Source organism: Actinomadura latina NBRC 106108, from assembly GCF_001552195.1.
Taxonomy (GTDB): Bacteria; Actinomycetota; Actinomycetes; order Streptosporangiales; family Streptosporangiaceae; genus Spirillospora; species Spirillospora latina.
The window spans coordinates 1-115343 of sequence record NZ_BCQS01000011.1 but is presented as its reverse complement, the minus strand read 5'-3'; the positions used below and the strand labels follow the sequence as shown (position 1 = coordinate 115343).

The 115343-nt window shown below is 72.9% G+C and carries 91 protein-coding genes and 1 pseudogene (1 of these 92 running past the window's edge); 22 read left to right on the top strand and 70 right to left on the bottom strand.

Translation table 11 applies throughout. The annotated features are described in order from the left end of the window. From AL2_RS16530 to AL2_RS16510, 5 genes are all read right to left on the bottom strand, one after another. On the bottom strand, positions 1–246 hold the 5' portion of the coding sequence (locus AL2_RS16530) for an MFS transporter (RefSeq protein ID WP_067634752.1). 1341 nt of this gene lie to the left of the window's left edge; the window shows 246 of its 1587 coding nt (coding positions 1–246); the start codon lies at positions 244–246; its stop codon lies off the left edge, out of view. A 101-nt stretch (positions 247–347) separates the two neighbouring features. Further along, the gene (locus tag AL2_RS36370; RefSeq protein WP_168444573.1) at positions 348–1661 is read right to left on the bottom strand and encodes an arsenate reductase/protein-tyrosine-phosphatase family protein; all 1314 of its coding nucleotides are present in this window, start codon (positions 1659–1661) and stop codon (positions 348–350) included. 236 nt (positions 1662–1897) lie between these two features. Further along, on the bottom strand, positions 1898–3520 hold the full coding sequence (locus tag AL2_RS16520; protein ID WP_067634751.1) for a glutaredoxin domain-containing protein: 1623 nt from the start codon (positions 3518–3520) through the stop codon (positions 1898–1900). Positions 3521–3643: 123 nt separating this feature from the next. Next, positions 3644–5065 (bottom strand): NAD(P)/FAD-dependent oxidoreductase, encoded by a 1422-nt coding sequence (locus tag AL2_RS16515; RefSeq protein WP_210747831.1) that lies wholly within the window; start codon positions 5063–5065, stop codon positions 3644–3646. Positions 5066–5111: 46 nt separating this feature from the next. Then, positions 5112–6353 (bottom strand): FAD-dependent monooxygenase, encoded by a 1242-nt coding sequence (locus tag AL2_RS16510; protein ID WP_067634750.1) that lies wholly within the window; start codon positions 6351–6353, stop codon positions 5112–5114. 92 nt (positions 6354–6445) lie between these two features. Between AL2_RS16510 and AL2_RS16505 the strand changes: the two genes are divergently transcribed. Then, positions 6446–6820 carry a VOC family protein gene (locus AL2_RS16505; RefSeq protein ID WP_067634749.1) on the top strand — a complete coding sequence of 125 codons (375 nt, stop codon included), beginning with the start codon at positions 6446–6448 and terminating at the stop codon, positions 6818–6820. Between the two features lie 34 nt (positions 6821–6854). Here the strand turns inward: AL2_RS16505 and AL2_RS16500 are convergent, their stop codons facing one another. The 12 genes from AL2_RS16500 to AL2_RS16445 all read right to left on the bottom strand — a co-directional run bounded on the left by AL2_RS16500 (position 6855) and on the right by AL2_RS16445 (position 18800). Next, positions 6855–8264 (bottom strand): vanadium-dependent haloperoxidase, encoded by a 1410-nt coding sequence (locus AL2_RS16500; protein WP_067634748.1) that lies wholly within the window; start codon positions 8262–8264, stop codon positions 6855–6857. Positions 8265–8326: 62 nt separating this feature from the next. After that, a complete protein-coding gene (locus AL2_RS16495; RefSeq protein ID WP_067634747.1) occupies positions 8327–9958 on the bottom strand; it encodes a flavin-containing monooxygenase in 1632 nt (543 codons plus the stop codon). A gap of 105 nt (positions 9959–10063) precedes the next feature. After that, positions 10064–10699: a phenazine biosynthesis FMN-dependent oxidase PhzG gene (gene phzG / locus AL2_RS16490; protein ID WP_067634746.1), complete on the bottom strand. Its 636-nt coding sequence runs from the start codon at positions 10697–10699 to the stop codon at positions 10064–10066. 37 nt (positions 10700–10736) lie between these two features. Continuing rightward, the gene (locus AL2_RS16485) at positions 10737–11588 is read right to left on the bottom strand and encodes a PhzF family phenazine biosynthesis protein (RefSeq protein ID WP_067634745.1); all 852 of its coding nucleotides are present in this window, start codon (positions 11586–11588) and stop codon (positions 10737–10739) included. Continuing rightward, the gene (locus tag AL2_RS16480; protein WP_067634744.1) at positions 11585–13501 is read right to left on the bottom strand and encodes an anthranilate synthase family protein; all 1917 of its coding nucleotides are present in this window, start codon (positions 13499–13501) and stop codon (positions 11585–11587) included. The genes AL2_RS16485 and AL2_RS16480 overlap by 4 nt, the downstream gene beginning before the upstream one ends. After that, the gene (locus tag AL2_RS16475) at positions 13498–14121 is read right to left on the bottom strand and encodes an isochorismatase family protein (protein WP_067634743.1); all 624 of its coding nucleotides are present in this window, start codon (positions 14119–14121) and stop codon (positions 13498–13500) included. The genes AL2_RS16480 and AL2_RS16475 overlap by 4 nt, the downstream gene beginning before the upstream one ends. Before the next feature lie 23 nt (positions 14122–14144). After that, positions 14145–15350 (bottom strand): 3-deoxy-7-phosphoheptulonate synthase, encoded by a 1206-nt coding sequence (locus AL2_RS16470; RefSeq protein ID WP_083946580.1) that lies wholly within the window; start codon positions 15348–15350, stop codon positions 14145–14147. Between the two features lie 29 nt (positions 15351–15379). Beyond that, positions 15380–15868 carry a PhzA/PhzB family protein gene (locus AL2_RS16465; protein ID WP_067634742.1) on the bottom strand — a complete coding sequence of 163 codons (489 nt, stop codon included), beginning with the start codon at positions 15866–15868 and terminating at the stop codon, positions 15380–15382. Between the two features lie 263 nt (positions 15869–16131). Continuing rightward, entirely contained in the window at positions 16132–16323 is a 192-nt protein-coding gene (locus tag AL2_RS16460) for a hypothetical protein (RefSeq protein WP_067634741.1), read from the bottom strand. Further along, the gene (locus AL2_RS16455; RefSeq protein WP_067634740.1) at positions 16320–16901 is read right to left on the bottom strand and encodes a hypothetical protein; all 582 of its coding nucleotides are present in this window, start codon (positions 16899–16901) and stop codon (positions 16320–16322) included. Before AL2_RS16455 ends, AL2_RS16460 begins: the two co-directional genes overlap by 4 nt. 237 nt (positions 16902–17138) lie before the next feature. Further along, complete coding sequence (locus tag AL2_RS16450) at positions 17139–17468, bottom strand: hydroxyisourate hydrolase (RefSeq protein WP_168444575.1); 330 nt, start codon at positions 17466–17468, stop codon at positions 17139–17141. A 417-nt stretch (positions 17469–17885) separates the two neighbouring features. Then, positions 17886–18800, bottom strand: a complete 915-nt coding sequence (locus AL2_RS16445) for a sigma-70 family RNA polymerase sigma factor (protein ID WP_067634738.1) — start codon at positions 18798–18800, stop codon at positions 17886–17888. A gap of 207 nt (positions 18801–19007) precedes the next feature. Between AL2_RS16445 and AL2_RS16440 the strand changes: the two genes are divergently transcribed. Together AL2_RS16440 and AL2_RS16435 are read left to right on the top strand one after the other, a co-directional pair. Further along, entirely contained in the window at positions 19008–20744 is a 1737-nt protein-coding gene (locus tag AL2_RS16440) for a DHA2 family efflux MFS transporter permease subunit (protein ID WP_067634737.1), read from the top strand. A 500-nt stretch (positions 20745–21244) separates the two neighbouring features. After that, entirely contained in the window at positions 21245–24250 is a 3006-nt protein-coding gene (locus tag AL2_RS16435) for an AfsR/SARP family transcriptional regulator (RefSeq protein ID WP_168444576.1), read from the top strand. Positions 24251–24342: 92 nt separating this feature from the next. On the opposite strand, the gene AL2_RS16430 is transcribed toward AL2_RS16435, so the two are convergent. Continuing rightward, positions 24343–25230, bottom strand: a complete 888-nt coding sequence (locus AL2_RS16430; RefSeq protein ID WP_067634735.1) for an alpha/beta fold hydrolase — start codon at positions 25228–25230, stop codon at positions 24343–24345. Between the two features lie 82 nt (positions 25231–25312). Between AL2_RS16430 and AL2_RS16425 the strand changes: the two genes are divergently transcribed. After that, positions 25313–25792 (top strand): MarR family winged helix-turn-helix transcriptional regulator, encoded by a 480-nt coding sequence (locus AL2_RS16425; protein ID WP_067634734.1) that lies wholly within the window; start codon positions 25313–25315, stop codon positions 25790–25792. 190 nt (positions 25793–25982) lie between these two features. Here AL2_RS16425 and AL2_RS40110 read toward each other — a convergent pair whose 3' ends face one another. Together AL2_RS40110 and AL2_RS40105 are read right to left on the bottom strand one after the other, a co-directional pair. Continuing rightward, the gene (locus tag AL2_RS40110) at positions 25983–26249 is read right to left on the bottom strand and encodes a VWA domain-containing protein (RefSeq protein WP_157438211.1); all 267 of its coding nucleotides are present in this window, start codon (positions 26247–26249) and stop codon (positions 25983–25985) included. Positions 26250–26498: 249 nt separating this feature from the next. After that, positions 26499–26762: pseudogene (locus tag AL2_RS40105) on the bottom strand (TerD family protein); the annotation flags it as partial. A gap of 355 nt (positions 26763–27117) precedes the next feature. Between AL2_RS40105 and AL2_RS16415 the strand changes: the two are divergent. The 3 genes from AL2_RS16415 to AL2_RS16405 are packed head-to-tail and all read left to right on the top strand — an operon-like array spanning position 27118 to position 29213. Beyond that, complete coding sequence (locus tag AL2_RS16415) at positions 27118–27309, top strand: hypothetical protein (protein WP_067634732.1); 192 nt, start codon at positions 27118–27120, stop codon at positions 27307–27309. Next, entirely contained in the window at positions 27302–27940 is a 639-nt protein-coding gene (gene folE / locus AL2_RS16410) for a GTP cyclohydrolase I FolE (RefSeq protein WP_439951367.1), read from the top strand. Before AL2_RS16415 ends, folE begins: the two co-directional genes overlap by 8 nt. 43 nt (positions 27941–27983) lie before the next feature. Beyond that, positions 27984–29213 (top strand): NAD(P)/FAD-dependent oxidoreductase, encoded by a 1230-nt coding sequence (locus AL2_RS16405; protein ID WP_245666684.1) that lies wholly within the window; start codon positions 27984–27986, stop codon positions 29211–29213. Between the two features lie 30 nt (positions 29214–29243). On the opposite strand, the gene AL2_RS16400 is transcribed toward AL2_RS16405, so the two are convergent. From AL2_RS16400 to AL2_RS16390, 3 genes are read right to left on the bottom strand one after another with little or no spacing between them, the layout of a single operon-like run. Beyond that, positions 29244–30299: an ABC transporter ATP-binding protein gene (locus AL2_RS16400; protein WP_067634731.1), complete on the bottom strand. Its 1056-nt coding sequence runs from the start codon at positions 30297–30299 to the stop codon at positions 29244–29246. After that, positions 30296–31804: an ABC transporter permease gene (locus AL2_RS16395; protein ID WP_067634730.1), complete on the bottom strand. Its 1509-nt coding sequence runs from the start codon at positions 31802–31804 to the stop codon at positions 30296–30298. Before AL2_RS16395 ends, AL2_RS16400 begins: the two co-directional genes overlap by 4 nt. Positions 31805–31808: 4 nt before the next feature. Beyond that, positions 31809–32846: an iron ABC transporter substrate-binding protein gene (locus AL2_RS16390; RefSeq protein WP_245666683.1), complete on the bottom strand. Its 1038-nt coding sequence runs from the start codon at positions 32844–32846 to the stop codon at positions 31809–31811. A 46-nt stretch (positions 32847–32892) separates the two neighbouring features. On the opposite strand from AL2_RS16390, the gene AL2_RS16385 reads away from it, so the two are divergent. From AL2_RS16385 to AL2_RS16375, 3 genes are all read left to right on the top strand, one after another. Further along, a complete protein-coding gene (locus AL2_RS16385) occupies positions 32893–35445 on the top strand; it encodes an AMP-binding protein (protein WP_067634728.1) in 2553 nt (850 codons plus the stop codon). A gap of 115 nt (positions 35446–35560) precedes the next feature. Then, the gene (locus AL2_RS16380; protein ID WP_067634727.1) at positions 35561–37372 is read left to right on the top strand and encodes a glycoside hydrolase family 15 protein; all 1812 of its coding nucleotides are present in this window, start codon (positions 35561–35563) and stop codon (positions 37370–37372) included. Continuing rightward, complete coding sequence (locus tag AL2_RS16375; RefSeq protein WP_067634945.1) at positions 37369–37848, top strand: hypothetical protein; 480 nt, start codon at positions 37369–37371, stop codon at positions 37846–37848. The genes AL2_RS16380 and AL2_RS16375 overlap by 4 nt, the downstream gene beginning before the upstream one ends. Before the next feature lie 55 nt (positions 37849–37903). Here the strand turns inward: AL2_RS16375 and AL2_RS16370 are convergent, their stop codons facing one another. Next, a complete protein-coding gene (locus AL2_RS16370; RefSeq protein ID WP_067634726.1) occupies positions 37904–38668 on the bottom strand; it encodes a class I SAM-dependent methyltransferase in 765 nt (254 codons plus the stop codon). Between the two features lie 118 nt (positions 38669–38786). Here AL2_RS16370 and AL2_RS16365 point away from each other — a divergent pair, with 118 nt between their 5' ends. Further along, entirely contained in the window at positions 38787–39722 is a 936-nt protein-coding gene (locus tag AL2_RS16365) for an AraC family transcriptional regulator (protein WP_067634725.1), read from the top strand. Between the two features lie 59 nt (positions 39723–39781). Here AL2_RS16365 and AL2_RS16360 read toward each other — a convergent pair whose 3' ends face one another. Continuing rightward, entirely contained in the window at positions 39782–40033 is a 252-nt protein-coding gene (locus AL2_RS16360; protein WP_067634724.1) for a DUF1876 domain-containing protein, read from the bottom strand. A 183-nt stretch (positions 40034–40216) separates the two neighbouring features. On the opposite strand from AL2_RS16360, the gene AL2_RS16355 reads away from it, so the two are divergent. Next, positions 40217–41422, top strand: a complete 1206-nt coding sequence (locus AL2_RS16355) for a glycoside hydrolase family 6 protein (RefSeq protein ID WP_067634723.1) — start codon at positions 40217–40219, stop codon at positions 41420–41422. A 196-nt stretch (positions 41423–41618) separates the two neighbouring features. Here the strand turns inward: AL2_RS16355 and AL2_RS16350 are convergent, their stop codons facing one another. Then, positions 41619–42542, bottom strand: coding sequence for an FAD binding domain-containing protein (locus AL2_RS16350; RefSeq protein ID WP_067634722.1), 924 nt, complete (start codon positions 42540–42542; stop codon positions 41619–41621). Beyond that, a complete protein-coding gene (locus AL2_RS16345) occupies positions 42539–45079 on the bottom strand; it encodes a molybdopterin-dependent oxidoreductase (protein ID WP_067634721.1) in 2541 nt (846 codons plus the stop codon). The genes AL2_RS16350 and AL2_RS16345 overlap by 4 nt, the downstream gene beginning before the upstream one ends. A 145-nt stretch (positions 45080–45224) precedes the next feature. On the opposite strand from AL2_RS16345, the gene AL2_RS16340 reads away from it, so the two are divergent. Next, positions 45225–46007, top strand: a complete 783-nt coding sequence (locus AL2_RS16340; RefSeq protein ID WP_210747832.1) for an SAM-dependent methyltransferase — start codon at positions 45225–45227, stop codon at positions 46005–46007. 243 nt (positions 46008–46250) lie between these two features. On the opposite strand, the gene AL2_RS16335 is transcribed toward AL2_RS16340, so the two are convergent. The 7 genes from AL2_RS16335 to AL2_RS16305 form a co-directional block, all read right to left on the bottom strand. Then, positions 46251–46829 (bottom strand): hypothetical protein, encoded by a 579-nt coding sequence (locus AL2_RS16335; protein ID WP_067634720.1) that lies wholly within the window; start codon positions 46827–46829, stop codon positions 46251–46253. After that, positions 46826–47614 carry a hypothetical protein gene (locus tag AL2_RS40260; protein ID WP_245666682.1) on the bottom strand — a complete coding sequence of 263 codons (789 nt, stop codon included), beginning with the start codon at positions 47612–47614 and terminating at the stop codon, positions 46826–46828. The genes AL2_RS16335 and AL2_RS40260 overlap by 4 nt, the downstream gene beginning before the upstream one ends. Positions 47615–47788: 174 nt before the next feature. Beyond that, positions 47789–50278 carry an NACHT domain-containing protein gene (locus tag AL2_RS16325; RefSeq protein WP_157438193.1) on the bottom strand — a complete coding sequence of 830 codons (2490 nt, stop codon included), beginning with the start codon at positions 50276–50278 and terminating at the stop codon, positions 47789–47791. Further along, entirely contained in the window at positions 50275–50937 is a 663-nt protein-coding gene (locus AL2_RS16320) for a hypothetical protein (RefSeq protein ID WP_067634717.1), read from the bottom strand. The genes AL2_RS16325 and AL2_RS16320 overlap by 4 nt, the downstream gene beginning before the upstream one ends. A 28-nt stretch (positions 50938–50965) precedes the next feature. Further along, on the bottom strand, positions 50966–54589 hold the full coding sequence (locus tag AL2_RS16315) for an NACHT and WD repeat domain-containing protein (protein WP_157438192.1): 3624 nt from the start codon (positions 54587–54589) through the stop codon (positions 50966–50968). Between the two features lie 73 nt (positions 54590–54662). Next, positions 54663–55460: an AfsR/SARP family transcriptional regulator gene (locus AL2_RS16310; protein WP_168444718.1), complete on the bottom strand. Its 798-nt coding sequence runs from the start codon at positions 55458–55460 to the stop codon at positions 54663–54665. Positions 55461–55622: 162 nt separating this feature from the next. Beyond that, on the bottom strand, positions 55623–57491 hold the full coding sequence (locus AL2_RS16305; protein WP_067634714.1) for a helix-turn-helix domain-containing protein: 1869 nt from the start codon (positions 57489–57491) through the stop codon (positions 55623–55625). 124 nt (positions 57492–57615) lie between these two features. On the opposite strand from AL2_RS16305, the gene AL2_RS16300 reads away from it, so the two are divergent. After that, positions 57616–58290 (top strand): TetR/AcrR family transcriptional regulator, encoded by a 675-nt coding sequence (locus AL2_RS16300; RefSeq protein WP_083946575.1) that lies wholly within the window; start codon positions 57616–57618, stop codon positions 58288–58290. A gap of 115 nt (positions 58291–58405) precedes the next feature. Beyond that, a complete protein-coding gene (locus AL2_RS16295) occupies positions 58406–60028 on the top strand; it encodes a long-chain fatty acid--CoA ligase (RefSeq protein ID WP_067634713.1) in 1623 nt (540 codons plus the stop codon). A 100-nt stretch (positions 60029–60128) separates the two neighbouring features. On the opposite strand, the gene AL2_RS16290 is transcribed toward AL2_RS16295, so the two are convergent. The 5 genes from AL2_RS16290 to AL2_RS16270 are packed head-to-tail and all read right to left on the bottom strand — an operon-like array spanning position 60129 to position 64872. Further along, positions 60129–61229, bottom strand: coding sequence for a branched-chain amino acid ABC transporter permease (locus AL2_RS16290; RefSeq protein WP_210748358.1), 1101 nt, complete (start codon positions 61227–61229; stop codon positions 60129–60131). Beyond that, positions 61226–62089, bottom strand: a complete 864-nt coding sequence (locus tag AL2_RS16285; RefSeq protein ID WP_067634712.1) for a branched-chain amino acid ABC transporter permease — start codon at positions 62087–62089, stop codon at positions 61226–61228. The genes AL2_RS16290 and AL2_RS16285 overlap by 4 nt, the downstream gene beginning before the upstream one ends. Before the next feature lie 10 nt (positions 62090–62099). Beyond that, positions 62100–63341 (bottom strand): ABC transporter substrate-binding protein, encoded by a 1242-nt coding sequence (locus AL2_RS16280; RefSeq protein WP_067634711.1) that lies wholly within the window; start codon positions 63339–63341, stop codon positions 62100–62102. A 51-nt stretch (positions 63342–63392) separates the two neighbouring features. Beyond that, entirely contained in the window at positions 63393–64094 is a 702-nt protein-coding gene (locus AL2_RS16275) for an ABC transporter ATP-binding protein (RefSeq protein ID WP_067634710.1), read from the bottom strand. Further along, positions 64081–64872 carry an ABC transporter ATP-binding protein gene (locus AL2_RS16270; protein WP_067634709.1) on the bottom strand — a complete coding sequence of 264 codons (792 nt, stop codon included), beginning with the start codon at positions 64870–64872 and terminating at the stop codon, positions 64081–64083. Before AL2_RS16270 ends, AL2_RS16275 begins: the two co-directional genes overlap by 14 nt. Positions 64873–65143: 271 nt before the next feature. Here AL2_RS16270 and AL2_RS16265 point away from each other — a divergent pair, with 271 nt between their 5' ends. Beyond that, entirely contained in the window at positions 65144–66532 is a 1389-nt protein-coding gene (locus AL2_RS16265) for a tannase/feruloyl esterase family alpha/beta hydrolase (protein ID WP_067634708.1), read from the top strand. Positions 66533–66668: 136 nt separating this feature from the next. Here AL2_RS16265 and AL2_RS16260 read toward each other — a convergent pair whose 3' ends face one another. Together AL2_RS16260 and AL2_RS16255 are read right to left on the bottom strand one after the other, a co-directional pair. Further along, entirely contained in the window at positions 66669–67853 is a 1185-nt protein-coding gene (locus AL2_RS16260; protein WP_067634707.1) for a cytochrome P450 family protein, read from the bottom strand. Then, the gene (locus tag AL2_RS16255; protein WP_067634706.1) at positions 67853–68662 is read right to left on the bottom strand and encodes an SAM-dependent methyltransferase; all 810 of its coding nucleotides are present in this window, start codon (positions 68660–68662) and stop codon (positions 67853–67855) included. The genes AL2_RS16260 and AL2_RS16255 overlap by 1 nt, the downstream gene beginning before the upstream one ends. A gap of 89 nt (positions 68663–68751) precedes the next feature. Here AL2_RS16255 and AL2_RS16250 point away from each other — a divergent pair, with 89 nt between their 5' ends. Further along, on the top strand, positions 68752–69192 hold the full coding sequence (locus tag AL2_RS16250; RefSeq protein ID WP_067634705.1) for an SRPBCC family protein: 441 nt from the start codon (positions 68752–68754) through the stop codon (positions 69190–69192). 19 nt (positions 69193–69211) lie between these two features. Here AL2_RS16250 and AL2_RS16245 read toward each other — a convergent pair whose 3' ends face one another. The 8 genes from AL2_RS16245 to AL2_RS16210 form a co-directional block, all read right to left on the bottom strand. Next, positions 69212–70699 (bottom strand): hydrogenase large subunit, encoded by a 1488-nt coding sequence (locus AL2_RS16245; protein WP_067634704.1) that lies wholly within the window; start codon positions 70697–70699, stop codon positions 69212–69214. Next, on the bottom strand, positions 70699–72156 hold the full coding sequence (locus AL2_RS16240) for a proton-conducting transporter transmembrane domain-containing protein (RefSeq protein WP_067634703.1): 1458 nt from the start codon (positions 72154–72156) through the stop codon (positions 70699–70701). The genes AL2_RS16245 and AL2_RS16240 overlap by 1 nt, the downstream gene beginning before the upstream one ends. Continuing rightward, positions 72156–72815, bottom strand: a complete 660-nt coding sequence (locus AL2_RS16235; RefSeq protein ID WP_067634702.1) for a hypothetical protein — start codon at positions 72813–72815, stop codon at positions 72156–72158. The genes AL2_RS16240 and AL2_RS16235 overlap by 1 nt, the downstream gene beginning before the upstream one ends. Beyond that, a complete protein-coding gene (locus tag AL2_RS16230) occupies positions 72812–73756 on the bottom strand; it encodes a respiratory chain complex I subunit 1 family protein (RefSeq protein ID WP_067634701.1) in 945 nt (314 codons plus the stop codon). The genes AL2_RS16235 and AL2_RS16230 overlap by 4 nt, the downstream gene beginning before the upstream one ends. Beyond that, positions 73753–75768 carry a proton-conducting transporter transmembrane domain-containing protein gene (locus AL2_RS16225; RefSeq protein WP_067634700.1) on the bottom strand — a complete coding sequence of 672 codons (2016 nt, stop codon included), beginning with the start codon at positions 75766–75768 and terminating at the stop codon, positions 73753–73755. Before AL2_RS16225 ends, AL2_RS16230 begins: the two co-directional genes overlap by 4 nt. After that, complete coding sequence (locus tag AL2_RS16220; protein ID WP_157438190.1) at positions 75765–76250, bottom strand: NADH-quinone oxidoreductase subunit B family protein; 486 nt, start codon at positions 76248–76250, stop codon at positions 75765–75767. Before AL2_RS16220 ends, AL2_RS16225 begins: the two co-directional genes overlap by 4 nt. A gap of 91 nt (positions 76251–76341) precedes the next feature. After that, a complete protein-coding gene (locus AL2_RS16215) occupies positions 76342–76698 on the bottom strand; it encodes an ArsR/SmtB family transcription factor (protein WP_067634699.1) in 357 nt (118 codons plus the stop codon). 139 nt (positions 76699–76837) lie between these two features. Beyond that, positions 76838–77563 (bottom strand): hypothetical protein, encoded by a 726-nt coding sequence (locus AL2_RS16210; RefSeq protein WP_067634698.1) that lies wholly within the window; start codon positions 77561–77563, stop codon positions 76838–76840. 228 nt (positions 77564–77791) lie between these two features. Between AL2_RS16210 and AL2_RS16205 the strand changes: the two genes are divergently transcribed. The 3 genes from AL2_RS16205 to AL2_RS16195 all read left to right on the top strand — a co-directional run bounded on the left by AL2_RS16205 (position 77792) and on the right by AL2_RS16195 (position 81312). Next, positions 77792–78403 carry a TetR/AcrR family transcriptional regulator gene (locus AL2_RS16205; RefSeq protein WP_067634697.1) on the top strand — a complete coding sequence of 204 codons (612 nt, stop codon included), beginning with the start codon at positions 77792–77794 and terminating at the stop codon, positions 78401–78403. After that, positions 78400–80631, top strand: coding sequence for an MMPL family transporter (locus AL2_RS16200; protein WP_210748359.1), 2232 nt, complete (start codon positions 78400–78402; stop codon positions 80629–80631). The genes AL2_RS16205 and AL2_RS16200 overlap by 4 nt, the downstream gene beginning before the upstream one ends. 75 nt (positions 80632–80706) lie before the next feature. Next, positions 80707–81312 (top strand): TetR/AcrR family transcriptional regulator, encoded by a 606-nt coding sequence (locus AL2_RS16195; protein ID WP_067634695.1) that lies wholly within the window; start codon positions 80707–80709, stop codon positions 81310–81312. Positions 81313–81322: 10 nt separating this feature from the next. Here AL2_RS16195 and AL2_RS16190 read toward each other — a convergent pair whose 3' ends face one another. The 18 genes from AL2_RS16190 to AL2_RS16105 form a co-directional block, all read right to left on the bottom strand. Then, positions 81323–82459 (bottom strand): nitroreductase family protein, encoded by a 1137-nt coding sequence (locus tag AL2_RS16190; protein ID WP_067634694.1) that lies wholly within the window; start codon positions 82457–82459, stop codon positions 81323–81325. Between the two features lie 26 nt (positions 82460–82485). Further along, positions 82486–83232: a 4'-phosphopantetheinyl transferase family protein gene (locus AL2_RS16185; protein ID WP_067634693.1), complete on the bottom strand. Its 747-nt coding sequence runs from the start codon at positions 83230–83232 to the stop codon at positions 82486–82488. Then, entirely contained in the window at positions 83229–84119 is an 891-nt protein-coding gene (locus tag AL2_RS16180) for a DUF6206 family protein (RefSeq protein WP_067634692.1), read from the bottom strand. Before AL2_RS16180 ends, AL2_RS16185 begins: the two co-directional genes overlap by 4 nt. Positions 84120–84275: 156 nt before the next feature. After that, a complete protein-coding gene (locus AL2_RS16175; protein ID WP_067634691.1) occupies positions 84276–85505 on the bottom strand; it encodes a beta-ketoacyl-[acyl-carrier-protein] synthase family protein in 1230 nt (409 codons plus the stop codon). Then, positions 85498–86505, bottom strand: a complete 1008-nt coding sequence (locus tag AL2_RS16170; RefSeq protein WP_067634690.1) for a beta-ketoacyl-ACP synthase III — start codon at positions 86503–86505, stop codon at positions 85498–85500. The genes AL2_RS16175 and AL2_RS16170 overlap by 8 nt, the downstream gene beginning before the upstream one ends. Positions 86506–86649: 144 nt before the next feature. After that, the gene (locus AL2_RS16165) at positions 86650–87504 is read right to left on the bottom strand and encodes an AfsR/SARP family transcriptional regulator (RefSeq protein ID WP_210748360.1); all 855 of its coding nucleotides are present in this window, start codon (positions 87502–87504) and stop codon (positions 86650–86652) included. 258 nt (positions 87505–87762) lie between these two features. Continuing rightward, positions 87763–88074, bottom strand: coding sequence for a RedY/HapK family protein (locus AL2_RS16160; protein WP_067634688.1), 312 nt, complete (start codon positions 88072–88074; stop codon positions 87763–87765). 13 nt (positions 88075–88087) lie between these two features. Further along, positions 88088–89254 (bottom strand): L-prolyl-[peptidyl-carrier protein] dehydrogenase, encoded by a 1167-nt coding sequence (gene redW / locus AL2_RS16155; protein ID WP_157438189.1) that lies wholly within the window; start codon positions 89252–89254, stop codon positions 88088–88090. Positions 89255–89265: 11 nt separating this feature from the next. After that, complete coding sequence (locus AL2_RS16150) at positions 89266–91956, bottom strand: beta-ketoacyl [acyl carrier protein] synthase domain-containing protein (protein WP_210748361.1); 2691 nt, start codon at positions 91954–91956, stop codon at positions 89266–89268. Positions 91957–91964: 8 nt separating this feature from the next. Then, positions 91965–93083 carry a Rieske 2Fe-2S domain-containing protein gene (locus AL2_RS16145; RefSeq protein WP_067634685.1) on the bottom strand — a complete coding sequence of 373 codons (1119 nt, stop codon included), beginning with the start codon at positions 93081–93083 and terminating at the stop codon, positions 91965–91967. Next, on the bottom strand, positions 93080–95758 hold the full coding sequence (gene redH / locus AL2_RS16140; RefSeq protein ID WP_083946573.1) for an undecylprodigiosin ligase RedH: 2679 nt from the start codon (positions 95756–95758) through the stop codon (positions 93080–93082). Before redH ends, AL2_RS16145 begins: the two co-directional genes overlap by 4 nt. Further along, on the bottom strand, positions 95758–96807 hold the full coding sequence (locus AL2_RS16135) for an SAM-dependent methyltransferase (protein ID WP_067634684.1): 1050 nt from the start codon (positions 96805–96807) through the stop codon (positions 95758–95760). The genes redH and AL2_RS16135 overlap by 1 nt, the downstream gene beginning before the upstream one ends. After that, positions 96804–97625 carry a thioesterase II family protein gene (locus tag AL2_RS16130; protein ID WP_067634683.1) on the bottom strand — a complete coding sequence of 274 codons (822 nt, stop codon included), beginning with the start codon at positions 97623–97625 and terminating at the stop codon, positions 96804–96806. Before AL2_RS16130 ends, AL2_RS16135 begins: the two co-directional genes overlap by 4 nt. Continuing rightward, positions 97618–105180 (bottom strand): type I polyketide synthase, encoded by a 7563-nt coding sequence (locus AL2_RS16125; protein WP_067634682.1) that lies wholly within the window; start codon positions 105178–105180, stop codon positions 97618–97620. Before AL2_RS16125 ends, AL2_RS16130 begins: the two co-directional genes overlap by 8 nt. A gap of 11 nt (positions 105181–105191) precedes the next feature. Continuing rightward, positions 105192–106796, bottom strand: coding sequence for an amino acid adenylation domain-containing protein (locus AL2_RS16120; protein WP_210748363.1), 1605 nt, complete (start codon positions 106794–106796; stop codon positions 105192–105194). Next, on the bottom strand, positions 106793–108679 hold the full coding sequence (locus AL2_RS16115) for an aminotransferase class I/II-fold pyridoxal phosphate-dependent enzyme (protein WP_067634681.1): 1887 nt from the start codon (positions 108677–108679) through the stop codon (positions 106793–106795). Before AL2_RS16115 ends, AL2_RS16120 begins: the two co-directional genes overlap by 4 nt. Continuing rightward, a complete protein-coding gene (locus AL2_RS16110; protein ID WP_210748364.1) occupies positions 108676–108936 on the bottom strand; it encodes an acyl carrier protein in 261 nt (86 codons plus the stop codon). Before AL2_RS16110 ends, AL2_RS16115 begins: the two co-directional genes overlap by 4 nt. After that, the gene (locus tag AL2_RS16105) at positions 108933–109184 is read right to left on the bottom strand and encodes an acyl carrier protein (RefSeq protein ID WP_067634680.1); all 252 of its coding nucleotides are present in this window, start codon (positions 109182–109184) and stop codon (positions 108933–108935) included. The genes AL2_RS16110 and AL2_RS16105 overlap by 4 nt, the downstream gene beginning before the upstream one ends. A gap of 556 nt (positions 109185–109740) precedes the next feature. On the opposite strand from AL2_RS16105, the gene AL2_RS16100 reads away from it, so the two are divergent. Further along, a complete protein-coding gene (locus tag AL2_RS16100; protein ID WP_210748365.1) occupies positions 109741–110457 on the top strand; it encodes a helix-turn-helix transcriptional regulator in 717 nt (238 codons plus the stop codon). Positions 110458–110722: 265 nt separating this feature from the next. Then, entirely contained in the window at positions 110723–112288 is a 1566-nt protein-coding gene (locus AL2_RS16095) for a cellulose binding domain-containing protein (RefSeq protein ID WP_067634677.1), read from the top strand. 124 nt (positions 112289–112412) lie between these two features. Here the strand turns inward: AL2_RS16095 and AL2_RS16090 are convergent, their stop codons facing one another. The 3 genes from AL2_RS16090 to AL2_RS16085 all read right to left on the bottom strand — a co-directional run. Further along, complete coding sequence (locus AL2_RS16090; protein WP_083946572.1) at positions 112413–113972, bottom strand: HNH endonuclease signature motif containing protein; 1560 nt, start codon at positions 113970–113972, stop codon at positions 112413–112415. A 359-nt stretch (positions 113973–114331) separates the two neighbouring features. Continuing rightward, on the bottom strand, positions 114332–114514 hold the full coding sequence (locus AL2_RS36365; RefSeq protein WP_083946622.1) for a DUF397 domain-containing protein: 183 nt from the start codon (positions 114512–114514) through the stop codon (positions 114332–114334). Further along, a partial coding sequence (locus AL2_RS16085) for a helix-turn-helix domain-containing protein (RefSeq protein WP_218003666.1) occupies positions 114501–115343 on the bottom strand: 843 nt, incomplete at its 5' end. The genes AL2_RS16085 and AL2_RS36365, both read right to left, overlap by 14 nt.

The window sequence follows — 115343 nt, the reverse complement described above, 5'->3', positions numbered from 1 at the left end:
CAGAGCGACGTGCGCGGCGCTGATTTTGGCGTCGTCGAGAGGTGTGATGGCGACGTTGCCCATTTCGGCCTCGGCCGGCCGCGATCGCGGGAACAGGCTGTAGGCGGTAAGGCCCAGGCCGGCGAACACGATCACCATCCCGGCCCACATCTCCGTGGTCATCGCCATTCCGGCGATGCGGTATCGCATGTCCCCGGCCATGAAGTACATCGGCATCTGCATGATCGCGCCTGTGGTCGTGAGCACGGCTCCGACCCAGAACGCGACCGGGTGCTGGTAGGAGGCCGCGCCGCGACGGCCGTGAGACCGTCCCGACCTCGATTCGCGTCGAACGTGAACCGTCTTCTTCACTGGGCCCACTGCTCCCGTACTCCCTGGCGGATCAGCGTCTGGAAACGGATCGCGCAGGACCGGTAGGCGTGGAGCGGCTGCCCGGACGGATCGGGGACGTCGGACTCCGCGTCGAGGCACACGGTGCGCGCGGCGGCCGCGGGGGCGAGCTCGACGACCCGGTCGCGCTGCGCGCGGGTCATGCAGTAGATCATCTTGGTGTCGGCGCACATCTCCGGGGTCAGTTGCCTGGACCGGTGGGCGAGGGGCGGGTCGATGCCCAGTTCGCTCAGGACGGCCGCGGCCTCCGGGGCGAGCGGCGCCCCGGGCTTGCGCACCGAGATCCCGGCGCTGCCGATCGGCCAGTGCGGCGTGCCGTTGCCGTTCGAGGCGGCGAGTTCCGCGCGGGCGATCGCCGCGGCCATCGGCGACCGGCTGGTGTTGCCGCCGCAGACGAACATGATCCGGCCGGACGGGGCCACTGGCCGGGCGGCCCTTCGCGCCAGGACGGCCCTGACCGCGTCCCAGCTCAGGATGGAGGCGGCGGCGGTCACCATGACCGCGGTCAGGTACTGGGAGGCGCTCGGCAGCGGCCCGTCGAAGGCGCCGTGCAGGATGAAGGACGCGGCGATGCCGGCCAGCATGCTGGCGCAGACGTGGACCGGCGTCCCGAAGGTGAACTCCCGCCGGTTGATGAAGATGAGGCTGGTCATGACGAACAGTCCCTCGTAGCAGACGCCGATCAGCAGCGCGGGGAACGCCACCGCGGGGGTGGTGTGGAACGCCGTGAACCCGGTCCGCAGCCCGTGCATCAGCGGGCCCTGGTCGATGAGCGCCGGTATGCCGACCAGCGCGAGCAGGACGAACGGGGTCGTCATGTGCTCTTCGATGAAATAGCGGCGGTCGCGCAGCACCTCGCCGGTCTTGGCGTGCCTGCTCATGATGCGGAACCGCTGCGAGTAGCCGAGGATGTAGCAGCCGATGCTCAGCACGGCGCCGGCCGTGAGCGTGTAGTTGCCGATGTCGGCCAGCGCGATGACCGCCGACAGCAGGCACAGCGCCAGCGCCGCGGCCGAGTACCAGTGGATCCTCCGCCGCCGCATCAGGTCCATGGCCGGGGAGAGCACCATGGTGCCGATGCGCATGAGCACGAGCATGAACACGATCGACGCGCCCGGGAACGAGAAATTGATCGTCGTCGCGCCGACGATCAGCGCCATCCAGAAGGCGGATTCGGCGGTGTCCCGGGACGGGAAGGGCATCGAGCGGCCCGCGATCTCACGCCGGCCCGAATACCGCAGCCACCCTCCCAGGTACACGAAGACCGGCATGGCCAACATCTGACCCAGCACGGCCGCCGGGAGCAGGGAGAGCCCGCGGACAGGTTCGTCGACTCCCGGGAAAAGGGCTCCCGAAATTCCCTTGGCGAGGGCACTGTACGGCGTGTACCAGAGGAAGTAACCGATGCCTAGGCCGAGCATTCCGAGCCCAAGCATTCCCCTTCTGACCATGGGGTCTCCTCGACCTTTCGCTGTGTCGGGGGGTTGCGCCACGAAGGTCCTGCCGGTCAGTCCCCGGCCGGGAACCGGACGTCGATCAGACCGGCGTCGAGGCCGTTCCCGGCGAGGAACGCCCGCACGTCCGGCTCGATGTCCGGCCGCACCACGGCGGCGAAGCGCTGCACGAGGGACGCGACGGCGCAGCACACGATGAGTTCGGTGACGGCGCGCTCGTCGTGGCGCTCCACGAGCGGCTCGACGAACCGCCGCGGAGTGACCAGCGGGCTCTGGGCCGACAGCCAGGCCAGGCGCAGCGCGCTCTGCTCCTTCTCGTCGAACAGCCGCGCCGACTCCGGGCGGCCGATCGCCGCCTGATAGGCGTGCCGGACCCGCAGCGCGGCCCGGCCGGAGTCCTCGGCGACGTGCGCGGCGATGAACCCCTCGACCGCCGCGAGGTAGGTGTGGCCGCGGGCGACGGCCGCCACCCTGGCCATCAGGTGCTTGAGCTCGCCGCTGATCACGGCGTCGCCGTCGCCGTTCATCAGGGTGACGTACATGTACGCGTGGAGCGCCCGGGTCGCCTCCGGCCAGGCCGCGATCCAGGACGGCGTCAGTCCCAGGTGCTCGGTGGTGAAGGCCTCGACATCACCGACGATCGCCTCGAACCGGTCGAGCATCTCCTGGGCGGACGGCCCGCCGTCGGGCACGCCGTGCGCGAGGTTGTCGGGGTTCCCGTCCTCGACGGAGTGCCGTCCGCTGTCGATGCCCTTCGACTGCGCCACCACGGCCCAGTCGCCCTCGATCGCGAGGCCGCTGAGGTCGTTGAAGACGTTGAAGAACCCCATCGACGCGCCGATCTGGATGACGGCCTCCAGCGCCTCGTCGGGATCCACCGGCTTGGTCCGCCCCTGGCCGGCCGTGCTCCGCACCGCCTCGACGGCCTTGTCCGTGACGGCGTTCCGGGTGGCCTGCGCGGCGAGGTCGACGACCGCGACCTCGAACGGGCCGAACGGGTTGCCGGGTCCGGCGTCGCCCCGGCGGGCCGCCTTCAGCGCCGCGACGTCGACGTCCAGGCCTTTGAACATCGTGATGCTGTGCGTCATGCAGTACGTGCAGCCCTGCGCCGCGGACGAGCCGTACCCGATGATCGAGACCACCGGCGTGCCGACGGTCTTGGCCGCCTTCTGCAGCGAGGCGATGTTCTGGCAGTACACGAACAGCTTGTAGGCGGTCGGCCAGCGGTAGAGGTAGGCCAGCGTGTTCGGCCAGAAGCCGAAGATCCGGTGGTAGAACTCCAGGATCGGCCAGGACTCCGGATCGGTGTCGTGCGTCCCGTCGGTGCGGGACAGGTGGTCGGCGAGAGGAACGTCCTCCGCGCCCGCGGCCAGTTCCTCGTCGGTCATCGCGTCGATCGGCAGCACGCCGTGCGCGGACTCGACGACGTCGCGGAGCCGGCCCGCCTCGGCCAGCCCCTTCAGGTCGTCCACTCCGTCGATCCACTGCCCGCCGACGAAGACCTGCGGCAGCGTGGGCCGCCCGGAGAAGTACACGGCCGAGTCGGCGAGCCGGGACGCGCTCGCCGTGTCCAGTTCCTCGAACGGGATTCCGGCCGTCTCGAGCACGCGTTTGGAGTTCTTGCAGATGACGCAGTCCGGCTTGGTGAAGATCTGGACCGTCGGTGTCTCGGTCATCGGTGCTCCGCTCAGAAGTCGGGATTGGGGACGACGAACGCGGCGCGCCTCCCGGGGGACGGACCCCGGGAGGCGCGCCGGTCGCCGGGACCGCGGGCGGTGCCCGGTGCGCCCTAGGGCCTCCTAGCCGGCTTCCCGCTCCCGGGAGCCCGCGTACAGCAGCGTCAGCTTCGGCTCGATCGACAGGTAGAGGCCGGCCAGCGAGCGGCCGGGCGCGTCCGGCGGCTGGAGCATGTTGACGTTGTGGTTGGCCAGCGGGTTGCCGCCCTCGGCGCCTTCCCCGACGAGTTCCTTGGCGACGGCGTCGTAGGCGCGCTCCTGGTCCATGGCGTCGGCCAGGTCCTCGACGCCGGCCGTGATGTGCAGGAACGCCTCGTGCAGTTGGAGGTTGCTCTTCTCCCGCCTGCTCAGCCGCTGCGCGTTGAAGAAGTGCTCGTCACGGCCGCGGTAGGCCTCGTAGAACACCGAGACCAGGACGAGGAGGCGCTCGTACGCCGTCCGGTACGCCTGCTCGTAGAAGCTCATCGCGTCCGCCTCGCCGACCCCGTCGCGCAGGATCGAGGACAGCGTCGCGGCCGACAGCAGCGCGCTGTACATCGCCAGGTGGACGCCGGTGGACAGCAGCGGGTCCAGGAAGCACGCCGCGTCGCCGGCGAGCAGGTATCCCGGGCCGCCGAACCGGTCGGTGACGTAGGAGTAGTCGGTCTCCGCCTTCACCTCGGTGCTGAGCTCGGCGCCCTCCACCAGGTTGGAGATCAGCGGGCTCTCCGCGATGTGGCCGCGGTAGATCTCGGCCAGGTCCGGCTGCTTCGCCTGCTGGGCGCGCAGGTGCTCCTTGGTGATGACCGCGCCGACGCTGACGGTCCCGTCGTGCAGCGGGATCTGCCACAGCCAGCCGTGCGGGATGGAGCACACGCCGATGCCGCCGGACGGCCCGTGCCCGAACGGCCGGGTGTTCCTCCAGTAGCCCCACAGCGCGACGTTCTTGAACACCTCGTGGTGGCGGCGGCTGTTGTGGTGCTTGGTGGCCAGGAGCCCGGCCCGTCCCGACGCGTCGAGGACGTAGTCGAAGGCGACGGTCCCCTCGGCCGCCTCACCGTTCTCCTTGCCGGTGCGCTCCCAGCTCGCGCTGACCGCGCGCTCGCCCTCGAAGGCGATCTTGCGGACGGCGACGCCCTCGTGCACCTCGACGCCCTCGCTGCGGGCGTGGTCGAGCAGCAGCCGGTCGAAGTCCTCCCGGCGGACCTGCCAGCTGTACTCGGTGCCGAAGAGCTCGCTGAACCGGAGCTCCCAGTTCTCCTCGCCCCAGGCGTAGTACGCGCCGCCCTTGCGCTGGAAGCCGAACGCCTCGATCTTCTCCCGCGCGCCGATCAGATCGAGGATCGGCAGGCACGAGGGCAGCAGGGACTCGCCGATGTGGTAGCGCGGGAAGTGGTCGCGCTCCAGCAGCATCACCTGGAATCCCTGACGGGCGAGCAGTGTCGCGGCGGTCGTCCCCGCCGGCCCGCCGCCAATGACAAGAACCTGGACGGATGTGCGCACCATGTCGATGCCCTCCTCTTGCTGTTTCCCGGCGTGTGATCGTGATGGGCTAGGACTCGGTCCCGGTGCCGCTTTCGACGACATCGCGGTAGCCGGTGGTCACCGCCTCCAAAGCGGCGGCCTTGGCTGCGTCGTCCACGCCGGCGCGGGCCGCCAGGTCGCGCTCGGCGGTGTCCATGTCCCGGTTGGCCTGGATGATCGCGGTCGTGGCGGGACGGCGGACGGCTTCGTAGCGGTGCAGCGCGGCGGCCGCATCGTCGTCGCGGGCGAGTTCGGCGGCGAGGACGGCGGCGTCGAGGACGGCCTGCGACGCGCCGTTGGCGCCGATCGGGTACATCAGGTGGGCGGCGTCGCCGAGCAGGGTGACCCGGCCGGTCCCCCAGCGGTCCAGCGGGTCGCGGTCGACCATGGGGTACTGCAGGATCCGGCCGCTGCGGGTGAGGACGTCCGGGACGCTCAGCCAGCCGAAGTCCCAGGCCGAGAAGTGCGGCAGGACGTCCTCCAGCCGGCCCGGACGGTCCCAGCCGGCGTCGCCGGACGCGCTCGTCGCGCCGGCGGGGACCAGGCACACCCAGTTGAGGAGCGCCTTGCCCCGCCGGGCGTGCGCCGCCGAGCAGGGGTAGGCGACCAGCCGGGCGCCGTGCTCGTCGTTGGCCAGGATCATGGTGCGGCCGTCGAGGAACTCGTCCAGCTCGGTCAGGCCGCGCCACATGTGGATGCCGGCCGCGCACAGGGCGGTCCGGCCGGGGTGGAGCTGGGCGAGGACCGCGGAGTTCAGTCCGTCGGCACCGATCAGCGCCGCGCCGTCGACCGCCGCCACGGGCCTCCCGGCCCGGTCGCCGAGCTGGACGCTCACGCCGCCGGGAGTCTCCGTGAAGCCGGTCACCCGGGATCCGGAGCGGACCGCGTCCGGGCCGAGCCGGTCCCGGACCGCGTCCAGCAGCATCATCTGCAGTTCCCCGCGGTGGAGCGAGTACTGCGGGCACGGATGACCGGCCGCGACGCCCCGCGGTTCGGTCCACAGGGTGGTACCGGCCCGGTCGAGGTAGCGGTGCTCGCGGGTGGCGATGCCGCTGTCCGCCAGAGCGTCCCCGAGGCCGAGGGCGGTCAGTTCCGCGATGGCGGCGGGCTGGATGTTGATCCCCACCCCGAGCGGGCGGATCTCGCGGGCGGACTCCAGCACCGTCGCCGTGAGGCCGTGCGCGTGCAGGGCCAGCGCCGCGGTCAGCCCGCCTATCCCGCCACCGGCTATGACAATGTGATTTCCGGCGCGCTTTCCGTATGCATCCATGTCAAATCTGCCGTCCTGCGAATAAGATGTCATCGAACAGTTCCAGCGACCATCGGAAAGGGCACACGATGATCACCAATCCGCGTTTGGCAGTGCTTTACGTCGCCGATCAGAACAGGACGCTGGAATTCCTGACGGAAACGCTCGGCTTCGAACTGACGGCGGACGTTCCGTACGGCGACGGCCGGCGCTGGGTCGAGGTCAGCCCGCCGGGGGCGCGGACCCACGTGGCGATCGCCGGCGTCGAGCCGGCCACCCTGCAGGTCCTGCGCGAACGGGCCGGACGGATGACCCACGGCTGGTTCGACTGCGACGACCTCGACGCCACCTGCGCGGACCTGCGTGCGCGGAACGTCGAGATCGTCGTGGAGCCGGAGGCCGCGCCATGGCGGGAGAACAGCCGGTGGGCGCAGATCCGCGGGCACGACGGCAACCTCTACGGATTGACCGAGCGCACCCGCCCGTAGCGGACTACGCCCCGCGGCACTTTCCAGCCCGCCGCTAGGGCTGGAGGTGCTCCTGCATGAATTCGTAGGCGCGCGTCCCGATTTCCGTGGCGAACGGCTTCACGTTCTCGATCGCGGAACGGAAGTGCACGCCGCCCCAGTGCCTGCTCATTCCGCAGTCGGTGGAGAGTTCCGTCCAGGTGTCCCAGCTCAGGACCATGTCCTCGGACGGCGTCAGGCCCGGCTCGACCACCGACGACCCCGCCTTCACATGGATCTCGGAATTGATCTCGTCGCCGCCGAGCAGCAGCCGCGCCGCCTGGGTGTAGGCGCCGCAGAGCGAGGTCGAGACCGACGGGTACTCCGGGTGGTCCGGAGTGGTCAGGTAGCTCTGCCACTCGTTGCCGGTCATGTCGTGGACGGTGCCCTTGCCCGGACCGCCCCACGCGGATACGGGCTTGTCGCCGTACAGGTAGCGGATCGCGCTGAACGGCCGCACCGAGTCGTAGGCGGCCTTGTAGTGCCAGTCCACGATGGCCGCGTCGAAGATGGCGACCTCGACGGTCGCCAGGTACTGGACGAACTCGCCGATCTCCATCGGCTTGGTCCGCAGCGCGGTCGTGCCGGCGATGACGCCGAGCGTGAAGAACTTGTCGTTGAACAGTTCGGCCAGCACCTTCTGCCGGTCGGTCAGCCCCGCCGACACGGCCAGCACCTCGTCGGCCTGGCGCCGGTACGCGTCGATGTTGCGCACGTCGCTGTTGACCGGCGGGTCGAGCCGGAACTTGGCCGGATCGGTGAAGGTGAACGGCGTGGCGAGGCGCATCTGCGGGGTCACCGCCTGCTGGACGGTGAAGACGCCGTTGCCGTAGGGGTTCAGGTTGGGCTGCCAGTGGGACGGGTCGGACAGCTCGTACGCCGTGTTGACGGGCCTGTATCCGGTGTAGTCCCGGAAGGGCTGCGGGTGGTACTTGCGCCCCTCGTACCCCAGCCGGTTCATGCCGTCGTTCTCGCGGGCCTCGATCATTCCCCGGGCGGCGAGGTTGCCGATGCCGACCGGCGACTCCTTGTCCTCGGAGTTGTCGTCCGGGTTCAGCCCGACCGACTCCATCATCGCGCGCCAGTCGTCCCTGCCGTGCGGAAGGCGGTCCAGGAGGATCCGGTAGGCGGCGTAGAGCACCGCGACGTTCTTGTTCCGGTTGTTGCACTCGATCTCCGGCCGGTGGCCGAGGTCCGAGTAGATGCCCACCGCCGGGCGGTAGTACGGCGCGACGGCGTCGAACCAGGTGACTTCGAGGGCCATGGTGAAGTCCGCGACCAGCGAGGCGTCGCTCCCCGATTCGGAGACGCGCATACGGGACTCGGCCTGGAGCGCCGGGAAGATCACTTCGACCGCGGCGTTCCCGTTCTCGAAGTCGAACGGCCCGACGTCGGGCCGGAAGTACCGGGGAGTGTAGTCAGCCATGTCCGATCTCCATTTCTGTGCGCGGAAAGGGGACCGCCCGGCCGGTCGGCCGGGCCGTCGGGTCATGCCGGCTGCTGGTCCTCCGCCCGCGACGGGTCGCCGAGGACGAACCCGTCGTAGCCGGCGTCGGCCGCTTCCTCCAGCTTCTTGCGGTACGTCGCGAGCCCGGCGACGTAGAACTGCAGCCGCTTCTTCTTGCCCGGGATGTTGCCGCCGTTGATGAACGAGTCGACCTTCGAGAACAGGCTGTGCTGGGCGATCTGGTCGCACGTCGCGGTCCACGTCTTCTCGGCGCTCTCGGTCGCCTCGATGTACCGCTTGCCGTCGTCCAGCGCCGTCTTGATCAGGCCGGTGATCCAGTCGACCTGGGTCTCGATCCCGGGCGGCAGGTTGCTGAAGACGGTGCACGGACCGAAGATCATGAACATGTTCGGGAACCGGTGGCAGGAGATGCCGAGGTAGCTGCCGCTGCCGTCCTTCCAGTGCTCCTGGATGGTCACGCCGCCGCGGCCGCGGATGTCCATCTGCCGGTAGGTGCCGTCGAACGCGTCGAACCCGGTCGCGAAGACCAGGACGTCCAGTTCGTGCTCGACGCCGTCCTCGGTGAGGACGCCGTCGGGGGTGATCTCCCTGATCGGGTTCTCCTTGAGGCTGACCAGGGAGACGTTGTCCCGGTTGAACGTCTCGTAGTAGTCCTCGTTGCTGACCGGGCGGCGGGCGTAGTACCCGCTCGGCATCAGCTTCCGCGCGGTCTCCGGGTCCCGGACGATCTCCTTGATCTTCGACCGGATGAAGTCGGCCGCGGCCGCGTTGGCGTCCGGGTCGAGCGCGATGTCGGAGAACGTCTCGAGCATGAAGCGGAACGCGTTGCCCTTCGCCCAGGCCGCCTCGAAGACGCGCCGGCGCTCCTCCGCGGAGATGCTCATCGCGGGTACGTGGCTCTCCATGAACCCGGCGCCGACGTAGGAGGTCCAGACCTCATCCCAGATCTTCTGGTGGTTGGCCCGGTAGTCGGCCTTCTCGTCCTCGGTGAACGGGGCGTTGCCGTTCGGGACGACGTACTGCGCCGTCCGCTGGAAGACCGTCAGGTGGGCGGCCGTCTTGGAGGCCGCGCAGATGAACTGGGTTCCGGTCGAGCCGGTGCCGATGACGCCGACGCGCTTGCCGTCGATCGTGAGGTCGGCGGGCCAGGTGGCGGTGTGGACGAGGCGCCCGCGGAAGGTGTCGCGTCCCTTGATGTCGGGGTAGTACTCGGCCGACAGGGGTCCGAGCGCGGTGACGACGAAGTGCGCGGTGTGGGTCTCGCCCCCGCCGGTCGTGACCGTCCAGATGCCCTCGGCCTCGTCGAACACCATCGAGTCGATGCTGGTGTCGAGCTGGATGTGCTCGCGCAGGCCGAACTTGTCGACGATCGACTCCAGGTAGGCCTGCATGTCGGCCTGATCGATGTAGCGGTTGTTCCCGATCGGTTCGGCGATCGTCTCCTTGTCGAACGAGAACCGGTAGACCAGGCCCTCGCTGTCCGACTTGGCGCCCGGGTAGCGGTTCCACCACCAGGTGCCGCCGATGCCGCCCGCCCGGTCGAACGCCCGGACGGTGAGGCCGAGCTCGTTGCGGAGCTTGTGGAGCGCGTAGATTCCGCCCATCCCGGCGCCGATGACGATCGCGTCGAGTTCAGGGGTCTTGTCCGCCATGGGGGGTACTCCTCTGTGTCCCAGACTGATGCGGGGCAACGCACCCAGGGCGGTACCGCGATCGCGGTACCGCCGGGGTTGACGTGAAACGGGCCGGGGTGCCCGCTAGGGCTGCAACCTGCTGGTCTTCCAGCCCGCTGCGGCCCGGTCGTAGCGCAGCCGCCGATGCAGCCGGCCGGACGACGCGGACCAGAATTCGACGACGGCCGGCTCCAGGCGGTAGGCGGCGAACCGGTCCGGCCTGGGCAGCGGGCCGCCGCCCTCCGCCAGCCGGCCGGCCTCGGCGTGGAGGCCGGCGACGTCCTCAAGGGGCTCGCTCTGCCGGGACGCCGTCGTCATGGCGTGCAGCGGGGCGGGGCGGGCGGCCCAGAGCCGGTCCGCCTCGGCCGCGTCCAGCATGGCCACGGGACCCGACACGATCAGCTGCCGGGCCAGCTCCCGCCAGTACAGCAAGCCCGAGGCCCAGCCGGTCTGTGCGATCTCCCGGCCCTTCTGGCTGGTGCTGTGGCTGGTGAAGACCAGGCCGCGGCCGGTGGCCTCGACGATCGTCACCATCCGGTTGGAGGCGCGGCCGCCGGCGTCGGACGTGGCGAGCGCGAGCGCCAGCGGCTCGCGCACCCCGGCCTCGGTGGCCGCCGAGATCCACAGCCGGGCGAGGGCCATGGGCTCGTCCGGCGGTTCGGCATATTCGGGGAAGGACTCGTCCAGGACGCCGGTCAGGCTCTCGTACGTCCGGCTCACCGCTGCCTCCCTTGTCCGTCAGGCGTCGAGTCGCTGGTCAGGCGTAGATCACGCCTCGGGCGACCGGGACGCCCGATCCGGCGACCCGCACGGTCGTGATGCGGCCGAGGGCGCAGTCGGCCCGCGCGCGCATGAGGGACCGCCGGCCCATCTCGACTCCCTGGTGGATGGCGATCCACTGCCCGAAGGTGATGCGCCCGTGGCGGGCGAGGTGGATGGCGAGCGGTCCCGCGGCGGAGCCCGTGGCCGCGTCCTCGGTCACCCCGTAGGCCGGGGAGAACATGCGGAGGCGCCATTCCGCGCCGTCACGGGCGAAGCAGTTGGTCGCCATGTCGGGGAACGCGGCCAGGGCGCGGTGGTCGGGATCGACCTTCGACAGCGCCTCCACGCTGTCGAGCCCCACGAAGACGTGCCGGGGCCCGTTGCAGTAGATCTCCACCGGGAGCTCCGGGTCCGGGACGCCCAGGGCCGACAGCAGTTCCTCGGTGCGGTCGAACTCCGACCAGGTGGGCACCGGCTGGGTCATCTGGGCGGCGACGATCCGTCCGTCGAGACGTTCCAGCCGGAAGGGGATGGTGCCCATCTTCGTCTCCAGCCAGAGCCGGTGCTCGTCGACCGATTCACCGAGTGCGACGGCCGTGCCGAGCAGCGGGTGCCCGGCGAACGGCAGCTCGTTGACCGGTGTGAAGATGCGGACGCGCGCGTCGCCGCCGTTCTCCGGCGGCAGGACGAACGTGACCTCCGACAGCTTCATCTCGCCGGCGATGCGCTGCATGCGCTCAGCGGTGAGGTCCTCGGCGTCGAAGAAGACGGCGACGGGGTTGCCCTGCAGCGGGGTGTCGGTGAAGACGTCGATCACCGTGTAGTGGTGCGTCTGATCCGGTGTCATCCGCTCAGCGCCCTTCTGATCGTCGACCCGAGGATGCGCGGGCCGTTCTGCGACAGCACCGACTCGGCATGGAACTGGAGGGAGGCGAAGCGCCGGCCGCGCAGCGCGTGCACGTCGCCCGTCTCCGGATCGCGGCAGACCTCCACCGGGCCGGCGCCGCCGGGCTCGATGCGGTCGCACGCCGACCAGGCCGTGAACGTGTTGTAGAACCCGACCCTCTCCCGGCGTCCGAACAGGTCGATCGGCAGCTGGACACCCTGGTTCGGCGCGTCCCTGCGGCGCAGGCCGAGGCCGAGCCGCATGCACAGGACCTGGTGGCTCAGGCAGACGGCGAGGAACGGGCGGCGGCCGGCCAGCAGGGCGCCCGCCGCCGCCGACAGCCGGTCGATCTTGCGCAGGCGCGGGTCGCCCGGATCGCCGGGGCCCGGTCCGAGGACGACGAAGTCGTAGTCCTCGAACGGGGGGATCTCGTCGTGGCGGCGCACCGTCACCTTCATGTCCAGGCTGCGCAGCTGGTGCTCCAGCATCGAGGTGAAGGTGTCCTCGGCGTCCACGATCAGCGTCTCGCAGCCGGCCAGGTCGGGGAAGGCCGGCGCCCGTCCGGCGCCGTCCCCCAGCCAGAAGCCGGCGATGGAGGTGTTGCGCCGTGCCAGCGCGTCCCGCACACGCGGATGCGACTCCAGCCCGGACGGCGAATCGGCCTGCAGCGCGGTGAGCATTCCGGCCAGCTTCGCGCGGGTCTCGGCGACCTCCGACGCCGGATCGGAGTGGCGGACGAGCGTGTTGCCGACGCCGATCCGCATCCGGCCGCCGCGGTCGATGTCGGCGGTGCGGATGAGGATGGCCGAGTCGAGGGTCCGGCGGCCGGCCGCGTCGTGGCCGATGCAGGCGGCGACCCCGCTGTAGTAGCCGCGGCCCATCGGCTCGTGCCGGCTGATGACCCGGCACGCGTTCTCCAGCGGGCTCCCGGTGACGGTCGGGGCGAACATGGTCTGCCGGAGGATGTCGCGGACGTCGCGCCCGCTCCTGCCCTCGATGAAGTACTCGGTGTGCGCGAGCCGCGCCATCTCCTTGAGCCGCGGGCCCACCACCCGGACGCCCGGCTCGCAGATCCGGGTCATCATCTTGAGCTCCTCGTCCAGGACCATGTAGAGCTCCTCGGACTCCTTCCGGTCGGCGAGGAAGTCGAGGACGCCGGGCACCGTGGGGCCGGACTCGGGGTAGCGGTAGGTGCCGCTGATGGGGTTCATGGTGGCGACGCCGTCGTTCAGCGTGACGTGCCGCTCAGGCGTGGCGCCCACGAACGTCCGGTCGCCGGTGTGGACGAGGAACGTCCAGTACGTGCCCGACTCGATCAGGAGCAGCCGCCGGAACAGCGCCAGTGCGCTGCGCGGCGTGTAGCCGGCGATGTCGGTGAGGAAGAACCGCTTGATGACGAAATTCGACCCCTCGCCCTCGCCGATCGCCTCCTTGATCACCCGGCGGACGGTGTCGGCGTAGGCGTCGTCCGGCACGTCGAAGCGTCCGTCCGGCACGGCGATCGGCAGGTCGGGGATCCGGGCGAGCACCTCGGCGACCGGCGCCGTCGCGTGCCGGGTCACCGTGATCGTGATCAGCGGGGCGCCGTCGTCCGCGCACGCGAAGCCGCGCTCGCGGATCTGCCGGTACGGGATGATCGCCAGCACGTCGGGGCCGGCCGCCGCTCCCGCCGGGACGTCGCCGGGGCCGGGGAGCGCGATGTCCGCCAGCGCGGTGACGTGCGCGACGTCGCCGGCGAGGACGTCCACCAGCCCCGGCCCGTTCGTCTCGGGGCGGTGCAGCAGCGCGAAGGCGGGAGCCCGCAGGTCCAGCACGGCGCCGAGCAGATCGTCGCCCGCCGCGCCCGGCCGGGCCGCACCGCCCGCGCCGGTCACAAGAACACCTCCTTCGCGCTCACCACCGCCGCGCAGGACTCGGCCGCGTAGTCCAGCGCCATGCGGTGGTGGGCGGCGCTGAAGTCGGCGACGGCGTCGCCGACCACGAACGTCTGGAGGTCGTTGCTGTACGCCTCGACCGCGGTGATCAGCACCCCGAGGTGCGCGTACACGCCGCAGACGATCAGCTGGTCGCGCCCGCTCCGGCGCATGCGGTCCAGCAGGTCGCAGCCGAAGAAGGCGCTGTAGCGGCGCTTGAAGAACATCCAGTCGGCGGCCTCGGGGTACAGCTCGTCGGTGACGAGCCGGTCGTCCGGGGTGCTGCTCATGCCGGGCCCCCAGAAGTCCTTGAGCAGGCCGCGCTCCTCCTCGCTCATGTCGCCGGGCTGCGCCGAGTAGGCGACCTGGACGCCGAGCGCCGAAGCGCGTTCGCGCAGCTGCGCGATGGTCGCGACGAGCTCGTCCCGGGTGGGGCCCGGCAGGGGCCGGATGAAGAAGCGCTGCATATCGTGAATGAGCAGGACCGCCCGCGCGGGGTCCGGCGTCCACTTGGCGACGTTGGGCGGCAGGTCGCCCAGGCCGGGGATCTGGTACGTCTCGATGCGGGGTATGCCGGGCATGAGGGCTCCTCCCTCTCGATCGGTCAACGTCGGCTCCCCCAGGCCGAGATCACCGCGACCGCCTGCCAGAGCGTGAGCCGCGGGTCGCAGAAGGTCCGGTACCGGTCTCCCACCTGGCCGAAGCCGCTCTCGTCGACGACGCACTCGGTGACGTCGTCGGGGGTGGTCTCCAGGTGCAGCCCGCCCGCGACCCCGCCGCCGGCCTGGACCGCGGGCACGAAGTCCGCGACCTCCCGCATGAGCGTCTCGACCAGGCGCGTCTTCCAGCCGTCCGGTGTGACGACCGTGTTGGCGTGCATCGGGTCGCACAGCCAGATGACCGGGTGCCCGGCGGCCTTCACCGCCTCGACGAGCGGCACCAGCCGGCAGGCCGCGAGGTCGGCGCCCATCCGGGGGATGAGGGTCAGCCGGCCTCGCTCGCGTTCGGGGTCGAGCCGTTCGCACAGGGCGAGCAGCTCGTCCCGCGTCGTCTCCGGCCCCATCTTGCAGGCCAGCGGATTGGCGACCTCGGCGAGCAGGGCGACGTGGGGGCCGTCCGCCTGCCGGGTCCGCTCGCCCACCCAGGGCCAGTGCGTCGAGCCGAGGACGAGCGCTCCCGTCTCGTCCTGCCGGACCAGCGGGACCTCGTAGTCGAGGAGCAGCGCCTCGTGGCTCGTCCAGATGGGCGGGCCGCTCTGCGGGAGGCTCCGCGCGCCGCGCCAGCCGAGGTACTCCATGATCTCGCTCGCTGCCATGTATCCGGTGAGGATGCGCAGCGGGTCGGGCTCCCGGCTCTCCGGCGTCGGCGCCGGATCGTTGACGAGATGGCCCCGGAACGCCGGGAGGACGAGGTCGCCGACCTTCTCGGTGGGTCTGCTGCGCGGTTTGGCGAACTGCCCGCCGAGCCGCCCGGCCCGCACCACCGGCTTGTCGGTGATGGCGGTCAGCGCGCCGGCCAGCGTGTGCAGCGCGGCGGACTTCCTGCTGAGGTGCTCCGGCGTGCACTCGTCCGGGTCCTCGGCGCAGTCCCCGGCCTGGACGACCAGGGACCGCCCCTCCGCGACCTCGGCGAGCAGCGAACGCAGGGTCATGACGTCCCTCGCCCGGACGAGCATGGGACGGGACGCCAGCAGCTCGCGCATGCGCCGGACCTGTGCTGGATCGCTCCAGTCGGGCTGCTGGAGGGCGGCCCCGGATTCCAGGCTCAGGTGCAGCTTGCGCAACTCGTGTGCGGACTTCGCCTTGTTCATCGGTCTCCACCCGTCGAGGGCGCGCGGTGCTAGGTCGGGATTCCCTCTCGCTTGACCTCGGGAATCGGGATGCCCAGTGCGCGCAACTGCTCGAACGGGTTCATGAACTCGCGCTGCTGCCTGATCTTTCCGTTCTCCAGCCGGAACGAGTGCAGGAAGTGGTTCGTGTAGTGGCCTTCGGGGTAGCCGGGGAACCGGATGGCGCCCTCGCCGTCGCATTCGACCCAGAAGAAGTTCGGGTCCTGCGTCTCGAAGACCTCGATGTTGATCCAGGCCCAGTCGGGGAAGCATTTCAGCGACCAGACCGCGTGCTCGGCGAGGCGGTCCCGGCCGTGAATGGCGATGGGCTGCCCGGTGTCATTGGTCCACAGACCGCCGACGCCGTCCTCGGTGAAGAGCAGGTGCCGGCGGAGTCGGTCCTGTCCCCTCGTGTTCATGTACTTCTCGACCGTCATGCGGTTCAGCTTCCGAAGGTCGGCTTCCTCGCCGCCGCCGGGGAATTGGGCGTTGTCAGGCATGATGGGCCTCCGACGATTGTCGTCGCGCAGGGTTTGCGGCAGACCGCACATGCGGGGGTGACATGTGCGAGGGGAAATGAATTGGCCGGAACCAGGGACCGTCCGCGTGATCGACCGGGCTGTGGCTGCCGAAGGCCTTAAGGCGCCTCGGTCTCCGCGAATGATTCGGGCATACCTCTGCCGCTTCCTGCAGCGTGACAGTTCTGCCGGACGGCGTCAAGGGCCCACTTGGCAGCGGTCGCAATTTTCATCATTGGCGCAGCTCACCGCCTCGACGTGTTCTTGGCCATCAGCTCGTAGAGCTCGTCCAGGTCGTATTCCGCCCGTCTCGGGCTGCCGTAGCGAGTGAGCTTGCCGCGGCTCGCCCATTTCCTGATGGTCGCCACGGCGACGCCGGCGGCGAGCGCGGCGAGTTCGGTCGGCACCGTGATGCGTCCGCTGGGCGCCTGCCTCATGGCGTGCTCCTCCCGGCGGCCGCGCCACCGGCGGGCACGTCCAGCCGGCGGCGGAGGTCGAGCCACTGCCGCGGCTGCCAGCTGTGCCCGGCGTCGCAGCGCACCTGGGGCACCGCGCCCTGGCCGCCGGCGCCGACGGTGGCCCGGACCGTCCCGCCGCATCCGTCCGTCGCGCAGCGGCCGAGGTCGACGGTCCGGCCGCGCGCCGGATCCAGCGCCCGCTTCGCGTCCGCGACGAGGGCGGCCATCTCCTCGGCGAAGTCGGCGACGGCCTCGTGGCGCGCCAGCCAGTCCAGATGGGCTTGGAGGAAGGAGGTGAGCGTCTGCACGTCGAGGCGGCCGAGCCTCATCGCGCCGCGCTCGTCGATGATCATCTCGCACCAGGAGGAGAGCACCCGGACCGTGTCGCTGCGCACGGTGGCGGTGACGTCGTCCAGGCAGATCCCTCTCGGCCGCCGGCCGCGCACCATCCCGATCGGGTGCTGCCGGCGCACCTCCAGGTCCTGCTCGCAGGCCAGGTAGAGCGCGGGCAGGCCGGCCAGGTGGCCGGCCAGCAGACTCCGGCAGGGGGCGCACAACCGCGAGCCCCGGGCCGCCGCCCCTCCGGACAGGGACGTAGCGCACGTTCGAATGACACAGATCTGCCGCATTGCCAGACCCCCGTCTCGCTCGTTCTCACGTCGGCCGGCCGTCTTGACCGGCCACCGTATGGACGATCGGACAGGGAGGAATCGCGGCGCTATCGTGCGCCTATCGGCGTTCTTCGCCGGGGGCCGGCCGAGTCGCCCGCCGGGAGGGCCGGCGGCCGTTTCGGCTCACCGGAGGCTCCAGGTGGCGTGCGTGAACGGCGTAATGAACGTGCCGACCCGGTAGTCCGGCTCCGTGCCGTCGATCCGGACCACGATCGAGACCTTCTTGTAGCCGGCCACGATCCCCTGGCTGGTGTAGTACGCGTCGACGTCCAGCTCCACGTCATAGCATCCGCCGCCGCCGGGGATCTTCGGGGTTTCGGACGAGTACGTGAAGTTCCCGTCCGGGTCGGTGAACCCGTGCAGGCGACGGCCCGGCTCCCCCGCGGGCCGGCCGAGGACGGACACCTCGACGCCCTCCGCGGGACGGCCGGACACTCCGTCAATTACGCTCACCGTGATTTTCACCGTTGGTCGACTCCAGGCGAATGGGGGCCTGAATGGCGCTGTGTCGGCCGGCGGGCAGCCTCTGCCCATGACGTCTCTATTCGACGTACCGGGCCTTCACGGCTCTCTGCGAGAGTATCATGCGAGCGCCTTTGCGCCAGTATCATATCCTTATCGTATGGCTTTTACTAGCCTACTGACGGGTGTTACTGAAGGAGAAAACTTTCATTAGAACGCTCCATCGGCAGTGGTGCCGGCCAGGGCGATTCCAAGGTATTCGCTGCCTGCTGCCCCAATCAAGCACGGCCGCATGGCGTGCACCGAAACCGAGATGACGTGCTATCCATGATCATGAAGTTTCCGCGGCGCACGATCACGAACAAGTAGGTCATGTCCGCTGAGATCAGGCCGAGCGTGGCGAATCGGTCAGATCGCCGGGTCGTCGTGAAAATCGGGGCAGTGCACCTGCACCTTGCCGAGCCTCTCCGGGGCACCGATGATGTCGATCTCGGTAACGAGGCCGTCGTCGCCGACGGTGAGGTCGATGACCGCCAGCAGCCGCCCGCGAGGCGCGACGACGACGCCGACGCCGCCGTTCACCAAGGCCACGTGGGCGGACCGCGCGAGGGTCGAGTAGAACACCGCGTCCTCGGCGACGCTGCGGGCGCCGTGGATCACGGCCTCCGCGCCCGCGCGCAGCACGGCGTGGTCCGCCCGGCGGATGACGTCGGGCGCCAGCACCGTCAGCAGGGCGCGCAGGTCGCCGGCCCGCGACGCGGCCAGGAAGGCCGCGACGACCTTCCGCTGCCGGGCGAGATCGGCCGCGGGCATCTTGACCGTGCCGCGCACCCGGCGCCGGGCGCGGCTGGCCAGCTTCATCGCCGCGTCCGGCGACCGCTCGACGATCTCCCCGATCTCGGTGAAGGGGACGCCGAACAGGTCGTGCAGGACGAAGGCGACGCGCTCGGCGGGGCCCAGCTCGTCGAGGACGACGATCATGGCGAGCCCGACGGACTCGATCAGCATCGCCTCGTCCTCGGGATTGGCCGGGTCGTCGTGGCCGGTCCGCCGGTCGAGCTCGGCGAGGACGCCCATGTCGGTGAACTCCTCGCCCCGGCGCTGGCGCGACCGCAGCATGTCGAGGCAGACCCGTCCGGCGATCGTGGTCAGCCAGCCCCGGACGCTGACGATGTCGCTCCCGTAGGCGCGGCTGGCGCGCAGCCACACCTCCTGGACGGCGTCGTCGGCCTCGTGCACCGAGCCGAGCATGCGGAAGGCCACGGCCCTCAGGTGGGCGCGGCAGGCGTCGAACTGCTCGGCCAGTTCCGCCTGACTGTCCATCGGTCACCTTCCGTCATCGCCACCAGGGTGGGGGCTGAGCGGGGTTCACGTACCCCTGTACCGCGGTTTCCATACGGGTGCCGGGAGTGGCCGACGCGCGTAGCGTAGATGATTCCGAACTTCGCGGTCAGGTTCTGCCGCGCCGGATCGTCTTGCCTATGAGGGGCAGCGCATCCGCCTCTCGGATCGACTGGAGGTGGAGACGTCATGGCGCACGATGAACGGGGCCAGCCGGGCCCCGCGGCTACCGAGGACGGGGAGGCGCGGGAACTGGATCCGCGGCGCTGGCTCGCCCTCGTCATCCTCGTGGGCGCGGGATTCATGGACATGCTCGACGTGACGATCGTGAACGTGGCGGTCCCGAGCATGCTGCGCGACCTGAACGCCGAATATTCGCAGATCGAATGGGTCGTCGCGGGCTACGTGATCGGGTTCGCGGCGCTGCTGGTCACCGGCGGGCGGCTCGGCGACATCTTCGGGCGCAAGAAGCTCTTCCTGATCGGCGTCTCGGGCTTCACCCTCGCGTCGCTGCTCTGCGGGACGGCCGTCAACCCGGAGATGCTCATCGGGGCGCGGCTGTTCCAGGGCGCCATGGCCGGCCTGATGGTCCCGCAGGTGCTCGCGATCGTCCATGTCACCTTCCCCGCCAATGAGCGGGGCAAGGTCCTCGGCATCTGGGGCTCGACGCTGGGGTTCGCGTCCGTGGCGGGCGTGATCATCGGCGGCCTGCTGGTCCAGGGGGACGTGTTCGGGCTGGAATGGCGGACGATCTTCCTGATCAACCTGCCGATCGGGCTCACCGCGCTGGTCGCCGCGTGGTTCGTCCTGCGGGAGTCCCGTTCGCTGACGGCGCCGAAGCTGGACCTCGTCGGCATGGTGATGGCCGTGGGCGGCATCCTGCTGCTGATCTATCCGCTGATCAAGGGCCGCGACCACGGCTGGCCCGCGTGGATCTTCGCGATGATGGCCTCCTCCGCGGTGGTCCTGGTCCTGTTCGTCGCCTACGAGCGGCGGCGGACCAGGACGGCCGGGTCGCCGCTCGTGGTGCTCAGCCTGTTCCGCCGCCAGGCGTTCACCTCGGGCATGCTGGTCTACCTGATCTTCTGGATCTCGCTCGGCGGCTTCTTCCTCGTGTGGACGCTCTACCTGCAGCTCGGGCTCGGCTGGACGCCGCTGCACGCCGGGCTGACGGCTGCGATCTTCGCGGTCGGCGGCGGCGCCGGGTCTGGTCTCTCGGTGGAGGTCCTCACCCCCCGGTTCGGCCGCAAGGTGCTGATGGCGGGCGCGCTGCTCAACGCCGCCGGGTTCACCTGGTACGCGCTGGCGGCCGGCCACTACGGTCCCGGCATCGGCACCTTGGAGATGGCGGGCCCGCTGCTCGTCGCGGGCTTCGGGTTCGGGCTGGTCATCGCGCCGATCGTCGACGTCATCCTCGCGGGTGTGCACCAGCACAACGCCGGGTCCGCCTCGGGGCTGCTCAACACCACCCAGCAGGTCGGCTGGGCGCTCGGTGTCGCCCTCGTGGGCGTGCTCTTCTTCGCCCAGCTGGACCATGACTCCGGACGGGGCGTCGACGAGGCCGCACCCGCACTGAGGCAGCAGCTCAGCGCGGCCGGGGTTCCGGCGCAGAACCAGGACCAGATCCTCGCCGGCTTCCGGACCTGCGTACAGGACCGTTCGGCGGCGGCCGACCCGACCGTCGTGCCCGCGAGCTGCCAGCCCAGGGCAGGTCAGCCCGCCGCGTTGCAGCAGGCGCTGACCGAGGCCGGAGTCAAGGCGAACGCGCACAATTTCTCCCGGACGTTCGCGGTCACGCTCTGGTACGCGATCGGCATCCTGATCGTCGTGTTCCTCGGGATGTTCGGCCTGCCGCGCAAGGCCCGCGAAGGGGAATCGGACGACGCTCTCCCCGCCTACGAACCCGCGGATGCAACGGGGCGCTGACTCGGCCGTCCCACCCCTCGCCGCCGCTCCGGACGAACCCCCCGTCGTACGGAGCGGCGGCATTACTCGTCCATATTTCAACCACATAGCGCCGACCGTCGGCCTGATGGTGAAAATTGGACGAAGTTTCCCACTGAAGACGGTGCGCAAAATTCAACTGCGATACTCCGGTTGATCTTCAACCCACCGCATGCCGACCTCACAACCACATCTTGGACATCGCCGACCACAGGCGGGGGCGGCGGCCACGTTCCGTGTCCTTGGAATTGCCGAACGGTGACATTCGCCGCAATTGACTATTGTTGCGCTTTTGGTTTATCCTGCGAGTGGGATTGGCTGAGACCGACCGCTCCCATGGATTCGGAGATAACGTCCCGCGCGTCGGTCCCGACCGGTCCGCCCGATCGTCGTACTCGTTGCCGACTACAGCGAGCGCCCTGGGTGGGGTTATGAAGTTCACGTTGCTTGGTCCACTGGAAGTCCTGATCGAAGATCACCCGGTGACCATCGCAGCTTCTCGCCAGCAGATCGCGCTGGCGCTTTTACTTCTGGAGGCGGGACACGTCGTTTCCGTCGACCGGATAATAGACGCGCTGTGGGGCGACAAGCCGCCGCGCACCGCGAAGAGCCAGGTGCAGATCACGATCTCGGCGCTGCGCCGCCTCCTCGGCGAGTCGGCCATCGTGACCCGGCCCCCCGGATACCTGATCAGGGCGTCCGCGGAGACCATCGACCTCGCCCGCTTCGAGGAGCTGACGGCCGCCGCGGCGCGGGCGGCCGGCGAGCAGCGCTTCGCCGAGGCGGTCCGCGACTACCGGGAAGCCCTCGCGCTGTGGCGCGGGCCCGCCCTGGAGGGCCTGAACAGCGAGGCCATCCAGAGCGCGGCGACACGGCTCAACGAGTGGCGGATCTCGACCCACCAGGACTGCCTGGAGCTCGAACTCCGGCTCGGCCGGCATCACGAGATCATCGGCGAGCTCACGGAGCTCGTCGCGGAGCATCCGCTGAACGAGCACCTGCGCGGCCGGCTCATCCTGGCGCTGTACCGGGCGGGCCGGCAGGCCGACGCGCTCGAGACGTTCCGCGTCGGACGCGTCGTCCTGCAGGAGGAGCTGGGCATCGATCCCTGCGCCGAGCTCTGCCGCCTGGAACAGGCGATACTCAGCCGCGACGCACGGATCGACCTCCCCTCCGCGGGGCCGTCCGCCCTTCCGGCCGGCGACCCCGCCGCCACGGCCGCGGCCACACCCGTCCCGCGCCAGCTGCCGCGGACCATCGCCGACTTCGGCGGGCGCGAGGAGATCCTCGAAAGGGTGTCGCAGATCGTCGCCGGCCAGGACGCGAGCAGCGGCTCGCCCGACGTGCCGGTGGTCGTGCTCACCGGCCGCGGCGGGGTGGGCAAGACGGCGCTCGCCGTGCGCGCCGCGCACCTGCTCAGCTCGGACTTCCCCGACGGCCAGCTGTTCCTGCAGCTGGGCCCGAGGACGCCGGACAGCAGCGCCTCCCTCGTCGAGCGGCTGCTGCGCTCGCTCCGGCTGCGTCCGGACGCCATGCCGCCCGACCTCGAAGGCCGGGCCGCGATGTTCCGGAGCGCACTCGCCGGCCTGCGCGTGCTCATCGTCATCGACGGCGCGGTCCGCAACGACGACATCACCCCGTTCCTGCCCGGCACCCGCGGCTGCGCCGCGATCGTCACGTGCGGCCGGCACATCAGCCAGCTGGAGGGCGTCCATCAGATCCATGTGGGGCCGCTGGACGAGTCGTCCGCGAGCGACCTGCTGATGACGCTGGTCGGGGAGCGCCGGATGAACGCCGAGCCCGAGGCCGCGCGCGAGCTGGTCCGGCTCTGCGAGGGCATCCCGATGGCGCTGCGCGTCGCGTCGGCGAAGCTCCGCGCCCGCCCGCACTGGCCGATCTCGCACATGGTCGGCCAGCTCCGGGACGAGACGCGGCGGCTGGACGAGCTGTCCTTCGACGGCGCCAGCGTCCGCGCCTCCATCGCGGTCGCCTACGACCTGCTGGACGAGCCGGTGCAGCGGCTGCTCCGGCGCCTGAGCCTGGTCGACACGGCCGACTTCGCGTCATGGGTGGGCGCCCCGCTGCTCGACACCGACCTCGCGTACGCGGAGTATCTGTTCCAGCAGCTCGTGGCGGCGCACCTGGTCGAGCCGACGGTCACGGGCGACGGCGTCATCCGGTTCCGCCTGCACGACCTGGTGCGGATCTACGCGGCGGAGCAGTGCGCGGCCGACGAGTCGACGGCCGACCGGCTCGATGCCCTGCGGCGGCTGCTGCGCTGCTGGCTGTTCCTCGCGACCACGGCCCACCGCCGCATTTACGGCGGTGACTTCGCGATCGTGCACGGGACCGCCGAGCACTGGCCGCTGCCCGAATGCGATCTGATTCTCCAGAACCCTCTCGAATGGTTCAGGACAGAGCAGAACTCGTTGGCCGCCGTTGCCTTCCAGGCCGCCCGGATCGGAATGGACGAGCTGTGCTGGGACCTGTCCTGCACTGCCGCCATGGCATCGGAGTCCAGTCTCCGCTGCGACGACTGGCGCGACTTGTACGCCAGTGCGCTGAGCGTCGTCCGCGGTGCCGGCAACAAACGCGGCGAGGCCGCGCTGCTGTATTCCCTGGGCACGCTGGAGACCGGCGTGAAGGTGGCCGCGGCGGACCGGCACCTGACCCGATCCCTGAAGATGTTCGACGAATTGGACGATCGGAAATGCCGGGCGATGGCGCTGAGCGGCCTCGCCCACACCGACGCCCTGAGGGGCTACTACGACAAGGCGATGTCGCGCTACCTGCAGGCGATATCCGGTTTCCGCGAGATCGAGGATCTGGCCGGCGAGGCGCACACGCTCACGCTCATGGCGCAGATCAGTGCCGACCGGCGCGAGTACGCCACCGCGGAGAGCATGCTCAACGACGCGTTCCTCATGGCCCGCAAACTCGGTGCGCCCTGGCTCTGCACGCGGGTCGACCACGCGCTGGCCGAACTCCAGTTACGCAGGGGACACGCGGAACCGGCGGCCGACACGCTCGCCTCGGTGCTCCGCTCCACCAGGGAGACCGGTGACGTCGTCGGCCAGGCTTGGGCGCTGGTCTCGCTGGGATGCGCACAGCGCACGCTCAATGACTTCGGCCGCGCCGAATCCGCGCTCGGCGCGGCACTCGACCTGGTCGGCCGGACGGGCAACCGGCTGATCCGGGGACGGGTGCTGCTCGAATTCGCCGAACTGCACGTCGCCAAGGGCGAGCGTCAGTCGGCGCTGACCCGGGTCGAGGGGGCCGTCGCGGTGTTCCGCAAGCACGGTGCCGGCGGCGTGTGGCATGCCAGGGCGCTCGAACTGCTCGGCCGCGTCCACGCGGGGGCCGGACGGCCGGGAGCCGCGACGCGCGCCTGGGGTGCGGCGGCGGACCTGGCGCGCGGCACCGACCCCGTCCTGGCCGGTCAGGTCGCCAGATCACTAGCGCGCGTCCGGGCGACGGCCACCGAATAGGAACCTTCCAAAGCCAACACCCAGGGCGATCCCAGGCAGTCAGAGATTCATCGGCCGGGTCGTCCCTGCGGTGAACCTTGATGGACATCGCACTAGGCGGCGTCGATGTCGTCGACGAAGCCGAGGACGGCCTTGGCCAGTTCCTCGGGGGCCTCCATCGCGGCGTAGTGGCCGACGCCGTTGAGCTGGACGGATCTGATCCCCGCTGAGGCGGCCTGGGCCATGGTCCTGGCGGTGAACGGGCCGCCGCCGGCCCCGACCGCGAGCACTGGCATGGTGAGCCCAGGAGATTCGGCGAGGGCCTTGAGTTCGGGCCCTTCCTGAAGCAACGACCGATAGAGGCCGGTCGCGCCGCGCCAGCCGTCCGGGCGTGCGTAGGTGCGGGCGAAGTCGTCGATATCGGCGTCGGTGACCGCGCCCGCGACGGCGGTCATGGAGGGGAACGCGTACTGCCCCAGGAACTCGCGTTCCCGGCCGGCCAGGAGCATCTCGGGAATGCCGGGCGCGGCGAGGACACCGATGTGCCAGGCGCCGCCGTGGGCGACGTCGGCCAGCATCTCCCAGCCGAAGCCGGGCAGGCCCGTCTCGATGGCGGTGAGGCTGAGCACGTCCTCCGGGTGGGTGACGGCCAGCCGGAAGACCGTCGCCCCGCTGATGTCCTGCCCGGTCAGGTGGACCGGGCCGAGGCCGAGGTGCGCGATCAGCTGGTGCAGGTCCTCGGCCGAGGCCCTGCTGTCGTGGCCGCCGGGCGCGGTGTCGGAGTCGCCGAAGCCGCGCAGGTCCACGGCGAAGACCCGATGGCCGGCGGCGAGCAGGGGGATGACCTTGCGGAAGGCCCTCCAGGTCTCGGGGAACCCGTGGACCAGCAGGACCGGGGACCCCGTGGACCCGGCGGCGGCGTAGTGCAGGGTCGTTCCGTTGACGTCGGCGCGGTGATGGGTGATCTCGGGGACGGTGAGGCCCCCCGGTGCGGTGGCCATGGTCTCTCCTTATTTCGACAGCCTAGCTGTCTAAATAATAGACAGCCAGGCTGTCTTCTGTCGAGGGTCTTATCCTTCTCCCATGTCTCGCTCTGGCGCTGATCTCGCGCTGCTGCTGCTCGGGGGCTTCCGCACGCTCGTGGACGCCGCGACCGCCGAACTGGCCGATCGTGGCTACGAGGACGTGCGTCCCGTGCACGACTTCGCCATACGGGCCATCGCCGCCGGAGCCGACAGCGCGTCCGAGCTGGCCCGCCGCCTGTCGATCACCAAGCAGTCGGCCGCGAAGACCATCGCGGTCCTGCAGGAGCGCGGGTACGTCGCCCGCGACACCGACCCGCGCGACGCCCGCCGCAAGCGCCTTCAGGTGACCGAGCGCGGCTTCGACGTGCTGCGCCAAGGCGAGGCGATCTTTGAGGAGCTCCGCGATCAGTGGGCGCGGCGAATCGGCGCCGCAGAACTGGAGGGCATCGAGGATCACCTCAGAGCGCTGGTGGGCGCGCAGCCGGTGCGCTTCGACACGCCTGCGTGGATCGCCCGAGACTTCGGCGAGCCGGCCTGAGCCACCCGGCTGACAGGCGGGACTCGACAGCAGCATTGCAGCCACCTGATCGCCCGCCTTCCGGGCCGGTCAGGTCTGGTCCAGTGCGCATACCGCGCGGCCCGACATGGCGGCGGCCATACGAGCACCTGAGCGAGCCGCTGAACGCGCTGACAAACTGCGCGATAGCCGCGTCGGCTTCGCCGCAGCACTATCCGGCCATGGCGATGATTCCGGGCTGCGGGGGTCTGCCTTCTTCAGTTCGAGCCCAGTGGTATTCCGTGAGCTTTCGCGCCTCCCGCAGTAGCCGGGCGATCTGCCCGTTCTTCGCGACGCCTCCATCGGAGAAGAACAGCACGAAGACCGGTTCGCCCGGACAAGCCGCATAGTGCGCAAGGACGTCTTCGATGACTTGGGGTTCGTTGTTGCGGCCGCCGAGGCTGACCCGGCTCCCATCGGCGGCGACGGCCTCGTGCATGCGCACGTTGTCCCGCGTCCACCTGCAATGCGATCGCCGCCATCCGCTCCACGATCTCAGCGACCACTCCGTCCTTGTACAACGCGCGCATCGAACCGGTGGCGTCCAGGACGACGGCCACCCGCGCTCGCACGCCGCCGCACGCCGGTACACCTCGACGATGACCACCACCGTCTCCCCCGCCGCCATGGCCGGGGCTTCGAATCCGGGTGCGCCGTGCACGTCTGCGCGCACCGTGACGCCCTCGAACGTCCCAGGTCCGTCCACGCTGGCAACGAGCGCGATGGTCGAAACATCCGCGGGGACCGCATCCAGGTCGATGACGACCTCGCCGCCCTCCAGCGCCACCCCGTCCTGAGCGGGATGGTTGAAGAAGACCAGATCATCGTCCGACCGCACGCGCCGGTCATCGCCCAGCAGCACCGCCGACACGTCGATGGCGCCTCCCGCAGCGGTCACGGCGACCCTGACACGGCCGCCGCCCAGCGTGGCGTTCTCCCCCTTGCGCAGCATCGGCCGCCTCCATCCCGGACGTCGGACTGCGAACACTACGGCCTCCCCCACATCCGACACGGCCACTCCAGCCCTGAGCCAGTCACCCCGGGTCCGGAGAGGGATCACCATGCGCGCTCCCGAATCGTGCAGCCCGGCTCGTTAACGCTTGTATAGCAAGGCGATGAAGTGGAAACCATGCTCTGACCAGGCATGCTTGACCTTTAGCCCGAATAAGACCAATACTTGTTGGTGAAATGAGGGGTGATCGTCATGGCCGGGACGTCGCAGCGCCAGGCTGGGCAGCCGATCAACACCGGGCCGTACGTGGCCGCCTTCCTTCGCGCGGCCTTCACACTGACAATCTGGAGTTCTCATGGATGTCGCCGCACTCGTCGTGTGGCCGGTCATCGTTCTTGGCGGCCTCTACATGATCGGCATCTGGATCCGGCACGGCGGCACCTGGGACGGCGAGAGCCGCTCGGCAGGGATCCCGGTCTCCGGGGGCCGCGCCGGCGGCCCGGCGGTGAGCGGGGCGGTCGCGCCGGCCGCGGGAATCGGTGACTGACGTGGTCCTGCGGCCCGAAACGATCCTGTCCGCCGAGACGTTCGGCGCGCGGACCGCGGGCGACGGGCGGCCCGAGGAGATGGACCTGGCGGCCGCCGAACTCGCCGCCGGGCAGTTCCTGCGGGCTCTCGGCGTCGGCACCGATTCCGAGAGTCTCCGCGGCACCCCCGGGCGGATGGCCCGCGCCTACGCCGAGCTCTTCACCCCCACCCCCTTCGAGCTGACGACCTTTCCCAACGACAACGGTTATGACGAACTCGTCCTCGCCCGGAGCATCCCCGTGCGGTCGGTGTGCGAGCACCATCTGCTGCCGTTCGTCGGCACCGCGCACATCGGCTACCTTCCCGGGCGGCGGATCCTGGGCCTGTCGAAACTGGCCCGGGTGCTGGAGCACTTCGCCCGCCGTCCCCAGGTCCAAGAGCGCCTGACCAAGCAGGTCGCCGACTGGCTGGAGGCCCACCTGGAGCCTGCGGGAGTCGGGGTCGTGATCGAGGCCGAGCACACCTGCATGACCCTGCGCGGAGTGCAGGCGACCGGGGCGAGGACCGTCACGTCCACGCTGCTCGGGACCCTGCGGGGCGACCCGGCGTCCCGGCAGGAGTTCCTCGCGCTCACCGGTGTGGGCCGGTAGCACGGCCCGTCGCGATCAACAGAACGAGATGACTGGGAGGCAAATGATGAGCACACCGCGGCGAATCGTGATCGTGGGGGCCGGGCTGGCCGGGGCGTCGGCCGCCGCCGCACTCCGCGAACGGGGCTTCGAGGGCGAGGTGACGCTGTTCGGGCGGGAGTCGCACGCACCCTACGAGCTGCCGCCGCTGTCCAAGGGCATCCTGCTGGGCAAGACCGACGAACCGGACTGGGTACGGGAGGCCGGCTACTACGCCGATCACGGGATCGAGCTGCGCCGCGACACCACGATCACCGCGTTGCGTCCGGCCGAGCACGTCGTCGTCGACGCCCGGGGCGACGAACACGGGTACGACCGGCTGCTGCTGGCCACCGGGTCCCGGCCGCGGACCCTGCCGGGCTTCGACGCCCCCGGCGTGCACCGGCTGCGCACCCTCGACGACGCGCTGGCGCTGCGGGAGAGGCTGACCGAAGACGCCCGGGTGGTGGTCGTCGGTGCGGGCTGGATCGGCTGCGAGGTCGCCGCCGCCGCCCGCACTCGCGGAGCGCGGGTCACCATGGCCGACCCGCTGCCGCAGCCGTTGCAGCGGGTGCTCGGCGGCCGGATCGGGGCCGTGTTCCACGACCTGCACGCCGACCACGGCGTGACGCTGCGCCCCGGCGTCACGGCGACCGGGCTCTCCGACCACGGCGGCGCCCAGGTGGTACGGCTAGACGACGGCAGCGAGCTGCCCGCCGACACGGTCGTGGTCGGCGTCGGCGCGACGCCCCGCATCGAACTGGCCGAACAGGCCGGTCTGGAGCTGGCGGCGGGCGGGGTCGTCGTCGACGCGGCGCTGCGCACCTCGGCCCCGGACATCTTCGCCGCCGGCGACATCGCCGCCCACGAGCACCCCCGCTATGGGGGCCTGGTGCGCATCGAGCACTGGGACAACGCCAAGCGGCAGGGCGCGCACGCCGCCGGCGGCCTCCTCGGGGACGACGCCGCCTACACCGCCAGCCCGTTCTTCTTCTCCGACCAGTACGACCTGGGCTGCGAATACCGGGGCCTGGCCAACCCCGCCACCGACGAACTGGTGGTGCGCGGCGACCCGTCCTCCCGCGAGTTCCTCGCATTCTGGCTCCGCGAAGGGCGGATCACCGCGGCCCTCAACGTCAACTCCTGGGACCACGGCGACGCGCTCCAGGCGCTGGTCGACAACCGCGCGAGGACGTCCGCCGCGGAACTCGCCGAGGCGGACCTGGCCTCGCTCGCCACCGCCGGCCGGGCATGAGCGCGACGATCGGGCCGGCGGCGTGCTCCGTCAGCCGGCCGTGGGCTCGTGCGGGCCCCCGTGGAAGACGGCCCGTCCGGTGACGTGGACGCCGGCCCGGTCGCCGGGGCGGAGACTCACGTGCCCGTCCACGCGGATGTCGACGGACTGGTCGAGGCCGTCCACGGTGACGGTGACCATGGCGTCGTGGCCGTAGTAGCGGACGTCGGTGACCGTCCCGGCCGGGGCCGCGTCACCGGGTTCGGTGAGCCGCAGCTGTTCGGGACGCAGGATCACGGTGCCCTGGAGGAGGGTTCCGGCGGACGCGAGGAGTTCCACCGTGCCGAGCGCGGTCGCGGCCGTGCCGTTCTCGGCGGCGCCGGGGAGCAGGACGGCGTCGCCGACGAAGCCGGCGACCCAAGGGTCGGCGGGGCGGCCGTAGACGTCCTGCGGCGAACCGCACTGGGCGACCCGCCCGTCATGGACGACGGCGACGAGGTCGGCGACGGACAGGGCCTCCTGCTGGTCGTGGGTGACGAGGAGGGCGGTGGCCCCGAGGGCGCGGAGGGCCGCGCGGACGTCGGCGCGCAGCCCGGCGCGCAGCGCGCTGTCCAGGGCGTTGAACGGTTCGTCGAGGAGGACCAGCCCCGGCTCGGGCGCGAGGGCGCGGGCCAGCGCGACCCGCTGCTGCTGCCCGCCGGACAGTTCGTGCGGCATCCGCCCGCCGTATCCGGCCAGGCCCACCAGTTCGAGCATCTCCTCGGTGCGGCGGCGGCGCGCGGTCCGGTCCCGGACGCCGAAGGCGACGTTGCGGGCGACGCTCAGGTGGGGGAACAGCGCGCCCTCCTGCGGCACGATGCCGATGCGGCGGCGTTCCGGGGGGACGTGCTCTCCGGGGCCGGTCAGGCGGCGTCCGCCCACGGCGACGGTCCCCGCGTCGGCGCGCAGGAAGCCCGCGATGACGCGGAGCAGCGTGGTCTTCCCGCAGCCGGAGGGGCCGAGGACGGCCGCCAGCGAGCCGCCGGGGACGGTGAGGTCGAGCCCGTCCAGGACGGTCGCGTCCGGGCCGTACGCCTTGGTCAGGCCCTCGATCGTCAGGTCGGTCATGTGCGCTGCCTCCCGAGGAGGTAGGAGGGGACGGCCGCGAGCAGGATCAGCGCGGCGGCGTACGGCGCGGCGTCGGCGTAGGACGCGACACCGGTCTCCGTCCAGAGCCGTGTGGCGAGCGTGTCCATGCCGGTGGGACGAAGGAGCAGGGTGGCCGGCAGTTCCTTCATGCAGACCACGAAGGTCAGCGCCGTGCCGGCCGCGATGCCGGGGGCGGCCAGCGGCACCGTCACGGCCCGCAGGACGCGCAGCGGCCCGCGGCCGAGGGAGCGGGCGACGTCCTCCAGGAGCGGCGGCGACTGCAGGACGGCGGCGCGGGTGGCGCCGACCGCGAGCGGCAGGAACAGGACCGCGTAGGCGCAGACCAGCAGCGGCAGTTCCTGGTAGAGCGGGGCGGCGTAGCGGATCGCGAAGAACACCATCGCCAGGGCGACGGTGATGCCGGGGAGGGCGTGCCCGGCGTAGGCGGCCTGCTCCAGCAGGTCCGGAAGCCGTCCGCGGTAGCGGGCCGCGACGACGCCGACGGGGAGCGCGAGCGCGGCGGTGAGCCCGGCTCCGGCCGCGGCCACGGCGAGAGTGACGCCCGCCGTGCCGGCGAGCCCGGCGGGGTCCCAGGTGGAGCGGTTCCCCGTCACCAGCCAGTAGGCGAGCGTGGCCAGCGGGAAGGCGACGGCGGCGGCGACGACCGTCCCGCACCACGCCAGGGCGGGGACCCTCGTCCGGCCGAGAGGGACCGGGACGGAGGGGCGGGCCGTTCCGCTTCCCGTCCTGGCGTGCCCGCGCCGTCCGCGCGTGCGGGTCTCCAGCGCGACGAGGGCCACGGTCATGGCCACCAGGACGACGCTCAGGGCGGCGGCCGGGGTGCGGTCGAAGCTCGCCTGGTAGGAGGTGTAGATGCCGCGGGTGAAGGTGTCGTACCGCATGAGCGACACGGCGCCGAAGTCCGACAGGACGTACAGCGCGACCAGCAGCGCGCCGCCGGCCGCCGCCGGCCGCAGCTGCGGGAGGGTGACGCGGAGGAACGTCCGCGCCGGGCCCGCGCCGAGGGACCTGGACGCCTCCTCCTGCGCCGGGTCGATCCCGCGCAGCGCCGCGGTGACGGGCAGGTACACGTACGGGTAGCTGACGAGGGTCAGCGTCACCGCCGACCCGGCGAACCCGGCAATGTCCGGGACCGCGGACAGCCAGGCGAAGGCGGCCACGTAGCTCGGCACGGCCAGCGGCAGGGTGACGAGCACCGCCCAGGCGGGGGCGCCGGGCAGCGTGGTGCGGGCGGTCAGCCAGGCGAGTGAGACGCCCAGCAGCAGGCAGGCCGCCACCACCACGGCCGCCAGCGCGAGGCTGCGGCCCATGAGCAGGGCGGTGGCCTCGGTGGTGACGACGCTCCAGGCGAAGCCGGCGCCGCGCTCCAGCGCGCGCACGGCGAGGTAGCCGAGCGGCAGCAGGGCGAGGGCGCCGGCCAGGCACGCCGGAGCGAGCAGGACCCAGGGGGCGCGGGTGGTCATCCGGTCAGACCATTCCGGCTTCCCGCAGCATCGTCAGGGTCTGCTGGAGCGACTCGAGGTCGCCGAGGTCGATCTCGGGGGCCTTCAGCGAGTCCAGCGGCGGCAGCCCCGGAACCGTGCTCGCGACGCCGGAGGCCAGCGGGTACTCCTTCGTCTCGTCGCTGAAGTAGGTCTGCGCCTCCTTGGAGAGCAGGAAGTCGACCGCCTTCAGCGCCGCCGGGCGGTGCTCGCCGCCCTTGAGCACGCCGACACCCGCGACGTTGATCAGCGCGCCGGGGTCGCCGCCGGGAAGGTAGTGCAGTTTGGCGGTGACGCTCCCCGCCCCCTTCTCGGCGGCCTTCTCGTACCAGTAGTAGTGGTTGATCAGCCCGAGGGCGACCTGCCCGGAGTTCACCGCGTCCAGCACGGCGATGTTGTTGTCGTACGCCTTGACCCCGTTCGCCTTCAGCCCCTTGAGCCACGCGCGGGTGGCCTCGTCGCCGTCCAGGACCCGCATCCCGGTGACGAACGCCTGGAAGGACGCGTTGGTCGGCGCGTAGCCGACCTTCCCCTTCCACTCCGGCTTGACGAGGTCGCGCACGCTGTCGGGCGCCTCGGCGACCTGGCCGGGGTGGTAGGCCAGCACCCGGACGCGGCCGGAGAGGCCGACCCAGTCGCCGCCGCTCCCCCGGTACCGCTCGGCGACCTTGCCGAGGGTCGGCTGGGGCAGCCTGTCCAGACGCCCCTGCTTGGCGAGGGCGCCGAGCGCCCCCGCGTCCTGGGAGAAGAACAGGTCGGCCTTGGTCTTGCCGCCCTCCTCCATGATCTGCGCGGACAGTTCGGCGCTGGCGCCGTACCGGACCTCGACGTCGGTGCCGATGGCCTTCTCCAGCTTGTCCAGCAGCGGTTTGACGAGTCCCTCGTTGCGGCCGGAGTAGATGACGAGGCCGGCCTCCGACCCGATGCCGCAGGCCGCGGCGAGCGGAATCAGGAGGATCACCGTGGCGCATACGGACGTGATACGGCGCAGGGGGTTTCGCATGATGTCCCTCGGGTCTGGCATTCTGACCATTTTGGCGGCAAGGTAAGCCTTGCCTAAGATACACCGGGTGAGCATCACCCCCCAGCTGGGGCCAGCGACCGTCCTGTTCGCCCGGGAGCTGGCCTGCCACACCGACCGGACGGCGATCATCACCGCCGGCGGCACGCTCACCTACCGGGAGCTGGCCGAGCGGGTGGCGGCCACCGCCCGGCGCCTCGGCCCCGGACGGCGGCTCCTGCTGCTCGCCGGCGCCAACACGGTCGAGTCGCTCGTCGTCTACCTGGCGGCGCTGGCGGCCGGCCACCCCGTCCTGCTGGTCCCCCATGACCGTCCCGGCAGCCTGGAGTCGCTGGTCGACGCCTACGACCCGGACGTCGTGGCGCTCCCGGACGGCACGCTCGACGAGCGGCGCGCGGGCTCCGCGCACACGCTGCATCCCGACCTCGCGCTGCTGCTCAGCACGTCCGGGTCGACAGGCGCGCCGAAACTCGTCCGGCTGTCGCACGAGAACCTCCAGTCGAACGCGGCGTCCATCGCCGAGTACCTGGAGATCCGGGACGACGACCGCGCCGCGACGACGCTGCCGATGTACTACTGCTACGGCCTGTCGGTCATCAACAGCCATCTGCTGCGCGGGGCGGCGCTGATCCTCACCGACCTCTCGGTGACCGACGACCGGTTCTGGACGCTGTTCCGCGACGCGCGGGGGACGGCCCTGGCGGGCGTCCCCTACACCTTCGAGCTGCTGGACCGGGTCGGCTTCCCCGGCATGCGGCTTCCGCATCTGCGGTACGTCACCCAGGCGGGCGGCCGGCTGGCGCCCGACCGCGTGGCGCGCTACGCGGCGCTCGGCCGGCGGCGCGGCTGGGACCTCGTCGTCATGTACGGCCAGACCGAGGCGACCGCCCGCATGGCCTACCTGCCGCCGGACCTCGCGGCCTCCCGCCCGCAGGCGATCGGCGTCCCGATCCCGGGCGGGTCCTTCCGGCTGGAGCCGCTGCCGGACCGGCCCGGCCCGGACACCGGGGAACTGGTGTACTCCGGGCCGAACGTCATGCTCGGATACGCCGAGGGACCCGCCGACCTGGCCCTCGGCCGCACCGTCGCGGAACTGCGCACGGGCGATGTCGCGCGGCGCCTCCCGGACGGGCTCTACGAGGTGGTCGGGCGGCGCGGCCGGTTCCTGAAGCTCTACGGCCTGCGGATCGACCCGCAGCGCGTCGAGGCGCTGCTCGCCCGGCACGGCCTGGCCGCGTGCTGCACCGGCGACGACGAGGGCCTGGTCGTCGCCGTCACGGACGGCACGGGCGCGGTGGCGCAGGGCACCGACGCGGGGTACGTCACGCGGCTGGTGGCGGCGGAGTGCGGCCTGCCCGCCCGGGTGATCGCCGTGCACGTCCTGACCGACCTGCCCCGGCTCCCCACGGGCAAGCCCGACCACGGCGCCGTGCTCCGGCTGGCCCGACCCGAGCCGGAGGCCACCGCGGACCTGTGCCGCCTGTACGCGCAGATCCTGGGCCGTCCAGGCGTCACCGGCGACAGCAGTTTCGTGAGCCTGGGCGGCGACTCGCTGTCCTACGTCGAGATGTCGCTGAAACTGGAGGACGTCCTCGGGACGCTGCCCGCGGACTGGCCGACGCGGCGCATCCGCGACCTCCGGCGCCCCGCCGGACGCACCGGGCGGCGCACCCTGGAGACGGGCATCGCCCTGCGCGCCTGCGCGATCGTCCTCATCGCCGGCTCGCACATCGGGCTCTTCACGGTCCGGGGCGGCGCACACGTGCTGCTGGCGGTCGCGGGCTTCAACTTCGCCCGGTTCCACCTCACCTCGTCCGCCCGGCGGGAACGCCGCCGGCGCGTGCTGGACGCCCTGGCCCGGATCGCCGTGCCGAGCATCGCCTGGATCGCCCTCGCCGCTCCCCTCACCGCCGGCTACCACCTGGTCGACGCCCTGCTGCTGAGAAGCGCCTTCGGCTTCGACAGCAACTACTGGTTCATCGAGGTGATCCTCTACGTCCTGCTCGCGCTGGCCGCGATGCTGAGCGTGCCGGCACTGGACCGGGCGGAGCGGCGCGCGCCCTTCGGTTTCGCCCTCGGCGTCCTGCTGACCGCGCTGACCGTCCGCTACGACTTCGGCGGGCTCACGGACCTGCCGGACGCGATCACCGCGCTCTGGCTGTTCCCTCTCGGCTGGGCGGCGGCCAGGGCGGAGACCGCGTGGCGGCGCGCGCTGGTGACCGTCGCGGGACTGGCCACGGTCCCGGGGTACTTCGGCGCCGGTGAGCCGGTGCGGGAGATCATCGTCATCGCCGGCCTGGTGCTGCTGATCTGGGTTCCGGCCCTGCCGAGCACGCGGCTGCTCAACCGCCTCGGCGGCCCGCTGGCCGGCGGCTCGCTGTACATCTACCTGGTCCACTGGCAGATCTATCCGCTGCTGGAGGACCGTTCGCAACTCCTGGCGCTGCTCGCCTCCCTCGCGGGCGGCGTCGCGTACGCCGCCGTCGCGGCGAAGGCCGTGCGCTACGCCTCGTCCAGGGCGGGAGGAGCCCGGCGTCCGCCGGAGCACGCCGATGCCGACGAGGTTCGCCCGGCCGTGGCGGGGTCGCGCGCCGGTCCGTGACCGGCTCGTTCCGGTGAGGTCCGGGGGGGCGGAGGTAACGGACTGTGACCGGGTGAGAACATGGGTCCATGGAAGTCGGCGGTCTTCCCGGTGACGGCTCGTACGGTCCGGGCACATGACGGCCCTGCGGAGCGACGGCTACGTCCGGCTGCGCGACTACGCGGTGATCGGGGACGGGCGGAGCGCCGCGCTGATCGCCGCCGACGGGTCCGTGGACTGGCTGGGACTGCCGGACCTGGACTCCCCCTCGGTGTTCGCCGCCGTCCTGGACCCCGCCCGAGGCGGCCGCTTCCGGCTGGAGCCGGCGGAGCCCTTCACGTCCGCGCGCCGGTACCTGCCGGGCACGAACGTGCTGGAGACCACGTTCACCACCGGCCGCGGCAGCGTGCGGGTCACCGACGCGCTGACCCTGGAGGACGGCGGGAACCTGGGACCGGCGCGCGAATTGCAGCGGCGCCTCGACGGCGTGGCCGGGACCGTGCCGCTGCGCTGGAGCGTGGAGCCGCGATTCGGTTACGGCGCCCGCCGTCCACGCATCGCGCGGCGCGCCGGCGTACCGGTGTTCGTGGCGGGCGGGGACGCGCTCGCGGTCTGTACCTGGGACGCGGGCGAGCCGGAGTGCGCAGGCGGCGCGATCCATGGCCGTCTCGAACTGGGGCAGGGGCGGCAGGCCCTGCTGGCGATGCCGTTCGCGCACCAGGAGCCGCTCGTCCTGCCGGCCCGTTCCGAGTGCGACACGCGTATGGAGCAGACCATCGCGGCCTGGCAGGGCTGGTCGCGGGACCGGTCCTACCAAGGGATGTGGCGGGACGCCGTCCTTCGCAGCGCGCTGGCGCTCAAGCTCCTGATCTTCGCGCCGTCGGGGGCGATCGCCGCCGCGGTGACGTCCTCGCTGCCGGAACACATCGGAGGCGAGCGCAACTGGGACTACCGCTTCTCCTGGATCCGCGACTCGATGTTCACCCTGGAGGCGCTCCTGCGGCTGGGATGCTCGGCCGAGGCGGACGCCTACTTCTGGTGGCTCATGCACGCCACCCAGCTCACGCATCCGCGGCTGCGGGTGCTCTACCGGCTGGACGGCGGCGGCCGCGCCCCGGAACGCACGCTGCCCCTGCGGGGGTACCGCGGTTCCAGGCCGGTGCGGATCGGGAACGCGGCGGGCGCCCAGGTCCAGCTGGACACCTACGGCGAGCTGCTGCAGACCGGCTGGCTGTACGCCGGTGCCGCCGGACGGCTGGACGCGGACCTCGCCCGGCGCCTGGCCGAGCTGGCCGACTTCGTCTGCGACGTCTGGCAGCGGCCGGACTCGGGAATCTGGGAGGTGCGCAGCGCTCCCCTGCACTTCACGCATTCGAAGATGATGTGCTGGATCGCGCTCGACCGGGCCGTCGACCTGTGCGAGCGCGGGCTGATCCGGGACCGGGGTTCGGCGCGCTGGCGGCGCGTCCGCGCCCAGATACGCGACTTCGTCGAGACGCGCTGCTTCTCCTCCCGCCGCCGCTGCTACACGCGCTCCGCCGACGGCTCGGAACTCGACGCCGCCGTCCTGCTCGGCCTCCTCCACGGCTACGCGCGTCCAGGCGATCCCCGCATGCGCGCCACGGTCGACGCCGTGGGACGGGAACTGCGGCACGGCCCGTTCGTCGAGCGGTACTCCGGCGAGGACGGGCTGGCCGGCACCGAGGGCGCGTTCCTGGCGTGCTCCTTCTGGCTGGCCGAGTGCCTCGCCCGCACCGGGCGCCTCGACCAGGCCGTCGCGCTGATGGACGACCTGGTCGGGCTGGCCAACGATGTCGGCCTGTACGCCGAGGAGATCGAGCCGGGCACCGGCGCCTTCCTGGGCAACCTGCCCCAGGGGCTGAGCCACCTGGCACTGATCAATGCCGCGTGCGCCATCGGCTCGGCCGCCGGGGAGGCGAACCGGTGAACGCCTGGGGAACCGCCGCGGGCGCCTTCGTCGGCACACTGCTGCTGACCACCGTCCTGCGGGCCGCCAGCGAGTTCAGGCTCACCCGCATGGACCTGCCCTTCCTGCTCGGCACCGCCGTGACCGCGAACCGGGCCCGCGCCAAGGCGATCGGCTACCTCATGCACTTCGCCAACGGCGAGTTGTTCGCCTTCGTCTACTACGCCGTCTTCCTCGCCATCGGCCACGCCGGCTGGTGGCTCGGAGCGCTCTTCGGCCTGCTGCACGGAATGTTCGCCGGCACCGCACTGGTGAACATCCTGCTGCCGCTGGTCCACCCGCGGATGGGCAGCCCGCTGACCAGCGCCCCCAAGGTCGCCCTGCTGGAACCCCCGGGCTTCTTCATGCTCAACTACGGGCCCAGCACGCCACTGGTCACCGTCCTCGCCCATGTGGGTTTCGGAGCCGTGGTCGGAGGCTTCACCTCGCTCGGATGACCCTGCTCACCGGCCTGTCCCAGCCGGTGCCCGCCGCGGCGCCCGCCCGGCCGCTTCAGCTCGATGGCCGGGTCGCCTGCACGAAGGTGATCCGGCCGAACCTGTGGTCGGTGTGCGCGACCTCCCGGGCGTCGCCGAACCCCGCCTCGGCGAGCAGCGCGACGATGCCGCCGTCGTGGTTGCGGGCCACGACGGGGCTGTGCGCCACCCGTGAGCGCAGGGCTCGCGGCAGGTGCCGGACGGCATGGGCCAGGCCGCGGCCGTGACCGGCGTGACCGGCGTGACCGGCGTGACCGGCGTCTTCGCCGGACGAGGGGCCTCCGAAGTCGGCGATGGTGACCCTTCCTCCCGGCCGGAGGGCACGCAGCGCATCGCGCGCGAACGCGCTCCGGCCCTCGTCATCGACGTGGTGCAGGGCCAGCGACGAGACCACATGGTCGAGCGAGGCGTCCTCGACGGGGATGCGGTCGGCGTAGCCCCGCACGAGAGTCAGGCCGACGCCGCGGCGGCGCGCCTTCCGCGCCGCCCTGCGCAGCGCGGCCCCGTCGGGGTCGAGGCCGGTCACCTGCGCGCCCGGCTGGGCCGCGAGCACGGCCAGCGACAGGTTGCCCGTGCCGCAGCCGACGTCGGCCACCGCCTGGCCGGGCTCGATGCCGGCGAGCTCGACCGCGCGCTCATGCAGCACGCGGACGCCGCCCACCCGGGTGAAGGCGTCGTAGAACGGCAGAAGCCAGGTCTTGCCCGCACCCGGCAGGAACGGGCGATCCCGCTCCTCCGGGGTTCGCTGGTCGAGGATGCGTACGCGGGTGGAAGCCGCCATGGGTACCCCTTGTCCGTTCGGTGGCGGGACTGCCCGCTGTGGCCCGCGGCAGACCCCGTGTCATCACGTCCAGTCTTGGACATTCCGGGGTCGCCGAGCAGGACATACCTTGGCAGCCATGGGACATTCTTCGGTCGGTGCCCAGCTGGGCTCGGGGTCGGCGCTGCGTACCGCAGGGCTCGACGGGGCGCCCGTGTACCGCTACCGGCAGCGGCCCGGCGCGCCCGCGGTCTCGGTGGCCCGCTTCGACACCGAGACCGCCCACGCCGACCTCCCGCCGAACCACCGGCACGCCCACGACTTCCTCGTCCTGGTCTACATCGAGGAGGGCGCGGGTTCGGTCACCATCGACGGCGCCGAACGGCGGCTGCGCGGCGGCGACGTCCACGCCGTGTCGCCCGGGCAGGTCATCGGCGCCACGACCGTCGCCGAACTCGCCCGCGGCCGCGCGTGGGCGGTCGCGTTCACGCCGGACGCCATCCCCGCCCTGGCCTCGGTCTCCCCACTGGCCTGGACCCGCCACCCCCTCCTCGCCTTGTTCGCACCCGGCGCGGGGCACGGGCGGGTCGCCGAACCCGCCCGGGCGGGCTGGTCGGCGTGGCTGGCGGACCTGGCCGCCGAACTCGCCGACCCGGGTCGGCTCGGCGCCCACGAAGCCGTTCCCGCCACGCTCACCCGGCTCCTGGTCGCGGCCGCGCGCCTGGCGCCCTCCGTGCCGGGCGCGGCGGACCCGCTCGTCGAGCGGGTCTTCGCCGAGATCGAGGCCACGTTCCGCGAACCGGTCTCCGCCGCGGACGTCGCCCGCGCACTCGGCTACACCCCCGGACACCTCACGACCGTGCTCCGCAGGCGCACCGGCCGCCCCCTGCTCGAATGGATCACCGAACGGCGCATGATCGAGGTCCGGCGGATGCTGCGCGAGACCGACCTGCCCCTCGACGCCGTGGCCGCCAGGACCGGCCTGCGCGACGCCGCCTACCTCGTCCGCCGCTTCCGCGACCGCCACGGCGTCACACCGCAGCGATGGCGCCGCGCCGAACGCGCATGGTCATGACGCGTGCTTGGTCATGAAGCGTGCTTGATCATGACCCGTGCATGGCCGGTGACCCGGCTTTACCCCGAACCCGGGAGCCGGGCGATGTCCTTGTCGGCGGCCCCGTGCAGCCGGCCGGCCAGGTCCGCCAGCGCCCGCGCCACGGCGAGTTCGTCGCCGATCTCCGCGACCTCGGGATCGACCGGATTGCGGCGTGCCCGGCCGTCCCCGGTCGCGTGCTCCTCGCCGCCGCTGAACAGCACCACACGCGCGTGCGTCTCCGGACCGTCCTCGCTGATGTAGACCTCTACGCTCCACTGCTTCGTCTTCATGACGAACCCCCTTTCGCCAGTTTCATTTCCATCGTTGGGCCGGCGTGAACACCGTCGCGCACGGGCCATCGGTCCGGGCGTCGGAATGTTGGGTCTTGACGGATCCCCGGAGGGTGATCAGACTCCCCGGCATGGGAGCGCTCCCACGGCTTCCTCCACCACCCCGACGATCTGGAGTACTGGATGAGACGACGCATCGGGATCCTCGCCGCCGCCGCGGCGAGCATCGTCGCGGTCCTCGCGGCGCCGGCGCCGGCGCAGGCGTTAGGGCACGACGATCCGCTGGCCGGGAAGACCCGGTTCTACGTCGAGCCCGCGACCAACGCGGGGCGGCAGGCCGACATCTGGGCGGCCGAGGGGCGCACGGCCGACGCGGCGCACATGCGGGCCCTGTCCAAGGTCTCGCAGGCGATCTGGTTCACCGGCGGCACGCCCGCCGAGGTGCGGACGGCGGTGCGGCGGACGATGGCCAGGGCCGCCGCGCAGCACGCCGTTCCGGTGCTGGTGGCGTACAACGTTCCGGGCCGGGACTGCTCGCAGTACTCGGCGGGCGGCGCTGCGGACGAGGCCGCCTACCGCGCATGGATCGCCGCCTTCTCCAGGGGGATCGGCGGCGGCCGGGCCGTGGTGATCGTCGAGCCCGACGGGCTGGCGCTGCTGTCCAGCGAGCCGTGGTGCAACGAGGGCGGTGGCGGCACCACCGGAATGCCGGAGGACCTCGCCCGGGTCGACGAGCGCTTCCGCGAGATCAACTACGCGATCAGCACCCTGCAGCGGCTGCCGCGCACCGGCGTCTACGTGGACTCGGGGCACTCGGACTGGCAGCCGCTCAACGACTACGACGCCGGATACGGCGTACCGAGCGCCCAGCTCGGCATGGCCAGCCGACTCCTCAAGGGCGGCATCGCCAAGGCCGACGGCTTCGCGCTGAACGTCTCCAACTACCGCAGCACCGACGAGCTGGTCTCCTACGGCACCAGGCTGTCGAAGTGCCTGCGCTTCCGCCAGGAGACGGGCGCGGCCAGTTGCTCCGACGCCGACCTGGCCGGCGTCCGGGACGATCCGCGCACGCTCCCGCACTTCGTCCTGGACACCAGCCGCAACGGCCAGGGGCCATGGACGCCTCCGGAGGGCACGTACACCGACCCTCAGGTCTGGTGCAACCCGCCGGGCCGCGGCCTGGGCTACCGGCCCTCGACCCGCACCGGTGATCCCCTGGTCGACGCCTTCCTCTGGGTCAAGCGTCCCGGCGAATCCGACGGCCAGTGCACCCGCGGCACGGCCGGTCCGGAGGATCCCGAGTACGGCGTGGTCGATCCGGCGGCGGGCGTCTGGTGGCCCGAGTACGCCTTGGGCCTCTCCCAGCGAGCCGTGCCTCCGCTTCGCTGACCGGGCCGAACCGAGCACGGACGCCCCGGCTCCGTGACCGCCCAGCACCGTGACCACGGGCTCCGCCCCCCCGGACGGGGCCGGAGCCCGTGGTCAGCACCCGTCGCCCGAAAGACGACCTCGGGTGTCAGCGCACCAGCGCGTCGTTTCTGGTCGGGCGACTTGGCCTGGGCTTGGAGCGGTCGTGGTCCAGCGGTCAGGACGGAGGGGCCGCGCAGGCGGTGAGGGTGTCGAGCACCGTGGTGTGCAGGAGAGCGACCTTGTAGGTGGTCTGAGGGAAGGGGCGGGAGTGGGCGGCTGCCAGGCTTGCGGCGTCTGCCAGGGTCTCTCGTGTGGCGGGCCTGCCTATGAGGGCCTCAGCCGCTTCTGGGAGGAGTAGCGGCGTGCGGGCTACTCCGCCTACGGCTATTGCGGCGGTCGTGATGGTGTCGCCGTCGAAGGTCAGGCGGGCGGCGGCTTCGACCAGCGGCCATTCGGCCATTTCGCGGGCGGTGGCGCGGCGGTAGGCGGCCCGTTCGGGCGTGGGAGAGGGCAGGAGGACGGCCTGGAGGATCTCGGCGGGGTCCAGGCGGTGGTCGCGTGTCGGGTCGGTGCCGTCGCCGTACAGGTCGGCGATGCTCAAGGGGGCACGGTCGTGCACTTCGGCTGTGGCGGCGTAGGCGAGGAGGGCCACGGCGAGCGAGGACGGGTGGGGGGCGATGCAGGGGCCCTGGTCGATGACGGCCGAGTAGAGGTGGGCGCCGTCGCGGGCGGGGCAGCTGTCGCCTCCCGTCTGGTGGCAGGTGAAGGCGTTGCGCGGGTACCAGCAGCGGTTGCGCTGCAGGAGGTTGCCGCCGACGGTGGCCACGTTGCGGATCTGCGGGGTGGCGATGGCGGCGGCCGTGGCGGCGAGCGCCGGATAGGCGGCGGTGAGGCGGTCGTCGGCGAGCAGGTCGGCGACCGTGGTGAGGGCGCCGATGCGGGCGGAGCCGTCCGGTCGCCAGGTGATGCCGCGCAGGCCGGGGATGCCGAGCAGGTCGACCGGGGGGCGGGCCGCCCGCGTCATGACGTCGGTGCCGCCTGCGCGCAGCTCGCCGCCGGTGTCGCGGACGGCTCGGGCGGCGTCCTCGATGGTGGTCACGCGCCGATCCCCTCCAGGAGCCGGTCGGGCCGGATGGGCAGGTCGTGCGGGCGCCAGCCGGTGGCGTGCCGGACGGCGTTGCCGACCGAGGCGGCGACGGCCACGGTGCAGATCTCGCCCAGGCCGATGCCGCGGCCGGGGACGTGGTCCCAGCCCTCGGTGTGGAAGTACACGTCAATCTCCGGAGTGTCCGCGATGCCCGGGATGCGATAGTCCTCCAGGTTCGCGGTGAGGACGGTGCCGGTGGCCGGGTCGTCCTGGCGCTGCTCGAACAGGGCGTAGCCGATGCCCTGGACGACTCCGCCCTCGCACTGGTTGCGGGCCAGCCGGGGTGCGTAGATGTGGCCGGCCGCCACTCCGCACCAGACGCGGGTCGGCTTGACGCGGCCGAGCAGGGTGTCCACCTCGACCTCGGTGACGACGACGGCTCCCGAGAAGCCCCGTCCGATGGCGAAGTGGTCGAGGGGGAAGGGCGTGACGTAGCCGCGGCGGTCCCGGGGACGCCTGCCGACGACCTGGAGCCCTTCGGCCTCGTCGAGGGAGCGGCTGCCGAGCGCCTTGCCGAGCCGGCGCGCCGCGTCCTCGGCCGCCGGGGCGATGGACGGGGTGGAGCAGCTGCTGGCGGACGTGGGCCCGTAGGCGTGGTCGCTGCGGCCCAGCTCGACGCGGACCTGGCCCGGCCGCAGGCCGAGCGCGGACCGGACGACCTCGGCGATCACCGAGCGGCTGCCGGTCCCGATGTCCTGGGTGGCGATGCGGGCGACCACGGCGCCCTGCTCGACCGTCAGCGAGACCCTGGTGCCGGGGTCGAGGAAGTACATGTAGTTGGCGGCCGCGACGCCCACGCCGCGGCGGAGGCGGCCGTCGCCGGGGTCGGCGCGGTCGCGCCACACGGGCAGGGCCGCGGCCCGGTCGTAGAGCGCGTGGCGCTTGGCGTTGCCGTCCCAGCGGCGGCGCAGCTCGATGGGGTCCTCGCCGCGGCGCAGCGCCACCTCGTCCACGGCCTGCTCCAGCGCCCACAGCATCGGCGGCAGGCCGGGGCCGCGGAAGGGTATGCCCGGCGGACGGTTGGTGACGTGGTCGTAGTCGCGGATCCGGCGGGGCGCGTTGCCGTAGAAGAAGCGCGAGTGCCAGGCCGCGTTGGACCCGATGGAGACGCCGGCGTCGCCGTGCCCGTCCATGGTGAAGGCGGACAGCCGGCCGTCGGCGTCGGCGAGCAGGGCAAGCTCGATGCGCACCCCGGGGCGGCTGCCGCCGTCGACGAGCTCCTCCGCCCTGCTGAGGACGACCCGGACCGGCGCGCCGTGCAGCCGGGACAGCTCCACGGCGGCGGCCACGTCCGAGGTGACGTTGACCTTGGAGCCGAAACCGCCGCCCACGTGCTCGGCCACGATGTGGACCTGTTCCGGGCGGAGCTTCCAGCGCTTGGCGGCCTGTTCGGCGACCCGGGTCACGGCCTGGGTGGACAGGTGGAGATGCAGGTCACCGCCGTCCCAGCGGGCCACGCAGCCGTGCGGCTCCATGCAGGTGTGGGCCTGCGCGGACGTGGTGTAGGTGGCCTCCACCAGGGTCTGGCCGCCGTCGTTCCGGGCTTCGCCGCCGGCCCGAGCCTGCTCGATGCGCTTCGCGGCGGTGCGTCCACGCCAGCTCATGCCTGCGGGTCCGCGGACGTTGCCGTTCCACTTGGCGGACGCGAGCGGGCCTTCGTTGGCGCGGGGAGCGCGCTTGCGCGACTCCCCGGTCGGGTAGACGACGGTCTCGTCCTCCGGCGAGAGGGCGGCGGGCAGCACCGTGTACTCCACCTCGACCCGCGCCGCGGCGGCGAGCGCTTCGGTCCTGGTGGGCGCGGCGACCGCGGCCACCGGCTGGCCCGCGTACCGGACGACGCGGTCGGGCGGCAGCAGTTCGGCCAGCGGGCCGTCGTACCGGATCTCGCCGACCTCCGCGTGCGCGTGCGGCGACCGTACGATCACGCCTTCGAGCTGCCCGTCCAGGACGACGTCCGCCGTGTACCGCGCCGCGCCCGTGATCTTGTCGAGGGCCTCCACGCGTACCGGCGTCACGGCGTCCCCGTCGTGCTTGCCCGCGCACGCCGCCGCGACCGCCGCGTAGATGCCGGCGTAGGCTCCGCAGCGGCACAGGTGGCCCGCGAGGGCCTCGGCGATCTGCTCGCGGGACGGCTCGGCGGTGCCGTGCTCGGCCCGCCACCGGTCCATGAACGCCGCCGCCTCCACCACGAAGCCCGGCGTGCAGTAGCCGCACTGGAGCGCGTCGTGCTCGGCGAAGGCCCGCTGCACCGGGTGGTCGCCGCCGAGCCCCTCCACGGTCGTGACCTCGCGGTCGGCCACCGCGCCGGCGGGTAGCAGGCAGCTCGCCGCCGTGCGCCCGTCCACCAGCACCGTGCAGGTGCCGCACACGCCGGTGCCGCAGGCGACCTTGGTCCCGGTCAGCCCCATCCGCTCCCGCAGCACCCGCGCCACGGTCTCGTCGGGCTCGACACCGGCGTCGACGGGTTTGCCGTTGAGGCTGAATTCCATGCGCGCTCCATGCGCCGGGGGGGGTGATCAGCGTCATCGTGGCACAGCGACTTCCGTAAATCACTACTTATGCATGATCTATGATTGTTTCCAACGACATATCGCCCACGGCAGACGGGAACCATCGGTGCCGCAAGAGCCAGGCGTGCCGCAGGGGATCGATCCGAACACCCCGAACGTGGCCAGGATGTACGACTACGTGCTCGGCGGTAAGGACAACTACGCCGCCGACCGCGAACTCTCGGGCCACCTCATCGCCTCCATTCCGGACGGCGTCGAAGCCCTGCGCGCGAACCGCCGCTTCCTCGGCCGCGCCATCGCCTACGTCGCCGAACAGGGCATCGACCAGTTCATCGACCTCGGCGCGGGACTGCCCAACCAGGGCAACGTCCACGAGATCGCGCAGGGTATCCACCCGCACGCCCGGGTCGTCTACGTGGACATCGACCCGATCGTCATCGTGCACGCCCGCGCCCTGCTGGCCGCCGACGACCGCACTGCCGCGATCCAGGCCGACATGCGCACCCCGGAGACCGTCTTCGCCTCCGACGCCGTGGCCCGCCTCATCGACTTCGACCGCCCGCTCGGCGTCATCTTCAACGCCATGCTGCACTTCATCACCGACGACGAGGACCCCGCGGGCATCGTCGCCGCCTTCACCGACCGCCTGGCCCCCGGCAGCCACCTCGTCATCTCCCACAGCACCCTCGACGACCGTCCCGCCGATCTCGTCCAGATCATCGAGGCCGCCTACGAGAACGCCTCGGCGACCATGAACTTCCGCGATCACGACCAGATCCTGCGCCTGTTCAACGGCCTCTCCCTCGTCGAGCCCGGCCTGGTCAAGGTGAACCGGTGGCGCACCGACGCCACCGAGGCCGCGGCGAGCGGCGGCGCCTGGGTCTACGGCGGCGTCGCCGTCAAGTGACCGCGCCGTGAAATGACCGCGCCGTGAAGTGACGGCGCCGGCCTCGGCTCCGCTCGCGGAAGGCCGGGCCGCCCGCCCCCGGGAGCGGGAGCGGGCGGCCGGGACGGCGGGGGATCAGCAGCCGGTGCCGGGAGCGGCCCGGAAGACGGTGTGGCTGCGCGCCACCCTGCCCCTCCGCGATCCGGATGACGCGCCCGCCGGCGGACGTCTCCTGGAAGCAGACGAAGCCCGCCGGGCACTCCGTCAGGGCTCGTAGTGGACGTTGACCGAGGAGACCCTGTCGTTCATCGCGGAACCGACATAGGGAACTCTGCTGTAGTTGTGCCAGGCCGCATGGCGGCCTTGGTAGACGGCGTCCTCCCACATGTTGACGTAATTGCAGCTATGGTGGCCGGCGGACCACGATGAGATCTTGTCGTTGATGTTCCAGAAGGTGGTCTCCAGGTTGCGGATTCCGTAGCCCTCCGTGTCGCACGGCCCGTATTTGCCGTACCAGCTCTTGGTGAGCCCGCCATAGTTGGCGTCGGCGTACATCACCAGGAGGAGGGTGTCGGCGGCGGCGCCCACCGCGCCCCGCGCCTCCTTCTCGGACGGCGCGCAGCCCTGCCGCAGCACCCGCGACGACGTCTCGCCGGGCCGCATGCGGTCCAGCACGTAGGCGCAGTGGGTCGCGGCGGCCCTGCCGGCCGTGACCGCCTTACCGTCCGTGGCCGCCGGACGCTCGGACGGCCGCCCCGCGGCCGTCGCCGTCCCCGCGCCGGCTCCGGACAGGAGTGCGGCGGCGCCGAGCACCACCGCGGCCTTCGAGACCGCTCCGTTCATTTTCTGCTCCCTCTCGTGAGGATCAGCTGGGAAGTTCCCAGCGCTGGTTCACATCGGTCCGGCAGTCCCAGAGTTGGAGGGCATTCATCGAGCCGACGTTCGTCCAGCCGCCGTTCCGCAGGATCTGGGAGAGGAAGTTGGCGCAGTCGTTGCCGTACTGGTCCCCGCATTTCGGCCGGCACCCGTGAACCGCCCGGCTCCGCCCGCCCCGTGGGCGGCCGGCTCTTCTCGGCGCGGACGTAGGGGATGGGGTCCAGCGCGTCCTCCGGGACGTCGAGCACATCGGCCGAGAGCTTCCACGCACCGCCCGAGCGGTCGAACCGGAGCGTGTGGCCGAGCCGGTAACTGGTGCTCTCCGGCACGTCCGCGGACCGTTTCCGGGCCGCCAGGAGAAGGTCGGTCGTCTCGATCAGCGTCAGCTCGGCGGCCTTCCCGCGCACCGACGCCTCGGCGTGCTCGATGGTGACCTCGGCACCGCTGAACTCGGCGGGCGTTCCGGCGAACGTCGCGCGCAGCCGGTCCAGTCCGGGCGCCTCGGCGGCGGTGCGCGCCGCGAACGCCTCCGTGGCGCCGACACGGCTGAGCGTCGCCGGGGCGGCCCGGTCGACCGGTGCGTAGGCGCTGGTGACACGCGCGGCGCGGTCCTGGAGATACTGCCGGGCCAGCCCGATCAGAAGATCGCGGTCGGACGCGTCCTTCGCGGCGGCGGGCACCGCCGACCCCGAGACCAGTAAGGCCGCGGACCCTGCGACGAATACCAGTCGTCTGCCCCGCTTCACCCTCACGGCGGTCTCCTTTCGCAGGCGTACGCCGGCCTCTTCCGCGCGCCGATGTCCTTCACTCGCGACCCGGTCCCCCGCCGGGCGGCCGGCTCGGGCCAAAGCTATGGGCCGGGTGCTTCACACCGGCTTCGCCGCTGCTTCATGCGGCGCGGAGGGCGGGAACGGCCGGCGGGCCGGCTATTCGCGCGGGGTCAGGAAGTCCTGCAGTTCGCGGTGCCGGAACTGGTAGGCGGCTCCGCTGACACGCAGCAGCCGGGCCTCGCACGCCCAGTCGAGGAAGACCCAGAGCCGCAGCGGGAGCAGGCCGCGCGCGACGGCGACGAGCAGGCCGATCATGGCGCGGGTCCAGGCGATCGCGCCGAACGCGAGGCCGAAGGCCACGCCGCCGGTGACCGCGCACGCCAGCGACACGGCGACGCCCTGGTTCATGGCGAACACCAGGAACGCGGCGACGCCGCCGGTGAGCCCGAAGGCGGTACCGATGACCGGGTCGCGGTGCAGGGCCTCGCGGGGGTGCGCCAGTTCCGCGTCCCGGTTCCAGCCGCCGGTGGTGATCTTGAAGACGATGCCGAGCGCGCAGGCCAGGGCGAACGCCCCCGCGACGCCCAGCGCCAGGAAGACCGGGCCGGCGTGGGCGAGCCGCAGCGGCGGCAGCCCGGTGAGCGCGCCGCACAGCCCGAAGCCCAGCAGCGTGGCCGGTTCGGCGCGGACCGCCCCGGGGACGGTCGGGTGCTCCGCTCCCCGCCGTCCCGCCGCGGTCAGCCCGATGACCGCGCCGAGGGTCGCGCCGCCGGCCGCCCCCGCCGCGACGGCGTAGCCGGGGCCGAACACCCGGCCCCCGGTCAGCGCGAGCCCGGCCAGCCCGCCGAGGACGCCGGCCGGGACGCCGGTCAGGGCGCCGAGCAGGCCGCCGGGCAGGCGCCGCCGACGCGGCACGTTGGCGCGCCCGCCGGCGGCGGCGGGCCACGGCGACAGCGACAGGCCGGTGGCGATGCCCACCCAGCCGGCCATGAGCGCCAGGGTGAGTCCCTCCCCGGCGTCGAGGCCGTCCCGGAGATCGCCCGGACGGTCGACCGCCGAACCCGTCCAGAACGCCAGCATGGCGATGACCGCCAGGACCAGGCAGGTCAGGCAGTGCAGCGCCCGCACCCGGCGCCGCCCGCCGATCGGCCACAGCAGGTGCGGGACGATGTCGATCCCGGTCAGGCCGGGCGGCCGCCCCGCCCCGGCGGCCTGGCGGCGCAGGTGCGCGGCCAGCTGGACGAGCCAGGACCGCACCTGCTCGGGCTGGTACGGGGTGCCGTGGGCGCTGCGCGGGGCGAGCCGGGTCGCCGCCGGGACGTACATGCCGAGCAGCCGCCGGGCGATGCGGTCCGCCGCGTCGCGGGGGTCGGCGGCCGGGTCCGCGGCCAGCAGCTCGGCGGGCCGCGCGCCGGACTCGGCCGCGGTCGCGAGGAGCAGGAGCCGCCACGGCGTGGCCAGCGCCCGGTGCGCGGCCGTCCCCGCCGGGCCGGACAGCGCCGCGCGAACGGCGTCGCGGTGCGCCGCGCAGGGATGCCCGTCCGGCCAGCGGGCCCGCAGGTAGGAGCCGATCTGCGCGGCGGTCAGGTCGTGCAGGTGGATCCGGGCGGCGTCCGCCAGGCCGATCCGGGCGGCGAACAGGTCGGCGTGGCGGTCGGCCCGGCAGGTGACCACGACGGGGCCCGGCCGCCGGCCGGAGAGGTCGCTGTACCGGTTGAGCTCGGTCAGCAGCCCGATCGCCCGGCGGGGCGGCCCGGCGGACGGCTCCGGGTCCAGCTCGTCCAGCCCGTCGATCACCGGCAGCACCCGGCGGCCCCGCACCAGCCGCTGCGCGTCCCCCGCCGCGAGCCCGTAGTCCCGGCGCAGCTGCTCGGCCAGCCACGGCTCGAACGGGCTGCCCAGGGTCCACCTGGCGGCGTTGACGCGGACCGGCACCGTCCGCGGGCCGTCGCGGGCCCCGTCGCCGGTCAGGAAGGGTTCGAGCAGTCGCAGGACGAGTTCGATGGCGAGCACCGTCTTGCCCGCGCCCGACTCCCCCACGATCAGCAGGCGCCGCGGGCTCAGGCCGCCGAAGTACCCGCCGATCGAGTGCAGGTCGCCCCGGGCCCCGCCGCCGGCCTCGCTGAAGGACACCGGCGCGATGCTGTAGCCGCCGAGCATGCCCTTGCGCGCCCGGTCCTCCTCCTTCGCCACCCGCCACGCCAGCAACTCGACGGCCGCGTCCCGTTCCGGACGGTCGGCGGGCTCGGGGCCGCCGACCGCGTCCTCGGCGGCACCGCGGGCGTCGGCCGGTGCGGGCGGCTCCGCGGAACCCGCGAGGGCCGCCCTGGCTGCCCGCCAGCGTTCGACCTCAGCGGGGATCTGCTCGGCCGGGTGGTCGCAGTAGCGGAGGCAGGCCGTGACGAAGGCCCTCACGAAGTCCCAGCGCGGCAGCTTGCCGGTCTGCCGCAGGACGTGCGAGACGGTGCTCTTCGGCAGCGCGTCGATCTCCGCTCCGTCCGAGGCGACCGTCCGGCCGCCGAGGGACCGCAGCCTGCTCAGGGACGGCTCTCCCGCCCATCGCCTGAGCCGGACCAGCGCCCGCACGAAGTCCTCCGTGCTCTCGGCCCCGGCCGGGTCGGGCGGACGGGCGTCGTTGCCGGTCATCCGTCCGCCCCCACCGGCGCCCACGAGAACGCGGCCCTGCCGCGCCGCGGCCACCGGCCGTCCCGGCAGGTGCCCTCCAGCGTCTGGACGTGCCGCGACTCCATCAGGTAGTTGCGCGCCTCGTCGGCCTCGACGAGGTCCCGGCCGACCGCGATGGGCACGAGCCCGTGCCGGGGGATGTAGACCCACCGGCCGCGATCCCAGTCGTAGGGGTCGAACCAGTGGTGGCGGACCGTGCCCGACACCCGCACCTCCCCGCCGGTCCGGGTCAGGACGAACGAGCCCTGAGACCGCAGCATGCTCATCCTGCTGACGTAGAACAGCTCGGTGCCGATGAACGCGTTGATCCGCGCGTCCCAGTGGTCGTTCAGCCAGGTGGAGGCGCCGTCGCCCAGCCGGGCGGCCTCCCGCCGCAGCTGCCGTTCGAACCTGCGCCGGTTCCTGCGCTCGGCGCGGCGGATCGCCCGGAACGAGCGCAGCCAGCGCCGCGACAGCGTGCGGGACTCCCCGGCGCCGTCCATGAAGTGGTCCAGGAAGTCGGCCGCGACCGGGTGCACCGTCCGGCTCTCGGCGACGATCGAGCGGAACAGCGCGGCCAGCTCGGCCGGCGGCCGGCCGGTCCGCCGCCGGAAGCCGCGCAGGAAACCTCGCAGGAGCATGCTCGGGCTCACCACCGAAGGGCCGGGGTCACGGGCACGTCCGCCGGTACTGCTCCTGCGGCACGTAGTTCTCCCATTCGTCGCGGGTGAGCGGGCGTCCGGCGTTGGCGCACGCCGCGGCCACCGGGTCGGCGGGCGTGCCCGCGTCCCACAGCCGCGCGGTCCCGTCGCCGGCCACCGTGGCGAGGACGGTCCCGCCGCGGCCGTAGGCGAGCGCCGTGACGCCGCGGGTGTGGCCGCTCATTGGGGCGCCGAGCCGCCGGTGGGCGCGCAGGTCCCACAGCTGCACCTCTCCCTCGGTGGAGCCGGTGGCGATGACCTGGCCGTCCGGGCTGAAGGCGAGCGCGTTGATCGCGCCCGTGCCGATGACGAGGGCGAGCCCCACCGGGCGGCGGCGCGCCACGTCCCAGAGCCGGACGGTGGAGTCGGCGGCGGTCAGGGCGAGGGTGCGGCCGTCCGGGCTGAACGCCAGGTCGTTGACGAACCCGCCGCCGGCCTTGGCGAGCGCGGCGCCGATCTGGCGGCGGGAGGCGACGTCGAACAGCCGCACCCGGTCGTCGAACCCGGTGGTGGCCAGCGTCCCCCCGTCGGGGCTGACCGCCATCGCCGTGATGACGTCGGTGTGCCCGGGGACGCGGATGCGCGGCCCGGTCTCCCGGCGGCGCGCGACGTCCCAGAACGCGATCGCCCCGTCCTGGTGGACGGCGGCGAACCTGCCGTCGGGGCTGAGCTCGGCCACGCCGCCGAGCGTCCCGTCATGGGCGATCTCGCGGTGGCCGGCCACGTCCCAGAGCCGCAGCCCGTCCGGGCCGGACGTCAGGAGCGTCCGCCCGTCCGGGAGGAAGGCGGCCATGGCCACCGGGCGGCGGGCGCCCTCGGGGGTCAGCGGGGGACCGGCGGGGCGCTGGGCGGCCACGTCCCACAGCCGGATCGCCGGGTCGTCCTCGCCGGGGGCGCCCGCGGCGAGCGTCCGGCCGTCGGGGCTGAGCGCGACGGCGGACCGCGCGGGCATCGGGGTCCCGATCTGCAGATGGGTCCGCGGGTCGGCGAGCCGCACCGTCCCGTCGGCGCCGGCGGCGGCGAGCAGCCCCCCGTCCGGGCTGAACTCGACGCGCTCGACGGCGCCGGCGTTGTCGGAGAGCGCGAGCACCTGCTCGCCGCCGGCCGTGTCCCACAGGACGGTGCGGCCGCTGCTTCCGCCGGTGGCGAGCCGCGTGCCGTCCGGGCTGAACGCGATCGCCGCGAAACCGGCGGTGCGGTCCCTGAGCACGTTCTTCTGCTCGTGCGTGGCGGCGTCCCACAGCCGGGCGGTCCTGTCCAGGCTCACGGTCGCGAGGGTGGCGCCGTCCGGGCTGACGGCGACGTCGACGACGTCCTTGGTGTGGCCTTCGAACGGCGCCCCGACCTGGCGGGACGTCGCGGTGTCCCAGAGCCGCGCGGTCCTGTCCTTGCTCGCGGTGGCCAGCGTCCTGCCGTCCCGGCCGAACGCCAGCGCGTAGATCATGGTCGAGCGTTCCGGCCCGGTGTCGGCGCGGCCCATGGGAGGCCCGTGCGGGCGGTGCGCGACCGCGTCCCACTGCCGGACGACACCGCTGAACTCCCCGGTCGCGAGGGTCCTGCCGTCCGGGTTGTACGCCAGCGCCGACACGACCGACTCGACCCGGAGGGGTGCGCCCGCCTCGCGGTGGGTGGCCACGTCCCAGAACCGGACGGTGCCGAGGCACGCCGTCGCCAGCGTCCGGCCGTCGGGGGCGAAGGCCGCGTCCCGGACGCCGGACCCGCCCGAGCACTCGTCCCCCGGATACGTGATCGGGGCGCCGAGCTGCCGCCGCGACGCCGCGTCCCACAGCCGCACGGTGCCGTCGCGGCCGCCCGTCGCGATGACCGAGCCGCCGGGGCTGAACGCCAGCGCCGTGACGCCGCCGGCGTGCCCGGCGAGGGTTCCGCGGCCGGTGCGGGTCGCCGCGGCCAGCAGGCGGTTGCGCGCCTCGTCGGTGTGCGCGATCCGCCACGCCGCCACGGCCAGCATCGAGGACAGCGCGGGATCGCCGGTGGCCTCGCTCTGCGCGGCGAGCTGGCGGGAGACCGCCACGCCGCGCTGGCGGTGCGCGTCGTCCGCGGCGCGGACGGCCACGCCGGCGGCGGCGAGGGCCAGCGCCGACAGCGTCGCGAGCCCGGCCTGGACGAGGCGGCGGCGGCGCCCCGCCTGCCGCGCCGCCCGGGTGGACGCCGCGAGGAAGCCCGCGGCGGTGGGGCCGGGCGGCGGGAAGCCGCCGGGGTCGCGCTCCCAGCGGGGCCGGACGTCGTCGACGGCCAGCAGCCGGGCGCCCCGGTAGAGGAACGCTGGGTCGCGGTGGTGCTCGGCCCACTGCGCGGCGTCCTCGACGAGCCGGTCGTACACCGTCTGCGCGGTCAGGTCCGGGGCCAGCCACTGCCGGAGGGCGGGCCAGGCGGTCAGCAGCGCGTCATGGGAGATCTCGACGGCGTCCTCGTGCAGGGTGAGCAGCCGCCGGTCGGCGAACGAGGACAGCAGCGCCTCGACGCGGTCCCGGTCCGCCGCCGAGTGCGCCCCCGCGGCGGCGTGGGCCTCGGCCAGCGTCACCCGGCGGCGCGCCACCCGCCCGCCCGCGGTGATCACGGTCATCCGGCGCAGCAGCCGGAGCGCGGTCTTGCGGTCCGCGGGCGGCAGCCGCCCGAGGACCTCGTCGGCGGTGCGCCGCACCGCGTCGTGCACGCGGCCGGACGCCTCGTACCCCCTGACGGTCAGCCGGCCGTCCTCCCGCCTCTCCCAGGTGTCGCGGAGCGCGTGCGAGAGCAGCGGCAGGGCCCCGGCCTCGTACCGGTCACCGGCCGCCCGGCCGGCGCGCAGGTCGCCCAGGACGGTCTCGACGAGGGCGGGTTCGATCTCCAGGCCCGCCGCGGCCGCGGGGCCGGTGACGGCCAGCCGCAGGTCCGGCTCGGTCATGGGCTCGACGATGACCTGGCCGTCCTGGATGGCCTCGGCGAACTCCGGGTAGGCCGCGCAGCGGTCCCAGTAGTCCGCCCGCACGCCGACGACGACCCCGGCGCCGTGCGGGCGCCCGGCCAGGGCGTGCAGCGCCCGCACGAACGCCTGGCGCTCCCCCTCGTCCCGCACCAGCGTGAACAGTTCCTCGAACTGATCGACCACGAGGACGAAACGGCCGGGCGGGGAGAGATGGCCGGTCACCGCCCGCCGCGGGTCGTCCCGCAGCAGCCGTTCCACCGTGCCGGCGTCCCCGCCGAGGACCCGCGCCCATTCTTCGGCGAGCGCCCGCAATGGCGCCGCGGCAGGGCTCATGATGAGGCGCGGCCAGTCCCGCGACCCGGCGACCGGCAGCATCCCCTCCGCCAGCGCGGGCATCAGCCCCGCCCGTAACAGCGACGACTTGCCCACCCCGGAGGCTCCCGAGACCAGCAGGATGGATCCGCGCTCCTCCAGGCGCGGGCCGAGCCGCTCCAGGAGGTTGCGCGTCGCCGGGCCGCGTCCGAAGAAGAAGCCGGCCTTGTCGGCCTCGAACGGCACGAGGCCCTGATAGGGGCACACGTCGGACGGCGGGGCGGCGCCTGCCGGGGTTTCCGGCGGGGTCCGGGCGCGCACCCGGCGACGGCCGTCCTCGTCCGCTTCGCCCATGGCCTTCATTCTGGCCAACGGCGGCGGCGTTGATCAATCGCCGCGGGCGCCGGTCACCCGCCGCGAGGGACGGTCACAGGCCCGGCGTCCTCCGCGCCAGCAGGTCCGCGTGGATCCGCTGCAGCGCCGGGTTGGGGTCCGCGCCGAATTCGGCGGCGATCCGCACGCGGATCTGCTCGTACCGGGCCAGCGCGTCGGCCTGGCGGCCCGACCGGGCGAGGACGACCAGCAGCCGCGCCCACAGCGGCTCGCGCAGGGGGTACCGCCCGGTCAGCTCGCTCAGCTCCACGACCAGTTCGGCGTGGCGGCCGGCGGCGATGTCCAGGTCGACGCGCCGCTCCAGCGCGGCGAGGTGGCGTTCGACCAGCCACGGCGTCTCCGACTCCCGCAGCCCGCCGGACGGCACGCCCTCCAGCGGCCGGCCGCGCCACAGGCCCAGCGCCTCGGCGAGCAGCGCCCGTTCCCGCGCGGCGCTCGGCGCCGCCGACGCGGCGTTCAGCAGCCTGCCGAACCGCAGGACGTCGACGTCCTCCGGGTCGGCGTGCAGCACGTAGCCGGTGGGCCGCGGGCCGATCGACTGCGTGCCGAGCGCGTTCCGCAGCCGGGCGATATAGGTCTGCACGCTGCGCCGGACGTTGCCCGGCAGCTCCTCGTCCGCCCACACCGCCGCGGCCAGGCGCTCGACCGACACTGCCTGGCCGGACGACAGCGCGAGCGCCGCCAGCATGGCCCGCAGCCTGCCCGCGGTCAGCGCGACCGGGCGCTCGTCCACCGACACGGCGAGCGGGCCCAGCAGCCCGACCGACAGCACCGCCCGCGACCGGCCGGCAGGTGCCGCGCCCGTCGCCGGCTCCCCGTTACACGTGATCACATCGCCCCCGTGACGCATCGCCCGGCCGGCCGGCGCCCCGCGCGCCGGCCCCCACCGGGAAGATCAGCACGACCATCGAAGGCGCGTCCCGGCCGTCCGGACAACCGGTCGGACGGAAGCGGACGGAATGGGACGCCGCGACGAACCGGTACTGGACCCCGGTCAGACGTCGAGGTCGCGGCCGAGCCGGTGCAGGCGCAGCGCGAGCTGGACTTCCAGGGTGTGGTCCGGGCTGTTCCAGTCCACGCCCAGGAGGCGTTTCACGCGGTCGAGGCGCTGCGTGACGGTGTTCGGGTGGATGTGCAGCCGCTTCGCGCTGGCGACGAGGCTCTGCCCGGTGGCGAAGTAGGTTTCGAGCGTCTCCATCAGCATGGTCGACCGCTGCTCGTCGTGCCGGATGACCGGGCCGAGCGTCCGCACCACGTACCGGGTCGCGGACGCGCCGTCGCCGAGGAGCAGCCCGGCGTACCCGAGGTCGTCGGCCGTGGCGGCGGCGCCCTCGCGTTCGAGCCGCAGCAGCGCCTGCGCGCAGGCCAGCGCCTCGGCGTAGGCGGCGGGCAGGTCGGCGGGGTCGTCCACCGGCCCCGCCGCGCCGACGGTGACGGGCGACCGCAGCCGCATGGTCATCGACCGCGCCACCTGGCGGCCCGTCAGCGACGGGTCGTCGGACGGGATGACCAGGACCGCCCGGCCGTCCCGCACGGTGCTCAGGCCGTCGCGGGCGGCGGCGAGGTCGGACGCCACGGAGGCGAGCCCGCGCCGCTTCTCCGCCCGGATGTGCGCGACGACGACGGCGTGCCGCTTCTGGGGCTGGTAGCCGATCCGCAGCGCGCGCTCGGCCAGCGACGAGTACGTGCGGGCGTCGGGGGTGAGGAGGTCGTCCAGCAGTTCGCCGCGCACCCTGGCCTCCGCGGCGGCGAGGTTGCGGCCGAACAGCTGGAGCAGCGAGGCGACGACGGCCGCCCGTTCGAGCAGGCGCCGGTCCAGGTCGCCGGGTTCGGCGGACGTGACCGGCGGAGCCCAGACCAGCGTGCCGAGGTTCTCGCTGCCGGCGACGAGGTCGGTGGCCCAGTACGTCCCGCCGGCCCGCCCGTCCACCGCGGCCGACATGCCCTTCAGGACCTCCCCGGACGCCCCCGGCGTCCAGGCGACGGGCGTCTGCAGCTCGTCGAAGATGGCGAGCACGCCGCCGAGCTGGTCGCCCGTCGCGCTGACGACCTCCTGCACGCCGCCGCCGCGGAGCACGATGTCCATGCTCTGGTCGTGCGCCGCGACCGCCCTCTCCTCCTCGACCGTGTGCCGCCGCAGCGCCTCGTTCGCCTGCCGCAGGGCGGCGAGCGCCTGGGCCTCGGCGTGCCGCTGCCGCGCCTGGTCGATCGCGGACGCGGCGAGGGCCGCGAAGGAGCCGAGCAGCGCGATGGCGTCGTGCGAGAACGGGCCGGGCGTGCGGTTGGACGCGAAGAGCACCCCGATGTCGTGGCTGTTGCGCAGCGGCACGCCGACGATCGACACCTGCCGTTCCGCCCTGACCGAGGCGTCGACGGCGGGATCGTGCGCGAGCCGCTCGTCGCTGAAGTAGTCGGGCGTCGAGAACGGCGTGCCCGTGGCGGCGACCCGGCCCCCGATGCCGACGCCGAACGGGATCCGGACGTCCTTCCAGGCGGAGGACGTGGCGCCGACCATCACCCGCATGCGGGTCGACCGGTCCTTGTCGTCGTTCAGGCTCAGGTAGGCCATGTCGCAGCCGAGCAGCCGCTGCGCCTGGCTCACGATCAGGGTCAGGATCGCGTCCGGGTCGCTGCGGTCCTCCGCGAGCTCCTTCGCGCACTCGACCAGCGCGCGCTGCTGCTCCTGCCGGGTGCGCTGCTTCTCCAGCGTCTCGCGGAGCCGGAGGGCGAGCGTGTGCTCGGCCTGCAGCTCCTCCAGTTCGGCGGGCGAGCCGGCGCTCGCCGCCGTCTCGCGCAGGACGGCGTCGTAGTGCGGCAGCGGTGCCCCGTCGACGAGGAGCCGGAGATAACTGTGCCCGTTCACACTCGCCTTCGGCCTTCCCTATAGTAAGTAAGCGCATAGTCACCGCTGCGGGCGCTCGTGTCAAGGCTCACCGGGGCCCGCGCCGACAGCATGCTCCGGTACCCAGAGGAGGCGAGAATCGCCGATGGCCAGACGGCAGGCCCGGTTCACCGCGCAGGACCTGGCGGACGACCCCCGGCTGCAGGACCACTCCCCCGACCTCTGGCGGGCGGAACTCGGCACCGTGCAGCGCGGCCTGCTGACGTCGGCGGTGCGCTGCTTCGCCGCGAACGGCTTCCACGCCACGACGACGCGCGACATCGCCGAGGGCGTGGGCCTCAGCCCGGCCGCCCTCTACGTCCACTTCCCGTCGAAGGAACTGGTCCTGTTCGAGATCATCCGGGTCGGTCATGAGCGGGTCCTGGCGCACGTCCAGGACCCGTCCATCCTGGCCCTGGAGGGTTCGGCGGACCGGCTGCGCGCCATCGTCTCGGCGTACACGGCGTGGCATGCCCGCCACCACGTGGCCGCGCGGGTCTGCCAGCTGGAGCTGACCGGCCTCACGGCCGAGCACTACGACGAGATCGTCGAGGTCCGCCACGGGACCAACGCGTTCTTCCGGGACGCGGTCGCCCGCGGTGTCGCCGACGGTTCGTTCGCCCAGGTCGACGTCAAGCGGGTCACGCGGGCGATGCTGTCGCTGAGCATCGACCTCGTCCGCTGGTACCGGCTCGACGGGCCCGACGCGCCGGAGCAGCTCGGCGAGTTCTACGCCGATCTCGCGCTGAAACTGGTCGCCGGGGGCGCGGCCGGCGAGTAGCCCCGATCCGCCGGATCCACCGGCGGGCGACCAGTTCTCCGCACCTGACTATGCGCTTAGTAACCGCTACGATGGCCCGTCAGACACCCTTGCCCGTCGCGGTGCTGGAGGTTCCATGCACGGTCTGATGCAGGACCGACCTCTCGACGTCCCGATGCTCATGCGCCGCGTCGAGCAGTCGTTCGCCCACAAATGGGTCGTCACCGCGACCGCGGACGGCGAGGTCGCCGCCACCTGGCATCATGTCGCCGGCCGCGCGCGCCGCCTCGCCGCCGCTCTCGACCTGCTGGACGTCCCGCGCCATGCCCGCGTGGGGACGTTCGGCTGGAACTCCCAGCGCCATGTCGAGCTGTACCTCGCGGTCCCGAGCAGCGGCCGCGTGCTGCACACCCTCAACCACCGGCTGTTCGCCGACGAGCTGACCTACATCCTCAACGACGCCCAAGACGACGTCCTGTTCGTCGACCGCTCCCTGATCGCCACGGTGTGGCCCCTGGTCGAGCAGGTTCCGGCCGTCCGCCACGTCGTGGTCATGGACGACGGCGGCACGGCGGAACCGCCCGGCGACCCCCGCGTCATCGACTACGAGGCACTGCTCGCCCAGGCCCCCGGCACGGCATCACCCGTGACGATCGACGAGAACGACGCCGCGAGCCTCTGCTACACGTCGGGCACGACCGGACGCCCCAAAGGCGTGCTGTACAGCCACCGGTCGATCGTCCTGCACGCGCTCATGCTCCTCGGCGCGGACAACTTCGCGATCAGCGAGCGCGACGTCGTGATGCCCATCGTGCCGATGTTCCACGTCAACGCGTGGGGGCTGCCCTACGCCGCGATGCTCGCCGGCGCCGACCTCGTCCTGCCCGGCCCGGCGATGGACTCGGCGGCGCTGGCCCGCCAGATGTCCCGGCACCGGGTGACGTTCACGGCCGGGGTCCCGGCGATCTGGCGCTCGCTCCTCCCCCTGCTCGGGGAGGTCGACGTCTCGTCCCTGCGGATGGTCGTGTCCGGAGGCAGCCCGGTGCCGGACGCGCTCGCGCGGGCGTGGCACGAGGCCGCCGGCGTCCCGCTCACCAGCTCGTGGGGCATGACCGAGACCAGCCCGGTGGTGGCCGCCTCGCGGCTCGCGACCGTGCACGACGGCCTCGGCACCGACGCCCGGCGCGCGATACTCGCCACCCCCGGCCCCGCCCTTCCGCTCACCGAGCTGCGGCTGGCCGACGACGAGGGCAACGGCGTCGACCACGACGGCGCGACGCCCGGCGAGCTCCAGGTCGCCGGGCCCACCGTCGCGTCCCGCTACTTCGGGGCCGACCCGGGCGAGTCGAGGTTCACCGAGGATGGCTGGCTGCGCACCGGGGACGTCGCCACCATCGACCGGTACGGCTACATCCGCATCGTCGACCGCACCAAGGACCTCGTGAAGTCCGGCGGCGAGTGGATCTCCTCCGGCGTCCTGGAGAACGAGATCATGGCGCATCCCGGCGTGGCGGAGGCGGCGGTCATCGGCGTACCGGACGACCGCTGGGGCGAGCGCCCCCTCGCCTGCGTCGTCCTCGCCGCCGGGAGCGCCCTCGACGAGGCGGGCCTTCGCGCGCACCTCACCGGCCGCGTCGCCTCCTGGTGGATCCCCGAGCGGATCTGGATCCTGCCCGAGATCCCCAAGACGGCGACGGGCAAGTTCTCCAAAGTCGCCCTCAGGGAGAGGTTCGCCGCGCATCAGCGGGAAGTGTTCTGAGTGCACCATCACGGGAGGTCCCCCAACGGCAGCGTGATCACCGGCGACGGCGTCCTGCTCAAGGCGTGATCACCGACGAGGTGGGCCTCGGGACGAACGTCTACGCCTGCGGGCTCGGCGGCTCCGACGGCCGGACGCTCTTCGCGTGCGTCGCCCCCGACTTCGACGAGACGGCCCGCAAGTCCGCGCGGGAGGCCGCGCTGCTCGCCGTCCCGGTCGCCGTGCCCGCGGCCTGAGCGGCGCCGGGGGCGGCCGGGCGGCGGGCGGCGAGCAGGTGGCGGGCCGTCCCCCAGATGCCCCGGCGGAACAGCAGCACGATCACGATGAAGATCGAGCCCGTGACGATCCCCGTCTCCTGGAACCCGGCGGTGGCCAGGTAGTCCTGCAGCTGGACGACCAGGGCCGCGCCGATGGCGCCGCCCCACAGCGTGCCGATGCCGCCGAGGATGACCATCATCACGGCCTGCCCGGAGGTCGTCCAGTAGACGCCTTCGAGGGAGGCGAAGCCGTGGCCGATGGCGAACACGCCGCCGGCCGTCCCGGCGAGCCCGGCGGACAGGACGAAGGCGAGGAGCCGGTACCGGTCGACGGGGTAGCCGAGCGCGCGGGCGCGGGCGGGGTTGTCGCGGATGGACACGAGGACCCGTCCGAACGGCGAGCGGACGATGCGCCAGGCGGCGAACAGCCCGGCCAGCACGAACGGCAGGCCCGCGTAGTAGAAGTAGAACGGCTCGGACAGGTCGAGGCCGAACAGCTCCCGGGGTATGCCCTGCAGGCCGTTCTCCCCGCCGGTGACGTCCCGCCACTGGTTGGCGATGAAGTACACCATCTGGGCGAAGGCGAGCGTGACCATCGCGAAGTAGATCCCGGTCAGCCGGACGGACAGGTAGCCGATCGGCACCGCCAGCAGCGCCGCGAACGCCGCGCCGCCGAGGATCGCGAGCGGGAACGGCATCCCGGTGTGCAGGGCGATCAGCCCGGTGCAGTAGGCGGACCCGCCCCAGAAGGCGGCGTGCCCGAACGACAGCAGCCCGGTGTAGCCGAGCAGCAGGTCGACGGCGGCGGCGAACAGCGCCCAGCAGGCGATGTCCAGCGCGACCGGCGGATAGATCAGCCAGGGCAGGGCGAGGGCGGCGGCGAGCCCGGTCGCGAGGAGCAGCGGCCCGCTCCGGCCCGACCGGGCCAGCCTGGAGAGGATCACCGGAACGCCTCCTCGCGTCCGAACAGGCCGGCGGGCCGCCACAGCAGGACGGCGGCCATGAGGATGAACACCAGGGTCTGGGAGAGCGACGGGATGTAGAGATTGCCCAGCGCCGACACCAGCCCGACGGCGAAGCCCGCGGCGACCGAGCCGAACACCGACCCGAGGCCGCCGATCACCACCACCGCGAACACCGTGATGATCAGGTCGGCGCCCATCAGCGGGTTGACCGCCCGCATCGGCGCGGCGAGGACGCCGGCGAACGCGGCCAGCGCGACCCCGAAGCCGAACACCGGGGTCACCCACCGGCCGACGTCGATGCCGAGCGCGCGGGTCAGCTCGGGCCGCTCGGTCGCCGCCCGGACGATCATCCCGACGCGCGTCCGGGTGAGGACGACCCACACCCCGAGGCACCCCAGCACCGAGATCGCCAGCACGAACACCTGGTAGGCGGGGTAGGTGAACAGCCCGAGGTCGACCGTCCGGTCCAGCTGCGACGGCCTCGGGTACGGCTGCGAGTTCACCCCGTACCGCCGCTTCACCAGGTCCTGCAGGATGAGCGCCAGGCCGAAGGTGAACAGGAAGTTGTAGAGGGGGTCCAGCGGCGTCAGCCGCCGGATGAACAGCCGCTCCAGGACGATCCCGGCCACGCCCAGCAGCGGCGGCACCAGCACCAGGGACAGCCAGAAGTTCAGGCCGAACGAGTCGAGCGCGATGAACGCCCCGAACGCGCCGAGCATGTAGAACGCGCCGTGGGCGAGGTTGACGACGCCGAGCATCCCGAAGATGACGGCCAGGCCGAGGGCGAGCAGGGCGAAGAACGCCCCGCCCACCAGCCCGTTGAACGCCTGTTGCAGCACGTGACGACCCCTAGAGGGCGCAGGACGGGTCGGGCTGCGGCTGGAACGCCTCCGCCGCCGGGATCGTCTTGAGGATCTTCACGTAGTCCCACGGCTCCTTGACCTCGCTGGACGGCTTCACCTGCGACAGGTACGCGTCGTGCAGCAGCAGGTGGTCCTGGGGGCGGATGGTGCCGTTGCGGGCGAACATGTCATCGATCTTGGCGCCCTCCAGCTGCTTCACCACCGCGTCGGACTTGTCGGTGCCCGCGCGCTGCACGGCCTCCAGGTACTGGAGCGCGGCCGAGTAGTTGGCGCCCATGTTCGCGGTGGGGCGCTTGCCGACCTTGGCCTGGAACTTGTCGGCCCAGGCGCGGCTCCTGTCGTCCAGGTTCCAGTACCACATGTCGGTGTAGCGGACCCCGTGCAGGGCGTCCGGGCCGAGCGAGTGGATGTCGCTGAGGGCCAGCAGCCCGACCGCCAGACCGACGCCCTTGTCGCGCAGCTTGTACTCGTTGTACTGCTTCACCAGGTTGACCAGGTCACCACCGGCGTGCATGGTGCCGATCACCTTCGGCTTGGGGTCGAGGTTGGGCGCCTTGAGCAGGAACGTGGAGAAGTTGTCGTTGGGGAACGGCGTCGGGTCGGCCTTGACCACGGTCCCGCCGGCCGCCTTGATGGCCTCGCCGAACGTCTTCTGCATGTCCTGCCCGAACGCGTAGTCCGGGTAGATGATGTACCAGCTCTTGCCGCCGTCCTTGGTCACCTCGGTACCGGTGCCGTGGGCGAGCATGTAGCTGTTGTAGCCGTAGTGGAAGGTGTACTTGTTGCACTGCTTGCCTTCCAGCTCGGTGCTGGCGGCGCCGACGTCGATGAACACCTTCTTCTTGTTCTTGGCGATGGTGGCGACGGCGAACGCGGCGGACGAGGTGGGCACGTCCACGATCAGGTCGGCGTGCTTGCGGTCGTACAGCTCCTGCGCCTTGGAGTTGGCGATCTCCGGCTTGTTCTGGTGGTCGGCGGCCACCACCTCGATCTTCTCGGCCACCGCCTTGCCGCCGTACTTGGCCTTGTAGTCGGCCACCGCCATCTTGACGGCCTCGACCGTGGACTTGCCCGAGGTGTCGGCGTAGATGCCCGACGCGTCGTTCAGCACGGCCAGCACGACCTTGCCGTCGCTGATCTTCCCGCCGCCGCCGGCCGGCCCGCCCCCGCACGCGGCCAGCAGCAGCCCTGCGGCGGCCAGGCCACCGCTCCAGCCCAAGACTTTCATTCCGGCCTCTCCTTCGATCTCACGGACTCGGCCCGTCCGGTTCCGGCGTGGTCAGATGCCGAGGTAGTCGAGCAGCTCGTGCTCGCGTTCACGGACCTGGTCGTTGTCCAGCGCGTCGACGATCCGGCCCTCGGCGAGCAGGTAGTGGCGGTCGGCGACGGTGGCGGCGAAGTGCACGTTCTGCTCGATGAGCAGGACGGTGACCCCGGCCGCCTTGACCTCCCGCAGGATCGCGCCGATCTGCTGGACGATCAGGGGCGACAGGCCCTCGGTGGGCTCGTCGCACAGCAGCAGCCGGGCACCGGTCCGCAGCACCCGGGCCAGTGCGAGCATCTGCTGCTCGCCGCCCGACAGCTTCGTCCCGGGAAACCGGCGCCGTTCTCGAAGGCGGGGGAACGTCTCATAGACCCGCTCCAGCGACCACGGATCGGGACCCGTGCGCGGCGGGAGCGTCAGGTTCTCCTCCACCGACAGCGTCGCGAAGATGCCGCGGTCGTCCGGGACGTAGCCGAGGCCGCGCCGGGCACGCTTGTGCGAGCTGAGAGCGGAGATGTCGTCGTCGAACAGCGAGGCGGTGCCCGCCGTCCGGCCGTGCGCGCCGTGCAATCCCATCAGGCAGCGCAGGAGCGTCGTCTTGCCGGCGCCGTTGCGTCCGACGAGCGTGACGATCTCGCCCTCGTCCACCCGCATCGACACTTCGCGCAGGGCCTGCGCCTCGCCGTACCAGGCGGACAGTCCGTCAACGCGCAGCATGGGAGTCCCCCAGGTAGGCGGTGATGACGCGCGGGTCATGGCGGATGTCGGCGTACGGGCCCTCGGCCAGCACCTTGCCGTGCTGCAGGACGGTCACCCGGTCGGCGAGGCTCGCGACCACGTTCATGTTGTGCTCGACCAGGACCACGGTCCGGCCGGCACGGATCTTGCGGACGAGCTCGATGGTGCGTTCCACGTCCTCGACGCCCATGCCGGCGGTCGGCTCGTCCAGCAGCAGCACCTTGGGGTCGAGCGCCAGAGCGAGCGCGAGTTCCAGCGCGCGCTTGCTGCCGTACGACAGCGAGCCCGCCGGGACGTCGCCGTGACCGGCGAGCCCGACCTGGTCGAGCAGCTCCCCCGCGCGTCCGGCGAAGCGGTCCAGCGCCCGGTCCGAGCGCCAGAACCGCCAGCCCAGGCCGGTGCCGCTCGCCAGCGCCAGCTCCAGGTGCCGACGCGGGGTCAGCTCGGCGAACAGGCTGGTGATCTGGAACGAGCGCGCCACGCCCAGCCGGGTGATCGCCTCGGGGCTGCGCCCGGCCAGCTCCCGGCGGCCCGCCAGCAGCACGCTGCCCGCGGTGGGCTTCAGGAAACCGGTGAGGAGGTTGAACAGCGTCGTCTTGCCGGCGCCGTTCGGCCCCACCAGCGCATGGACGGAACCCTCCCCGATGTCGAGGTCCACGCCGTCCACCGCACGGAAACCGCGGAACTCCCTCACCAGACCCCGAGCCGTCAGAACCGGAGCCGTCAGAAGCGGGGCCTCCGGGACGGGATCGCCCATGCGCCCTCCTCATGCGTCGTGCCGTGACCGGCACCACACTCGGGTCGCCGTGACCGTGAACGCTAGGCGGCGGCGGCGCGTGCGAACCAGGTGACCCGGCACATATTCGGGCGGCCGACTATGAGGCGGCGCACACCGCAGGGTGCCGCCACCACAGGACGCCGGTGAAGAGTGTGCTCGGCGACGTGGCCCCGCCCGCCGCAGGTCGCGGAGCATGTCATCTCCCACGGGGCGGACCGACGATCCCCGTACCCACCCCCGGAGGCCGCACATGCCTGTCCTTCGCCGATCCTCCGTCCTCTCAGTCGCGCTGGGGTCGCTGCTGGCGGTCCCGCTGGTCGCGGTGACCGGTGCGGCCGCGCAGGCCGACGCCGGCTGCGCCCGCATGCACGAGGTCCACGTCCCCGGAGCGGAGAAGCAGATCGCCGCCTGCCTGGACGACCTGACCACCGCCGGCACGGTCGCCTCGGGCCACACCGTCCCCGCCCAGTGGACGGGGCTGCACTCGACCGCCACCAGGAACCCGAGCGGAGTGCCGGGAATCCAGATCGACGGCTACTTCCAGGACGGCTCCACGTTCAACACCACCCACGGCTGGAACCATGACGCCCAGTTCGTGATCCGGCTTCCGGAGAACTGGAACGGCGGCCTGGTGGTCTCGGGGGCGCCGGGGACGCGCCTCCAGTACGCCAACGACTTCACCATCTCCGACTGGGTGCTGGCCAAGGGATACGCGTTCGCCTCGACCGACAAGGGCAACAGCGGCAACCAGTTCTACAAGGACGGCACGCGTCCTGGCGACGCCATCGCGGAGTGGTATCGCCGGATGACGCAGCTCACCGTCGCCGCCAAGGTCACGGTGGCCCGCCACTACCGCAAGCCGCTCCGCAGGACGTACGCGGCGGGCATCTCCAACGGCGGCCAGCTGGTGCGCTGGGCGCTGGAGAACCACCCCGAGCTGTACGACGGCGGCATCGACGCCGAAGGCACGTACTGGCCGCGCGACGGCGGGAACAACGCGCTGGTGTACCTGCCGGTGGCGCTGCGCAACTACCCGAAGTACGCCGCGACCGGCGACCCAGCGGCGCACGCCGCGATGCTGAAGGCCGGCTTCGCGCCCGGCTCGGAGTTCCTGTGGGACTTCAACTACCGCGTCCTCTGGGACAACACTCAGCGCATCTACCGCGAAGAGGTCGACCCGGCCTACGACGGCGACCTGGAGGCGGGCATCCCGTACTGCGAGAGCGGTACGCCCGGCTGCGACACCGACTACCGGTACTACGCGCGTCCCAGGAGCGTCCACAAGACGGTGGAGCGGCTGGGGATGACCGGCCGCATCGGCAAGCCGATGATCACCGTGCAGGGGACGCTGGACACCCTCCTGCCGATCAAGGTCCACGGCGACGCCTACGACCGGAAGATCCGTTCGCAGCACAGGGGCGCGCTGCACCGCTACTACCGGATCGAGGGCGCGTCCCACCTCGACCTCGAATACGACATGTTCCCCGCCAGGATGCGCCCGCTGCTCCCCTGCATGCGGACGGCGTTCGAGGACCTCGAACGCTGGACGGCCCCTCGCGGCGGCCAGGCGCCCCCGCCCAGCGCCACCGTCCCGCGCCAGACCACCGGCGACGTGGCCAACACCTGCTCCATCGGCTGACCGGGACACCCCGGTCCATCAGGCCCCCCTGACGGGCCGCCACCCACTCACCGGCTTCCCGGTGGCCCGTCAGGGGACTCCCATCCGCGTCGCGCCCTTCCTCACCTGGCTGGCCTTCGGCTGGTGGTGACGGGCGTCAGACGCGAACGGGGAGGGTGACCAGGCCGCGGACGATGGAGCCGGTGCGGTGGTGGCGCAGGTCGGCGGGCGGGACGGCGAGGGCGAGGCCGGGGAAGCGGGCCAGGAGGCCGCCGATGGCGATCTGGCCCTCCAGGCGGGCGAGGGGGGCGCCGAGGCAGAAGTGGAGGCCGTGGCCGAAGGCGACGTGGCGTTTGGGGGCGCGGGTCACGTCAAGCCGGTCGGGGTCGTCGAACGCGGCGGGGTCGCGGTCGGCGGCGCCGAGCGAGACGTGCACCCAGGCGCCCTTGGGGATCGGGGTACCGGCGATCTCCATGTCCACCAGGGCGATGCGCTGGCTCGCCCGCTCCACCGGGCCGTCGTAGCGCAGCAGCTCCTCGATCGCGGACGGCAGCAGCTCGGGCCGCGTCCGGAGCAGCTCCAGCTGGCCGGGCGCCTGGAGCAGGGCCAGGACGCCGTTGCCGATGAGGTTGACCGTCGTCTCGTGCCCCGCGATCAGCAGGAGGGCGATGGCGGCCAGTAGTTCGGCCTCGGCCAGGGCGGAATCGCCGTCGCGGGCGGTGATCAGGGCGCTGATCAGGTCGTCCTCGGGGGCGGCCCGGCGGGCTGCGATGGCCTCGCTCAGGTAGCCGTTGAACTCGCGGGCGGCGTCGCGGCGGGAGGCGCGGGCCTCGGCGGTCAGCGCCGGCACGGTCAGCACGGCCGTCCACGCGCGGAACCGGGCCCGGTCGGACGCCGGGACGCCGAGCAGCTCGCAGATGACCTGGACCGGCAGCGGGACGGCGAGGTCCTCGATCAGGTCGGCCCCGCCGCGCGCGGCGATGCCGTCCAGCAGCGCGTCGGCGATCTCCTGGACGCGGGGCCGCAGCTTCTCGACCCGTCCGGCGGTGAACGCCTTCGCCATCAGGCCGCGCAGCCGGGTGTGGTCGGGCGGGTCCATGGCGAGCATCGTGCCGCCGAAGAACTGCTCGCCGTTCACGGGCACGGCACTGTGCGCGACGTCCTTGGACAGGCGCGGATCGTTCAGCGCCGCGCGGCCGTGCTCGTGGTCGACCACCAGGAAGGCGGTGGCGCCCCGGGGGAAGTCGATGGGGTGGACCGGGCCCCGCTCCCGCAGTTCGGCGTACACGGTGTACGGGTCTTCGCTGAACGCCCGGCTGAACAGGAACTCCAGCGGGAGCATCAGACCACCCTGCCCACGCCGGCGAGGAAACCGGGCGGGGCCATGTCGGACCGCAGCGCCTCGCCGTCCGGCCGCCAGTCGGCGACCTGCACCAGGCCGGGCCCGACGAGCTCGGTCCCCTCGAAGAACGCCATGACCTCGTCGACCCCGCGCGGGATGAGGTCGCCCGCTCCCGTCCTGCCGTAGGCGGACCGCACCTGGTCCTCGACGTCCTGCGTGATCGCGCCGCGGTAGCCGTGCGAGACGGCCAGGTAGCTGCCGGGCGCCAGGGACTCGCGCAGCCGCGCCACGATCTCGGCCGGACGGTCCTCGTCCGGGATGAAGTGCAGGATGGCCAGCATCAGCAGGCCCACCGGCTGGTCGAAGTCGATCCGGGCCTTGACCTCGGGATGACCTACGACGGCCTCCGGTTCGCGCAGGTCGGCCTGCACGACGGTGGTCAGCGGGTTGTCGGCCAGCAGCGCCCGGGCGTGCACGAGGACGATCGGGTCGTTGTCGACGTAGATGACGCGGGAGCCGGGGGCGGCGCGCTGGGCCACCTCGTGCACGTTCTCGCGCGTCGGCAGCCCCGAGCCGATGTCGAGGAACTGGCGGACGCCGCTGGCGGCCATCATCGTCACGGCCCGCGACAGCAGCCGGCGGTTGGCGCGGGTGAACTCCAGGACGTTCGGCATCGCCGCGACCACCTGGTCGGCGGCCGCGCGGTCGGCGGCGAAGTTGTCCTTGCCTCCGAGGTAGTAGTCGTACATCCGGGCCACGCTGGGGGTCTCGGGGTCGATCACCCACTCCGGATGATGCTCACCGCTCATGGACGGACCTCCCTGCGGGTAGCCGATCGCATGATTGTAGGGGCGCGCCCCGCACGATTTCTGATCATTGCGGTGGGAGGATGAACGGCATGGGACAAGTCGTGGTCAATGCGGAAGCAACGGTGCAGGCGAGCCCGGAGCAGGTGCTCGGAGCGCTCGCCGACTACACGGGGGTGCGGTCCCGCATGCTGACCGAGCACTTCAGCGAGTACGAGGTACGGGAGGGCGGCCAGGGCGAGGGCACGGTGGTGCACTGGAAGCTCGCGGCCACCAGCAAGCGGGTCCGCGACTGCCTGTTCACCGTGACCGCTCCCGGCAAGGACCGGCTGGTGGAGCGAGACGCGAACTCGTCCATGGTCACCACCTGGACGGTCTCCCCGGCCGCCGGGGGCGCGCGCGTCCAGGTCACGACAACGTGGGACGGAGCGGGCGGCATCGGAGGGTTCTTCGAGCGCACCTTCGCCCCCAAGGGCCTGCAGCGGATCTACGACGCCCAGCTGGCGAAACTGAGCTCCGAACTGGGCGCATGACCAGCGCGCCGGCCTCCCGTCACAGGTCGTTGCCCGCGTAGGAGAGGTTGAAGCTCTTGTTGACGAGGGGGAAGTCGGGGACGATCGCGCCGGTCAGCGCGACCGGGAGGGCCGGCCAGTTGAAGAAGGACGGGTCCACGATCTTCGCGCGGGACAGCGTCCCGTCCGGGGCGAGTTCGACGCGGTGGACGATGGTGCCGCGCCAGCCCTCGACGATGCCGGTGCCGGACGTCCGGCCGGTGCGGCCGGTGCGGGCGGTCGGCGGCCAGGACGTGACGAGGCCGGGGTTCATCGCGTAGGTCAGGTCGCGGATGACGTCGACGGACACGGCGATCTCGCGGACGCGGATCTGGAAGCGGGCGAGCACGTCGCCGGTCGTGGCGGTGGGGACGGTCAGGGCCGGGCGCAGGTCGGTGAACGGGTGGTCGCGGCGGGCGTCGGCGGGAAGGCCGCTCGCGCGGGCGACCGGGCCGAGGACGCCGAGGTCGCGGGCGGCGTCGGCGGGGAGCGGCGCGGTGCCGGTGAAGCGGTCGGCGACGACGGTGTGGCCGAGGGCGAGGTCGGCGAGTTCGGCGATGTCCGCGCCGATGGCCTTGAGCGCGGCCGGGTCGGGCAGCGTGCGCAGGACGGCGCCGCCGAGCAGGACGCCGCCGCGCAGCAGCCGGTGGCCGGTGACGCCGGCGTTGAGGCGCAGGAGCTGCTCGCGGACGCGGCCGAACTGGGCGTTCAGGACGGAGTGCCCGGCGTCGTTGCAGAGCGCGCCGAGGTCGGTGACGTGGTTGTAGAGGCGTTCGAGTTCGAGGAGGACGGCCCGCATCCGCTGGGCGCCGGGTGACACGGCGCAGCCGGCGGCGTCCTCGGCGGCGAGGCAGTAGGCGAGGGTGTGGCCGACGGTGGTGTCGCCGCTGACGCGTTCGGCCACCGGCAGCGCGTCGAGCGGCAGGCGCCCCTGGAACAGCTTCTCCAGGCCCTTATGGACGAACCAGAGCCGCGCCTTCAGCTTGAGGATGCTCTCCCCGACGACGGAGAACCGGAAATGGCCGGGTTCGATCATCCCGGCGTGGACGGGGCCGACCGGGATCTCGTACACGCCGGGCCCGTCCACCTGGACGAACGGGTAGGGGCCCTCCGGGTCGCCGAACGGGGGCGGCGGCCCGGCGTCGGCGCGCATCGGGTACCAGCCGCGCGGCCAGTGGTGGTGCCGGACGAGCCGGCGCGGCAGCGGATGGCCGGTCGGGACGATCCCGTACAGGTCGCGCATCTCCCGTTCGAACCGTCCGGCCGGGAAGCTGAGCGCGGCCAGGCTCGGGACGGCCGGGTCGTCCGGGTCGAGGCGGACGTGCAGTTCGGTGCGGCGGTCCGGGTCGGGGGCGGTGAACAGGTAGACGACGCGGGGCCCGCCGGGGTCCTCGTGGGCGGCGGCCAGGGCGAGGCGGTGCCCGTCCTGGAGCAGTTCGGCGGCGTGCTCGGGGAGGTGGGCGGCGTCGATGTCGATGGCGGTGGTCATCAGTGTGCTCCGAGGACGGCGGCGGCGTGGAGCAGGAGGTCGTGGAGGGGCCAGAGGGAGACGCCGAGCGCGGCGCACGCCAGCAGGCCGAGCAGGAGCCCGGCCGCCGTCCCCGGGCGCGGCCGGGACGGGAGGGCCGCGGCGCCGGGGCCGGTGTGCGGGCCGCCGAGCAGCATCCGGGCCGTCCCGGCGGCGATGGCGGCCGTGGCGACCAGCAGCAGGGCGAGCGCGGCGGCGACGGCCCAGCCGAGCCCGGCGGCGAACCCGGCGCGGAAGACGGCGAGTTCGCTGGCGAAGAGGCTGAACGGCGGGAAGCCGAGGAGCGCGAGGACGGCGGCGCCGAACGCGCCGCCGATCAGCGGTGAGCGGGCCGCGAACCCGCGCACGGCGCTGATCCGGCTGGTGCCGGCGGCGTGCTGGACGTGCCCGGACGCGATGAAGGCGACCGACTTGGCGAGCCCGTGCCCGAGCACGTGCAGCAGGACGGCGGCCATGGCGAGCTTCGTCCCGATCGCGGCGCCGAGCGCGAGCAGGCCCATGTGCTCGATGCTGGAGTAGGCCAGCATGCGCTTGTAGTCGCGCTGGCGCAGCAGCAGCGCCGCGGCGAGCGCGAGCGACGCCAGCGCGACGGTCAGCAGCAGGGCCCGGACGAAGCCCGCGCCGAGCGCCGCGTCCGCGATCACCTTGACGCGCAGCACGGCGTAGAACGCGACCGACAGCAGGACGCCCGACATCAGCGCGGACACGGGCGCCGGGGCCTGGCTGTGCGCGTCCGGCAGCCAGGCGTGCAGCGGCGCGAGCCCGGCCTTGGCTCCGAACCCGAGGACGAGCAGCCCGACGGCGATGCGCGTGACCTCGGGGTCGAGGCGCCCGGCGTGGGCGGCGAGGGCCGTCCAGTCCAGGGAGCCGGACGACGGGACGTGGGCGTGCTGCGCGGCGAAGTGCAGCAGCGTGATGCCGAGGAAGGCCAGCGCGATCCCGGCCGAGCAGATCACGACGTACTTCCAGGCGGCCTCGGTGGCGTTGCGGGTGCGGCGGTGCCCGACGAGGAACGCCGTCAGGATCGTGGTCGCCTCGATCGCGACCCACAGCGTCCCGAGGCTCGCGGCCAGCACGGCGAGGGCCATCGCGGCGACGAACGCCTGCGTGAGGACGCCGTACCGGCGCCTGTCGCGGGCGGACGCGTCCTCGGCGGCCAGGTAGGCGGGGCTCGCGAGCATGGCGAGCAGCGACACGGCGCCGATGACGATGAGCATGAAGGCGCTGAGGGCGTCGGCGCGCAGCAGCCCGCCGAGCCCGGTGTGCGGGGCGCCGGCGGCGAGCGCGATCCCGGCCGCGAGCACGGCGGCGGCCGCCGCGGCGCCCAGCCAGGACGTGCCGCGCCGCCAGCCGAACACGGCGTAGGCGGCGGCCGTCAGCAGCGGCGCCCCCATCGGGGAGATCAGCAGCAGGGTCATCAGTCGCGCAGCTCCCGCAGGTCGTCCAGGTCGGTGTCGCCGAAGGCGGCCCGCATCCGCGCGGTCAGCACCTGCAGCACCAGCACCGCGAGCAGCACGTCGAGCGAGACGCCGAGCTCCACGATGAGCGGCACCCCGGACGTGGTCAGGAACGCCACCGCGGTGATGCCGTTGTCCATGAGCAGGAACCCGACGATCTGCGACAGGGCGCGGCGCCGGGTCACGAGGACGAAGAGCCCGATGAGCACCACGGTCAGCGCGATCGGGACGGCGTGGGTCGCGGGCGTCGGGTCGAGCCGCACGATCGGGCGGGTGACGGCGTAGGACAGCAGCCCGAGCAGCGCCGCGATCGTGAGCGAGGTCGCCACGTTGACCAGCGGCTGCGTCTCCCGGCCCGGCCCGCCGCCGGCCATGGCGCGGCGCAGCAGCCACGGCAGGACGAGGGCGCGCAGCACCCCGATCCCGATGGCGATGGCGACGACCTCGGCGTCCTTCTCGTGGACGCCGAGGACCGCGATGAGCAGCGCCAGCGCCGCGCCCTGCAGCGCGAACAGCCGCACGATCGCGGCGAGGTCGCGGCGCCACAGCACCAGCAGGCCCGCGAGCAGGAAGGCGCCGCAGGCCACGTCGAGCAGCTGGACGTAGGTGGTGTAGTTCATGGCGCCACCAGGAAGAAGGACGATGCGACGGCGAACAGCGCGAGCACGAACGACCCGGCGAGCAGCTCCGGCACCCGGAACATGCGGAGCTTGGCCATGAAGACCTCGGCGGCGGCCAGCGCGCCGCCGGCGACCGCGACCTTGGCGGCGATCGCCGCGACGCCGACCGGCAGCATCGCGAGCGAGTCCCCGGCGATGCCCCACGGGGCGAACAGGTTGGACAGCAGGCCGAGCAGCACCGTCAGCCGCATCGCCGACGCCCACTCGACCAGCGCGAGGTCGGGTCCGGCGTACTCCAGCACCATCGCCTCGTGGATCATCGTCAGTTCGAGGTGGGTGGACGGGTTGTCCACCGGCATGCGGCCCGCCTCGGCGATGACGACGACCACGAGCGCGACGAGGGCGAGGAGGCTCGCGGGGAACACGACCTGCTGCGGGTCGTCCAGCGTGGACCCGACGATCGCGCCGAGGTTCGTGGAGCCGACCCGCACCGACAGCGCGAACGTCGACAGCAGGATGGTGGGCTCCACCAGCGCCAGCACGACCATCTCGCGGCTCGCGCCCATCCCGCCGAACGCGGTGCCGGTGTCGAGGCCGGCGAGCGCGAGCGCGACCGTGCCGAGCGCCAGCAGGGCCGTCACGGCGAACAGGTCGGCGGCGCCGTCCAGCGGGGACCGCGTCGTGACGAGCGGGACCACGGCCGCGACGACGAGCGTCGTGCCCGCGAGGACCAGCGGCGCCATGCGGAACAGCGGGCCCGTCCCGTGCGGGGTGATCGGCTCCTTGCGGAGGAGCTTGCGCAGGTCCCGCCACGGTTGCAGGACGCCGGCGCCCGCCCGGCCCTCCGCCCTCGCGCGTATCTGCCGCATCAGCCCGACCAGCAGCGGCGCGCCGGCCGCCACGAGGACGACCTGCAGGATCGTCCCGAGGATCCCGGTCACCGGATCACCGCCAGGGCGATCAGCAGGCCGGTGAAGGCGTAGAAGCCGTAGCCGACGTAGCGGTGGACGCTGCCGTTGGCCAGGCCGCGCGCCGCCTCGCCGGTCCGGGCGGCGGCCGCGAGGACGGGGCGGTACAGCCGGTGCTCGACCCGGTCGCCGACCTGCGTCCGGTAGGTCACGCTGTCCACGAGATAGGCCGACTCCTTGAGCGGGGTGACGTCCAGGTCGGTTTCGGGGGCGAGCACGTTGTCGAAGACGCGCTGCAGCGGTTCGGCGAACGAGGTCGCGGTGTACTCCATGCGCGGTGACAGGGGGCCGGCGCCGCAGTCCCAGAGCCGGGCCCGGCGGCGGGCCGCCCGGCGCGTCGCGGCGACGCGCAGCAGTGCGAGCAGCCCGACCACGGCGACCAGCAGGAACCCGGCGATGAGCAGCGGCGACACGGTGCCGGGCAGCCCGGCGAGCTGGAGGGTCACCGGGCCCGCCACGGCGTCCGGCCCGGGGACGGCGACGGCCACCGGCCGGACGATCACGGGCAGGACGAGCCCGGGCGAGAGCGCCAGGACGACGCAGCTCGCGGCGGCCGCGGCCATCCCGGCGAGCATCGGCGCCGGCGCCTCCCGGGCCCGCTCCGCCGCGGAGCTGCGCGCCCGCGCCAGGAATCCGACGCCGAACGCCTTCACGAACGTGGCGATCGCCAGGCCCGCCGACAGCGCCACCACGGCCACGGCGAGCGGCATCGTGACCGCCGTCATCGTCCCTCCGGACGGCAGGGCGTGGACGAGGCTCTGCAGGAGCAGCCATTCGCTGACGAACCCGTTGCCGAGCGGGAGCGCGGAGGCCATGAGCGCGCCGATCCCGAACAGCGCGGTGGTGGCGGGCATCCGGGTCCGCAGGCCGCCGAGGGCGTCCAGGTCGCGGGTGCCGGTGGCGTGCAGGACCGATCCCGCCGCGAGGAACAGCAGTGTCTTGAAGCCCGCGTGGTTGACGACGTGCAGCAGCGCGGCGGTCAGCGCCAGCGCGGACAGCGTGCGCGCACCGGACGCGGCGAACAGCCCGGACGCTCCGACGCCGACCAGGACGAGGCCCATGTTCTCGCACGTCGAATAGGCCAGGAGCCGTTTGAGGTCGCTGGAGACGGCCGCCTGGAGGATGCCGTACAGGGCCGAGCCGCCGCCGGCCGCCAGGACGACCAGCCACCACCAGGCCGGCCCGCCGCCCAGCAGGTCGAAGCCGACCCGGACGATCCCGTACACGCCGAGGTTCACCATGGCCGCGCTCATCAGCGCCGACACGTGGCTCGGCGCCTCCGGGTGGGCGCGCGGCAGCCACACGTGCAGCGGAGCGATCCCGGCCTTGGACGCGAAACCGAGGAAGACCGCCAGGAACACGGCGGCGCGTCCCGCCTCCGGGAGCCCGTCCGCCGCCGCGCGGAGCCGCTCGAACGACTCGCCGTGCGCGGCCGCCGCGAACCCGGCCAGCCCGGCGAGGATCACGACCAGCCCGAGATGCGTCATGACCGCGTACCAGAGCCCGGCCGTGCGGACCTCGTCCCCGCGGCGGTGCTCGGCCACGACGAGCAGCAGCGACGCCAGCGCCATCAGCTCCCACGCCAGCAGGAACGTGCTCACGCTCGCCGCCGCCGGGACCAGCGCCATCGCCGCCAGGAAGACCGGCGCCATCACCTGCGGGACGCGCCCGTCCAGGCCGCCGTGCCGGGTGTAGCCGACCCCGTAGACGGCCGCGCACACCGCCACCGCCCCCGTGACGGCGAGGAAGAGGCCGCCGAGCGGGTCCAGGGCCAGCCGGACGCCGGCGAGCGGCAGCAGATCGGGCAGCCGGGCGCTCCACTCCCCGCCCCGCATCGCCGCGACGCCCGCGACGGCGGCGGCCGCGCCCCCGCCCGCCGTGAGCGCCCCGGCGGCGACCCGCCTGGCCCGGCGGGGCAGGACGAGTCCCGCGACGGCCGCGAGCAGGTTCAGACCGAGGGCCGCCGAGAACGCGGCGGAGGTCATCGTCCGGTCAATCCGCGCAGCGCCGCGACGATCGCCTCCGGCGCGGGCGGGCATCCCGGGACCTCGACGTCGACCGGCACGACGTCCCGGACCGCGCCCGCGACCCCGTACGCGCCGGCGAAGACGCCGCAGTTCCGCGCGCAGTCGCCCAGCGCGACGACGACCTTCGGCTCGGGGACGGCCTCATGGGTGCGGCGGAGCGCCATCTCCATGTTGCGCGTGACCGGGCCCGTCACCAGGAGCGCGTCCGCGTGCCGGGGCGAGGCCACCTGGCGCACGCCGTACCGCTCCGCGTCGTACACGGGACCGAACGCCGAGGCGATCTCCACCTCGCAGCCGTTGCACGACCCCGCGTCGACGTGCCGGACCTGCACCGACCCGGCGAGGTCGCGGGCGCGCCCGGGAAGCGCCGGCTCGGGACGGTCCGGCGCGTCCTCGGCGGCGCGGCCGGTCCTGCGGATCTTGCGGAACAGGTCTCTCACTCTGGTCCCCGGGGTCGACTACTGACATGCGCAATTGCCAACTTTAGCAACTCATAAGGATGCTGAAGCCACACACCCGGCGACGGCCCGGTCAGCCCGCCCCGCGCCCCCGCCCGCCGGGCCCGCCGGAGCGCATCTCGTCCAGCAGCTCCGCCTGCCCGGACAGCACCCCGGTGAGGATTTCCCGCGCCACCGCGAGCAGCTCCGCGACGCGGGGGCTGGTCAGCGAGTAGACGACCGTCGCCCCCTCCTTGCGGGAGACGACGAGGCCCGCCCGCCGCAGCACGGCTAGCTGCTGCGACAGGTGCGCCGGCTCGATGCCCACCTCCGGCAGCATCTCGGCCACCGCGTGGTCGCGCTCGCTGAGCAGCTCCAGCACCCGGATCCGCGCCGGATGCCCCAGCGTCTTGAAGAACTCCGCCTTCAGCTGGTAGAGCGGCGCGCTCACCGCGCCCGCCCGCGGACCGTCCGTGGCACCATCGTCGCGGTACCCCTTCGCCGAAGTAGCAACATTAGCAATTGCCAAGGTTAGCAACTCCTGGGCGCACCGGTCCGGCGGCGGCCGCCGGGCCGCCGCCGGGCGGGTGTCAGCGGACGTCGATGTAGTCGTCCCGGGACTTCTGCTTGTCGAAGTTGCTCGTGCCGGCGAAGTAGGCGCGCCAGGTGCCGTCCCGCTTGGCCGTGAACCCCTTGCGGAAGCGGCCGTCCCTGGCGGTCTTCGCGGAGCCCATGTACGTCCAGGACTTGGCGCCCTTGGGACGGAAGTAGACCCGCATCGCCTTGCCCGAGTACGAGGTGTATCCGGTCCCCAGGTTGTTCACCCGGAAGAGGCGGCCCGACACGTAAAGGGTGCGGCCCTTGCGGATCGGCTCGGGCGCGGCGTTGAAGCCCTTGACGACCGTGTCGAACTTCTCGTACCAGTAGTTCTCGCGGCTGCCGAGCGCCTTTCCGCTCTTGTTGTAGGCGACGACGCGCACCCGCCACTTGCCCAGATCCGACGTGGTGGACGGGCACCCCACGCCCCACCCGACCTGGGCGCCCGGCAGGACGCGCTTGTAGACGGGCCAGAGCTCGCCGTCGGGTTCGATGACGTACGCCTTCGAATAGGCGACACCCGGCCCCTCGGTCCCCCACGCCCAGACGTCCATGGCGCAGGACTTGCTGTACTCGCCCTTGCCGACGGTGAGGTGCCTCGGCACCTCGATGCGGAACTGCAGGGACGCCGCGTCCGCGGCGGTGACTCCGCCGATGAGGACGCCTCCGGCGACGGCCAGCGCGGCGGCCCCGGAAACCCATTTGTGATAAGTCGACATATCACCCTTTCTATACCGAGACGATCATGCCAGCGACGCACGGAGATCTCCACCGGAATACCGAATGCCACTCGTTCCGCACCCGCTCCTTTATCGGCAGTTCTCGGCGGAATGGCCCCCCGGCGGAAGCATCGCGTTCGTCCCGGGGCCCGGGCGGCACGCGCCCCCACCCGAACGGGCGGGGCCGCTTCTCTTGCAGTGTGCAATGTTCTGGCGTACCTTGGCCAAGTGGACAATGCGAATGGACAGGGCGCCCGGCCAACCAGTGCGGAGCAGGGCGCCGCGACCCGGACGGCGATCCTGGCGGCCACGGCCGCCCTGATCGCCGAGCTGGGCTGGGGGCGGGTCACCATGCGCGGGATCGCCGCGCGGGCCGGGGTGCCGCACGGCGCGATCAGCTACCACTTCCAGAACAAGGACGACGTGCTGCGGCAGGCCGCCGTCGCAGGGACGCTGCGGGCGCTGGCGCAGCCGCTCGCCATGGCGCAGGCGGCCGGGAGCGTCCAGGAGATGTTCGAGGGCACCCTCGGCTGGTTCGCCGGCGGGGGCCTGCGGGACCCGTCGGTCGCCCTGCTGCTGGAGACCGTGCGCCAGTCCGCCCGCGATGCGGCCCTGCGCGACCCCCTGACCGCGGAGATGCGCAAGTTCCGGGCCGCGCTCACCGCACTGGTCGAGCGGAACCAGCGGGAGGGCGGGGTCGCCCCCGGCCTGCCCGCGTCCGGGACCGCGACGGTCGTCGCCGCGCTCCTGGACGGCCTGCTGCTGCACCTGATCCTCGACCCCGAGCTCGATCTGTCGGACGCGGCCGAGGCCGTGCGAACCTTCCTGAGAGGCGGATGATGGGACAACGTCGCTGGGGCACCCTGATGGCCGAGCACCGCCGGCTGGTGATCACCACCTGGATCGTGCTGCTCATCGCCTGCGGGGTGAGCTTCCCCTTCCTCTTCAAGCAGCTCAAAGCGCCCAACTACGGAGTGGAGGGCGCGCAGTCCACCCGGGCCTCGGAATTAGTGCAGCGGTACTTCGCCGGGCACGGTGACGAGCAGGACGTGATCGTCTTCGACAGCGCGCAGGGCCGGATCACCGACCCGGCGCGCAAGGCGGCCGTCCAGAAGGTCGTCGCGGAGGCCCGGCGGGAGACGGGCGTGGTCACCGTGGTCGGCCCGTTCGACCCGCGGGCGCAGGGGCAGGTGTCCGCCGACGGGCACGCCGCCCTCGCCCTCGTCGCGCTCAAGGGCGACGCGCACCGGCTCCCCACCCGCGCGGCCGACCTGCAGGACGCGATCGACGGGGCCGCCGGGGACGGCGTGGCGGCCTACCTGACCGGCTACTCCCCCATCACCAACGACCAGACGGCCGTGGAGAGCGCGGACGCCGAACGGGCCGAGTCCGTCGGCATGCCGCTCGCGTTCGTGGTGATGGTGCTGGCCTTCGGGGCGGTGACGGCGGCCGTGCTGCCGCTCGTGCTGGCGATGGCGGGCCTCGTCCTCACCTTCGGCGTCATCTACCTGCTCACGTTCGGGTTCACCTTCGACGCGTTCCTGCTGACGATCGTCACGATGATCGGGACGGGCATCGGCATCGACTACGCGATGTTCATCGTCAGCCGCTTCCGGGAGGAGCTGGCGCGGCGCGGGGTGACCCGGGACGGGCCGCGGCGGGAGGCCGACATCGCGGCGGCCGCCGGGACGGCGGTCGCGACGTCCGGGCGGACCGTGCTGTTCTCCGGCGTCGTCGTCGCGATCTCGGTGTGCTCGCTCTACATGATGGACGCGCCGGTCTTCCGGGAGATCTCCACCGGCGTGCTGATCTCGGTGATCTGCACCCTCGCCGCCGCGCTGACCCTGCTGCCCGCCGTCCTCGCGGCGCTCGGCCCCAAGGTCGACGCCGGGTCGCTGCCCGAGCGCTGGCGCCCGGCGGACCTCCGGCCCGGCGCGAAGGCCGAGCACGGGCCGTGGGCCCGCTGGGCGCACCTGGTGATGCGCCGCCCCGTCGTCTTCGGCGTGATCGCCGCGGCGCTGCTGGTCGCCGCCGCGCTCCCCGTCACCGGCCTGAAGTACGGCATCGACCTCGGCACCGCGTCGCTGGACGGGCGCCCGACCGCCAAGGCGCAGGCCGTCCTCGAACGCTCCTTCAGCCCCGGCGCCGTGTCGCCGGTGCAGATCGTCGTCACCGGCGCGGACGGCGGCGCGCTGGACGCCGCCGGGCAGCGGAACGCCGCGCGGCTCGCGTCGCTGCTCGCCGGGGACCACCGGGTCGCGGCCGTCGAGTCCACGCCCGGCTCCGGGCGGGTGCTGATCAACGCCGTCCCGTCGGTGCCCATCGACTCGTCGGACGCCGAGGCCCTCGTCAAGGACGTCCGGCACGACCTCGCCCCCCGGGCCGCGGCCGGACAGGAGGTGCTCGTCGGCGGCGCGACCGCCACGTTCGTCGACCTGTCGCACGAGACCACGAGCAAGCTCCCCTGGGTGATGGCGCTGGTGCTCGGCCTGTCGCTGCTGTTCCTGCTGGTGGTGTTCCGCAGCATCGCGCTGCCGGTCAAGGCGGTCGCGATGAACCTGCTCGTCACCGCCGCCGCGGTCGGCATCACCGTGGCGGTCTTCCAGCACGGGTACGGCGAGGGCCTGCTCGGCTTCGAGAGCACCGGGTTCCTGCAGGTGTACCTGCCCATCACGGTGTTCGTGCTGCTGTTCGGCCTCTCCATGGACTACGAGGTCTTCCTCATCCGCCGGATGAAGGAGGCGTGGGAGGACGGCCACGACAACGCCGCCGCCGTCGCCACCGGCATCGAGCACACGGCCCGGCCCATCGCCGCCGCCGCCGCGATCATGGTGGCGGTGTTCGGCGGGTTCATGACCGCCGGGATCCTGGAGCTGAAGGAGTTCGGCCTGTCGCTCGCGGTCGCGATCGCGCTGGACGCCACGCTGGTGCGGCTGGTGCTCGTCCCGGCGCTGATGAAGCTGTTCGGCGACTGGAACTGGTGGCTGCCCGGAAGCCTCGGCAAGCGGCTGCCGCGGCTGAACGAGGACGGGGTCCGCCCGCCGGCCGAGCGGCATCTGGCCGGCTGACGCGACCCGAAGTCCCTCCGCACGGCGCGGGCGCCCGCCCCCGGGGCGCCCGCGCCACCCTCCCGGGAGGTGCCGATGCACTCGTCGGAGAAGACGGCGCGCACCGAGATCTGCGACCAGGCGCTGCGGCTGTTCGCCGCGCGCGGCGCCGACAACGTCAGCCTGCGGCAGGTCGCGGCGGCGGCGGAGGTGTCCCCGAGCCTGGTCGTCCACCACTTCGGCGGGAAGGCGGGCCTGCGCGAGGCCGTCAACGAGCGCAGCCTGGCCGTCTTCCGGCGGTTCGCGGAGTACGTCGCCGAGGCCGGGCCGGACGGCGGGCCCGGCCCCGGCGACGACTTCCTGCCCCGCCGGCTCGTCGCCTTCCTCGACGGCGACTCGCCGGTGCTCGCCCACCTGTGCCGGCTGCTGCTGAGCGACGAGCCGGCCGGGCGGCAGATCTTCCGGCGGTGGCACGCGCTGAAGCTCGCCTGGCTCGACTCCCTCCCCGGCGCGGTCCGCGCCGGGGAGGACCGGTCGCTGTGCGCCGCCTGGCTCACGGCGAACGAGCTGGGCGTCCTGCTGCAGCGGCACCAGCTCCGCGGCCTCCTCGGCCGGGACCCGCTCGCCGCCGGGGAGGCGGCGCGCTGGGCCGAGGCCGGCGCCGGCGTCTACCGCGCGGGCGCGGGCCCCGGACCGTGCTGAGCGGGGCGCGTCAGACCGTGCGGAACGCGGCGGCCGGTGCGCGGCGCGGGGACGCCGGGAACGCGGCGGCGGGCCGGCCGAGCCGCGCCGCGAAGAACACCCGGCCGGGCATGCCGAACCGGCGCTGGAGCGCCAGGCGCAGATCGGCGTGCTGGATCACGATGCTGACCGGGTGCAGGACGAGGCCGGCGGCGGTCGCGTCCAGCCAGTAGTCCGCGAGCGCCGACGCCGCCGCCAGCGTGTCGGGCAGGCCCGGCTCGGCGACCGGCAGGCCCATCATGACGATGACCGGTGAGCGGCGCACCACGGCGGCGAGCTGCCCGGCGAGCAGGCGGGGATAGCCGGCCCGGCTCAGCGCGGCCATGACGGGCGGCGCGAGCGCGAGCCGCCGGGCCCACCGGCCGTGCGCGGGCAGCGGCCCGAACAGGTGCTCCGGGGTGAACCCGTCTTCGCGGGCCGCGCCGGCGCTCCACCGGAGGAACGAGTGCGTCTCCCGCCAGGCGCCGCCGTGCGCGAAGTCGCGCCCGCCGTGCTCGGCGACGAAGCGGGTGAACCGCGCCCGCTCCGGCCAGGACCGCAGGTGCCGGACGACGACCGGCAGCCCGTCGCCCCGATGCCGGGCGAGCGCCGCGAGCAGCGCCGGGTCGACCGTGCCCGGCTGGAACGGCGCCCGGTTGGTGTGCCGGCGCCGGGCGACGGCATGGAGGTCCTCCAGGGTGCCGTCCGGGTCCCCGTCGCGGCGGAACTCGGCGACGCACAGCGGTTCCCAGGTGCCGGGAAGACCCAGGCCGGACGGGGACGCCCCCCGCGCGAGCACCTGGGACCGCACGACCGTCCACCCCTGCGCGGCCAGGGCCCGCTGGAGCAGGCGCCAGTACAGGCCGCAGCTCAGCTCCATCTCCAGGGCATGCGCGGGCAGCGCGCCGAGGCTGCGCTCGCGGTCGGCGCCCAGGACGAGGAAATGCCCGTCCTCGGCGGAGCCGAGCAGCGCCGCCGCCGCACGCCGGGCCGGGACACCCGCCATCCGCGCGAGACACCACGGCTGGCAGTTGTGCGACGACGGGCTGAGCACGGCGACGTCCAGCGCCGCGGACAAGGCGTCCGCGAACGCGGGAGCAGCGGTGCGCGAGGGCGTCTGCGCGGTCATCCGTTCCTCCGTCTACTACGCGGGGTTCACCACACGAGGGCGAACGCGTATCCGCGGATCTCGGCGGCCCAGCCGTGCCGGGGCCATGGCAGTGCGGCGGCCTCGCTGCGCAGGCGCGGCCCGGCCGTCCAGGTGAACGCGCCGTCCGGCCGCCATCCGGTCAGCGCGACCTCGCGGGTGTCGAGCCGCAGCCCGAACCCGAAGCACTTGAGGACCGCCTCCTTGCAGGCCCAGCGCAGGGCCGGCGGCATCCCGGCGAGCCCCGCGCCGTCGGACCGCAGCAGGCGGACGAGGGCGGGCGAGAGCGTCCGGTCCAGTTCGAGGTCGATCCCGACCGGCCGGGGACCGCAGGCGGCGACGGCGAGCCCGCCCGAATGGGAGATGCCGATGCCGACGGGCGCGTCCACGAGCGGTTTCCCGGCGCGCGGCCCGCTCTCGACGGCGGTGACCCGGATCGTGCGGGTCGCCCGGCGCGTACCGGTGCGCGCGATGCCGTGCGCGCGGACGGCGTGCTTGGCGGCGAGCCGTCCCGCCAGCCATTCCGTCCGGCGCTTCGCCGACCGGAAGGCCGCGGCCGGGTCGCCCTCACCGGCCGCCAGGTGCCGCGCCATCAGGGCGGTCACCCGCTCGGCCGGCTGCCGGCCCAGCCAGCCGGCCGACACCGCCGCGACCGTCAGGCCGCCGGGCAGGTGGACGACGCTCAGCGGCCGCGCCGGATCCAGCGGAAGGAGGTCCGCGGAGATCCCGGCGCGTCCGGTGAGCGGCCCGGTCAACGGTCGACGTCGGGCGGGAGCAGGAACGGGTAGGTCCGGCGCCGGATCCGGTTGTGCCAGAACCGGTCCGCCTTCCGCAGGCGCTGGATCAGCTCCCACATCCGCGCGTCCTCCCGGTAGTAGGCGTCGACCTCCGCGGCGGTGATGGGCCGGTCCAGGCGTTCGGCCGCCTGCTCCAGGAAGCCGGGGACGAGGTCGCCGAGCCGCTCCTTGTGCAGGTTGCTGAGGAAGTCCAGCACCACCCCCCGCGTCGAGTAGAACTTGTCGAAGATCGACCTGGTCATCGAGAGCCGGACGGCGTCGCGCAGCGCCCACGGCAGCGAGGTGAAGAACAGCCGCACGTCCAGCTGCTCCCGGCCGCGGCCGTCCCGCATCAGCGGGGTGGTGATGTCGAGGTACACGAGCTCGCCGCCGATGTCGGTCCAGTTGGACGCCTGCGCGTCCAGCCCGAGGTCGGGCAGGACGGCGCGGTCGACGGTGTCGAGGAACCGCTTGAAGAAGTCGCGGGCCCACTCCTCGCTCTCCGCGTGCAGCAGCTTCGAGCACAGCCGGTCGCCCGGCAGCTCCTCCTGCACGCAGTACGCCACGATCTGCCCGGACGGCCGGACCCGGTGCCACAGCTTCGTCTCGGCCACCTTCAGCCCCCGCTCGGCGAGCCGGGCGAGGTAGGTGTCCAGTGACCTGCGGTACCGGTCGAACCGCTGCCGGGAAGGGAACACGGGCAGCCGCTTGCACGCGAACGAGCCAGCGTCGGTGTCGAGCCTGAGGACGAGGGTGACCTCCCCGTAGCCGAGGACGTCGAGGGCGGTGTCGTCGGTGGTGATGAGCGCCCGCTGGACGCCGCGCTCCAGCCGGGACAGCTCCTCGTCCGGGACGGTGAACGCCATGCGGGCCTCAGAGGTCCCCGTCGAGGGCGTCGTCGAGGCCGCGCGCCGACCGCACCCGGACGACGAGCGCGAGGACGGCGAGGACGGCGGCGATGCCGAGGACGCGGCGCAGGTTCATCTGTTCTCTCCTTCGGTGGGGGTTGCACCGGTGCCCGGTCAGGCACCGGCGAAGACGAGGACGGCGTTCTGGCCGCCGAAGCCGAACGAGTGGCTGACCGCCACCTCGATGTCGCGCTTGCGTGGTTCGCCCGCGACGACGTCGATGTCGATCTCCGGGTCGCGCGTGTCGTGGTTGGCGGTCGGCGGGACGGTGGCGTGCTCGATCGCGAGGACGGTGAGGGCCGCCTCGATCGCGCCGGCCGCGCCGAGCGTGTGCCCGACGGCGCCCTTCGCCGAGGTGACGGCGGGCGCGCCGCCGAACAGGCGGGTGACGACGTGCGCCTCCACCGCGTCGTTGAGCTGGGTCGAGGTGCCGTGCGCGTTGACGTGGCCGACGTCCTCCGGCGCCGCGCCGGCCTCGGCCAGCGCCTCCCGCACCGCCCGCACGACCTGGGTGCCCGCGGGATCGGGCGCGGTCATGTGGTAGGCGTCGGCGGACGCGGCGTAGCCCGCGAGCCGCGCCCGGACGCGCGCCCCGCGGGCGCGCGCGTCGGCGGCGCGCTCCAGCACGAGGACGCCGCTGCCCTCGCCGATGACGAAGCCGTCGCGTCCGGCGTCGAAGGGCCGGGACGCCGCGGCCGGGTCGCCGGTCCGCCGCGACAGCGCGCCCATCTGCGCGAACCCGGCGACCAGCAGCGGCGTCACGGGCGCCTCGGTGCCGCCGGTCAGCACGACGTCGCAGTCGCCGCGCTGCAGCAGCCGCATCGCGGTGCCGATCGCGGTGGCGCCGGACGCGCACGCGGTCGCCGTCACCAGGTTCGGGCCGGTGGCGCCGAACTCCATGGCGAGATGCCCGGCCACCATGTTGGGCACGATCAGCGGTATCACCAGCGCCGACACCGCGCGCGGGCCGTGCGCCAGCAGCCGTTCGTGCTGCGCGGACGCCGAGGTGTGGCCGCCGGACCCGTTGCCGATGACGACCCCGACCCGCGCGCCGTCCCAGCTCGCCGGGTCCAGGCCGGCGTCCGCGACGGCCTCCCGGGCGGCGGGGACGGCGAGCTGGACGTGCCGGTCGTGCATGAGGGCGCTGCGGCGGCCGACGTGCTCGGCGGGCGAGAAGCCGGGGACGGCGCAGGCGATGTCGACGGGCAGGCCCGCGAGGCGGGGGTCGGTGGCGGCCGCGGACCGTCCCGCGCACACCCCGTCCCAGGTCGCGGACGTGCCGATGCCCGCCGGGGTGACCAGGCCGATGCCGGTGACGGCGATCTCGGGACGGGAGTCACGCATCGCCGCCCCCGTCCAGGCGGGGCCACCGGAGGGTGACCGAGCCCCAGGCCAGCCCGCCGCCGAAGGCGGTCAGCAGCACCCGGTCGCCGGGCCGCAGCGTGCCCGCGGCGTGCGCCTGGTCGAGCGCGAGCGGGATCGACGCGGCGGCCGTGTTGCCGACCTCGGCGATGTTGCTCACCGCCCGCTCGCGCGGCAGGCCGAGCTCGTCGGCGAGATGGTCGGTGATCCGCTGGTTCGCCTGGTGGCAGACGAGGTGGTCGACGTCGGCGGGCGTCCACCCGGCCCGGTCCAGCGCCGCCTGCGACGACTGCGCCATCTGCTGCACGGCGCGCCGGAACACCGCCTTCCCCGCCATCGCGAAGTAGTGGTCGCGGGGGTCGGGCTCGGCGCCCGACAGCCGCTGCCGCGACCCGCCGGCCCGGACGGTGATGAGGCCGGCGCCGCCGCCGTCGCTGCCGAGGTCGAACGGGCCGAGCGCGCCGGGTTCGGCGGGCCCGCCGCCGCGCAGCACCACCGCGCCGGCGCCGTCCCCGAAGATCACCGAGGTGGTCCGGTCGTCCGGGTCGAGGATGCTGGAGAACGCGTCGGCGCCGATCACCAGCACGCGGCCGGCGATGCCGGCGGCGATCAGCCCGGTGCCGGCGGCGAGCGCGTAGACGAAGCCGCTGCAGACCGCGGCGACGTCGAACGCGGCGGCCGACCACAGCCCGAGGCGGGCGGCCACGTCGGGCGCGGTGCCCGGGCACGGATGGTCCGGGGTCTGCGTCGCCAGCACGACCGCGTCCGCCGGGCCGCCGCCCGCCGACTTCAGCGCGCGGGCGCCGGCCTCGGCCGCGAGGTCCGACGTCGCCGTGCCCGGCTCCGCGAAGTACCGGCGGGAGACGCCGGTGCGGGTGCGGATCCATTCGTCGGAGCTGCCGAGCCGGGCCGCCAGTTCCTCGTTGGGCACGGCCCGGGACGGAAGCCGGCTGCCGATCCCTGCCACGACCGCGGTCCCCATCGGGGCACCTCCTGCCGGTTCGCCGGGGTTTCCTGGACGACTGCCACCCTGCCGCCGGCCGCTGACGGCGCCGCTGACGGGCCGCTGACGGGCGCGGCCGCCGGGGGCGCGGCGGCCCGGCCCGGCCGACCGGGCCGTCCGCGATCAGCCCGCGACCGACTCGCGGCGGACCCGCAGCACCGCGTCCGCCGACTCCAGCAGCGGGTGCTGGCCGAGGATGTGCCCGTACAGCCGCTGCAGGGACCGGCCGGGCTGGACGCCCAGCTCCTCGTCCAGCCGCTCCCGGATCCGGTGGAACAGGTACAGGGCCTCCGACTGCCGGCCCGCCCGGTAGAGGGCGAGCATGAGCAGCTCGGACAGCCGCTCGCGGGCGGGGTGGGAGGCCACGAGCCGCTGCAGCTCGGCGATGGCCTGCCGTTCCTCGCCGAGAAGCATCCGGGCGCTGACGAGGTCCTCGCACGCGGCGAGCCGCCGCTCCTCCAGCAGCGCGGCGGCGCCCCGGCACCGCCGTCCGGTGCGGGTGTGCAGGAGCGCGGGGCCCTGCCACAGGGTGAGGCCGGACTGCAGCAGGTCCCGGGCCCGCGCGGGGTCGTCGGTGAGCGCCGCCACCGCCCGCGCGGTGAGCTCCAGGAACCGGTTCCCGTCCACGAGTTCGCGCGGAATGTCGAGGACGTATCCGTTGCAGACGGCCCGCAGCGGGAGCGGGGTGCGGGCATGTTCCGCGCATTCGTGAAGGATTTTCCGGATCCGGGTCGCGTGCGCCTGCAGCGCATTGCGCGGGTTCCGGAGAATTTCTCCCGGCCACAGTTCTTCGGTCAGTTCGTCATGCGAGACCGTGCGGCCGGCCTCCAGTGCGAGGGTGGCGAGCATGGTGCGCACCTTGCCGGCGCGCAGTTCGGTTCGAGTTTCCCGGACGACGATGGAGACGGTGCCGAGCAGGTTGACGCCCACCCCGTCCCCGGAGGGCGCACCGGCCGGTAGGCTCGGTCTCTGCCCCATGATGTCAACGGTCATCATCATCCTTGACGTTGAGCGGATAACGCTTATCAGCGTCGGCCGGCGGGGTTCGTCCGCCCTTTCTTCATGACATTCCCATCGAAAGGCCGAACAACTGTTCAGCGGTCAGTCTTACAGACATCCCACGCTTTTCGCCATCCACCCGTTGGCCATTCTGGTCTCAACGTCCACGGCCCGGACGAGATCGAACTCGTCCTTTCGTTGAGGCGGTCCGGACGCCTTCTCAACGCCGCCGCGGCGTCAGCTCCGCGCATACCCGGGCTCCAGCCGCTCGCCGGTCAGCTCGTCGGTCACCGCGGCCATCTTCGAGAACGCGGTGACGAGCCGCTGGAAGGCGGGCGTCCGCATGTCCCGCTCGAACTCGGCGGTGCCGCTCACCCTGATGACCTCGACGTAGCGTCCGGCGTCCTCGCCGGGCGCGCGGAGCACGTCGAAGGCCAGCACGCTCGGCAGGTCCGGGCAGGTCGCGTAGTCGACGTCCCGGACCCACGCCTCGAACCCGGCGGGATCGGTGCCGGGGTGCAGCCGGATGGTGTGAATGATGATCTCCATGGTGCCGGTCCTCTCAGCGCCGGGGGGCCGGCCGGCGGCGGCCGATGCCCAGGGCGCGCGCGATGTTGTTCTTCTGGATCTCGTTCGTGCCGGAGAAGACGCGCGCCGGCAGCGCGTCCCGCAGCAGGTCCCCCGGACCCCCGTCGAGGACGCCGGCGGCGCCGCGCAACTGGACGGCGTCCAGGCCGACCTTGACCGCCGCCTCGCTCACCGCGAGCTTGGCCAGCGCCGACGCGACGTCGCAGTCCTCGCCCGCCGACAGCCGCCGCGCCGCGTCGAACAGCAGCAGCCGCGCCGACTCCAGGGCCAGCACCATGTCCACGATGCGGTGGCTCACCGCCTGGAACTGGCCGATCGGCGCGCCGAACTGCTCGCGGTCGGCGGCGAACGCGATCGTGCCGTCCAGGACGCGCCGCATCGCGCCCAGGTAGACGGCGAACAGGCAGGTGCGCTCCCACTTCATGGAGCCGGTGAACACGGCCGCGCCGGTTCCCTCCGCGCCGAGGACGTGCCCGGCCGGGACGGCGCAGCCGTCGAAGTACACGTCGGCCGTCGGCGACCCGCGCAGGCCGGTCTTGGCGTACGGGCGGCCGACCCGCAGCCCCGGCGTCCCGGCCTCGACGATGAACGCGGTCAGCCCGAAGAACCCGCCGGACGGGCGGGTCGCGGCCTGGACGATGAACACGTCGGCGACGGGCGCGTTCGTCGTGAAGCACTTGCTCCCGCTGAGGACGTAGCGGTCGCCTCGACGTTCCGCCCGCGTCCGCAGGTTCAGGGTGTCGGAGCCCGCCTCGGGTTCGGTGATGCCGTGCGCGGCGATCCGCTCGCCCGAGCACAGCGCGGGCAGCCAGCGCCGCTTCTGCTCGTCCGTCCCGAACTCGGCGATCGGCATCAGGCAGGCGAACAGGTGGGCCGCGACCGAGAACGCGAACCCGGTGTCGGCGCAGCCCTCGCCGAGCGCCTCCAGCAGGACGGCGGCGGACTCGGCGTCCAGGCCGCTGCCGCCGTACTCGGCCGGCACGGTCGCGCCGGTCAGGCCCTGTTTCCCGGCGAGCCGCCAGCGGCGCCGGAAGTCCGCCGGGTCGAACGCGCCGTCGGCTGCGGCCGGCAGGTCGCGGCCGGCGAAGGCGAGCACCATGTCGCGCATCGCCGCGGTCTCCGGGGAGAGTCTCGAATCCATCCCGCGCGGGTTCATCCGGCTCCGTCCTGGTATTCCTCGATGAGCAGGTGGTAGTTGATCCCGCCGGTGCCGAACGAGCTGATCCCGGCCCGGCGCGGCCGTCCGGGCACGGCGGGCCACGGTTCGGGCGCGGTCGGCAGCCGGGCCGGGATGTCGTCCAGCGGCAGCCCGGGAGCGGGCGTCCGCAGGTTCGCGTTCGGCGGGAACGTGCGCGCCCGGATGCCGAGCAGGGCCTTCAGCAGCCCGGCGGCGCCGGCGGCGGCGAACGTGTGCCCGAAGAAGCCCTTCGCCGAGCCGATCACCAGCGGGTCCCGGCGGCCCGGCTTGGCGTAGACCTCGGCGGTCGCGGAGATCTCGACGCGGTCGCCGACCCGGGTGCCGGTCCCGTGCGCCTCCAGGTAGTCGACCGCGGACGGGTCGAACTCGACCTGCTCGAACGCCTGCCGCATCGCGCGGACCTGCCCGTCGGCGTCCGGCGCGATCAGCGACCGGGCGTCGTTGGAGCCGCCGATGCCGCGCAGCAGCCCGAAGATCCGGTCGCCGTCGCGGACGGCGTCCGGCAGCCGCTTGAGCAGGAACAGCGCGCACCCGTCGCCGGGGCTGAACCCGTCGGCGGCGGCGTCGAAGGGGGTGATGCGGCTGTGCGACAGCAGCCCGAGGGCGGAGCAGAGCACGAGGTCGCGCGGGTTGCACGCCAGCTCGACGCCGCCGGCGAGCGCGAAGTCCGCCTGCCCGGACCGCAGCGCGCCGAGCGCGATGTCCAGCGCCGCGAGCGACGACGCGCAGGCCGCCTCGACGGCGACGGGCACGGCCGGCAGCCGGTACTCGCCCGCGATCAGCGCGGCGACGCCGCCGGCCAGGCAGCCGTCCAGGTCCATCGGCGCGAGCGGCTCGCCGGATGCCTGGAAGCGGCGGCGGACGCGGTCGAGCAGCAGGGCGCGGGCGCGGCCGGACAGCGGGGCCAGCGCGGCGAGGCCGGCCTCCAGTTCCGCCAGGGAGCGTTCGGCGTTGAGGCGCCGGTCCCGGGTGAGGCCCAGATTGGTGCCGATCGCCACCATGCCGGGACGGCCGGACCAAGTCCCCGCGCGCCCGTGGCGGGTCAGCGTCTCGGCGGCGACCGCGAGCGCGACGCGCTGGACGGCGTCCATCGCCGCATACCGGCGCGGCGTGATGCGCAGCCCGTCCGGCGGGGCGTCCGGCACCGGCACGTGGGCGCCCAGCCCGGTGTAGCTGTGGGTGAGGCTGACGCCCTCCTCCCGGACGTAGAGATCGCGGTCGAGGACATCGACCGGCAGCGGTCCGATGCGGTCCTCGCCGGAGCGGACGGTCTCCCAGAAACTCTCGGCGCCGGGGGCTCCGGCGAAGCGTCCGCCGTACCCCACGACGGCGATCGGCTCGGGCCGGCTCGTGACGGCGGCGCCCGTCCCGGCGGGCTCCGGGCTGCGCGAGTCGTGCTCCTCCAGCAGCAGATGGCAGAGCGTGCCCGTCAGCGAGGCCCCGAGGACGGCGGCGCGGCGCGGCTCCCCGCCGGGGACGGCCGGCCAGCTCTCGGCCGTCCGGGCGAGCCGGAAGGGCCCGCCGGGGGACGGCTCCGCGTTCGGGGGCAGCCTGCGGTGGTACAGGGCGAGCGCGGTCTTCGCGACGGCGGCGAGCCCGCCGCCGGCGAAGGTGCGGCCCGGCTCGTCCGCGGTCCCGCCGAGGGCCACCGACGCGGCCGGGGCGTCCTCGAAGAGCCGGCCGAGCGCCTCCAGTTCGGCGTCCGCCGCGGCGGGCGGCCCGTTCACGGCGCGCTCCACGTACCCGACCGACTCCGGCGGCACACCCGCCGCCTCATGGCAGGTGCGGGCGACGCGGTACCGCCGCCGCGCGGACGTCGAGTAGCGCAGCACCCCCGGCCGGGCGTCCTGCTCCATGGCGCATTCGAGGAGCGAGGCGTAGATCCGGTCCCCGTCGCGGACGGCCGACGACCGCCGTTTCAGCAGCAGCGCCCCGACCCCCTCGCCGGGGTCGCCGGGCAGCCCCTTCGCGGCGAGCAGTTCGCCGAGCAGCGGGCTCTCGCGACGCTGCCCGGCCAGTACGAGCACCGCGTCGCAGAGGCCGCCGCGCAGGCCGTTGACCGCGTGCGCGAGCGCCGCGAACGACGTCGCGTCCGCCGACTCCACCGTGAGCGTGCGGCCCCGCAGCCGGAACGCGCCCGCGATCCGGGCCGGGATCGTGCTCGCCATCTCCCCGACGCGGTCGTGCGGGGACGCGCCGAGCCGATCGGCCAGCGCCGCCCGCAGCTCCGCCGCCGCCCGCGCCGCGACCGGCCGGGCGTGCCCGCCGAGCAGGGCGGGCACCTCCCGTTCCAGGTCGCGGGCGTACCGCGCGGACTCGACGCGCAGCGCGTTGGCGTACTGGCGGTCGAGGCCGAAGCAGATCCCGGCGATGACGTCGGTCCGGTCGGTGCCGAGCGGCCGGCCGGTGTACCCGGCGTCGGTCAGGCACTGCCGGGCCGCCTCCAGCATGAGGACCTGCATGCGGGTCATCGACCGCCGCTGCACCGGCGGGATGCCGAAGCGGGCGACGTCGACCTCCGTCTCGTCCAGCCCCGGCGGAGCGGACGCGGGCGGGCCCGCGCACAGCCGCGCCCAGTAGTCGCCGGCACCGCGCGCCCCCGGGTAGAGGCACGCGATGCCGATGATCGCGATGGGTTCGCGCACGGGTCCCGTCACACCTTCGCCGCGTCCTCCGCGGACGCCCCGTTGAGCGCGGCGGGCTCCGGAAGATCCGCGTCGCCCGCGTCCGGCGGGCCCGCGTCCACCAGGCCGGCCTCCTTGCGCAGCTGGTCGCGCATCACGACGTACTTGGCGTTCAGCTCGTCCACGGCGACGAACCGGTTGACGCCGCGCCCGGTGACCTTGGGCTCGATGCGGGTGACGATGTTCATGTCCTGCACCTCCTGGACGCGCTTCTGCGCGAACAGCGCGAGCTTCGGCAGGACGCGCCGCAGGCCCGGGGCCCGCAGCAGCGGCGCCAGGTGCTTGTCCTCATACCAGCGGAACAGCACCTGGGTGTGCTCGTCGTCGACGGGCGTCATCCAGATCGTGACGTCGAACGGCTCGGTGTGGATGTGCACCATGCCCGGGAATGTGAAGGTGACCGACATGGGGGCGACGTTCGTCGGGTCGCCCTCGCCGACCAGCCGGAACGTGTGCCGCAGCGTCGTCCCGTCCACCTCCAGGCGGCTGTCCTCGACCTTGGTCATCGCCAGGTAGCGGCGGCGGCCGTCCAGCCCGAGCTTCTTCGGCGTTCCGCTCCACCCGACGTAGTCCAGCACGTTGAACCAGTGGTCCCGGTGGACGACGGGCACGTGGTAGAAGTCCAGCAGGCTCTCGATGTAGCGGGTGTAGTGGACGGGCTGCTGCCAGGCGCTCGTCGCGTGGACGTCGGTGCGCTCCCCGACCTCGGGCGGGATCTGCACGTCCGGCAGCACCTCCCGGTCGTCCCCCCACCACAGCCAGATCAGGCCGTTGCGCTCGCGCACGTGGTAGGTCTCCAGCCGCATCGACTTCGGGATGCGGCCGCCCGTGCCGAGGCACGGGGCGAGGGTGCACTGCCCGTCGGCCGCGAACCGGAAGTCGTGGTAGGGGCAGCCGAGCGTGTCGCCGCGCAGCCGCCCGTCCGCCATGTTGGCGCCCTTGTGCGGGCAGCGCGCCGACTGGCAGATCAGCCGCCCGGCGGTGTCCCGCCACAGGACGAGCTCCATGCCCATGCGCCGCGCGCCGGTGGGCCGCTTGGTGCCCACGTCCTCGGACCGGAGGATGGCGTACCACTGGTTGGGGATCATCCGTCTTTCCTTTCGTCGGTCTCGACGACCTCGACCACGCCCCGGTCGCCGTCCACCGTGACGAGGTCGCCGGTCTTGATCGTCTGCGTGGCGTGCTTGGTGTTGACCACCGAGGGGACGCGGAACTCGCGGGACACGATCGAGCTGTGCGAGAGCATGGAGCCGATGTCGGTGACGACCGCGCCGGCGATCGCGAACAGCGGCGTCCAGGACGCGTCGGTGAAGCGGGTCACCAGGACCTCGCCGACCTGGAACTCGTCGGCCTGCCAGACGAGGTCCTCGATGATGCGGGCCCGCCCGACGACGCGGCCGGGGCTGGCGCCGAGGCCCTCCAGCCGGACGCCGTCCGGGGCCGGGCGGACGGCCTTGGTGACGTCCCACTCGCCGACGAGGCTGAGCGGCGGCTCCGGCAGCCGGGCGTAGGCCTGGAACGTCCGCCGGGCCTCCTCCAGCTTCGCGCGGGAGAACACCTCGCGGGCGTCCCGCTCGCCGGACAGGTACTCCAGGACGTCGGCGAAATCGAGGTCGGCGACCTCGTCCAGGGACCGCAGCACGCCGGCGGCGACGAGCCGGCGGCCGACCTCGTAGACGACGCGCCGCACCAGCCAGATCGAGGTGATCATCGACATGCGGGTGGTCTCGCGCAGCCGGCTGCACGTCTCGTACAGCGACATGACCTGCTCGATCACCCGGCGCTTCGGCGCGGGCAGCCGCAGCAGCGCCTCCCCCGCCGCGTCCTCGCCGGGGTCGTGGGCCCGGTCGAGGACGTCGTCGATCGAGAAGCCCTCGTCGGCGTAGCGGCGGATCATCTGGAAGACGTACGACGGGTCGTCGATCCAGCGCGGGTGGGTCAGCTCCATCTCCTGCCGCCCGCGGGTGCCGTTCTCGCGCAGGAACGGCACCATGTGGGCGTCCCAGAAGGCGCGGCCCGCGTCGTCCGCGCGGAGCAGGGCGGGGACGTCCTCGCCGACGCCGCCCCGGATGATCTCCATGACGCGGCCGTCCCGGCGGGCGACCTGGGCGAGCGCCCAGATCTCGCGGGCGGACTCGACCGTCCGCAGGCTGGACATGTCGGTCTTGATCCGGTTCCGCAGGCTGGTGCCCTCCTGGCCGAGCCAGGCGCCGCACAGCGCTTCGAGCACCCCGTAGAAGCCGAACGCGTTCATGTAGTACGGCATGTAGCCGACGTGCATGTCGTGGAAGTAGGCGAGCCGCCGCGCCAGCTCGGCGTTCAGCTCCCGCCGGTCGAGCCTTGCCAGGTCGACGCCCTGGGCGCGGTCGAACTCGTAGAACCGGGACCGCACCATCCGCCGGGCGCGCTTCTTCATGTTCCGCAGCTCGGCGATGGACGTCTTCAGCCAGAACCCGGCCGCCTTCAGCTCCTCGGCGCCGCCCGGCCACGTCCCGAACGGATTCCGGTAGGTGTCGAGGTCCACTTCCTCGCTGACGAAGCGGCTCGTGAAGCGGCTCTGGTCCTTGGTGGGGAGGCACTGGCCGAGCATGTACGCCGTGTAGGAGATGTTCAGGTAGACGTGGCCCTGCAGGTACCCCATGTGCAGGGACATGTCGCCGGGGTCGCGGACGCCGGTCGACACGGCGCAGCCGCGGTGCACGTTGTGCTGGTAGTACTGCGCGAACGATTGGCCGAGCGGTGACATGACGCCGGTGAAGATCTCGCCGATGTCCATGCGGGACCACAGCGTCCCCTCCCGGACGGCGTCCGGCACGGGGTGCAGGTAGGGGCTGGTCTGCCGGTCGCGGACGGGCGTGGTCGTGATCGGGCGGGTCTGCAGCAGGTACGGCTTCCCGTCCCGGACGGCCCACTCGATGTCCTGCTCGGCGCCGTAGTGGTCGCGCACCTGGACGGCCAGTCCCGCCAGCGCGGCCAGTTCGGCGGGCGTCAGGCAGGCCGTGTTGCGGGCGGCTGCGTCCACCTTGACCAGGCCGACCGTCCCCGGCTCGACGGGCGCGCACTTGGTGACCTTGTACCGGATCTTCTGGTCGACCACCTCCGGCCCGGCCGGGTCGACGAGGAAGAAGTCGGAGGTGACCTTGCCCGCGACGAGGCCCTCGCCGAGGCCCCAGCACGCCTCGACGACGAACCGGTCGGTGCGCCCGCTGACCGGGTCGCGGGTGAACAGCACCCCGCCGGTGTCGGCGTGCACCATCTGCTGGACGACCACGGCGATCGACCCGGCGTGCGACGCGTCCCGGTAGGCGGCGGCGCGGTCCGTCCAGAGGGAGGCCCAGCACACCTTGACGGCGTCCAGGAGCGCGCCGTCGCCGGCGGTGTCGAGCACGGTGTCGTGCTGGCCCGCGAACGAATGGGACTCGGAGTCCTCCGCGGACGCCGACGACCGGACGGCGACGCGGGGACGCCCGAGCTCCCCGTACGCCTCCAGGATCGCCGCCGCGATGCCGTCCGGGACGTCCGCCGCCACGATGCGTTCGCGCAGCTTGGCGGGCTCGGTCCCGGCGATGTCGGCGTCCAGGCCGGTCTCCCGCAGGAACCGCTCGAACAGCGCGGTCGTCAGGCAGAACGCGGGCGGGACGGGCAGGCCCGCGCGGAGCATCTCGTCCAGCCGGGTCGCCTTGCCGCCGAGCAGCCCGGCGGCGGGGACGTCACCCGCTCCCAGCACGAGGATCAGCTCTTTGACAGAAGTCCTGGTCGCCATCAGATGAGCTCCTCAGCGGTGCCGTGGTCCGGGGACCGGTTGGTGCCGACGAAGGCGCGGAACTGCTCGCCGGGGATGAGCCGCCGTTCCCGCACCGCGCTGAACCCGGCGCTCTCCAGCTGGGCGGCCAGCTCGGCGGCGTGCGGCAGCGGGCCGCCGAAGTCGGCGCACTGGAACCACAGGTCGAGGACCTCCATGCCGACCGCGCCGCCCCGGCACGCGGTGGTCAGCAGCAGCCGCCCGCCGGGCGCCAGCAGCGACCGCACCCGCTCCAGCACCTTCACCCGCTCGCCCTCGGGGAAGTAGTAGATGTTGTTGTGCATGGTCACGAGGTCGAACACCGGCTCGGCGTCGAGGTCGCGGACGTCCGCCCGGCGGACCTCGACGCGGTCGGCGAGGCCCCACGCGGCCATGTTCGCGGCGGCGCCGGCGGCCACGTCGTCCTGCAGGTCGATCGCGAGGGCGGTGAGCCGCGGGTTCAGCCGGGCCGCGTGCCGGACGTAGACGCCGCTGCCGCAGCCGACCTCCAGCAGCCGGCGCGGCTCGTGCCGGTCCACGACGAGGCCGACGGCCTCCTCCACGAACGGCTGCACCACGCGGGTGGAGCGGGCGATGACCTCGCCGTCCTGGTCGCCGAGCGTCAGCCGCCGCCCGCCCCGCGCCATGGCGGGGGCGTCCAGCAGGACGGGGAGGTGGAACCGCGCGACCTCCTCCAGCGCGGCGGCGACGGCGTCGTTGCGGGGGTCGCCGAGCGCCTTCGACGCGCGGCCGCGCAGCTCGTAGCAGCCGTCGTCGAGGCCCAGCTCGCCGAGCCGCACCCCGATGTCCAGCCAGGCGCGCAGCACGTGCCGGTCGTCGCGGACGCCGAGCGCCACCGCGAGCGTGTCCAGGTCGCAGGGCCGCACCGCGAGCCGCCGCAGTACGCCGTTGCCCGACGCGGCGGCCAGGAACGACGCCCGGTACAGGGGCGTGACGAGGCTCCGGCCGAGCGACAGCAGCAGCGGAACCTGACGGCCTCCGGCCAGCCTGGCCAGGGTCGCGACTTTCATGTCCGAGTCCTCCGGGGGTCGAGTGTGTGGCCGCGTGGATGCCCGCCCAGTTCGCGGCGGAGTTCGCGCAGCAGCGCCGCCCGGTCCGGGCCGGCCAGGTAGAAGTGGCCGCCGGGCAGGTGCCGGCGCAGCGTCGAGCCGTAGGTGTACTCCCGCCACTCGTCCACCTGGGCCGGCGCCGCGATCGGGTCGCCGGCCGCGGAGAACGCGGTGATCGGGCAGCGCAGCGGGCGGCGCGGCGCCCACCGGTACCGCTCGCACGCGGTGAGGTCGGCGCGCAGCACCGGCGCGCGGCGCGCGAACTGCGGGCCGCCCGAGCGCGGGTCGACGCCGGCGCCGGCGAGGCCGCCGAGGTCGCGGACCATGCGCAGCAGCGCGTCGTCGGTGAGCTCCGCGCCGATCCGGTCGCCGTAGAAGTGCGGGGCCCGGCTGCCGGACACGAACAGGTGGAGGGGCTCCCCGGCGCCGCGGTCGCGCAGCTCGCAGGCGACCTCGTAGGCCAGCAGCGCGCCCATGCTGTGCCCGAACAGCGCGTGGGAACCGGCCAGTCCCCGGTCGATGAGCGCCGCCGCGATGTCGGCGGCCATCGGGCGCAGTTCGCTGCGCGGCCGCTCCTCCAGCCGGAAGCTCCGGCCGGGCAGCAGCACCGGGACGACCTGGACGTGGTCGCCGACGTGCGCGTCCCAGTCGCGGTACACCGACGGCGTCCCGCCCGCGTGCGGGAAGCAGATCAGGCGCACGCCCGCCTCGGGGTCGGCGGCCGCGCCCGGGAACCAGGCGGGCCCCGCGTCCCTGGTGCCGGTGTCCGCGTCAGCCATCGAGCTGCTCGCGGCCCTCGGGCGACTCCAGCCAGGCGATCGTCCGGGCCATGCCCTCCTCGAAGGAGACCTCGCTCTTGAAGCCGAAGTCCTCGCGGGCCCGGTCGATCGGGTAGGACTGGTCGCGTTCCAGCAGGTGGACGGCGTGCCGGGTGAGGACGGGCCGCGCCTTGACGCGCAGCGCCCCGTACACCTTCTCCGCCGCGCCCGCGACGCCGGCGGCGAGCGGCCGGGGCAGGCTCATCGCGGGCGGCTTGACGCCGAGCCCGGCCGCGAGCGCCTCGATGTACTCCCGCCAGGTCGTCATCTCGGGGTCGCGCAGGTTGTAGACGCCGCCGGCGGCGGCCTCCGACCCGCAGGCGGCGATCATTCCGTCCACCGCGTTGGCGACGTAGAGCAGCCCGGCCGGGGCCATCCCCCTGCGGACGTACACCATCTGCCTGCTCTTGAGCAGGGCCGCGATCTCGACGACGAAGTCCTTGCTGCGCGGCCCGTACACCGACACCGGCCGGATGACGGTCAGCGGCAGCCCGGCCCGCTCGGCGGCCTGCCGCACCGCCTTCTCGCCGAGGAGCTTGCTGCGGTTGTAGGGCAGCCCGATGTCGTTCGGCTCGGTGCGCTCGTCGCACGGCCGGACGGGGTACCCGTAGACGTCCGTCGTGCTGAGGTGCACGAACCGCTCGACGGTGCCGGCGCGGCGGGCGGCGTCCACGAGGTTCCGGCAGCCGGTGACGTTGGCCTGCTCGAACTCCTCCCACGGCCCCCAGTCGGCGGACTTGCCCGCGCAGTTGTAGACGTGCCGGACGCCGTCGGTGGCGCGCAGCAGCGCGTCCAGGTCGGTGAGGGAGCCGACCTCGACCTCGACGGGCAGGTCGGCGAACGCGGACCGGTCGCTCCCTTCCCGGACGAGCACCCGCACCCGGTGCCCGATCTCGGCGAGCCGCCGGGTCAGGTGGCCGCCGATGAACCCGGACGCGCCCGCCACGAGCACGTCGGCGGCACCGGAGCCGTGCGTTCTCGCCGCCCGCCGCGGCTCGGTCCGCCGCGGCTCGCGCGGGCGCGGTGTCGTGTTCTCGGGCGAGGTCATGTCCATGGCGTCCACCAGAAGGTCGAGGGAGCGGTCGAGGTCGGCTTCGCGGTGGTCGGCGTTGACGAAGAACCGGAGCCGGCACTTGTCGCGCGGCACGGCCGGGTAGCCGATCGGCATCACGTTCACGCCGCGTTCCAGCAGCGCGCTGGAGATCTCCATGGCCCGGCCCCAGTCGCCGACGATGATGGGGATGACGGCGGTCTCGTGGGACACGCCGGTGTCCAGGCCCCGGGCGCGGGCCGCGGTCCGGAAGTGCTCGGACAGCTCGCGCAGCCGCGCGACGCGTCCGGGCTCGTCCTGGATGACGCGGAACGCCTCCAGCGCGGCGGCGGCGCTGGCCGGGGAGATCCCGGTGCTGAAGATGTAGAGCGGGGTCGTGTACTTCATGAACTGGATGAGGGGGCGGCGCGCCGCGATGTAGCCGCCGAGGCTGCCGATGGCCTTGCTGAGCGTCCCCATCCACAGGTCGACGTCGTCGGGGTCGACCCCGAAGTGCTCGCCGACACCGCGTCCGGTCCGGCCGAGGACGCCGAGCGAGTGCGCCTCGTCGATCATCAGCATCGCGTCGTGGCGCCGCTTGACCTCGATGAAGCGCGGCAGGTCGGGCAGGTCGCCGTCCTGGCTGTAGGCGCCCTCGATGACGACCAGGGCGCGGCGGAACCGGCCGCGCATCGCGCCGAGGATGCGGTCCAGCGCCCGCCAGTCGTTGTGCGGGAACGGGCGGCGGCGGGCGCCCGACAGGATGCAGCCGCGCACCGTGCTGTCGTGGATCCACTCGTCGTGGACGATGAGGTCCTCGGGGCCGAACAGGTGCCCGACCGTCGCGACGTTGGTGGCGTGCCCGCCCGCGAACACGATCGCGGCCTCGGTGCCGAGGAACCCGGCGATCTCCGCCTCCAGCTCGTGGTGCAGCGGCGTCTCCCCGCACAGCAGCGGGGTCGCCGAACTGGACGTCCCGTACCGGTCGATCGCCGCCTTGGCCGCCTCGCGCAGCCGGGGATGGGCCGACAGGGCCAGGTAGTTGAAGGCGGAGAAGTTGACGACCCGGCGGCCGTTCATGTGGATCCGGCCGGAGTTGAACCCGTCGTGGACGCGCTCGTAGGCGTTCGGGCCGCTCGACTCGATCAGCCGGAGCCGCTCCAGCATCTCGGCGTACTCCTCCCACTCCTCGAATCGCCGCTGGATCACCACGGGACGGCTGGTGGCCGGCTCGGGCTCGGGCTCGGGTGCGGGCTCGGGTTCGGGAGGCGGCGGGGGCTGGACGGCGGGCGCGCCGCCGAGGGCGTCCAGGAGCTGGCCGATGGTGAAGTCCTCCGGCAGAGTCTCGCGGAGCCGCGCGACCCGGTCGGGGTAGAGGGGGGCGAGGCCGCGCTCCAGCTCACCCTTCATGAGCGAGTCGAGGCCCAGCTCGCTGGTGACGCGGGCGTGCGGCGGGATCTGCTCGACGGGGAAGCCGGAGACCCTGGACACGCACGCCAGGACCCGATCCGCGTCGACGTGCACGTGGCCGTTGCCGTTCACTTCGATCTCCCTTCGCTCCTCGCCGTCCGTCGCCGGAGATTCCCTGAGCCAGTAGCGGCTCCGTTCGAACACCGCGTGCGGCGCGGCGACCCGCCGCCGCGGCCGGCCCGCTTCGAGCCCGGCCCAGCGGACGTCGCCGCCCGCGCAGTGCCAGCGGCCCGCCGACCGGAGGAACGTCCGCCAGTCGTCGGCCCCGCGGCGCAGGGACGGCAGCCACAGGGCGGTCCCGGCGTCCTCCGCCGAGCCGGTCCGGGCGAGCCCGAGGAGGGTGGGGTGCGGGCCCGCCTCCACGAAGGCGTCGCAGCCGAGCCGCCGCAGGGCGGCGACCCCGTCGGCGAACCGGACGGTGCCGAGGAGGTGGTCGGCCCAGTAGCCGGGCCGGGGACGGCCCATGGGCTCCCCGGTGTGGTCGGAGATCCACGGGATGCCCGGCTCCTGGACGGCGACCGCGCCGGCCGCCTCCCGCAGCGGCCCGGCCGCGCCGGCCATCAGCGGCGAGTGGAAGGCGTGCGAGACGGCCAGCGGGCGGACGACCACGCCGCGTTCCGGCAGGTCGCGGGCCAGCCGCTCGATCGCGTCCGCCGGGCCGGACAGGACGAGGTGGCCGGGCGCGTTCACCGCCGCGACGGCGACGGACGGGGCCGCGGCCGCCGCCTCCCCGATCAGGCCGGCGTCTCCGGAGCAGGCGATCATCGCGCCGGAGCCGGGCAGCTCGTCCATCAGCCGGCCCCGGGTCGCGGCGAGCGCCAGCGCGTCCTCCAGCGACAGCGCACCGGCGACGCACGCCGCCGCGAACGCGCCGACGCTGTGCCCGAGCACCGCCGCGGGGCGGACGCCGAGCGACTCCCACAGGCGGGCCAGCGCGACCTCGACCGCGACGAGCGCGGGCTGGCAGTACCGGGTGCTCTTCAGCAGGGCGGGGTCGGCCTCGGTGAACAGGAGGTCGCGGAGCGAGCGGCCGATCAGCGGGCGCAGCACCTCCTCGGCCCGGTCGATGACGCCGGCGAACACGGGGCTGGACTCGTGCAGCCCGCGTCCCATCCCGGGGTACTGGGTGCCCTGGCCGCTGAACAGGAACGCCGGTCGCGGGGCGCGCCCGGTGGCGTGCCCGAGCGTCACATCGGTGGACGCCTCGCCGGACGCGAGCGCGGTGAGCGCCTCGTCGAGCTCGGTCATCGACCCCGCGGTGAGGACGGCGCGGTGCCCGAGCGCGGCGCGGCCGGTGTTCGCCGCGTGGCACAGGTCGGCGAGTCCGACGTCCGGGCGGGCCGCGATGTGCGCCCGGTACCGGCGGGCGAGCGTCGCCAGCGCGGTCGGCGTGTGCGCGGACAGCGCCAGCGCCCGCACGGGCCGCTCGCCGTCCGGCGGGTCCGCCGCCGGCTCCGGCTCGGGCGCCCGCCGCACGATCACGTGCGCGTTGGCGCCGCCGAACCCGAACGAGCTGACGGCGGCCCGGGACGGCGGGGCGGCGCCGCGCCCGGCCCGGCCGGCCGGCACGGTCAGGCCGGACCCGTCCCAGGCCAGATGGCGGTTCGGGGTGGTGAAGTTCAGCTGCGGGGGCAGCTCGCCGTGCCACAGCGCCAGCACCGCCTTGATCAGCCCGGCGATGCCGGCCGCCGCCTCCAGGTGCCCGATGCCGGCCTTCACGGAGCCGACCGGGCAGGGCGCGTCCGCGGCGCGGCCCGCGCCGTACACCGCGGCGAGCGCCTCCCACTCGACCGGGTCGCCGAGGACGGTCCCGGTGCCGTGCGCCTCGACGTAGTCGACGCCGCGGCCGTCCGTGCCCGCCTCGGCGAGCGCCCGCTCGATGACCCGCCGCTGCGCCGATCCCCTGGGGGCGGTGAGGCCGTTGGCGCGGCCCCCGTGCCCGACGGCGGCGCCGTCGATCGTCGCGTAGATCCGGTCGCCGTCCGCGAGCGCGCGGGACAGCGGCTTCAGGCACACCAGCCCGGCGCCCTCGCCGCGCACGTAGCCGTTCGCCGCGTCGTCGAACGCGCGGCAGGAGCCGTCCGGTGACAGCATCCCGCCGCGCGCGAACGCCACCGACAGCGCCGGGTTGATCAGCAGGTTGACGCCGCCGGCGAGCGCGACGCCGCACTCGCCGGCGCGCAGGCTGCGGCAGGCGGCGTGCACCGCGACGAGCGAGGACGAGCAGGCGGTGTCGATCGCCAGGCTCGGGCCGCGCAGGTCGAACTGGTACGACAGCCGGTTCGCCGCGATCGAGTGCGCGGTCCCCGTCGCGGCGTACACGTCGATGGCGTCGAGGTCGCCCATCTGGAGGTCGGCGTAGTCGTGGCCGCTGATGCCGACGAACACGCCGGTGTCGGTGCCCGCGACGCGGTCGGGGGCGATGCCCGCGTCCTCGAACGTCTCCCAGGCGATCTCCAGCAGGAGCCGCTGCTGGGGATCCATGCGCTCGGCCTCGCGGGCGGAGATCCCGAAGAAGCGGGCGTCGAACCGGTCGATGTGATCGAGGAACCCGCCCCGCTTCGGTGCGTCCGCGCCGGCGGCGTCCCACCGTCCGGCGGGCACATCGGCGACCGCGTCGCGCCCATCGAGCAGCAGCCGCCAGTACCCCTCCGGATCGGCGGCGCCGGGGAACCGGCAGCCGAGCCCGATGACCGCGATCGGCTCCGCGGCGCCCACGGCCCGGGGGCCGGTCCCGGCCTTCTCCCCGTGCGCTTCGTGAGCTTCGGTGCCGAGCCGGTCGGCCACGTCGCGGATCGTGGGACGTTCGAAGACCGTGCTCGGAGGCAGTTCGCGGCCGAGCCATTCCCCGAGTTCGTCGACGATGGCGACGGCGGCCTTGGAGGTGAGCCCGAGCGCCGCGAACGGCGCGGTGGCGTCGATGGTCCTGGCGGGCAGGCCGAGCCGCGCGGCGGCCCGCTCCACCAGCCACGCCTCGATGTCGGCCGCACCGCGCGCCGGACCGGGCGCCGGACGCCCGGCGTCCTCCCCGGTGGTGCGAGCCAGGAGCGCGGGCACCGAGGGTTCCGCCAGAAGCTCGCCCAGCGGGACGTGGATACCGAGTTCGCGTTCGAGGCGACCCGCGAGGGCCAGCAGGGCCGAGTAGTCGAGGCCGAGGTCGGCGAAGCGGCGGTCCTCGACGCCGGCGCTGCCGGTCACGGACGCGATCACGTCGATGACCTGCTTGCGTCCGGGCTGTCCGGGCTGTCCGGGCTGTCCGGGCCGTCCGGTACCCGCGGAGGCGGGCTCGCGGGTCACGCTGGCCGCGGCGACCGGCAGGGCGAGCGACAGGAACGCGTCCCGGCAGCCGCGGCGCTGGACCTTCCCGCTCGTCGTCTTCCCGACGGCCCCCCGCCTGACCAGGACGACCGCGTGCGGCGACACGTCGTGCTCGCGTGCGACGGCGGCGCGGATCCGGGCGAGCAGGTCCCCGGTGTCGCCCGCCCGGTGCGCGTCCAGTTCGCAGACGACCACCAGCTCCTCGGCGCCGTCCACCTCGACGCCGAACGCGGCGCCGCAGCCGGCGCGGACGGCCTCGTCCACGCCCTCCGCGGTCAGCTCGACGTCCTGCGGGTAGTGGTTGCGGCCCTGGACGATCACGACGTCCTTCAGCCGCCCGGCGATGTGCAGTTCCCCGTCCCACTCGAAGCCGAGGTCGCCGGTGCGCAGGTGCGGGGTGCCGTCCCCGTCCTCGATCCGGGCCTGGAACGTCTCGCGGGTGGCGTCGGCGTCGCGCCAGTAGCCGCGGGCGACGCCCGGCCCGCTCACCCAGACCTCGCCGACCCGGCCGGCGGGGAGGCGCCGCCGCGTGGCCGGGTCGACGATCGCGACGCCGACGCGGTCGGCGGCGGGGCCGCAGCCGACCGACCGGACGGCCCGCCGCCCGGCGGGTGCGGCCTCGGCACGGCCGTTCCCCAGCGCCTCGGCGTCGAGCGCGCCGACCTTCGGCGGGCGGTCCGCGGGTGCGCCGCTGACCAGCAGCGTCGCCTCCGCCAGCCCGTAGCAGGGCAGCAGCGCCCGCCGGTCGAACCCGGACGGCGCGAACCGCTCGGCGAACGCGTCCAGGGTGTCGGCGCGCACCGGTTCCGCGCCGTTCAGCGCGAGCCGCCAGGACGACAGGTCCAGCCCGGCCGCCTGCTCCGCGGAGATCCTCCGCAGGCAGTAGTCGAAACCGAAGTTCGGGGAGATCGCGGTCGTCGCGCGCGTCGCGGAGATCGTCTCCAGCCAGAGCAGCGGACGCTGGATGAACGTCTTCGGCGCCATGAGGTGCGCCGGTACGCCCCCGTACAGCGGGGTCAGCAGGCCGCCGATGAGGCCCATGTCGTGATACGGCGGAAGCCAGGACACCAGGACGGAGTCATGGTCGTGCTCCATCATCAGGTGGATCGCGCGCAGGTTCGCGACGAGGTTCTCGTTGCTCACCATGACGCCCTTGGGAGCCGCGGTCGAACCGGACGTGTACTGCAGGAACGCCAGCGATCCCGGTGTCAGGCCGGGGTCGCGGTACGTTTCGGCGTCGTCCGCGCCGCATTCCGCGGTCGCCAGCCGGCGGATGCCGGCCGGGGGACGCCTCTGCTCCTCGTCGACCAGCGCCCATTCGGCCCCCGCGTTCGCCGCGACCGCGGCGAGACGCTCGGTCGTCCCGCCTGCCCGCCCGCCGCCGGGCGGGTAGGCGGGGACCGCGATCGCGCCCGCGTAGAGGCAGCCCAGGAAGCCGGCGACGTACTCCAGGCCGGGCGGCAGGAGCAGCAGGACGGGACGGTTCCGCAGCCCCTCCCGCTGGAGCCGTCCCGCGACGGCGCGGGCGCGGGCGTCCAGGTCCCGGTACGTCCAGGACTCGCTCTCCCCGCCGAGCCCGGTGCGGAACCGGTAGGCGAGCCGGTCGGGGGTCCGCCGGACGTGGTGCCGCAGGACGCCCGCCACCGTCTCCGGCTCCGGGCCGCCCCAGTGGTCCTCGATCTGGTTGAAGCGCGTCATCGTTCCACCGCTCATGACGGGAGGGATGCGGGGACGGCCGGCCGGCCCGCCGCCCGCGCGTCGCGGAGCCGGCCGAGATCGACCTTGCCGTTGGCGTTGCGCGGCAGCTCCGGCAGCCGGGTCACCGCGTGCGGGACCATGTACTTCGGCAGGTGCCGGGCGCAGTGCCGCTTGACGTCGAGCAGGCTCGGCGCGTCCGCGCCGGCGCGGACCGCGTAGAACAGGGCGAGGCGCGCGTCGGTGCCCTCCCCGGTGACGAGCACGGCGGCCTCGCCGATCGCGGGGTGCCGCAGCACGACGGCCTCGACCTCGCCGAGTTCGACGCGGTGGCCGGAGACCTTCACCATCCGGTCCTTGCGGCCCCGGTAGACGAGCAGGCCGTCCGCGTCGCGGCTCACCAGGTCGCCGGTGGCGTGCCGGTGCCGGCGGTGCGCCGCGGCGGGCGGCTCGGAGTCGCGGCCCCAGTAGCCGGGGGTGACGCAGTCGCCCTCGACGACCAGCTCGCCGAACGCGTCCGGGCCGTCGAGGGGGCGGCCGAGCTCGTCCACGATGATCAGGCGGGCGTCGCCGACCGTGCGGCCGATGGGCGGCGGCTCGTCCCGCGCCAGGTCCTCGGGCCGCACCCGGTGATAGGTGCAGACGTTGGTCTCCGTCGGCCCGTACAGGTTGTAGAGGGCGGCCGAGCGCGGCAGCCGCCCGCTCAGTTCCCGCAGCCGCGGCATCGGGTACACCTCGCCGGCGAACAGCACGTAGCGCAGGCCGCGCGCGGCCTCCGCCGTCAGCGCCCCGGACGCCGTCAGCAGCGCCAGGACCGACGGCACCGAATACCAGACGGTGACGCCGTGCTCGCGGATCCCCGCCGCGAGCGCCGCGACGTCGCGGGCCTGCGCGTCCTCGACGATCCACACGGCCGCGCCGACCGACAGCGCCACGAACAGGTCGAAGGTGCTGAGGTCGAAGTTGAACGAGGCGTGGTTGGCGAACACGTCGTCGGCGCCGACGTCCAGCTCGCGGCGCGCCCAGCCGGTGAACGCCGTCAGGTTGCGGTGCGAGATCTTGACGCCCTTCGGCGTCCCGGTCGAGCCGGAGGTGTAGAGGATCGCGGCGAGGTCGGACGGCGTGACCCGCGGGCGTTCCCGCGCGGCCACGTCGGCGTCCGCCAGGAACGCGTCCCAGGCGACGGCCTGGGAGCCGGGCGGGACGCCGTCGGCGACGACGACCGCCCGGATGGACGGCGCCTGTTCCGGCCCGGACAGCATGGCGAGATGGCGGCGGTCGGTGACCAGGACGATCGGCCGCGCGTCCCGCAGGATCGTGCCCGCGCGGGCGGCGGGCTGGCCGCCGTCGATCGGCACGTAGGCGCAGCCCGCCCGCAGCGCGGCGAGGACGGCCTCGGCGTACTCGGGGCCCTTGTCCATCCAGACGGCGATCCGGTCGCCGGGCCGCGCACCGAGCCCGAGGATCGCGGCGGACGCCCGGCCCACCGTGTCGGCGAGCCGGCCGTAGGTGATCGTCCGCCGGCCGAGCAGGGCGGGGCGGGCCGCGTGCTCCGCCGACTCCAGTTCCGGGAGCCCTGCGATGTGCTCGTCCAGGACGCCGAGCCGCCGCGCGCTCACCGGCCCGCCTCCCGCCCGCCGCCGGGCAGCACGCCGGTCTCCCGGGCCGCGTCCACGAAGATCTGCGCGGCGAGGGCCAGGTCCTGCGGGGTGTGCTCGGACGTCACGCTCACCCGCAGCCGGGCGTCGCCGAGCGGCACGCCGGGGAACACGACCGTCTGGCAGAACAGGCCGCGGGCGCGCACCGCCCGGCCCATCTCCATCGCCCGGCGCTCGTCCCCGATGACGATCGGCAGGATCGCGCTCTGCGTGTGCTCCAGGTCGAAACCCGCGTCGGTGAGGTCGGCGCGCAGCCGGTGGATGTTCGACCAGAGCGCGGCGAGCCGCTCCGGCTCCTCCTCCAGGACGTCGATCGCGGCGATCAGCCCGGCCGCGACACCGGCCGGGATCGTCGCGGCGAACACATAGGAATTGGAGTAGAAGCGGAGGTACTCGACGACCTCCTCCTCGCCGACGACGAAACCGCCCATGCCGGCGAGGGCCTTGCTCATGGTGCCGAGTTCCAGGTCGACCTCGTCCTTCAGGCCGAAGTGCTCGGCGGTGCCGGAACCGCGCTCGCCGAGGACGCCGGTCGCGTGCGCGTCGTCCACCATGACCCGCGCCCCGTACCGGCGCGCCAGCCGGACGATCTCCGGCAGGTCGCACACGTCGCCGTGCATGCTGAACACGCCGTCGGTGACGATGAGCTTGCCGCCGCGGACCTGGCCCTCGCACCGCTCCAGCACCCGCTCCAGCGCGCGCATGTCGTTGTGGCCGTAGATCTTGCGGACGCCGCCGGACAGCTTGCAGCCGTCCACGATGCTCATGTGGTTGAGCTTGTCCACGATCAGCGCGTCATGGCTCTTGACCAGGGCGGACACCGAGCCGAGGTTGGCCGAGTAGCCGCCGGGGTAGACGATGCAGGCCGGGCGCCGCTTGAACGCGGCGAGGCGCCGCTCCAGCTCCTTGTGCAGGTGGTTCGTGCCGCCGATGATCCGGCAGCCGGTGTTGGTGGCCCCGTAGGACCGGGTCGCCTCGCAGATCGCGTCGACGACCCGCGGGTGGTTCGCGAGCCCGAGGTAGTTGTTCGAGGCGAACATGAGGAACTCGCGGGTGCGGCCGGTCAGCTCGTCGTGGATGCGGGCGCGGTTCGCGCACCGCGACCGCAGCGGCATCCCGTACCAGTAGAGGTGCTCGGCCTCGCGTCCGCGCAGGTAGGAGGTGAACCCGCGGGCTTTGGCGAACAGGTCCGGGTCGCGGTCGTCCATGAAGTCGCGCATGGAGCGGCCGTCCCAGGACGTGCTCGGCGCGGGCTGGGCGGGGTCCAGTTCCCCGATCGCCAGTTCGCCCCGCGCTGTTCCGGGCTCGGGCGCGGGCTCGGGTGCGCCGCCCCCGCCGGTGCGGGCGCGCAGCTCCGTGATGAGGGCGCGCAGGTTCGGCACGGTGATCTCGGACGCGAGGCCGTCCGGGAGCCCCAGCTCCTCGGCCGCGTCGCCGATGATCGAGGCCAGCACCACCGAGTCGATGCCGAGCTCCGCCTCCAGTTCGGCGTCGAGGTCGAGCTGGTCGCGCCGGTAGTGGGTGTGCCGCATCGCGGCCGTCATGACGGCCTCGGGCAACCCGGCGTCGTCCCGCTCCGGCGGGGCGGCGACGGCGCGCTCGACGGCGTCGATCAGGTCCTGCGGGGTGGCGGGCTCGCCGGGCAGCCGCACCTGCGGCCCGAACCGGTCCCGGACGTCGCCGAGGATCGCGTCCAGGACGGCGGCGTCGACGCCGAGCTCACCCTCGAAGTGGCTCTCCGGCCGCAGCTGCGCGACGTCGTACAGGGTGTTCGAGGCGATGATCTCCAGCACCTGCCGGCGGGCCGGGGCCGCGGCCGGGGCGCTCTGCGCCAGATCGGTCATCGGACGCTCTTCTCCCCCTCGTCCAGGCGGCCGACCAGCGCGGCGATCGCGCCGACCGACCCGAAGTTCGCGGGCGTGATCTCCTGGAGCGGGACGGTGACGCCGAACTCGGCCTGCAGCGCGTGCACGAGGTCGAAGATCGCGGCCGAGTCGATGATGTTCAGCTCGATGATCGGCGTGTCCGCGCGCAGCCCGGCGGCGTCCCCGCCCATCCAGGCGTCGGCGATGTATCCGACGAGGAAGTCCGCCGCGGTCACGGTGAGGCCGCCGTGGTCAGCTGCCGCTCGATCAGCTCGGCCGCCCGGCCGATGGTGTCGGACGGCGAGACCAGGTCCTCGGCGAGCTCGGCGCCGGCGAACTCCGACTGGGCCACCAGCAGCAGCTCCACCAGGAACAGCGAGTCCACGTCGAGGTCCTCGAAGACCACGTCCGGGCCCACCGCGGCCCGGTCGACCTCGAACCGGTCCACCAGCAGATCGACCAATCGGTCGTAGACATCACTCACGACTTCCCCCTATGCCGCGTGAACGGCGTTGGAGATCAGCGGACGGCCCGACTGTGGTGCATTGCGCTGACGACCGCGCTGACGAACCACTGACCGGACCGCGGCGCGCGGCCGACATCTCGGTCAAGGCGTCATGACACGCTCTGACTATTCGACTGACGCAGGCCAGAAGTGATATTTCGCGGGTTAATCGACTTCGTATCCATTAGCTGCGGGACCGAAACCGTCCCGACCGGCGGCCCGCTCCGCCCGAGTGCACCTTGCAGGTAGTTCAGAGTTCAATCCATCCGCCGGCGCGGGAGCCGCGGCCGAGCGCGGCGGCCTGCAGATAAACAGCCGATAAATAGGGCGTTCAAACGGTCCACACGGCCGCCATAACTTGCCATAATGATGGACGCAACGCCGCCCGGACACCATTAGTGAGCGACTGCGTTCGGAGAGTGATCGCCAGCCGAGATCCGATGAACGTTCAACCACCCATTACTCTCGCTCCCCGCCTCGTCCGGCGCTGGAGCCGGGATTCGCAGAGCGCCACGGGGGCCACCGAGCCGATGCAGTGCTTCACCGAGACCGCGCCGTCCTATTTCCCCTGGCGGCACCGATGGCATTAAGACGACGACTGCTTCTCTGCTGCGAAAGAACGATCATCGCCGACTGTTTTTCGGCACTGCTGAAGAACGGTTCGGACATCGAAATCATCGGGCGCACCACGGGCGAACGCGTCCTGCGGGACGCCGCGGAGAAGGCCCCGGACGTCACGCTCGTCGTCGCTCCCGCGCTGACCATCGTCATGCATCAGCGCGAACTCGCGGAATTGTCCGGGCATTCCAAGGTCGTGGTCATCGCGAAAACCGAGAACGTGCACCGGGCGGTCGAGGCGATCGGGCTCGGCGTCTCCGCCGTGCTGTCCCTGGACACCTCGTCGGACCAGTTGATCCAGGCGCTCCGCCTGGTCACCGCCGGCGACACCCTGCTCATCCCGGAGGGCGCCCGCCACGCCCTCTGCCGCGCGCCCGACGCCGCGCCGCCGGAGTCGCACCCGGCCGATGCGGTGTACCTCACCTCCCGGGAGAAGGAGGTGATCCTGCTGCTGGGCCGCGGGGCGTCCAACGTCGAGATCGCCAAGGAGCTGTCGATCTCCATCACGACCGTCCGCACCCATGTCCACAACGTGCTGAAGAAGCTCGACGTCGGAACCCGCGGTCAGGCGGTCGCGGTCGCCTATGAGAGCGGCCTGATCACGAAGATAGGCGCGGAGAGCACAACCGACTGACTTTCCGGCGGACGCCGCACTGGTCCGGTCCGCCAGCGGGAGTGGTCGCAGGGGCGCCGCGCGCCCGCTCACCGGAGCCTCGGCAAGGGGTTGCCAGCGCGCCGCGGGCCGGTTACCGTTCATTCGATTTATAGGAAAGTTTCCTATAAGAAGGTCGACCGTATGCCGCGCCCGCCGCCACACCGCTGAGGAAGGTACGCAGCACGACCCCGCTCGGGGTTCGGGGGATTCCCGCTCAATCCACATCTCCTACCCGGGAGTGACCTTGCGAAGAACACTTCTTCCCGGCTTCCTCTTCACCGCCCTCTGCTCCCTCGTCCTCGCCCTGCTCGTCCCCGCCTCGGCCAGCGCCGCGTCGGTCACGGCGACGTTCACCAAGTCGTCCGACTGGGGTTCGGGCTACGAGGGCAAGTACACGATCAAGAACGAGACCGGATCGGCGATCTCGTCGTGGAAGGTCGAGTTCGACCTCCCGTCCGGCTCCTCCGTCGGGACGTACTGGGACGCGCTGCTCACCACGTCCGGGCAGCACGCCGCGTTCACGAACCGCGACTACAACGGGACCGTCGCCGCCGGCGCGTCCGTCTCGTTCGGCTTCATCGTCGGCGGCTCCGGGGCACCTCAGGGCTGCCTGCTCAACGGCGCGTCCTGCGACGGCGGGGGCGGCCCCACCGAACCCGGCACCCCCTCGGCGCCCGGCACCCCGACCGTGACCGGCCGGACGGACACGTCGCTGACGCTGTCGTGGTCCGCCGCGTCCGGCGGGCCCACCGGCTACCGCGTCTACGAGGGCTCCGCCGTCCGCGCGACCGTGTCCGGGACGAGCACCACGATCAGCGGCCTCGCCAAGTGCTCCGACCACACCTACACGGTGAAGGCGTACAACGCGGCCGGGGAATCCGCGGCGAGCGGCTCGGTGTCGGCCACGACCACCGGCTGCACGACGCCGCCGCCGGGCACCCGCCGGGCCGCGCCCTACCTCTACATGGGCTGGGGCGAGCCGCCGAGCCCGTCCACGGTCATGAACGCGACCGGGATCAAGTGGTTCACGATGGCGTTCATCCTGTCCGGCGGCGGGTGCAGCCCGGCGTGGGACGGGAACCGCCCGCTCAAGGGCGGCGCGGACGAGCAGGCGATCACGCAGATCCGCGCGGCCGGCGGTGACGTGCTGCCGTCCATCGGCGGCTGGTCGGGCAACAAGCTCGGCCCGAACTGCTCCTCCCCCGAGGCCCTCGCCGGCGCCTACCAGCAGGTCATCGACGCGTTCGGGCTCAAGGCGATCGACGTCGACATCGAGAACAGCGACGAGTTCGAGAACGCCACCGTGCAGGACCGGATCCTCGGCGCCCTCAAGATCGTCAAGCAGCGGAACCCCGGCGTCCAGACGATCCTGACGTTCGGCACCGCCACCACCGGCCCGAACTACTGGGGCCAGCGGCTCATCACCCAGGCCGCGGCGCTCCAGGCGAACGTGGACGTCTTCACCATCATGCCGTTCGACTTCGGCGGCGGCTCGGACATGTACGGCAACACCGTCAACGCGTCCGAGGGCCTGAAGAACCAGCTGAAGTCGGCCTTCGGCTGGTCGGACGCCACCGCCTACGCGCACATGGGCATCTCCGGCATGAACGGCCTCTCCGACCAGCAGGAGCTCACCTCGACCCAGACCTGGACGCAGATCCGCGACTGGGCGCACTCGAAGGGCCTCGCCCGCCTCGCGTTCTGGTCGGTCAACCGCGACCGTCCCTGCGCGGGCGGCGGTGTGACGTCCAACTGCAGCGGCATCGACCAGCAGCCGTGGCAGTTCACCAAGATCACCGCCGGCTTCTGACCATCCCCTCCCAGCGGCCCGCGTCCCCCTCCCTGGACGCGGGCCGCTTCTTCCCACCCCTTCGCGGCCGGACCCCGGACGCCCTCGAACGCGCCGTGGCCCGGGCCTGATCGTCTGACCGGGCTCACTGCCGGTCGGGGTGGACGATGTACCAGGCTCCGGACGGCGTGACCCAGATCAGCAGCCCGGCCCAGACTTGGAAGAGTCTCCAGTCGGTGCGTTGCTTGAGTCTGTGGTGGCGTCTGCAGAGCGGTGCGAGATTGCAGCGGCAGGTGATTCCGGGGCGCCACGGGGCGGTGTGGTCGAGGTCGCAGCGGTGTGAGGGCTGGTTGCAGGTGGGGAACACGCACGTTCCGTGCCTGGCTTCGACCTCTCGCCGCATCGCGGCGGACGGCCGGTAGCCGGGTCGGCCGTGGGTCTCATCGCCGCCCCGGCAAGCGGCGTCGCGGGCGTCTGCGAGTTGACCGTGGATGTGCTGCGCTGTACGGCGGATCGCGTCCGGCAGTTCGCGGGGGTGGACTCGTCCGCGCACGTGGTTCAGGCGTCGGTCCACCTCGTCCGCGAGCACCGCGATGCCGGTACCACCGCTGAGACCGTCACCAGGCGGATCTCCGCCTAACGGTCCATCGTCGAGTGGGCCGCTGATCGAGACGGTCGCGCTCCCCGCTGTCGGCCCGATGACAGCGATGCGCGGGCCCGAGGAGGCCGCACCGGCATCAGAGCGGCCACCGTCAATGTCATGCGGCGCGGGGTTGCCGAGCAGGCCGGTTCGCGGGACCGGGGAGAGCAGTGCGGTATTGAGCCGGACGCCGTTCGCGTAGGGAGCAGGGGAGGCGGTGTCGTCGCCCGTCTGCGTGAGGAGGGCTCGGACGGCGTCGGGGAGCGGGAGGCCGTTCAGGAGCCGGGTGGCGAGGTCGGCCCGGATCGTGTTCAAGGGCCGGGTGTCGCCGTCGGCTTTGATGCCGTGTGCGGTGGCGGTGATCTTGTTGTAGATGGCGTGGGCGTCTTCGGCGGCCAGGTCGCACAAGGCCAGATCAGCGGTCCCGGAGGAGGTGTCCCACACCTCCAGCCGCCGTCGCTGGACGGCCTCGCGCCTGCGTTCTTCCATGGCCTCGGGTGCCAGGCGCTGCGCGATGCGCTTGATGCGGCGGCGGAGTTGCCCGGTGGTCTGCCCGGACGCCTTCTCCAGCGCCGCACGCTCCACCCGCCCTGCCACTTCTTCGGGGAGGTGCTCGGTGACGTCGCAGACGACACGGGCCTTGGCCATGTCGATGCGCCCGAGCCCCAGTGCCTCTCCCGTCCGTGCCAGCGGGCCGGTCAGCCGTTCGGCGAGGTGGACCAGGGTGGCGGCGGTGTTGCCGGTGACGGTGAGCGCGAGGGCGACCTCTTCGGTGACCGACTCGCGGGCGGACAAGATCCGGTAGTCGGGATCACCGGAATCCTCCTCATCGGTGCGACGCCGGGCGAGTTCGGCGATCGCGGCCAGTTCCCGCGCCTGCGCCCAGGACGTCTGCCGCCGCGCCGCCGCGGCAACCTGCAAAAGTTCATCATCGGTCAGATCGTCCAGGCGGTTCTTCCCACCCGACAGGCAGATCGCCAATTGCGGGCCGGGCGGGAACTGCTCCCTGCCCTCCCATTCAAGCTGGCGACCGACGATTGTGATGACCGGAGCGGGCATTGACATGGGGACTCACCTCCCAACCTGAATTCCACCTCCAATTATAGGCGACACCCCAGCCAATACTGCAGGACAATCTGGACACGCCACATTATTGTCACCACCCATTTCCGGCGGCGGCCGAGGACGACTTTATCGCGTTGGGGTTATTGCTGCCGGCGGTTGGCTTAGCGGAGCGCGGCAACGGCAGCACCTGCACAAACCCGCAGATGAACGCCTTCTCAGCCACGCACAGCATAAGGAAGCGCGTCCGCCGCAACCACGGGTCTTCCCCATCCCTCAGAAGTCGTAAGCACTCTGCGGAAGCAGCAACAAGCAGAGAGCCCCGGCCACAGGGGCCGAGGCTCAACCGTTGTTCGGGGGGGTCAGTGCTTCAACGCGGCCACCAGCATCGCGAACTCGCCTCGGCTGACGAGCAGCTTCGGGCCGTCCGGGTCTTTCGAGTCTCGGACGCCGACGCCGGAGGGGAGGCCGGCGACCTCAACGCAGTTGCCGCCGTTCCCCGAGCTGCGCGATGACTTTCGCCATGTCGCCCTACTCAGATCCATGATGATCTTCCTTCATAATGCGGCGGATCAGGTCCGCCGACTGCTTCACCGACGAGGCCGACGATTTGATCGACTCGTAGCACACGGCCCAGTAGCCAACGTCCTCAGGGCGCTCGATGAATCGTCCACCCGTGAGATCCTCAGCGTAGGCCACGGTCACGCCGCCGGGGAGAGCCAGGAGACTGAAGCAACACGTCAAGCCGGCGTGCGCTCCAGTGTCGAAGGGGACCACCTGGAGCGTGACTTTCGGATGGTCGGCGAGTTCCAGGAGATAGCCGACCTGTTCACGCATGATCTTCGCGGATCCGACGGGGCGGCGTAGGACTGGTTCGTCCATGACTACCCACAGCGTTGGGCAGTTCGTTGCGGCGAGCAGCGCTTTGCGCTCCATGCGGCTCGTGACAAGAGCTTCGATTTCCTCCGCAGTATCGCCCGGACGGCCCGTCCGGTGGAGCTCACGCGCATACTCGGGTGTCTGGAGCATGCCCGGGATACAGAGGCCCTCGTACCAGCGGATCATGGACGTCTTCTTCTCGACCTCCAGGTACTCCGCGAACCCGGTCGGGAGGCGGTGGGCCTTCTTGAAGTCGAGCGTCCGGGTGAGCGCCCCGCCGGTCTCCAGTTCACGATCGCACGACTCCGCGAACGGCAGGGAAGCGGCGAGCTGCCCCGTCTCGGCGCCGGAGATCAGCGACTCCGAGAAGCTGATCCGGGTGGCGAGTTCTGCCTGCGTCAGCCCGGCTTGCTTGCGGTAATAGCGCAGCTCACGTCCCCATATGGCTTGGGGGCTGTACGGGTCGACCACCACTTTCGGCCTCCAGCGTCCGAT

Excerpts from the sequence above, each read along its gene's own strand:
- AL2_RS36370 (WP_168444573.1), bottom strand. The coding sequence starts at position 1,661 with ATGCCGGTCTTCGTGTACCTGGGAGGGTGGCTGCGGTATTCGGGCCGG.
- AL2_RS16500 (WP_067634748.1), bottom strand. The coding sequence starts at position 8,264 with ATGGCTGACTACACTCCCCGGTACTTCCGGCCCGACGTCGGGCCGTTC.
- AL2_RS16365 (WP_067634725.1), top strand. The coding sequence starts at position 38,787 with ATGGGACATTCTTCGGTCGGTGCCCAGCTGGGCTCGGGGTCGGCGCTG.
- AL2_RS16275 (WP_067634710.1), bottom strand. The coding sequence starts at position 64,094 with ATGCTGCGCGTTGACGGACTGTCCGCCTGGTACGGCGAGGCGCAGGCC.
- AL2_RS16200 (WP_210748359.1), top strand. The coding sequence starts at position 78,400 with ATGATGGGACAACGTCGCTGGGGCACCCTGATGGCCGAGCACCGCCGG.
- AL2_RS16395 (WP_067634730.1), bottom strand. The coding sequence starts at position 31,804 with ATGACCACCCGCGCCCCCTGGGTCCTGCTCGCTCCGGCGTGCCTGGCC.
- AL2_RS16130 (WP_067634683.1), bottom strand. The coding sequence starts at position 97,625 with ATGGCTGACGCGGACACCGGCACCAGGGACGCGGGGCCCGCCTGGTTC.
- AL2_RS16250 (WP_067634705.1), top strand. The coding sequence starts at position 68,752 with ATGGGACAAGTCGTGGTCAATGCGGAAGCAACGGTGCAGGCGAGCCCG.
- AL2_RS16405 (WP_245666684.1), top strand. The coding sequence starts at position 27,984 with ATGATGAGCACACCGCGGCGAATCGTGATCGTGGGGGCCGGGCTGGCC.
- AL2_RS16315 (WP_157438192.1), bottom strand. The coding sequence starts at position 54,589 with ATGGGCGAAGCGGACGAGGACGGCCGTCGCCGGGTGCGCGCCCGGACC.
- AL2_RS16445 (WP_067634738.1), bottom strand. The coding sequence starts at position 18,800 with ATGGACAGTCAGGCGGAACTGGCCGAGCAGTTCGACGCCTGCCGCGCC.
- AL2_RS16430 (WP_067634735.1), bottom strand. The coding sequence starts at position 25,230 with ATGGCCACCGCACCGGGGGGCCTCACCGTCCCCGAGATCACCCATCAC.
- AL2_RS36365 (WP_083946622.1), bottom strand. The coding sequence starts at position 114,514 with ATGGATCTGAGTAGGGCGACATGGCGAAAGTCATCGCGCAGCTCGGGG.
- AL2_RS16515 (WP_210747831.1), bottom strand. The coding sequence starts at position 5,065 with ATGGTGCGCACATCCGTCCAGGTTCTTGTCATTGGCGGCGGGCCGGCG.
- AL2_RS16425 (WP_067634734.1), top strand. The coding sequence starts at position 25,313 with ATGTCTCGCTCTGGCGCTGATCTCGCGCTGCTGCTGCTCGGGGGCTTC.
- AL2_RS16240 (WP_067634703.1), bottom strand. The coding sequence starts at position 72,156 with ATGACCCTGCTGCTGATCTCCCCGATGGGGGCGCCGCTGCTGACGGCC.
- AL2_RS16390 (WP_245666683.1), bottom strand. The coding sequence starts at position 32,846 with ATGCCAGACCCGAGGGACATCATGCGAAACCCCCTGCGCCGTATCACG.
- AL2_RS16255 (WP_067634706.1), bottom strand. The coding sequence starts at position 68,662 with ATGAGCGGTGAGCATCATCCGGAGTGGGTGATCGACCCCGAGACCCCC.
- AL2_RS16465 (WP_067634742.1), bottom strand. The coding sequence starts at position 15,868 with ATGCCTGACAACGCCCAATTCCCCGGCGGCGGCGAGGAAGCCGACCTT.
- AL2_RS16245 (WP_067634704.1), bottom strand. The coding sequence starts at position 70,699 with ATGACCACCGCCATCGACATCGACGCCGCCCACCTCCCCGAGCACGCC.
- redW (WP_157438189.1), bottom strand. The coding sequence starts at position 89,254 with ATGGATTCGAGACTCTCCCCGGAGACCGCGGCGATGCGCGACATGGTG.
- AL2_RS16460 (WP_067634741.1), bottom strand. The coding sequence starts at position 16,323 with ATGAGGCAGGCGCCCAGCGGACGCATCACGGTGCCGACCGAACTCGCC.
- AL2_RS16370 (WP_067634726.1), bottom strand. The coding sequence starts at position 38,668 with ATGGCGGCTTCCACCCGCGTACGCATCCTCGACCAGCGAACCCCGGAG.
- AL2_RS16440 (WP_067634737.1), top strand. The coding sequence starts at position 19,008 with ATGGCGCACGATGAACGGGGCCAGCCGGGCCCCGCGGCTACCGAGGAC.
- redH (WP_083946573.1), bottom strand. The coding sequence starts at position 95,758 with ATGGCGACCAGGACTTCTGTCAAAGAGCTGATCCTCGTGCTGGGAGCG.
- AL2_RS16320 (WP_067634717.1), bottom strand. The coding sequence starts at position 50,937 with ATGCTCCTGCGAGGTTTCCTGCGCGGCTTCCGGCGGCGGACCGGCCGG.
- AL2_RS40110 (WP_157438211.1), bottom strand. The coding sequence starts at position 26,249 with ATGCACGAGGCCGTCGCCGCCGATGGGAGCCGGGTCAGCCTCGGCGGC.
- AL2_RS16145 (WP_067634685.1), bottom strand. The coding sequence starts at position 93,083 with ATGATCCCCAACCAGTGGTACGCCATCCTCCGGTCCGAGGACGTGGGC.
- AL2_RS16180 (WP_067634692.1), bottom strand. The coding sequence starts at position 84,119 with ATGGCGTTCACCGTCCCGGACGAGGAGCTGTCCCGGCTGGAGCGCGGC.
- AL2_RS16160 (WP_067634688.1), bottom strand. The coding sequence starts at position 88,074 with ATGGAGATCATCATTCACACCATCCGGCTGCACCCCGGCACCGATCCC.
- AL2_RS16335 (WP_067634720.1), bottom strand. The coding sequence starts at position 46,829 with ATGAACGGAGCGGTCTCGAAGGCCGCGGTGGTGCTCGGCGCCGCCGCA.
- AL2_RS16175 (WP_067634691.1), bottom strand. The coding sequence starts at position 85,505 with ATGCGTGACTCCCGTCCCGAGATCGCCGTCACCGGCATCGGCCTGGTC.
- AL2_RS16210 (WP_067634698.1), bottom strand. The coding sequence starts at position 77,563 with ATGTCGACTTATCACAAATGGGTTTCCGGGGCCGCCGCGCTGGCCGTC.
- AL2_RS16415 (WP_067634732.1), top strand. The coding sequence starts at position 27,118 with ATGGATGTCGCCGCACTCGTCGTGTGGCCGGTCATCGTTCTTGGCGGC.
- AL2_RS16510 (WP_067634750.1), bottom strand. The coding sequence starts at position 6,353 with ATGGATGCATACGGAAAGCGCGCCGGAAATCACATTGTCATAGCCGGT.
- AL2_RS16265 (WP_067634708.1), top strand. The coding sequence starts at position 65,144 with ATGCCTGTCCTTCGCCGATCCTCCGTCCTCTCAGTCGCGCTGGGGTCG.
- AL2_RS16115 (WP_067634681.1), bottom strand. The coding sequence starts at position 108,679 with ATGACCGATCTGGCGCAGAGCGCCCCGGCCGCGGCCCCGGCCCGCCGG.
- AL2_RS16470 (WP_083946580.1), bottom strand. The coding sequence starts at position 15,350 with ATGAACAAGGCGAAGTCCGCACACGAGTTGCGCAAGCTGCACCTGAGC.
- AL2_RS16520 (WP_067634751.1), bottom strand. The coding sequence starts at position 3,520 with ATGACCGAGACACCGACGGTCCAGATCTTCACCAAGCCGGACTGCGTC.
- AL2_RS16400 (WP_067634731.1), bottom strand. The coding sequence starts at position 30,299 with ATGACCGACCTGACGATCGAGGGCCTGACCAAGGCGTACGGCCCGGAC.
- AL2_RS16485 (WP_067634745.1), bottom strand. The coding sequence starts at position 11,588 with ATGACACCGGATCAGACGCACCACTACACGGTGATCGACGTCTTCACC.
- AL2_RS16345 (WP_067634721.1), bottom strand. The coding sequence starts at position 45,079 with ATGGAATTCAGCCTCAACGGCAAACCCGTCGACGCCGGTGTCGAGCCC.
- AL2_RS16090 (WP_083946572.1), bottom strand. The coding sequence starts at position 113,972 with ATGTCAATGCCCGCTCCGGTCATCACAATCGTCGGTCGCCAGCTTGAA.
- AL2_RS16190 (WP_067634694.1), bottom strand. The coding sequence starts at position 82,459 with ATGACCGCGCAGACGCCCTCGCGCACCGCTGCTCCCGCGTTCGCGGAC.
- AL2_RS16295 (WP_067634713.1), top strand. The coding sequence starts at position 58,406 with ATGCACGGTCTGATGCAGGACCGACCTCTCGACGTCCCGATGCTCATG.
- AL2_RS16135 (WP_067634684.1), bottom strand. The coding sequence starts at position 96,807 with ATGAAAGTCGCGACCCTGGCCAGGCTGGCCGGAGGCCGTCAGGTTCCG.
- AL2_RS16270 (WP_067634709.1), bottom strand. The coding sequence starts at position 64,872 with ATGGGCGATCCCGTCCCGGAGGCCCCGCTTCTGACGGCTCCGGTTCTG.
- AL2_RS16165 (WP_210748360.1), bottom strand. The coding sequence starts at position 87,504 with ATGGGGCAGAGACCGAGCCTACCGGCCGGTGCGCCCTCCGGGGACGGG.
- AL2_RS16380 (WP_067634727.1), top strand. The coding sequence starts at position 35,561 with ATGACGGCCCTGCGGAGCGACGGCTACGTCCGGCTGCGCGACTACGCG.
- AL2_RS16360 (WP_067634724.1), bottom strand. The coding sequence starts at position 40,033 with ATGAAGACGAAGCAGTGGAGCGTAGAGGTCTACATCAGCGAGGACGGT.
- AL2_RS16125 (WP_067634682.1), bottom strand. The coding sequence starts at position 105,180 with ATGACGCGCTTCAACCAGATCGAGGACCACTGGGGCGGCCCGGAGCCG.
- AL2_RS16300 (WP_083946575.1), top strand. The coding sequence starts at position 57,616 with ATGGCCAGACGGCAGGCCCGGTTCACCGCGCAGGACCTGGCGGACGAC.
- AL2_RS16355 (WP_067634723.1), top strand. The coding sequence starts at position 40,217 with ATGAGACGACGCATCGGGATCCTCGCCGCCGCCGCGGCGAGCATCGTC.
- AL2_RS16195 (WP_067634695.1), top strand. The coding sequence starts at position 80,707 with ATGCACTCGTCGGAGAAGACGGCGCGCACCGAGATCTGCGACCAGGCG.
- AL2_RS16475 (WP_067634743.1), bottom strand. The coding sequence starts at position 14,121 with ATGCCCGGCATACCCCGCATCGAGACGTACCAGATCCCCGGCCTGGGC.
- AL2_RS16260 (WP_067634707.1), bottom strand. The coding sequence starts at position 67,853 with ATGCTCCCGCTGGAGTTCCTGTTCAGCCGGGCGTTCAGCGAAGACCCG.
- AL2_RS16280 (WP_067634711.1), bottom strand. The coding sequence starts at position 63,341 with ATGAAAGTCTTGGGCTGGAGCGGTGGCCTGGCCGCCGCAGGGCTGCTG.
- AL2_RS16170 (WP_067634690.1), bottom strand. The coding sequence starts at position 86,505 with ATGGGGACCGCGGTCGTGGCAGGGATCGGCAGCCGGCTTCCGTCCCGG.
- AL2_RS16225 (WP_067634700.1), bottom strand. The coding sequence starts at position 75,768 with ATGACCTCCGCCGCGTTCTCGGCGGCCCTCGGTCTGAACCTGCTCGCG.
- AL2_RS16325 (WP_157438193.1), bottom strand. The coding sequence starts at position 50,278 with ATGACCGGCAACGACGCCCGTCCGCCCGACCCGGCCGGGGCCGAGAGC.
- AL2_RS16495 (WP_067634747.1), bottom strand. The coding sequence starts at position 9,958 with ATGGCGGACAAGACCCCTGAACTCGACGCGATCGTCATCGGCGCCGGG.
- AL2_RS16235 (WP_067634702.1), bottom strand. The coding sequence starts at position 72,815 with ATGAACTACACCACCTACGTCCAGCTGCTCGACGTGGCCTGCGGCGCC.